The following is a 112272-nucleotide window of genomic DNA, read 5'->3' as shown; positions in this document are numbered from 1 at the left end:
CGGCTACAAGGCCCGGGTGGTCACCCGCGACATCGCCCGCAACCGGGATATGCGCGTCATGCCCGGCGTCGAGGTGGTGGAGGGAAACCCGCTGCGGAGGGCGGATCTGGACCGGCATCTGGAGGGCGCCGACGCCGTCATCAACCTGGTGGGCACCTTGACCGAAAAACGCCCGGGGCGTCAGGACTATCCCCTGGAGCGGCGGGGCGATTTCCATGCCGTGCACGTGGAGCTGCCCCGGCTGGTGGTGAAGGCCGCCAAGCAGGCCGGTATCCGTCGCGTGCTGCACATGAGCGCCAACGGCGCGGATCCGCTCGCCCCCAGCCAGTACCAGCGCTCCAAGGGCCTGGGCGCCCAGATCCTACGGGAAGCCAGTGAGGTCGGGGAGGACGGCGGCGAAGCCTGGCTGAACGGCCCCAAGATGACCCGGGGCGAGGGGCTGGACGTGACCATCTTCGAGCCGAGCATCATCTTCGGGGAAGGGGACGGCTTCTTTACCCGCTTCGCCAAGCTGGTGCGCCGGATTCCGGTGGTCTTCCCGCTGCCGCGCGGGGAGACCCGGTTCGCCCCCGTCTGGGTGGAGGACGTGGCCGAGGTCTTCGCCAAGGCCCTCGGGGATCCCCGCACCTACGGCCAGACCTATGCCCTCTGCGGGCCCCACGAGTACACCTTCGCCGATCTGGTGCGCTTCATCGCCCGGCTGGAAGGGGTTCAGAGGCAGGTATGGCCGGTGCCCGAGTGGCTTTCCTGGGTGCAGGCCGCCTTCCTGGAGCGGGTACCCGGAAAGCCGTTGACGCGCGACCAGCTGTTGAGCCTGTCGGAGGACAATACCTGCTCCGAGCCTTTCCCGGAGATCTTCGGGGTGGAGCCCCGGACCCTGGAGGCGGTGGTTCCCACCTACATCGGCCGCCAGGAGAGCTCGCTGGAGGATCTGTACAAGTACCGGGCCGCCGCCCGCCGGAAATGACGGGTCCGGACGGCTGAATGGGAAGGCATGAATGATAGAATTCCTGCAAGAGAATTGGCTGCTGGTGGCGGGACTGGGCGTAATGGCGGTGCTCCTACTGAAGGGTCCGCTGACCCTGCGCCTGGGCGGCGTCGGTTCGGTGGACCCCGCCGGGGCCGTACGCCTGATCAATCATGACAACGCCCGGGTGGTGGATGTGCGCGAGGACCGGGAATGGCAGCAGGGCCATATATCCGGAGCGGTGCACGCGCCCCTCGGGCAGCTCTCCGGCCGGATGGACGAGCTGGAGCCGATCAAGGAGTCCGGGGCCCCCGTGGTGGTGGTCTGCCGCTCCGGGACCCGCTCGGCAACCGCGGCCGTGCAGCTCCGGAAGGCCGGGTTCCCGTCGGTTTACAACCTGAGCGGCGGGACCATGGCCTGGCAGCAGTCGGGCATGCCGCTCGAGAAGTGATTTTCAAGAGGGACGAGCATGGCCAGAGTCGAGATGTACGCTACCCGGATCTGCCCCTTCTGCAATATGGCCAATGCGCTTTTGCGCTCCAAGGGGGTGGAAGCGGAGAAGACCATGGTGGACGTGCATACGGAGGAGCGGGCGCGCATGCGGGAGCGCGCGGGCGGACGGCACACCGTGCCGCAGATCTTCATCAACGGCCGGCATATCGGCGGCTTCGATGAGCTGAAGGCCCTCGACGATGCGGGCGGCCTCGACCCCTTGCTGGCTGAGGCCGCCTCGGAATAGGAGCGGGCCTCCATACGGGGAGCGCCCGATAACAGGTGAACACGGAATACAGGGGACGGGAGCAGGTATGAGTGAACAGCAGGGCGCCCCGGAGGAGCAGCCGGTCTTTGCCTTGGAGCGGGTCTACATCAAGGACCTCTCCTTCGAGTCTCCGAACGTCCCGGAGATGTTTGCCCAGCAGGGCCAGCCGCAGGTGAACGTTGAGCTGGGCACCCAGGGCCGCATGGTCAGCGACCAGGGCCACATGGAGTCGGTGCTCACTGTTACCGTCCGCTCTACCCACGAGGACAAGACGGTGTTCATCGCCGAAGTGCAGCAGGCGGGCCTGTTCCGGGTCTCCGGAATCCCCGATGAGCAGCTCGAGCAGCTCATGGGAATCAACTGTCCCACCATCCTGTTCCCCTACGCGCGGGAGGCCATCTCCAGCGTGGTGGCCCGTGGCGGATTCCAGCAGCTGCTGCTCGACCCCGTGAACTTCCAGGCGCTCTATGAGCAGTCCCGCCAGCAGCAGGCGGGTGAAGGCGGGGAGCACTGACCGTGGGTGGTCGGCGGACCCCCCTGGCCGTGGGCTTGGTGGTGGCTCTGCTGGCGGCGGTCGGCACCGCCCAGGCCGCCACCTATAAATCCATCGACGCCGGGAAAGTGAATCTGCGCGCCGGGCCGGGCACCGACCAGCCCCGGCGGTGGGTGGTCAGCTACGGCTACCCCCTGCAGGTGGTCGAGACCCGGGACGGCTGGGCCAAGGTCAAGGACTACGAGGGCGATGTCGCCTGGGTGTCGGAGAAGCTGCTGTCCGATCGGCGGACCGTGCTCGTGACCCGGAAGCTGGTGAACGTCCGGGCGGGCCCGGGAACCGACCACGACATCGCCTTCCAGGCGGAGCGCCATGTCCTGCTCACTTACCTGGGCCAGCAGGGGAGCTGGGTCCACGTGCGGCATGCCGACGGGGACGAGGGCTGGGTCTACGCCCCGCTTGTCTGGGGGGACTGAGCGTTGGCGAAGGCGGCGGTCATGGGGGCCGGCGCCTGGGGGACCGCCCTGGCGATCCACCTGGCGCGCTGTGGCTTCGAGGTGCTTCTCTGGGATCGCGACCAGGAGCGTGCGGCCGCCGCGCAGCAGGCCCGGGAGAACGAGGCCTATCTCCCCGGCGTGCCCCTCCCGGACGGAGTGACCGTTTCCGCCGACCTCTCCCGGGTGGCCGGGGTCCCGAGTCTCGTTCTGGCGGTGCCCAGCGCCGCCCTGCGGGAGGTGGCCGGCGCCCTGAAGCCGTACGTGGACGGCGGGACTTGGGCGGCCTGTGCCACCAAGGGCCTGGAGGAAGGCTCCGGAAAGCTCATGCACGAGGTCCTGGTGGAGGTCCTGGGCGACCGCCTGGGTGGATGGGCCATCCTGTCAGGGCCCAGCTTCGCCGACGAGGTGGGGCGGGGCCTGCCCACCGCCATCACCGTGGCCCAGCCCGACGCCCAGCGGGCGGAGAAGGTGGCGGCTTGGTTTCGCTGCGATCCCCTGCGGGTGTACACCAGCGACGATCCGGTGGGCGTTGAGCTCGGCGGGGCGGTGAAGAACGTCATCGCCATCGCCGCCGGCATCGCCGACGGCATGGGGCTCGGCTACAACGCCCGCGCCGCCCTCATCACGCGGGGACTCGCCGAGATGAGCCGGCTCGGGGTGGCCATGGGCGGCCACGCGGAGACCTTCGCCGGTCTGACCGGACTGGGAGACTTGGTGCTCACCTGTACCGGGCCGCTCTCGCGGAACCATCAGCTGGGTGAGGTGCTGGGCCAGGGGACCCCGGTGGACCGGGTCTCCCCCGCGCTGTGGCGGCGCGCTGAGGGGGTCCGGGCCGCCCGGGCCCTTCACGGCAAGGCCGCCGGGCTCGGCGTGGATATGCCCATTACCGAACAGGTCTACCGGGTCCTCTGCGAGGGCGAGGACCCCCGGCGGGCGGTGCGTAGCCTGATGCAGCGCACTCCCAAGGCGGAGCGGCCGCTGGACGGCGAGTGACGAGCCCGCTGGTGCCCCACGCGGGGCCGCGGCACGAGGGCTCCGGTTAACCGGGGCGGGGAACTTCACGCAAGGGTGCGAGCCCAATATCCAGAGCCGCTGGTCGCCCCCCGGGGTTCCGGGGCGCGGACTGAAATCGGCCGGAGGGAGAAATGGCGGACAAAATCGCCGAGATGAAGCGTTTGATGGTGGAGGCACTCCTGGAGCGGCAGGGGCGTTGCTTCGTCCATGTGGTTCCCTCGGTGGGCGAGGAGGCTTCGGCGCTTCCGCCGGAGTATCTGGACAGGGACAGCTGCACCCTCGCCCTGAACATGGTCACGCAGGTGCCCGTGGTCAATGAATGGGGAATCGAGGTGTCCACCCGTTTCGGCGGCCGTGCCTTCAACTGCGTTGTCCCCTGGTCCGCCGTTGTCCAGGTCTTCGATCCCGAGCAGCAGGCCGCGGTGCTTGCCTGGCTGTTTCCGGTCCAGGAAAGCGGGGACGAAGAGACGCAGGCCGAGGACGTCGCCGAGGATACGGAAACCGCGTCCGAAGAGCCCGAAAAGGAAGAGGGCGAAGGCTCCAGGCGCGCCAGTCATCTGAAAGTGATCAAGTAGGTCGGCGTCGCCGGCCTTGCGATCATGTCGGGGTGGACCGGGAGATCGCTCGCCATGCGCTGGCGGGAGGAAAGTCCGGGCTCCACAGGGCAGGATGCCGGGTAACGCCCGGCGGGGGTAACCCCGGGAAAGTGCCACAGAAAGCAGACCGCCCGCCGTCGGGACCGTGTGGAACGGCGGCGGGTAAGGGTGAAAGGGTGCGGTAAGAGCGCACCGCGCCGTCGGTAACGGCGGCGGCACGGTAAACCCCATCCGGAGCAAGGCCGAATAGGGGAGCATGGGCGTGGCCCGCGTCGCTCCCGGGTAGGCTGCTTGAGGCGGTCGGTGACGGCCGTCCCAGATGAATGATCTCCGCTCGCCGCGAGCCATTGCGGCGGGGACAGAACCCGGCTTACAGGTCCACCCCGATTTCTTTTTGTCCAGCAAGCATCGCTTTGCCGCGAAAGCCCGCCATAAGGCGGGCTTTTTTCGTGTCCGCACCCGGCCCGGACGTCCATAAGGCCCCTATTTCCGAGGGGGAATTTCCTTGACGGGGGGGTGCCCCCTTAATAGAGTTCGCTTGAGGGGACAGAGTGGGATGCCGTGGGGTAAGGTGGGACAATGTTCCGTGGGACCTTCGAACATACGATGGACGAGAAGGGGCGTTTGTCCATTCCGTCCAAGTATAGGGAGCTGCTGGAGTCCCACAGCGACGGCCAGGTGGTGGTTACCGTGGACCCGGACCGCTGCCTGGCCGCCTACCCCTTTCCGGAATGGGAGCGCATCGAAGCCCGGCTCGGCGAGATGTCCATGCTGCGCCGTGAAGTGCGTCAGCTAGAGCGGTTCCTGGTGGGAAACGCGGTGGAGTGCGAGCTGGACCGCCAGGGCCGAATCTTGCTGCCCCAGAATCTGCGGAGCTTCGCGGGCCTCCAGCGGGAGGTGGTGGTGGCGGGGCAGATCAAGAAGTTCGAGCTCTGGGACCAGGAACAGTGGTCCCAGCAGCAACAGCAGTGCCTGGATTCCATGGAAGGCGCCATGGAGGTCCTGGCCGAGCTGGGATTGTGAGGCGTTCCAGCCGTACGACGGAGGAACCATGGCGTAATGACGGCGGATCATGGGGAACATCTCCCGGTCCTCGCGGAGGCCGCCGTGGAGGCGCTGCTTCCCGGGCCGGGTCGTCGTCTGGTGGACGCCACCTTCGGGCGCGGCGGCCATTCGGCGCGGATCCTGGAAAGGCTCGGCGGGGAGGGCCGTCTCCTGGCGCTCGACCGGGACCCCGAAGCCGTGGATCACGGCCGCTCGCTATTCGGTGCCGATCCGAGGTTCCGGATCGACCGCTATCCCTTCTCCCGGCTCGCGGAAGCGGTGGCGGAAGCGGGCTGGCCTGACGGCGTCGACGGCGTCCTGGCGGATCTGGGGGTTTCCTCCCCGCAGCTCGATGATCCGCACCGGGGATTCAGCTTCCGGGGGGAAGGCCCATTGGATATGCGCATGGACCCCGGGACCGGAGCGAGCGCCGCCGAATGGCTGCGCGGGGTGGATTCCGGAGAGCTGGAACGGGTGCTCCGGGAATACGGGGAGGAGCGACACGCTCGCCGGGTGGCCCGGGCCATTATCGCGGCTCGGGAGCAGACGGGGCTGGCCACCACCACCGGGCTGGCGGAGGTGGTGCGCAGCGCCGTGCCGGGACGCGGGGAGCCGGGCAAGGACAAGGCCACCCGGACCTTTCAGGCCATCCGCATGGCCGTCAACGACGAGCTGGGGGAGCTGGAGGCCTTCCTTGCCGCCGCGGTGGAAGTGCTCCGGCCCAGCGGGCGCCTGGTGGTAATCGCGTTCCACTCCCTGGAGGACCGGATGGTGAAACGGTTCATCCGTGAAGAGGCCCGCTCCTGCGTGTGCCCGCCGGATTTTCCGGTGTGCCGGTGCGACAAGGTGGCCCGCCTGCGCCCGGTGGGTAAGCCCTTGCGGCCCGAGGCGGGTGAGCAGGAGGCGAACCCCCGGGCGCGCAGTGCCATAGCCCGGGTGGCCGAGCGGTTGGCGGCGTGAGGGAGGCGGGCATGGCGGCGATCCTTCTGGTCCTGGGGCTGGCGAGCGCGCTGACGGTGGTATGGGTCCGGGAAGAGGCCCGTCAGCTGGATCTGGCCATCCAGGCCCACCGGGACCGGATCCGAGCCCTGGAAACCGAATGGGGCCGCCTCCAGCTGGAGCGGGCCGCGCTGGGAGCCCGCTCCCGGGTGGAAAGCCTAGCCCGAAAACGGCATGACATGCACATCCCCGAGCCTGGGGAAATCTGGGACTTCCGGCCATGAAGCTCGCCTGGCGGGGCCGATTCGCGTTTCTCCTGCTCCTGCTCGGATTGCTGGGTATCAGCGCCCAGCTGATCCGCATGCAGGTGGTGCGCGCGCCCGCCCTGCAGGAGGAGGCTCGTCGCCAGGCGGTGCACCACGTGCGGGTGCCGGCAATCCGGGGGGCGATCCTGGACCGCAACGGCAGCCCGCTGGCCGTGAGCACGCCGGTGAAGTCCATCTACGCGGTTCCCGCGGAGGTGGCCATGGGCGAGGACGCGCTGGGCCGCCTGGCCCGGGTGCTGGATCTGGAGCCGCGCGCCCTTCGGAAGCGCCTGGAGCGGGACGGCCCCTTCGTCTACCTCAAGCGGCAGGTGCCCCCGCAGGTGGCGAGGACCGTCGACGCGCTCGGAATCAGCGGCATAGGCGCCCTGCAGGAATACCGGCGGTATTATCCGGCGGGCGAGGTGGCGGCCCATGTGGTAGGGTTCGCCGGGGTGGACGGCAACGGCCTGGAAGGCGTGGAGCTCGCCTACGACCGGACCCTGAGCGGCGAGCCGGGAAAACGCTTGGTGGAGCGGGATGCGTTGGGACGGGACATGCGCACGCTGCGGGTGGAAGAGTCCGTGCAGCGCGGCAAGAACCTGTTCCTCAGCATCGACAACCGGCTGCAGTACGTTACCTACCAGGCGCTCAAGGAAGGGGTTGCCCGTTACCAGGCGAAGGCGGGCATGGCGGTGGTGGTGGACCCCCATACCGGGGAGGTGGTCGCCCTCGCCAACGTCCCCTCCTACAACCCGAACAGCCTGGACGGCTCGGGCCCGTCCCAGCGGCGCAACCGGGCCGTCACCGACGCCATGGAGCCCGGCTCCATTTTCAAGCCCTTCACCGTGGCCGCGGCCCTGGAGAAGGGCAAGGTGCGGCCGGAAACCGAGGTATATTGCGAAGAAGGCCTGATGCGGGTATCGGGGCACCAGCTCCATGACACCCACCCCATCGGGCGGGTAACGGTACGGCAGGTCATCCAGAAATCCAGCAACATCGGCGCGGCCAAGATCGCCCTCAAGCAGGACAATGAGCAGCTTTGGCGCCAGCTCCGCGATTTCGGTTTCGGCCTCCAGCCGGGTACCGGCTTCCCGGGCGAGACCCGGGGCATACTGCACATGCCCCACCAGTGGCAGCGATTCGACCGGGCAACCATCGGCTTCGGCCACGGCGTGGCCACGAGCGCCCTTCAGGTGGCCCGGGCGTATTCGGTGCTGGCGAACGGCGGGGTGCGCCTGCCGCTGACCCTGCGCCGGGTGGAGGACAGCGAGGCCGTTCCGGGAAAGCGAGTGCTCAGCCGTGAAACGGCCCGGCAGATAGGGCGAATGCTGAACATGGTAGTCAGCCCCGAGGGCACCGGCGGGCGGGCGGCGCTCGAGCGATACCGGGTCGCGGGGAAGACCGGGACCGCCCAGAAGCCGGGCGGGGAAGGGTATCTGGAAGGAAAGTACCTGGCCTCCTTCGCAGGCTTCGCGCCCGTGAACGATCCCCGGTTGGTGGCGGTGGTGATGATCGACGAGCCCAAAGGGGAGCATTACGGCGGGCTGGTAGCCGCGCCCGTTTTCCGGCGCATCATGGCTCAGGGGCTTCGCCTCAACCAGGTTCCGCCCCTCCCCCGCGAGGAGCGCAGGCACTTCCCCGTCCCCATGCGCCAAGCCCGGGGCCAGGAAGGCGAGTCGGCCGTCGCGGGGCAGCCGTCATGAAGTGGGTGCGCCTGCTCCCGGAGGCGGTGGCCGAGGGCGCCGGCTGGCACATGGTGAGCGCGGTAACGGCAGACAGCCGTTCGGTCCGGCCCGGCTCCCTGTTCTTCGCCCTGCGGGGAACGGTGGCCGACGGCCACGACTACATTGCCGACGCCCTGTCCGCCGGTGCGGTGGGCGTAGTGGCCGAGCGCCCGGTGGAAACGCCGCCGGAGGCCCCGGTGGTCTTCCATCCCGAGGCGCGTCGGCTGCTCGGAGAGGCGGCGGCGCGCCTCCAGGACCATCCCTCACGGGATATGGCCGTGATCGGGGTCACCGGGACCAACGGCAAGACCACCCTCACGTGGCTGCTGGCGGCCCTGCTCGGCGACGGGGCCATCATCGGCACGCTCGGCTGGGGACGCCCGGGCGAGCTGCATCCTTCCGGGGAGACCACCCCCGACGCGGTCACGCTGCAGGGACGGCTGGCCCATCTGCGCACGGAAGGGGTGGCAGGGGTGGCCATGGAAGCGAGCTCGCACGCGCTGGATCAGGACCGGCTCGCCGGGACTACGCTGGTGGGCGCGGTCTGGTCCAACCTAACCCCCGAGCACCTGGACTATCACGAGGACCTGCAGGCCTACCGGGCGGCCAAGCTCCGGCTCCTGGAGCGTCCCGAGCTGGGCTTCGCCGTCATCAATGCCGACGACCCGGAGGCCGACGCCTTCGCCGCGGTGGTCGCGCCCGACGTGCGGCTGTGGCGGTACGGGCTGGAGCGGGGAGACGTGACCCTCAAGGAGGCGAAGTGCGGGCCCGAGGGCATCGAAATGCGGGCCGCCACGCCCAAGGGCGAGGTGACCGTGCATTCCGCGCTGGTGGGTCGGGTCAATCTGGCCAACCTGCTCGCGTCGGTGGCCGCCGGGCTGGCCCTCGGCCTGAGTCCGGCCAGGACGGGACAGCGGCTGTCCTCGGCCGCGCCGGTGCCGGGCCGCATGGAAAATCTGGGCACCACCCCGCGCGGGGCCCATGTCTGGATCGATTACGCCCACACCGCCGACGCTCTGGACCGGGCCCTGGCGGGCGCCGGGAAGCTGACCGAGGGGGCGCTTTGGTGCGTATTCGGGTGCGGCGGCGAACGGGACACCGCCAAGCGCCCGGCCATGGGTGAGGTGGCGGCCCGGCACTGCGACCGGGTGGTGCTGACCTCCGACAACCCACGCGGCGAGGACCCTGAGGAAATCATCCGGGCCATTCGCGCCGGCATGGGGGACGTCGAGCCGACGGTCATCGCCGACCGGGGCGCGGCCATCGGGCATGCATTGGCGGCAGCGGATCCGGGGGATACGGTGATCATCGCCGGCAAGGGCCACGAACGGGAGCAAGAGATCGCCGGACGCCGCATCCCCTTCAGCGACCGGGAGGCGGTCCGCCAGTGGCTGGCGTATCCCGGGGAAGCCGCGGGCCATGATGAATCTGGATGAGGTGGCCGAATGGACCGGGGGGCGTCGGCATGGGGAGGCGGAGATCCGGGAGGTGTCCACGGATACCCGGACCATCCGGCCGGGTGCCTTGTTCGTCGCCTTGCGGGGTGCGCGCTTCGACGGCCATGACCACCTCGCCGAAGCCGACGCCGCCGGAGCCGCCGCAGCCCTGGTGGAGCCCGGCGTAAAGAGGCCGTCCTTGCCGCGTGTGGAGGTGGCGGACACCGGCCAGGGGCTGCTGGATCTGGCCGCGGGCTGGCGCCGCCTGACGGACGCCGAGGTGGTGGCCATCACCGGCTCCTGCGGCAAGACCACCGTCAAGGAGATGGTGGCCTCCATTCTGCGGGCCGCGGAGGCGCGGACCCTGGCCACGCCGGGGAACCACAACAATACGGTGGGGCTGCCGCTCACCCTGTTCGGCCTGAGCCGGGACCACCGCTACGCCGTGGTGGAAGTGGGCATCAATCGGCCCGGCGAGATGGAGCGGCTGGCGCCGGTGGCGGCGCCCGACGTGGCGGTCATAACCAATGCCGCCGCGGCCCACCTGGAAGGGCTCGGATCCCTGGAGGGGGTGGCGACGGAAAAAGGCCGCCTGCTGCAGGGGCTTGGGCCCGACGGGGTGGCGGTGCTGAACGCGGACTCGCCTTTCGTCGAGCAGTGGGCCCGCTCGGCCCCGGGCGCCGTTCTGCGTTTCGGCATGGATGCGCCGGCCGAGGTGCGGGGGGCCTGGGAAGCGGCGGGAAGCGGCGGCCGGCTCTGGCTGCGGCTCCCGGACGGCGAAGGCGAGGTGCGCCTGCCGCTGCCCGGCCGGCACAACGCCTGCAATGCCCTGGCGGCCGCGGCGGCAGCCTCCGCCCTGGGCATTCCCCGGGCGTCGGTGATCCGGGGTCTGGAGGCGGTGGTGCCGGCGTCCGGACGGCTGCATTTACGCGCCGGCCTCGGCGGGCTTACGGTCCTGGACGATACCTATAACGCCAACCCGGCATCATTGGCCGCGGCGCTGGACGTGCTCGCCGGGGAGGCGGTCCGGACCTGGCTGGTCCTGGGCGACATGGGCGAGCTCGGTGCCTCCGGGGCCGAGCTGCACCGCCAGGCCGGCGAGCAGGCGCTGGCGGTGGGCGTGAATCACCTCCTCGCAGTGGGCGATCTGGCGGGCGAGGCTGTATGCGCTTTCGGCGGCGGGGGCCGGCGAGTGGCCCACTGGGAGGAGGTCGCAGACATCCTGGAAACCGAAGCGGCGAGCGGGGACCGGGTACTAATAAAGGGGTCGCGGACCATGCGGCTGGAACGGCTGGTGGCCCGCCTTACGGGAGAATATTAGGTGCTGTATCACCTGCTGTACGAGCAACTGGGGGATCTGCCCGGCTTTTCCCTGTTCCAGTTCATTACCTTCCGGACCATCGCGGCGACCTTGACCGCCCTGGCCCTGGCGTTCCTGGTGGGGCCGTGGATGATCGCCCGGCTGAGCCGGTACAACATCGGCCAGACGGTCCGCGACGATGGCCCGGAGAGCCACCTCCCCAAGGCGGGCACGCCCACCATGGGCGGTACCCTGATCCTGGTGGCGCTGCTCGGGCCCACGCTGCTCTGGGCCGATCTGAGCAATCGGTACGTCTGGGTCGTGGTGCTCACCACGGCCGCCTACGGGCTCATCGGTCTGGTGGACGACTACCTCAAGCTGGCCAAGCAGGATCCCCGGGGAATCGGCGCCGCCAACAAATTCGGCGGACAACTGCTGGTGGCCACCAGCGCCGCGGTGTACATGTACGCCATCGCCGACTCCCCCGTGGATACGGCCCTGACGCTGCCGTTCATCAAGGACATCCTGATCCCGCTCGGGGTGGTCTTCATTCCGCTCACCGTGCTGGTGGTGGTGGGCACCTCCAACGCGGTGAACCTGACCGACGGGCTGGACGGCCTCGCCATATTTCCGGCCCTGATGATCGCCTTCGGTCTGGGCATATTCGCCTATGTTACCGGCCATACCGGATTCGCCGAATACCTGAAGATCCCGCACGTTGATGGGGCTGGCGAGATGGCGGTGATCTGCGGATCCCTGATCGGAGGCGGTCTGGGCTTCCTGTGGTTCAACGCCTACCCCGCCCAGGTGTTCATGGGCGACGTGGGGGCGCTGGCGTTGGGGGCCGCGCTGGGAATGGTGGCGGTGGTGGCCCGGCAGGAGATCGAGCTGGTGATCATGGCCGGCATCTTCGTGATGGAGACCCTGTCCGTGATGATCCAGGTCGCCTCCTACAAGCTCACCGGCCGCCGGGTGTTCCGCATGGCACCCCTGCACCACCACTTCGAGCTGCAGGGGTGGCCCGAACCGCGCATCGTGGTGCGGTTCTGGATCATTACGGTGATCCTGGTGCTGGTGGCCCTGTCCACGCTCAAGATTCGATAAGGAGTGCATGCGCCGATGATCGCCCGGACCCCGAGCCCCCTTGCCGATGCCCGCGCCGACCTGACCGGTCGCCGGGCCGCGGTGGTGGGGGCGGGAAAGACCGGGCTCAGCGCGGTACGCTTCCTGCGGGCGGCCGGGGCCCGGGTGGCGCTCACCGATACCCGCGCCGATCCGCCCGCGCTGGCGGATCCGGAAGCGAAAGAGGGGCTGGCGGAGATTGCATTGGGCGGCCTCGACGGAAGCCTGCTGGCGCGCCAGGAGCTGGTGGTGGTGAGCCCCGGTGTCCCGCTGGCGGAAAGCGCCATCCGCGCCGCGGCGGCAGCTGGCGTCCCGGTGATCGGTGATGTGGAGCTCTTCGGGCGCTACGCGGGTGCGCCGGTGGTGGCGATCACCGGCTCCAACGGAAAGAGCACCGTCACCACGCTGGTGGGCGCCATGTTCGAAGCGGCCGGGCGGTCGGTCCGGGTGGGCGGAAACCTGGGTACGCCGGCCCTGCAGCTGCTCGATGACCACGTTCCGGAGGCCTATGTGCTGGAGGTCTCCAGCTTCCAGGCCGAGGGTCTGGATACCTTCCGGCCCCAGGTGGGGGTGCTCCTCAATCTGAGCGCCGACCACCTTGACCGGTACCCCGACGAGCGCGCCTATTACGCGGCCAAGCTCCGCCTGTTCGCGAACATGGGCGCCGGCGATGTGGCCGTGCTCAACGGTGACGATCCGGAGGTCCGCGGGCATGCGGGGCGCCTGCCCGCGGAGGTGCGTCGGGTTTGGTTCGGTACCGGAGCGCCCGAGCCCGGAGACGCGGGCCTGACGGAAGAAAACGGTGCGCGGTGGCTCGCCCTGGGCGGGACCGCCTCGCCGGAGCCGGTTCTTCCGGAGCGGGACTGGCCGCTCGTGGGCGCCCCCAATCGCTTGAACGCGCTGGCCGCGCTGGCCGCGGGCCGGGCCGCAGGTCTGGAGGATACCGCCATGGCTCGTGCCATGCGCGGTTTCGGCGGTTTGCCCCACCGTATGGAGCCGGTGGCCACGGTGGGCGGGGTGCGCTATGTGAACGACTCCAAGGGCACCAACCTGGGCGCCGTGGCCTCCGCCCTGGAAGGCCTGGAGGGGCGCTGGGTATGGATCGCCGGCGGGGTAAACAAGGGCGGCGATTTCATCGCTCTGCGCCCGGTGCTGGCGGCGCATTGCCGGGAGGCGGTCCTCATCGGCGAGGCCAGCGCGGAGATCGCGGACGCCGTTGCGGATGTGGTGCCAGTGCATCAGGCAAACGACATGCGGGCCGCCGTGCGCCGGGCCGCGAAGGTGGCCCGGCCCGGGGACACGGTGGTGCTCTCGCCCGGCTGCACGAGCTTCGACCAGTACCCCAATTTCGAGGCGCGCGGCGAGGATTTCCGGGCCGCGGTGGCCACCCTGGAGGCGCAGCATGCCCTCCGCTGAAGCACGCTGGCGCCGCGAGCTCCCCGATCCCCTCCTGCTGGCGGCGATGGTCGCCCTGCTGGGTCTGGGGCTGGTCATGGTCTATTCCTCCTCCGCGGCCCTGGCCGCCGAGGAGGTGGGCAGCTCCTTTCACGTGGTGGCCAGGCAGGCTGTGTACGTCCTGCTGGGGCTGGGCGTAGGAGCGGGGTGTGCGCTTGCGCCGCCGGCTCTTTGGCGGCGCTTGGCCCCCTTCGCCCTTCTGGCCGGCCTGGTGGCGCTGGTGCTGGTGCTGATCCCGGGGATCGGGGTGCGGGTGGGCGGCGCGGCACGATGGCTGGATCTGGGCCCGGTGCAGGTACAGGTGTCGGAGCCGTTCAAGATCGCCTTCATCCTCTATCTGGGCGGCTATCTGGTGCGCAAGGGTGAGGCACGGCTGGGCACCTTCGCGCACGGCCTGCTGCCGATCCTGGTGATCTCCGGGCTTTCGGCGGCCCTGCTGCTGCTGGAGCCCGATTTCGGTGGCGCCGCCATGGTGGTGGGTACCGGCCTGGTGATGGGCTTCCTGGGCGGCATCCGCCTGCGCCATCTCCTGGCGGCGGCGTTGGCGGCCCTGCCCCTGGCGGCCTGGGCGGTATTCGGCAGCGCCTACCGCTACCAGCGGGTTGTGGCCTTCCTGGACCCCTGGGCCGATCCGCAGGATTCCGGCTTCCAGCTCCGCCAGTCCCTGATCGCCTTCGGCCGGGGGGAGTACAGCGGGGTGGGGCTCGGCGACAGTATCCAGAAGCTGTTCTACCTGCCGGAGCCCCATACGGATTTCCTCTTCGCCGTGATCGGCGAGGAGCTGGGCCTGATCGGTACTCTGACGGTGCTGGCCCTCTACGGCCTGCTGGTGCAGCGCGGCTTCGCCATTGCCGAGCGGGCGGGAGACGCCTACGGCCGGCTGGTGGCGCAGGGTATCACCTTCATCCTGGGCTTCCAGGCCCTGGCCCACATGGGCGTGAACCTGGGCCTGCTGCCCACCAAGGGGCTGACGCTGCCGCTCATGAGCTACGGCGGGTCGAGCCTGGTGACCACGCTGGCCGCCCTGGGCATCCTGGCGTCCATCGACCGCCACCGGGGGCGTGTCGGAGGAGCCGATCCCGCGGGTGCCCGGGGGGACGGCGGCAGGGGAGCCATCCCCGCCGGTGCGGGGGCGGCGGCATGAAGGGGCTATACCCGAGCGGGAAGGAGGCCGCGGGAGGTGCGGCGATAGCCCGGGTTGCCATTGCCGCCGGCGGCACCGGGGGACATGTGTTTCCGGCCCTGGCGGTGGCGGATGAGCTGGCCCGCCGCGGCGTGGAGGTGCACTTCCTGGGGACCAGCGCCGGTGTGGAGGCCCGGGCCGTGCCGGCGGCCGGCTACAACCTGGAGCTGCTGGAGATGCGGGGGCTGCGTGGCAGCGGCTGGCGGCGCTGGGCCGCGCTGCCCTGGGCGCTGGCCAAGTCGGTTACCGCGGCCATGGGAATCCTGCGACGGCTGCGGCCCGGGGCGGTACTCGCCATGGGCGGTTACGCGGCGGCTCCCACCGGGCTCGCCGCGCGGCTGCAGGGTCGCTCCCTGGTCCTGCACGAGCAAAATGCCGTGCCCGGGCTGACCATCCGGCTCCTGCGCCGGCTGGCCCGCCGCACGCTCACCGGCTTCCCCGAAGCGGCGGAGCAGCTCGGCGCCCGGGCCGAGTGGGTGGGTACCCCGGTGCGCCGTGGTCTCCTGGACGTGGATGCCCCGGCCGGGCGCTACGCCGAGCGCACCGGCCCACTGCGGGTGCTGGTATTCGGAGGCAGCCAGGGGGCGCAGTTCCTCAACCGGGAAGTACCCGGGTGCCTGGCGGCACTGGCCGCCGAGCGCCCGGTCACCGTCTGGCACCAGGCGGGCCGCACGGAAGGGGCCACGGTGGAGCGGGCCTATGCAGAGGCGGGGGTGGAAGCCGACGTGACCCCCTTCATCGACGACATGGCGGCCGCCTATGCCTGGTGCGACCTGGTGTTCTGCCGGGCCGGAGCCGCCACGGTGGCGGAGCTTGCGGCGGTGGGGGTGCCCTCGGTTCTGGTGCCATTCCCGCATGCGGTGGACGATCATCAGCGCAGGAATGCCGAGGCCCTGGTGCACCGGGACGCCGCGGTATGCCTGACCCAGCAGGAATGGAGCACGGAGGCCGTGCTCGGGCTGCTCCGGGGCCGGCTGGGGGAGCGTGCGGAGCTCGCCCGCATGGCCGAGGCCGCCCGTGAATTTGCCCGCCCCGATGCCGCGCGCATCGTGGCGGATCACTGCCTGGAGGGAGGGGAAAATGCAGGATAAGGGACCCTTTGAGGCGGTACGCCGGCCGGTGGGACCGGAACGGCACCACCGGATCCATTTCGTCGGCATCGGCGGGGTGGGCATGAGCGGTATCGCCGAGGTGCTCCTCGCCCTCGGATTCCCGGTGAGCGGCTCGGACCTCAAGGAGTCGGGGACGGTCGCCCACCTGCGGGAGCTGGGTGCGGCGGTGCACATCGGCCACGATCCGGCCAATATCGCCGGAGCCGATGTGGTGGTGACTTCGTCGGCGGTATCGCGGGCCAATCCGGAAGTGGCCGCCGCCCTCGACTCGGCGGTGCCGGTCATCCCCCGGGCGGAGATGCTGGCCGAGCTCATGCGCTTCAAGCGCGGCGTCGCGGTTGCGGGCACCCACGGCAAGACCACCACCACCTCCCTGGTGGCCACGCTGCTCCACGAGGGCGGCCTGGATCCCACTATGGTTATCGGCGGCCGGCTGAACAGCATCACCGGCAACGGCCTGCTGGGCGAGGGCGACTACCTGGTGGCCGAGGCGGACGAGAGCGACGCCTCCTTCCTCTACCTGCATCCGCAGGTGGCGGTGGTCACGGGCATGGATCCGGACCACATGGACACCTACGGCGGCGATCCCGAGCGCCTGGAGGCCGCCTTCCTGCAGTTCCTGCAGCAGGTGCCCTTCTACGGACTCGCCGTGCTGTGCAACGACCACCCGCGGGTGCGGGCCCTGCTGCCCCGGCTCACCAAGCCCTGGGTGACCTATGGGCTGGAAACGGAGGCCCACTACCAGGCCCGCAACGTGACCGCCCGGGGCGGACGGATGCGCTTCGAATGCTGGCGGCAGAACGAGGAGTCGCCGCTGGCCACCGTGTCCCTGAATCTGCCGGGCCGGCACAACATCGCCAACGCGCTCGCCGCCATCGCCGTGGCCGACCACCTGGGGGTAGATCCGGAGGCCATTCGCCGGGGCCTGGAGGCTTTCTCGGGGGTGGGCCGGCGCACGGAGCTCCGGGGCGAGCGCGACGGCGTGCTGTACGTGGACGACTACGGCCATCACCCGGAGGAGGTGCGGCTGACCCTGGCGGCGGTACGCGAGGCTTGGCCGGAGCGGCGGATGGTGGTGGCCTTCCAGCCGCACCGCTACACCCGGACCCGGGATCTGCTGGAAGAGTTTGGCGGGGCCTTCGACGCGGCCGACCGGCTCCTGCTCGCGGAGGTCTACCCCGCCGGCGAGGAGCCGATCCCGGGCGCGGAGGGCCGCGACCTCCACGAGGCGGTGACGCGCCACGGCCACCCCGAGGTGCGCTTCGTGGGGCCCCTCTCAGGGATGGCCGAAGCGCTGGAGGAAACGGTCCGCCCCGGAGACGTGGTGCTTACCCTCGGCGCCGGGGATATCGGCGCCCTGGCCCGGGAGCTGTGCCCGGACGGGGAGGTGGAGGAGTGAACGCGTCAGCCGCCGACCGCCGCGCGAGGGTCCAGTTCGATGCGCCCATGGCGCCGCGCACCACCTGGCGGGTGGGCGGAACCGCGGATCGCCTGTTCGCCCCGCGGACCCTGGCCGACCTGCAGGAATTCCTCGCCGGCGGGGAGGCGGTGGAGCCCTTCCTGTGGATGGGCCACGGTTCCAACCTCCTGGTCCGGGACGGCGGCGTTGCGGGTACGGTGATCTGCACACGCGGCGGTCCCAAGGCGCTGGAGCGCCTGGACGATACCCGGGTGCGTGCCGAGGCCGGCGTCAGCTCCGCCCGGGTGGCACGCTTCTGCGCGGATCAGGGGCTCGCGGGCGCGGAGTTCCTGGCCGGTATTCCCGGGGCGGTCGGCGGGGCGCTGGCCATGAATGCCGGGGCCTACGGCTCGGAGCTGGCCGACATCCTGGAGGCGGCGGAGGTCATCGACCGGCAGGGCCGGGTACGGGTAGCTGATCCGGCGGAATTCCGGTTCACCTATCGCCACTCCCGCTTGCCGGAGGGCGAATGGTTCGTGGCCGCGCACATCCGGCTGGAACCGGGCGATCCGGAGGAGATCCGTGCCCGGACCCAGGCCCTGCTGGAGCACCGCGGCCGGACCCAGCCGGTGCATCTGGCCAATGCCGGCTCGGTCTTCCGCAATCCGCCGGGGGAGCACGCGGCCCGCTTGGTGGAGGCGGCCGGTTTGAAGGGCACCCGGGTCGGCGGCGCGGAGGTATCGGAGCGCCACGCCAACTTCATCATCAACCGGGGCGAGGCCACCGCCGCGGATATCGAGGCCCTGATCCGCCTGATCCAGCAGCGGGTGGCGGAGCGGTTCGGCATGGAGCTGGAGCCGGAGGTGCGCATCGTGGGGCGCGAGCCATGAGCGCCCCCGTGGCGGTGCTCTACGGCGGCCCCAGCGCCGAGCGGGCCATCAGCCTCAAGAGCGGCGAGGCGGTGGCCGGCGCCCTGGAGCGGCGGGGCCACGCGGTGGCCCGCATCGACGCCGGGCGCGATCTCCCGGAACGACTGCGCGAGAGCGGCGCGGACCGTGCCTGGGTGGCGCTGCACGGACCCTTCGGCGAGGACGGCGTGGTTCAGGGCTGCCTGGAGACCATGGGCTTGGCCTACACCGGATCCGGGGTGCTGGGCTCGGCGCTGGCCATGGACAAGCTGCGCTCCAAGCGAGTCTGGCAGGCGGCCGAGCTGCCCACGCCGCCAGTGGTGGATCTCGGGCTGGAGCCCCTGGAAACCGTGCCCGCGCGGCTGGGCTGGCCGGTGATGGTCAAGCCGGCCCGGAGCGGAAGCTCGCTCGGCATGGCGCGTGCCGACGGGCCGGAGGCGCTGCGCACGGCCTGGGAATCGGCCCGATCCTACGACGATACGGTGTTCGCGGAATCCTGGGTGGACGGCGTGGAGGTCACGGTGGGCGTGCTGGAGGGCGAGGCCCTGCCGGTGCTCCGCCTGGAGGTGCAGCGCGGCTTCTACGATTATACCGCGAAGTACGAGAGCGGTGCCGGTACCCAGTACCTGCATCCCACCGGCCTGGGCGCGGAGGTGGAGGAGTTCTGCCAGAGCGTGGCCCTGGACGCCTTCCGGGCGCTGGACTGCCGCGGCTGGGGGCGGGTGGACATGATGGTCGGGGAGTCGGGCGTCCAGGTGATCGAGGTGAACACCATCCCCGGCATGACCGAGCACAGTCTGGTTCCCAAGGCGGCGGCCCACGCGGGAATCGGATTCGATGAGCTGGTGGAGCGAATCCTTGGCGCGGCCGTCCGGGCGTGAAGGCGGCGGCTTCCGCTACCTGCCGCGCGCGCGGTACCTCGTGGCCGGGGCCGTGGTCCTCGCCGTCCTGGGTGGGCTGTGGGCGAATCTAGATGCGGCCCGAAAGTGGCTGGACCGCCAGGCCCCGGTGCGAAAAGTGGCCATGAACGGCGACTTCCGCCACACGGACCCGCAGGCCCTGGCCCGTTGGATGGGTGACCGTCTGGAGGGCGGATTCTTCACCGCCGACCTGACGCGCCTGCAGGTCCGGACCGAGGAACGGCCCTGGATCCGTTCGGTACGCATCCGCCGCCAATGGCCCGACACGCTGCGGGTGCGGGTGGAGGAGCAGCAGCCCCGGGCCCTGTGGTCCCACGGCGGGCAGTGGCGCCTGGTGAACGAGGCGGGCGTCGTATTCAAGCCCCTCGGCCGGGGCGATCCCGGCGATCTTCCGCGCCTCGCCGGTCCCCGGGCGGATCTGGACGCGCTCCTGGAGCGGCTGGCGGTGCTGAAGGAACGGCTGGGCGGCCACCGGATCACCAGAGTCCGGGTGGATGCACGCGGCGCGTGGATGGCGGAGGTGGACGGCCGGGTGGCCCTCCATTTCGGGCGTCGCAACTGGAAGCAGCGGTTGGCCCGGTTTCTCCGGGTCGAGCGCGAATGGAGGCTCCTTGAACGGGCGGTCAGCAGAATCGATCTGCGTTACCCGGATGGGCTGGCAGTTGCCACCACCGGACAGGGAACGCGCGGAGACCGGGCCGCGACCGGACACCCCCCGAACAAAGGGTGAATAAGGGTGGATATGACCAGGAATACGGAAAACAACCTGATCGTCGGACTCGATATCGGGACCTCGAAGGTCTGCGCCGTGGTCGGTACCCGGACCGCGGACGGCGGCCTGGAGATCATCGGCATCGGCCGCCACCCCAGCCGGGGCCTGCGCAAGGGGGTGGTGGTGAACATCGAGTCCACGGTGGCCTCTATCCGGGCGGCGGTGGAGGAGGCCGAGCTCATGGCCGGGTGCTCCATCGACGCCGTCTGGGCCGGAATCGCCGGCAGCCATATCCGGGGCCACAACTCCCAGGGCGTTGTGGCCATCAAGAACCAGGAGGTGGACGAGGCGGACGTCCAGCGGGTCATGGAGAACGGCCGCGCCTTCGCCCTGCCCACGGACCAGAAGATCCTCCACGTGCTGCCCCAGGAGTTCATCATCGACAACCAGGAGGGCGTCCGGGAGCCCATCGGCATGTCCGGCGTTCGCCTGGAGGCCAAGATCCATGTCATTACCGGCGCGGTGTCGGCGGTGCAGAACATCATCAAGTGCGTCCGCCGTTGCGACCTGGAGGTCAACGACGTGGTCCTGGAGCAGGTGGCCTCCAGCGAAGCGGTGCTCTCCGACGACGAGCGGGAGCTTGGCGTGTGCATGGTGGATATCGGCGGCGGCACCTCGGATATCGCCGTGTTCACCCAGGGCAGCCTGCGCCATACGGCGGTGCTTCCGGTGGGCGGCGACCAGATCACCAGCGACATCGCCTTCGCCCTGCGCACGCCCACCTGGGCCGCCGAGGAGATCAAGCAGAAGTACGGCTGCGCGCTCACCGACCTGATCAAGGAGGACGAGGAAATCGACGTCCCCAGCGTCGGCGGTCGGGAGCCCCGCAAGCTGGCGCGCCAGACCCTGACGGAGATCATCCAGCCACGGGTGGAGGAGCTGTTCAACCTGGTGCAGGAGGAGCTGCGGCGCTCCGGGCTGGAGGAGGTGGTGGCCTCGGGGATCGTGCTCACCGGCGGCTCCAGCCAGATGGAGGGGATGCAGGACCTGGCCGAGGAGATCTTCCACGCGCCGGTCCGGTTGGGTGTTCCGGAAGGGGTTGGCGGGCTCAACGACGTGGTCCGCAACCCCATGTACGCCACCGGCGTGGGGCTGGTGGAGTTCGGGCGCTATAACGGCAAGGAGCCCTCCATCCGGGACTGGACCGGGTCCGGGTGGAAGGCGATCGTCAAGCGCATGCGGGCCTGGTTCCGCGAGAATTTCTGAGTGGCGGGCCCCGGGCCGGATCTGTAGCCCGGGGCGGAAGAGCGAAATGGGCGAAAGAAGAGAGAAGCTTCTTTTTCATCAATACAAAGGAATCGACGGGCGCGCCCGCATGGGCTGTTCCTGCCCGGCCGGACAGTCCGGCTGAAGCGGAGCCGGCTCGGTCCGGGAGCCGGGCATAGCAGGCGGATCGCCGGTCGGCGCAGGCCGGGGCGGGAACCGTCGGATCGGAAAAGCCAAGCGGGCTTAGGCTAGCGCCAGGAGGAGGGGAGCGATGTTCGAACTGGCAGATACGGTGGGCCAGGACAACGCCACCATCAAGGTGGTGGGAGTCGGAGGCGGAGGCGGCAACGCCATCGCCAACATGGTGGCCTCGAACCTGGACGGTGTGGAGTTCATTGTCGCCAACACCGATGCCCAGGCCTTGCGCCGGATAAACGTGGAGAACAAGATCCAGCTGGGCGCCAACATCACCAAGGGCCTTGGGGCCGGGGCCTCTCCGGAGGTGGGTCGCCAGTCCGCCGAGGAGGATCGGGACCGGATCCGCGAGGTCCAGGCCGGGGCGGACATGGTGTTCATAACCGCCGGCATGGGCGGCGGTACCGGCACGGGCGCCGCGGCGGTCTTCGCCCAGGAGGCGAAGGAGCAGGGCATCCTGACCGTGGCGGTGGTGACCAAGCCCTTCGAGTTCGAGGGCAAGAAACGGCAGCAGCAAGCCGATGCGGGCATCGAAGCCTTGTCCAAGCACGTGGACTCGGTCATCACCATCCCCAACGAGAAGCTCCTGCAGGTGATGGGGCGCAAGGCCAGCCTGCTCGACGCCTTCAAGCGGGCCGACGACGTGCTGCTGAACGCGGTTCAGGGGATCTCCGAATTGATCACCCGCCCCGGACTCATCAACGTGGACTTTGCGGACGTGCGGACGGTCATGTCGGAGATGGGCATGGCGGTCATGGGCTCGGCGGCGGCCACCGGCGACGACCGGGCGGAAGAGGCGGCCAACCACGCCATCTCCAGCCCGCTGCTGGAGGACATGGACCTCTCCGGCGCCAAGGGCGTGCTGGTGAACGTCACCGCCGGCATGGACATGGCCATCAGCGAGTTCGAGTCCGTGGGCAACGTCATGCGCGAGTTCGCTTCCGAGGACGCCAATGTCGTCATGGGGACGGTGCTCGATCCGGAGCTCAGCGACGAGCTGCGCGTGACCGTGGTGGCCACCGGACTGGGCGAGGCCAAGGCTCGGGCCAAGCCCAAGGCGTCCGAATCCCAGCCGGCTCCGGTGCGGCAGCGGAGGGAGAACGCGGAGTCCCTGGATACCCCGACCTATCTGCGCCGCCAGCGGGAGCAGGGGCAGGGCAGTCAGCTGGATCAGGACGACCTTGATATTCCGGCGTTTCTAAGAAAACAAGCCGATTGAGGAGCGTTTCCTAAAGTTTTGGATTTGCGATACGATAAGTACCCCCAAAGGAACCGGTCCGGCCCGGAACGGGTGTCTGAAACCACCCGCGAAATCGGGTCCGGGCCCTCTACAGGGTAGAAATGCCATGGTCGCTCAACGGACGCTCCGCAATTCCATACAAGGGACCGGAATCGGTCTCCACTCCGGCGAGAAGGTGGCGGTAACCCTCCACCCAGCCCCGGAAAACACCGGCATCATCTTCCGGCGGGCGGACCTTCCGGAGCGTCCGGAGATCCCGGCCTGGGTGGAAAATGTCGTGGAGACCACCCTGTGCACCACGCTCGGCGTGAACGGTATCCGGGTGGCCACGGTGGAGCACCTGATGGCGGCCTTCGCTGGACTGGGCATAGACAACGCCTACGTGGATCTGGACGGCGCGGAGGTGCCCATCATGGACGGATCGGCCGCGCCCTTCGTCTTCCTGCTGCAATGCGCCGGCGTCCGGGAGCAGGAATCGGCCAAACGGTTCATCCGCATCAAACGGCGGGTGCAGGTCACCGACGGCGATCGGCGGGTGAGCTTCGAGCCGGGCAGCGCCCTGCGCATCCATTTCACCATCGACTTCGACCACCCCTTGATGCGCAATAACAACGAGGTGGCGGTTGATTTCTCGGAGACCGCCTTTACCCGGGAAATCAGCCGTGCGCGCACCTTCGGCTTCGCCCGGGACGTGGAGCGCCTGCAGGAGCAAGGGGTTGCGCTGGGCGGCAACCTGGACAACGCCATCGTGGTGGATGACCATCGCCTCCTGAACGAGGAAGGTCTGCGCTATCACGACGAGTTCGTGCGCCACAAGGTGCTGGACTCCATCGGCGACCTCTACCTGATGGGCCATCCCGTGCTCGGCCATTTCCGTGGACACAAGTCGGGCCACGCCCTCAATAACCGTCTGCTGCGCGCCCTGCTGGCGGACGCTTCGGCATGGGAGTTCGTGGAGCGCGAGGAAAGCGCCATGGAGCCCCGCCCCTACCTCGATCCGCTCCCGTCCCACTGATCCGGCGGCGGAGGCGGGTTGTTCGTACTCCGCCTGTTCCTCTTCATCGGCGGGCTCGCCCTGCTGGCCAGCCTGCTGCTCTGGGTGATCACCCGTGAGCGCTTCTATCTCCGCTGGTTCTTCCGCATCCTCCAGCTGGTCCTGATCCTTCTCCTGGTGCTGCTCGGAGCGTTGTTCACGGGGCGGCTACGGGGTTTTCTCTGAGTCCCGGTACCCCCCCCCCCCGCAAGCCCGTCATCCCCCCTGCCCTTCCCCGTCCTCCGGCGGGGCGTTCAAGCGCCCCGCCAGGCGCAGAAGGGCCTCGCGGAGCTCGGGGTCGGCGATTTCCTCCGCGGATTCCGCCATGCGGACGGCCCCGCCGGGGCTGTACCGGCGGTGGCGCCGCAGCGGTCGCCGTACCTCCTTGGGACGAACGACGGCCCTCAGCTCGCGGACTTCCGTGAGCCCATCCCGCTGCAGGCTGGCCAGCAGCTCGTCGTGCTCGAAGCGCAGACGCGTGGCGACGCCGGGGCTGGACACGCCCACCGTCAGCGCCGTTCCGTCCCAGCGCTCCACCCAGCTGACCTGCCGCCACTGGCCTCCCGCCGAACGTTCCCAAAGGCGGGTAACCGCGGCAAGCTGCTCGATTTCCTTGGAAAGTCCATGACGCTTGAGCCATTCCCGGATGGAGCTGGCGACAGCGTTCGGACGTGACTTGCTGTGTCTCATGATGTCTAGCCCGCGTCGCTTCCCAAGCGGAGGGATGTTTGCTAGTTTTTACGCTATTGGGCGCGAATTCGTCCGGCTGTCCCAAAGGAAGAGACAATTGGCACGAAACTGCAAAGAGAGCTATTGCCTGGTTCTGACACGGGGGTCCACCGGGCGGCCGTTCCATGTCAGTTTCAGCCGCACGACGCTCTATAGCGGTATTGTAACGTTCTTGGGCTTCGTGGCGGTATTTGCCTACCTTGCCTCGCAGTTCCTCCTCTCCCCGCCAGATGTGGCCTCCCTGAAAAACAAGTACGAACAACGGCTTTCGCGTATCAAATCGGAGCGCCAGTCGCTGCAGGCGGATATCAGGCGTTTCCGGGAGACCCGGGAAGGCATGGAGGCGGCCCTGCATACCCTGGGACGCCAGGTGGGCACCATGCAGGCGCGCGTAACCCGACTGGATTCGCTGGGGGAGCGCGTGGTGAAGGTGGCCGGCCTGGACGACGGCGAGTTCAGCTTCGCGCGCGGCCCGGCGGTGGGCGGTCCCGAGGACAGCAGGAACGGCGGCTCGGGGGGCGTGAAGCTGGAAGGACAGAACCTGACCGAGCTGGCGCGCCAGGTGGAGCAGCTTTCCGAACGGATTGCCAATCGCCAGGGCCAGCTGGAGCTGCTGCAGGGCATGATCGACCGGCGCAATGTCCGCCAGAAGATGCGCCCCGACGGCTGGCCGACGGAGGGTGGATGGCTATCCTCGCATTTCGGCCGCCGCATCGATCCCTTTTCCGGGAATCCGGCCTTCCATGACGGCGTGGATATCGCCAACCGCGAGGGCTCGGACGTAAATGCCATCGCCCCGGGGGTGGTAACCTGGGCCGGTGACCGGTACGGATACGGGAAGCTGGTGGAGATCGACCACGGCAATGGCTACCGTACCCGGTACGGGCACAATGAAGCGGTGACGGTCCATGTCGGGGAGCGTGTGGCGAAAGGGGACGCAATCGCCGAGGTGGGGAACACCGGACGCTCTACGGGTCCGCATATTCACCTCGAGGTTCTGCACAACGGCAAGGCCATTGATCCGCGCAAATTCCTGGACCGGTAACCCGCCGTTCCGCTATCGTACTCTCGTTATCTCTCCGAAAGAACCAATCGCCCTTTTACGGGACCAAGGAATAGCCCCCGCTTTCGGAAGCTCCGAAGGGGGCGTTCCGTAGTTCTCTCCCCATTTGCCAGCCATACGGACCAACCATGCTGACCAAGCTGATCGGTAAGACCTTCGGTACCCGGAATGAACGACTCTTGAAGCGCCACCGCAAGCTGGTGGAGCGGGTCAATGCCCAGGAGGAAAACGTTCAAGGGCTGAGCGACGCGGATCTGGCCGCGCAGACGGAGCGGCTCCGCGAGCGCCTCGCCAACGGGGAAACCCTGGACGACCTGCTGCCCGAGGCCTTCGCCACGGTCCGGGAGGCCAGCCAGCGCGTACTCGGCATGCGCCATTTCGATGTCCAGCTCATCGGCGGCATGGTACTCCACGAGGGCCGGATCGCGGAGATGAAGACCGGCGAGGGCAAGACCCTGGTGGCCACCCTGCCCGCCTATCTCAACGCCCTGGCGGGGGAGGGCGTTCACGTGGTGACGGTGAACGATTACCTGGCCGCCCGCGACGCGGAGTGGATGGGCCAGGTCTACCGGTTCCTCGGGCTGTCGGTGGGGACCATCCGGGCGAACATGCCCACGGAGGACCGGAAGCAGGCCTACGCCTGCGACATCACCTACGGGACCAACAACGAGTTCGGCTTCGATTTCCTTCGCGACAACATGGCCTTCCGCAAGGAAGAGCAGGTGCAGCGGGGGCACGCCTTCTCCATCGTCGACGAGGTGGACTCCATTCTCATCGACGAGGCGCGAACTCCCTTGATCATCTCCGGACCCACCGAGGACCGTACCGATCTCTACTACAAGATCGACGGGATCATCCCGAACCTGGAGGCGGAGACGGACTACACGGTGGATGAAAAGGCGCGCCAGGTCACCCTCACCGAGGAGGGTAACGAAAAGGTGGAGCGCTTGCTGAGCGAGGCCGGACTGCTCAACGAAGGCGACCTGTACGACGCCGCCAATGTGAACCTCGTTCACCATGTGAGCCAGGCGCTGCGCGCCCACGCCCTGTTCACCCGCGAGAAGGACTACATCGTCAACGACGGCGAGGTGGTGATCATCGACGAGTTCACGGGGCGGATGATGCCCGGGCGCCGCTGGTCCGACGGCCTGCACCAGGCGGTGGAGGCCAAGGAGGGTGCGGAGATCCAGAACGAGAACCAGACCCTGGCCTCCATCACCTTCCAGAACTACTTCCGGCTATACGACAAGCTCTCCGGCATGACGGGCACCGCCGACACCGAGGCGGTGGAGCTCCACCAGATCTACAGCCTGGAAGTGGTGGTGGTCCCCACCCACAAGCCCATGATCCGGGAGGACCTGGACGACGTCGTCTACCGCACCAAGCAGGAGAAGTTCGACGCCCTCCTGGAGGAGATCCGGGACTGCCACGAGCGCGGCCAACCGGTACTCGTGGGCACGGCCTCCATCGCGGTCTCGGAGGAGCTGGACGAGCAGCTCAGCAAGGCCAAGATCCCGCATAACGTCCTGAATGCCAAGTACCACGAGAAAGAGGCGGAGATCATCGCCCAGGCCGGGCAGCCGGGCGCGGTGACCATCGCCACCAACATGGCCGGACGGGGAACCGACATCGTCCTCGGCGGGAACCTGGATCAGGAGCTACGTGCCATCGACCAGGACGACGGGCTCTCCGAGGCCGAAAAGGAGAACCGCCGGGCGGAGGCGCGCCGCTCCTGGCAGGAGCGGCACGACAAAGTGGTGGAGCTGGGCGGCCTGCACATCGTCGGTACCGAGCGGAACGAGTCCCGGCGAATCGACAACCAGCTGCGGGGCCGCTCGGGACGCCAGGGCGACCCGGGCTCCTCGCGCTTCTTCCTGTCCCTGGAAGATGATCTGATGCGCATCTTCGCCTCCGAGCGGGTGAGCGGGCTTATGCAGCGCCTGGGCATGCCCGAGGGGGAGCCCATCGAGCATCCGTGGGTGAACAAGGCCATCTCCAACGCACAGCGCAAGGTGGAGGGGCGCAACTTCGACATCCGCAAGCAGCTGCTGGAATACGACGACGTGGCCAACCAGCAGCGCCAGCTCATCTACGAGCAGCGCCGCAACCTGATGGAGTCCGCGGACATTTCCGAGACCGTGGAGGCCTTCCGGGAGACGGTGCTGGATAACGTCTTCCACCAGCACGTGCCGCCCCACTCCGTGGAGGAGGAATGGGACACCGCCGGCCTGGAGGAGGGCCTCTACCACACCTTCGGCCTGCACTTCCCGGTGCGTCAGTGGCTGGAGGAGGATCCCAACCTGCATGAGGAGACTCTCAAGCAGAAGCTTTGGGAGGCCGTCACCGATTTCTATCAGGCCAAGGAAACCTCGGTGAGCCCGGAGGTGATGCGGGAGTTCGAGAAGGTGGTGGCGCTCCAGGTGCTGGACACCCAGTGGAAGGATCACTTGGCGGCCATGGACCACCTCAAGGAAGGCATCCATCTGCGGGGCTACGCCCAGCGGCAGCCGATCCAGGAGTACAAGCGCGAAGCCTTCAGCATGTTCGAGGAGCTCCTCGAGCGCTTCAAGCAGGAGGTGGTCGAGCTGCTGTACAAGGTGCAGGTCAATGCCGAATCGGACCTGGAGGCCTTCGAGGAGGACCGCTCCGCGGAGGATATCGAGTATCAGCATCCCACCGCCGAGGGCGCCGTGGCCTCGGAGGAGGTGGGTCCTTCCGGGGAGCACGCCCAGCCGTCGGAGGCCGAGGTGGAAGAGCGGCCCCAGACCTACCGCCGGGAGGGACGCAAAGTGGGACGCAACGAGCCCTGCCCCTGCGGTTCGGGGAAGAAGTACAAGCAGTGCCACGGTAAGGCGAGCTAGCCGTGGCAGTGGGTGCGGATCACCGGCCCGCGCTGGCGCCGGTCCCGGGGGTGCGCCTGGGGACCGGGGCGGGCGGCTTCAAGTATACCGACCACGAGGACCTCGTGGTGATGGCGCTGGCACCCGGAAGCCGCACCGCCGCCGTTTTCACCCGAAACCGGCTTCGCGCCGCCCCCGTCCTGGTGGCCGAGGAGCATCTGCGCGCCGCGGCGCCCCGGGCCCTGGTGATCAATTCCGGCAATGCCAACGCCAGCACCGGCGACGCCGGGATGGAGGTGGCGCGGGAAAGCTGCCGGCTCGCCGCGGAGCTGCTGGAGGTGGAGGCCGATGCCGTCCTTCCCTTCTCCACGGGCGTCATCGGCGATCCCCTGCCGCTGGCTCCCTTCGAGCGGGCCCTGCCCGTCTGCGGCGATAGGCTCCGGGAGGAGCCGGAGGCCTGGTGGGACGCGGCGGCAGCCATCGGCACCACGGACACCCGCCTCAAGGGCGCCAGCCGGACCGTTACCGTGGACGGGACGTCCGTGCATGTGACCGGGATCGCCAAGGGCTCCGGGATGATCCACCCCAACATGGCCACCATGCTCGCCTTCGTGGCCACCGACGCCCCGGTTCAGGACGTCCCGCTGGAAGCCATGCTGCGCAAGGCGGTGGGGGAAAGCTTCAACCGCATCAGCGTGGACGGGGACACCTCCACCAACGATGCGCTAACGCTGAGCGCCACCGGCCAGGCGGGGATCGCGCCGATCGCCGACGTCACCGATCCCCGCTTCGGGACCGTGGCCGAAGCGGTGGAAGCGGTGTGCAAGGATCTGGCCCTGGCCATCGTCCGGGACGGGGAGGGGGCCACTAAGCTCCTTACCGTCCAGGTTACCGGGGGAGCGGATACCGCCGAGGCCGAGGCCATCGCCAGCCGAATCGGATGCTCGCCGCTGGTAAAGACGGCCGCCTACGCGACCGATCCGAACTGGGGCCGGATCCTGATGGCCGCCGGGGCGGCGGCCCCGGAGGAGCTGGACTGGAGCGGAGTGACCCTGCACATCGGCGAGGTATGCGTGGTTCGGGGCGGCGTGCGCGCCCCGGACTATACCGAGGAGGCCGGAGAAGCGGCCATGGCCCCCGAGGAGGTGACCCTGCACCTCGATCTGGGCCGGGGCGCGGGAAGGGCCCACCTCTGGACCTGCGACCTCTCCCACGAATACGTGACCATCAACGCCGAATACCGCACCTAGGCGCCCGCCCGCGTCGCCATACCGACGCCGTGGACCGTTGACTCCGGGTGCCCGCGGGTCGGGCGGGTGACCGGAGCACATCAGGAGGGAAAGCCGTGTCGTCGCAGCCCGAGCTATATGTGGCGGTGGGACTGGTGCGGTGGGAGGAATACTTTCTGCTCGGGAGCCGCGACCCGGAGGGTCCGGGCGGCGGCACCTGGGAATTCCCCGGGGGCAAGCTCGAAGCGCGGGAGTCCGCGGAGGCGGCACTCTTCCGGGAGCTGGCGGAGGAGCTGGGTATCCGCGTTGCGGAGGCCCATCCGTATCCCGCCTTCGATCATGCGCAACGGGACTATGCCGTGCGGCTCTATCCCTTCCTGGTGACCCGCTTCGCGGGCGAGCCCAGCGGCCTGGAGGGCCAGGCTATCCGCTGGGCGGAGAAGGCGGAGCTGTGGGCGGAGGCGGCCGCCATGCCGGGCGCCAACGGTCCCCTGCTGCGCCATCTGGCCGGCCACGGCCTGTTCGATCCCCTCTAGAGCTACCGGTCGGGCTCCGCATCTCCCGCCGTACAGGCGTGGGCAAGACGTCGCCTTTCCCGAAACCGAACCGAACAAATGGGGTCAGTCCCGCGCCGTAACCGAGCTTCTGGAGGAGTGGGGACTTTGGAAGCTAGTCGCCGAAGGCGGCGAGCAGGTCCGACACCGCTCCGGCAATATCCGGCGCCCCGAGGATGGCGTCCATGCAGGCCACGCCGCGGGCTCCGGATTCCCGGGCAAGGTGGGCGTTCCCGGCGTTGATGCCGCCGAGGGCCACCAGAGGAACCGGGCTTTCGGCGGCCAGTGCGGCGAAGCGCTTGGGCCCCAGCGGTTCGGTATCCGGATGGCTGCGGGTGTCGAACAGGGGAGAGAGAAGGGCGAAGTCCGCATGTACCTGCCGGGCACGCTCCAGGCCGTGCCCGTCATGGGCGGCCACGGTGAGCACTCCGCTCCACTCCGTGGTTGGCGGACGGGGATAGCCCTCGGGGAGGTGCAGACCATCCGCCCGAACCGCCCGGGCGAGCTCCGGACGCCCGTTCACGAACAGGAGGGCACCCCGCCTGCGTGTGGCCTCGCGGAGGGCAGCCGCGTATTCCCAGGCCTCCTCCTCGGGGAGATCGCGGTCGCGGAATTGCACTGCGGGCAGGTTCGCACGCAAGGCCTCCTCCACCACGCCCAGCAGCGGTCGTCCGCCGGTGCGGTGCCGTTCGGTTACGAGGAGGAGCCTCGGCGTCTCAACCGTTTTCGGCCTCCATGGCCTCCGAGATGGGGCCCTGCAGCTTGGTAAGCGCCTTGCGCTCGATCTGACGAACCCGCTCCGCGGAGACCTCGTACTGATCGGCGAGCTCCTGGAGCGTGGCCGGCTGTTCGGCGAGCCAGCGGCGCTGAATGATATTGCGGCTGCGATCGTCCAGGTTGGCGAGGGCCCGCGAAAGGGCCTGACCGGTGCGCTGCTTCTGTTCGGATTCGGCCAGCTCTTCCTCGACGGTGGCTCCGCCGTCGGCGAGCATGTCCACCCGGGTGTCGCCTTCCTCGTCCTCACCGATGGGCTCGTTGAGGGACTGGTCGCCGCGCGACATCACCGCGTCCATTTTCAGTACCTGCTCCTCGGGGACCTGCAGGTCCTCGGCGATGTCTCGGGCCTCCTCCCGGGACAGCCAGGAGAGGTGCTTCTTGGCCTTGCGGAGATTGAAGAACAGCTTCCGCTGCGCCTTGGTGGTGGCGACCTTCACCATCCGCCAATTGCGCAGGATGTACTCGTGGATCTCGGCCCGGATCCAGTGCACGGCGAAGCTCACCAGTCGCACCCCGCGATCCGGATCGAAGTTCTTCACCGCCTTCATGAGGCCGATGTTGCCTTCCTGGATCAGGTCGGCGAAGGGCAGTCCGTAGTCCTGGTAGCCGCGCGCGATCCGCACCACCACCCGGAGATGGGACAGAACCAGGGCACGGGCGGCTTCGAGATCCTCCTCGCCACGGTACCGGCGGGCGTAATCCTGCTCCTCCTCCCAGGAGAGCAGAGGAAGCCGGCGTACGTAGGAAAGATAGCTCTCTAGAGAGCCGCTATGGGCGTCGATCGAGAGTGCCAGGCTTTTGGAAGCCATGGGCGAAACCTCCCCCTTGGTTGGGAAGCGAGTTCCTGGTTCTTTTCCTCGGTGGCTTACAGCCGGGCTGGCCGGAAGCGGTTCCGTAACTCCTTCTGCCACCGTCGTATTTTCTTAGAGCCCGATGGCTGAAGGAAGTTCCAGAGGACGGATTGGACTCTTTCCTAAAATGGGGATTCGTCCCGCCGAATTCAAGGGTGCTGATGTTAAACGGGCTCGTGAATGGTCACCAAGGGGTACTAGGCAGGCTCGATATCCCGAAGGTGCCGGCCGACCGCCAAGCGGGAGCCCAGCCAGCCGAGGCCGGCACCGGCCAGAAGTAGCGCGCCCAGATAGCGCAAGCCGGGTCCCTCCAGGGTGAATCGGGCCCCGTATTGGGACGCCAGATCAGCGATGGCCCCTTCCAGGAAGCCCAGCGCCACGGCTACCAGGATGCACGCCCCCAGGGCCGCCAGAGCCCCCTGCAGCAGTCCCGTGTAGAGGAAGGGAAGGCGGACGAAGGCGTCGGTGGCGCCGATCATCTTGATGACCTCGATCTCCCTGCGCCGCGCCGCCACCGCCAGGCGGATGGTGTTGCCGATGACCAGCACCACCACGCCTCCCAGGAGCAGGGCGGTTACGCTGCCCACGCTCCGGAGAAAGCCCACGGAAGCCTGAAACCGCTCCACCCATTGGCGCTCGTACTGGACCCGATCCACGCCCGGCCAGCCGCCGATGCTGTCCGCCAGGCGCGCCAGCCGATCGGGTCCGCGCCGGCCGGCGGCCACGGTCACGCGGAAGCTCCCGGGCAGCGGGTTCTCCGACAGGCCGCCCAGGGCGTCGCCCAGGTCCAGGAGCCGGGCCGCCTCTTCGAGTGCCTGGTCCGGGGGGGTGTAGGAAACGGATGCCACGTCGTCGAGCCCAAGGAGCCGGGATTCGATGTCCGCCACCGGTCGGTCGGTCTCCGAAGCGAGGAAGACGTTCAGGGTGCCCGGGGCATCGAAGCGGCTGGTCAGCCGTTCCAGGTTGTCCGTGACCAGCATGAGGGCCGCCGGCAAGGCCATGGCCGCCGCCAGGACCAGCACGGTGAGGAGCGTGCTGCCCGGATGGCGGGCCAGGTTGGCGGCCGCCTCGCGGAATATCTCGCGGTGCTGGCGAAGCGGGGTAAAGGGCAGCATCAGGCGGCCATCTGGCCCTGCTGGAGCCGGATCTGCGGCAGGTCCAGCCGGTTCGGCTGTGTGAGATCGTGCGTGGCCACCAGCACGGTCATGCCGAACTGGTGGAACTCGTAGAACAGGTCCATGATCTCGTCGGCCAGCTCCTGGTCCAGGTTGCCCGTGGGCTCGTCCGCCAGCAGCAGGTCGGGTTTGTTCACGAGGGCGCGGGCGATGGCCACCCGCTGCTGCTCGCCCCCGGAAAGGGTGATGGGCAGCTTGTTCTGGTGCCCCTCCAGGCCCACCTTGGTGAGCACCGCCTGGACGCGCCCGTGGATGCGGTTCCGCGGAAAGTTGGCCACCCGCAGGGCCAGCGCCACGTTCTCGTGCACGGTGCGGTCGTACAGCAGCTTGTGGTCCTGGAAGACCGTGCCGATGGCGCGGCGCAGATGGGGAACGCGGCGGCGCGGGATGCGGGTGATCTCCTGGTCGCCGAAGAAGATCCGGCCGCCGGAAGGCCGCTCCATGGCCGTGGCGAGCTTCAAGAGCGTGCTCTTGCCGGCGCCGGAATGCCCGGTGAGGAAATGCATGGAACCGGGCTCCAGCTCCAGGGAGATGCCCTGCAGGGCCGTATGGCCCTGGGCGTAGCGTTTGGAAACGCGGTCAAGGCGCAGCATCAGTCCCGGCCGGTTCGGTATCGAGCAGGGCGTCCACATAGGCCTCCGGATCGAAGGGCCGCAGGTCCTCCAACCCCTCGCCCACGCCGATGTAGCGGATGGGCAGGCCCAGGCGGCGGACCAGCGAAACGGCGATGCCGCCCTTGGCCGTGCCGTCCAGCTTGGTTACCACCAGGCCGGTCAGCGGCACGGACTCGTTGAACTTCTCCGCCTGGGCGACGGCGTTCTGCCCGGTGGTGGCATCCACCACCAGCCAGGTCTCATGGGGTGCGTCGCCGTCCAGCCGGTTCACCACGCGGCGGACCTTGGTGAGCTCCTCCATGAGGTTGGTCTTGGTGTGCAGCCGCCCGGCGGTATCCGCCAGCAGGACGTCGGTGCCCCGGCTGGCGGCCGCCTGCACGGCGTCGTGGATGACGGAGGCGGAATCCGCCCCGGAATCCTGCGCCACCACGGGGCAATCGCACCGCTGCCCCCATTGCTGGAGCTGTTCCACCGCCGCCGCGCGGAAAGTATCCCCGGCGGCCAGCATGACCGACAGGCCCTCCTGCTGGTAGCGGGCGGCAAGCTTGCCGATGGTGGTGGTCTTGCCCACACCGTTGACGCCCACCACCAGCACCACGCGGTTGTCCTCGCCGGGCCGCCATTCCGGTATTTCCCCGGGAACCGAGACGGCCTCCACCAGGTAGCCCCGAAGGGCGCGTACCAGCGCCTCCGGGTCATCCAGATCGCGCCGTTTGACCCGTTCGGTGATGGCGTCGATGATCTCCGTGGTGACCTCCACGCCCACGTCGGCGGTGATCAGCAGGGTCTCCAGCTCTTCCAGGAGCTCGTCGTCGATCTGCTTCTTGCCCGCCACCAGTCGGGCCAGGCCCTCGGTGAAGCTGCCCCGGGTCTTGGCGAGGCCCTGCTTCATGCGGCTGAACAGGCCACGACGGCCCTCTTCGGTACCGCTGGAGGCCTCCGGTATTTCGTTCTTGCGCTTAAACATGCGCCCTCACTACGTTGGGGGAGCCGTCAGGCGGTTCATGGGCCCATGATAACCTCTAGCGTCCTGTCTCAGAAATTCGCCGCCATTCGGCGAGCCCGGAGCGCCCGCGCCGGACCCACGCTCCGGGAGGATGGCTCCCGGCATAGTAGGGCCCGGGAACTCTCCGGGACAATTTCCTGTCTGAATATCAATTGCTTATTTCGTAACCTCCACTCGTCCTCTGACTCGTGTGGGCTTGCCCCCCGAACGCGCAGGACCCGTACTTTAGGAGAAGACATGCTCAAAGGCCGTCTGCTCGTGTGGCTGTTCCTCGCCGCGAGCGCCCTGGCCGTGGCGGCCCCGGCCGTCCAGGCCCAAGGGGGCGTGGTCTCGCGGACGCTGTCGAACGGCATGGAAGTGTTCGTCAAGCCCGACCACCGCGCGCCCGTGGTTACCTCCATGGTCTGGTACCGGGTTGGCGGGCTTGATGAGATTCGCGGCCAGACCGGCATTTCCCACGTGCTCGAGCACATGATGTTCAAGGGCACCAAGGAGGTGGGGCCGGGCGAGCTCTCCGAGATCATCGCCCGCAACGGGGGCCAGGAGAACGCCTTTACCGGTCAGGATTACACCGCCTACTTCGAACAGCTCGCCGCCGACCGCCTGGAGGTGGGCCTGCGGCTCGAGGCCGACCGCATGGTCAACCTGAAGCTCCTGAAGAAGGAGTTCAAAAAGGAGGTCCAGGTGGTCATGGAAGAGCGCCGCCTGCGGGTTGAGGACAACCCCCAGGCCCTGGCCCAGGAAACCCTGACCTCGGTGGCCTTCGACGCCAGTGGTTACGGCGATCCGGTCATCGGCTGGATGCCGGACCTCAAGGATCTGACGCTGGCCCAGACCCGGTCCTGGTACGAGGAATACTATTCCCCGCGCAACGCACGCCTGGTTGTGGTGGGGGACGTGAAGCCGGCGCAGGTATTCGATCTGGCGGAGAAGTATTTCGGAGGCTTCGAGCGGGGCGAGGATCCGCGCCGCAAGCCCTCCTACAACCCGGACATCAGCGGCAGGCGCAGCGTGGACCTCACGGAGCGGGCGCGGGTGCCCTATCTGATCGCCGGTTACCACGCACCCAACCTGCCCGCCGCCGACAAGCCGTGGGAGCCATTCGCGCTGCGGGTCCTGGCCGGCGTCCTGGACGAGGGGCGCTCCTCCCGGTTCTCCGCCGATCTGGTGCGCAACCAGCGGGTGGCGGCAGCTGCGGGTGTCTACTATGACCCGGAAAGCCGGGAGCCCGGTCTGTTCTACCTGGAGGGGACGCCATCCTCCGACGCTTCCCTGCAGGATCTGGAATCCGCCCTGTTGGAGCAGGTTGGGACCCTGCGCAAGAAGCTGGTCCCCGCCGACGAGCTGGAGCGGGTGAAGCGCCAGATCGAGGCCGCCGAGGTGTTTCAGCGGGATTCCGTTTTCTACCAGGCCATGCAGATCGGCAAGCTGGAGACCATCGGCTACGGTCACGAATACCTGAACACCTACCTGGACCGCATCCGCGCGGTGACCCCCGAGCAGGTCCGGGCGGTGGCCCGCAAGTACCTCCAGCCCAACCGCCGCACCATCGTGCGGCTCCATCCGGAACAGCGCCAATCCGCGGAGAGTGAATCGTGAGCAGAGCTATGCCGAGGCGACAATTCGGGGGCAGGGCAGGGCGTTTCCTGGCGGCGGCGATGACCGGCCTGCTACTGGCCGCCTGGGGAGCCGGCGGCCAGGCCGCGCAGGAGCCCGAACACGGGACGCCCGAGTATTCCATCCCCATCCAGACCTGGCGGATGGACAATGGCGCCCGGGTGCTGTTCGTCAAGCGCACCTCCCTGCCCATGGTCAGCGTCCGGGTGAGCTTCGACGCGGGCAGCGCCCGGGACCCCGAGGGTCTGTTCGGCCTCTCGGCCCTCACGGCGCGCATGCTCGACGAGGGGGCCGGCGACCTTTCCCCCGACGCCTTCGCCCGCAAGGTGGACAGCCTGGGGCTGGAATACGGCGCTTCCAACGGCCACGACACCCTGAGCCTCCAGGTCACCAGCCTCACCCGGCAGGGCACCGAGCGGAAGGCCCTGGACCTGATGGCCAAGGCGCTCATGAAGCCGGCCTTCTCCAAGCAGGCGCTGGCCCGGGAGCGCCAGCGCCAGATCATCGGCATCCGGCGTGGCCGGGAGGATCCCCAGACCGTGGCGGTGAAGGCCTTTTTCCGGGAGGTCTACGGCGACCACCCCTACGCCCATCCCACGGAAGGGGTGCCCAAGCAGATCCGCAAGATTGACCGGGCCGACCTGCAGGAATTCGCCGAGCGCCATTTCGTGGGGTCCAACGCCACCATCGCCGTGGTGGGGAATCTGGATCGCGGCGAGGCGGAGAAGCTGCTCGCTGACACCCTAGGCCGCCTGCCCAAAGGGACCAAGCCGGAGCCCCTTCCGGAGGTTCCGGAGATGAAAGGGCCCCGCCAGGTGTTCCTGGAGCGGGATGTGGCACAGGCCCACGTGCTCATGGGGCAGCCCGCCACGCGGCGCGATGACGAGGACTATTTCCCGCTGCTGGTGGGGAACTACAGCCTCGGCGGGGGCGGGTTCGCCTCTCGGCTGGTGGGCGCCGTCCGCGAGGAGCACGGCCTGTCCTACAGCGTGTTCAGCACCTTCAGCGGCATGCAGCGCCTGGGGCCGTTCGTGGCCGGGCTCCAGACGGCCAACGAGAACCTCGGCAAAGCCATGGGCCTGCTCGAGGAGGAGGTGGCGAAATTCGTGGAGAACGGCCCCACCGAGGAAGAGGTGACGGCCGCCCAGCGGTATCTTACCGGCTCCTTTCCCCTGAAGATCTCCAGTAACCAGGATATCGTGGACCAGCTGGCCACCATGGGCTTCTACACCCTGGGAGCCGACTATCTGGAGCGCTACATTCCGCGGGTGCGGAGCGCGGAGGCGGGCGGGATCCAGGAGGCCATGCAGCAGCGGCTGGACCCCGCGCGGATGGTGACGGTGGTGGTGGGCAACCGCCGTCCGGAGGCCTTCAAGGAGGATCAGGCGGCGGAATAGCCCACGGCATGCGGCCGACCGGGGCCCGCCCCGGCCATCAGCGCCCCGCGTTTCCCGGACTCCGGTTGCGCGGGGCGTTTTTTCGGGCACTGCTCTGCCTTGCGGGCAGTACCCGTGGGCCACGTGCGGTTTCCATGACGAGGCCGGTTGTGGGAACCTATAGGCCAACCGTTTCCCGCGTCCACCGGGATCCGGGATCGAGGGCGGCAGCCACCGCCCGTGCGTCTCGGTTTGTCTCTGACAGGAGGCACGGCCGGAGGGAGCGAACATGGCCGACGTAGTGCAACGGGTGCTGCTGGTGGAGGACTCCAGCTCCTCCCGGCAGATGCTGGAGCATATCCTCCGTTCCGGAGGGTTCGACGTCATCTCCGCGGAGAACGGTCAGGAAGCCCTGGAGGTTCTCCAGCTGCGGCGCCCGGATGCCATCGTCTCCGACATCATGATGCCGGAGATGGACGGCTACGAGTTTTATCGGCAGGTACGCAGCCAGGGGCGGTACGCCCTCGTCCCCTTCCTGTTCCTCACCGCCAAGGAAGAGATCCAGGACCAGGTGTACGGACTCTCCCTGGGAGCGGACGACTACATAACCAAGCCCATCGAGGCCGAGGAGCTGCTGGCGCGTATCCGAACGGCCCTGAAGCGGACGGAGCGGTTCTTCCAGGTCTACCAGCGGGATCCGGTCACCGGCATGATGATGCCGGAGCCCTTCCGGGAGCAGGTGGTCGCCGAGGAGGCGCGTTCCGAGCGGTTCCAGCGGCAGTTCAGCATCATGACCCTGAAGCTCGATCAGCTCTCCAGCTACCGCAAGGAGTTTGGCGACTTCACCGCCGACGCCTTCCTGGAGCAGGTGGGCGCGCTACTGGGCGCGAACATGCGCAAGTACAACCAGATCAGCCGCTCGGGTCCCGACCATTTCACCGTGCTGCTCCCCGAGGCCAGCGCCCAGGATGCGCAGGCCGCGGGCGGCATCTGGAAGGACCGCATCGCCAATGAGCGCTTCACTTCCCCCCAGGGCGGGCGGGAGCTGGACCTCACCGCCACTGCCGTGACCGCCACCTATCCTGAGGGTGGGGGCACCAGCGCCTTGCTGGAGCACTGCGGCGTGGGGCTTGAGCGGAAGTGGTGAGCCGGGCTGACCGGGGAGGGAATCGTCCCGCTGCGCGCCCGGCATCGGCGTAGCGGTCGTGCGGGTTATCGGCGGAGCGGCCAGGGGCCGCCGGCTGCGCGTGCCGCGCGGCAAGGACGTGCGGCCCACCGCGGACCGGGTGCGGGAGACACTGTTCAATTGGCTTCAGGGGGAAGTGGAGGGCGCCCGGGTGCTGGATCTGTTCGCCGGCAGCGGGGCGCTGGGCATCGAGGCCCTTTCCCGGGGGGCCGGTCATGCCACTTTCGTGGAGCAGGGCCGGCCGGCGCTGGCGGCGCTGCGGGACAACCTGACCATCTTCGGCGAGGACGCCCGCATCCGCGTCGTGCCGGCATCCGCCTGGCGGTTCCTCGCCGGGACGGCGGAACGGCCTTTCGATCTGGTCTTTCTGGATCCCCCCTTCGGCCACCAGTGGGCCGGCCGCGCCGCGGCGGCCCTGGAGGTGGGCGGTTGGCTGGCGCCGGAGGCCCGTATCTACCTGGAGGCGGGGAAGGACGAGGGGTCCCCCACGGTGCCGGAGCGGTGGCGGGAGGACCGGTCCGGCACATGCGGGGCCTCGGACTTCCATCTGTACAGGCGGGACGGGGAATGAGCCCGTACGCCGAGCGAGGAATGCAGTGACGGGGAAAACGCCGGGACGGGATCCTCGGGTGGCCATCTACCCCGGGACCTTCGATCCCATAACCAAGGGGCACGAGGATCTGATCCGGCGGGCCAGCCGCCTCTTCGACGAGGTGGTCGTGTCCGTGGCCGCCAACTACTCCAAGGGACCCTGGTTCCCGCTGGAGGAGCGGGTGGCCCTGGTGGAGCGGGTCATGAGCGATATCCCCAACCTGCGGGTGATCTCCTTCGACCGCCTGCTCATAGACATCGTCCACGATCAGGGCGCGGGCGTGATACTGCGCGGGCTGCGCGCCATCTCGGATTTCGAGTACGAGTTCCAGATGGCCTCCATGAACCGCAAGCTGGATGCGGACGTGGAGACCCTGTTCCTGATGACGGGCGAGTCCTATACCTATCTCTCCTCCGGGCTCGTGCGCGAGATCTACCGCATGGGCGGGGACGTTTCGGCGTTCGTGCATTCGGAGGTGGTGAGCGCCCTGAACCGTCGCCTGGGTTCCGGCGGAGGCGCGGGCCCGGGGGAGGAGTAGGCGGGCGGCCGGATCGCGTCCGGCGGAGTGGTAGCCCGCCGAGCCCGAACAGCCCTTCAAGCACCGGAAAGGAGCCCCCATGCGCCGACGCGCTCCCTCGTCGCGACGGTTTTCCGTCTGGCTTCTGATCCTGCTCTTCCTCCCCGCTCCGGTATGGGCGGAGGGTCCCTCCCATCCGGCCGCCGTGGCGAGTGCTCACCCGCTAGCGACCCGGGCCGGCCGCGAGATCCTCGCGGCAGGAGGCAACGCCTTCGATGCCGCGGTGGCGGTTTCCGCCGCGCTGGCGGTGGTGGAGCCCTACAGCTCGGGGCTCGGCGGCGGCGGCTTCTGGCTGCTGCGCACCGCCGACGGACGCGAGGTGATGGTGGACGGCCGGGAGGAGGCCCCGGCAGCGGCCAGTGCGGACATGTATCAGAACGACCGCGGCGAGGTGATCGAGGGGGCCTCCATCAACGGCCCCAAGGCCGCGGGGGTGCCGGGCGAGCCGGCGGCGCTGGTGCATATCGCGAAGAAATACGGGGCGTTACCACTGGAGCGGAGCCTCGCCCCGGCCATCCGCTACGCGCGGGAGGGCTTCGAGGTCACCGAGCGCTACCGGCTCCTGGCGGAATTCCGCCAGGAGGTGCTGCGCCGCTACCCCCGGGCCGCCGAGCTGTTCCTGGTGGATGGCAAGGTCCCCGAGCTCGGCACGGTGATCCGGCAGCCCGGGCTGGCGAAGACCCTGGCGCGCATCGCCGAGGAAGGGCGCGCGGGCTTCTACGCGGGACCCGTGGCGCGCGAGCTGGCGGAGGTCAACCAGGCCGCGGGGGGGCTCATTACCCGGGAGGATCTGGCGGCCTACGAGGTGGTGGAGCGTGCGCCCATCGCCTTCGAGGTGGCCGGTCATCGTGTGGTGTCCGCTTCGCCCCCCTCCTCCGGCGGGGTGGCCATCGCCCAGATCCTCCGCATGCTCGCGGCCAAGGAGTACGCCGAGCGGGACGAGGTCACCCGCATGCATCTGCTCATCGAGGCCATGCGGCGCGCCTACCGCGACCGGGCGGTCCATCTTGGCGATACGGACTTCGTCGACGTGCCCATCGGGCGCCTGATCAGCCGGCCCTACAACGCCGGCCTGGCGGCGACCATCCACCCCGAGAAGGCCCTGCCGAGCGAATACTTGCCCGGACCGCCCGCGGCCCGGGCCGCCCGCCACACCACGCATTTCTCCATCCTGGATTCCAGCGGCAATCGCGTGGCCGCCACCCTGTCCATCAACTACCCCTTCGGAAGCGGCTTCGTGGCCGGGGATACGGGCGTGGTACTCAACGACGAGATGGACGACTTCGTCGCCAAACCGGGCTCCCCCAACGTCTATGGTCTGGTGGGCGGCGCGGCCAACGCCATCGCGCCCGGCAAGCGCCCGCTCTCCTCCATGAGCCCCACCTTCGTGGAAGGTCCTGAGCGAACCCTGATCGTGGGGACGCCGGGCGGCTCGCGCATCATTACCATGGTGGCGAGGGCGGTGCTGGGCTCCATCTACGACGAGGGGGGCGCCGAGGCCCTCGAGCACTGGGTCACCCGCCGCCGCTTCCACCACCAGTATCTGCCCGACGCCGTCCAGCACGAGCCGGACACCTTCTCCGCCCGGGAGCGCGAGGCCCTGGAGGGCATGGGCCATTCCTTCGAGAGCGTGGGCCGGACCTTCGGTAATATGCAGGCGATACTCTGGGACCGGAAGAACGGCGAGGTGGAGGCGGCCGCCGACCCACGCGGGGAAGGGAAGGGGATGGTACTGAGTCCGGCCAAGCCTTGAACAGGACGAACGCCCCTCAACGCTGGCACTTCGGGCAGAAGAAGCTCGACCGCTGGCCGATCACCGCCTTCTCGATGGTGGCACCGCATCCGGGGCAGGCCGCTCCGGCGTGACCGTAGACCGCCAGCTGCTGGCGGAAATAGCCGGGCGCGCCGTCGCTGCTCGTGAAGTCCCGCAGGGTGGTCCCGCCGGCCGCGATGGCCGCTTCCAGCACTTCCGCCACTGCTCGTGCCAGGCGGTCGTAGCGCTCCCGCCCGATCCGTCCCGCCTCCCGCCCGGGGTGGATTCCCGCCCGGAACAACGCCTCGCTGGCGTAGATGTTGCCCACCCCCACCACCACCTGCGGATCCATGAGGAAGGACTTGACGGCCAGTTTTCTTCCCCGGCTGCGCCGATGGAGGTGTGTGCCGGTAAGCGCCGGCGAGAGGGGCTCGGGCCCCAGGCCGGCCAGGCGGGGATGGATCTCTGGGGCCTCCTCCGTCCACAGCACGGCACCGAATCGCCGCGGGTCCCGCAGACGGAGGACCCGGCCGTCCTCCAGCAGGAGGTCCACGTGGTCGTGGGGGGCGGGCGGCGTTTCCGCCGGCACCACGCGCAGGCTTCCCGACATGCCCAGATGGATCAGCAGGGTGCCGCCGGGCTCCAGGCGCAGGAGGAGGTACTTGGCCCGCCGCTCCACCGCCCGGATCCGCCGCCCCCGCAAGCGCTCGTGGAGGCCTTCCGGGACCGGCCAGCGCAGGCGCGGCTCCCGGATGCGCGCCCCTTCCAGGAGCCGCCCTTCGGTATGGGGCTGTATGCCGAGGCGAGTGACCTCTACTTCCGGCAGCTCAGGCACGGCGAGCCGTCCGGTGCGGGGTTACAGGCATGCGCCCGCGCCCCAGAGGGCCGCGCCCAGGGCGGCGAGCTCGCCCAGCTCGCAGGCGGTGTCGAGGATGTCCGAATTGAATCCGCCCAGGGCCTGCTTGGATGCCCAGCGAAGGAGGCCGGCGAGCACCGCCAGCACGGCGAGCGCCGCCAGGCCGCCGGTCATGGCCGCGCCGAGCAGCAGGGCCCCGGCCAGGATCCCCGCCATCACCGCCGCCCGGTCCAGGTGGGGAAACAGGGGAAGGTCGCCCGGGTCGTCGGGAACGTGGGGGGTGGTGGCAAGGATGCCTCCCAGGAGCACCCGCCCGGCCACGGGCGCGGCCAGCAGGCTGGCCCACTGTTGATGGTGGAGCAGGCAGCCGACGGCGAAGGCCTTGGCCAGGACCACCAGGATCACCGCCGCCAGGGCGCCCATCCCGCCCTGGCGGTCCCGCATGATCCGCAGGATGCGTCGCCGGTTGCCGTAGCCGCCGATGAAGCCGTCGGCGGTGTCCGCCAGCCCCTGGAGGTGCCGGGCGCCCGTGAGGCCGATCCACAGGCCTGTAACGGCAATGGCCACCAGAAACACCGGCAGCCCCTGTAGGAGGAAGGCGGTGGTGACGAGGAGCACCCCGATTACCAGGCCCGCGGCTGGATACCAGGGCACGGCGCGGGCATGATCCGCCGCGCCGGCCCGGGAGGTTCGGGGTACCGGGATGCGGGTCAGGTCCGCCAGGGCCACCAGGGGCGGAAGCATCTCAGCGCTCCGGCGGCCGCGCCGCGAGATGGGTTAGACGGAGGCGTCCGTCGGGGGCATGGAATCGGGCGCGGCCAGCGTAGGGGATCTGGAGATGGAAGAGGTTCTCCAGGGGCATGCCCAGGTTGTGCGCGATGACGGTGCGCAGTACCCCGGCGTGGGCGACGATCAGCAGGGGGCCGTCGTCTCCCGAGCGATGCTCCTCGTAGGCGGCGAGCACCCGCGCCGTGAAGCGCTCCATATCCTCGGCCCCTACGGGCCGGTTGCTCCACGGGTCCCGCAGGAAGGCCGCCATGGCATCGGGCTCCTCCGCCCGGATCTCGTCGGTGGTGCGTCCGGACCAGGGACCGTAGCCCACCTCCATGAGTCGGGGGTCGGTGGCCGCCTCCAGCCCCATTTCCCCAGCCAGGGCATGGGCGAAGGCGGCACAGCGGGATAGAGGCGAGCTGACGATTCGCCGCCAGGGGCGGTGCCCGCCCACGGCGGTCCACATCTGCTGCCAGCCCCGCTCCGTGAGCGGGTCGTCGGTCTGGCCGCGGTACTTCTTCCCGCCTTCCGGTTCGCCGTGGCGGATCAGGTCGATAAGCGTATCTGGCGTATCCATAGAAAAGAGCGAATTCGGGCTTGGTGGCTAGTGCCCCGATTGTAGCCCATTCGCCGCCCGCGTTGTTCGCCGGATTTGTTTATTCCATAATATTAATATGGAAATATTTTAGACTTCTTCTAACTTTTTATATATACTAAGCGCACACTTTTCAGCGGCTATTCAACAACCTGACAAGGAGGGGTTGGTTCATGGCACGAGCCTTCCGGAAGAACGTCGTTCACGGGCTCATGGTGGCCGGTGCCGCCACCGGCCTGCTCGCGGCGGGTCCCGCGCTGGCCTATGACTGGCAGTCCCTGCCGGAGTCCGTGGAGGCGCCTCAGGATAACCCGACCACGGAAGCCAAGGTGGAGCTCGGCAAGAAGCTCTATTTCGATCCCCGGCTGTCGGAGACCGGCACTGTTTCGTGCAACACCTGCCACAACATCAGGGAAGGCGGGGATGACGGGCGGCCCTCCTCCATGGGTGTGCACGGCCGCGTGGGCCCGCGTAACGCACCGACGGTGTGGAATTCGGCCTTCATGTCCACGCAGTTCTGGGATGGCCGCGCCGACAGCCTGGAAGAACAGGCCAAAGGTCCCCTGCTGGCGCATCCGGAAATGGGCATGCCCTCCCATGACAAGGTCATGGAGCGCGTGAAGGAGGTGCCCGGTTACCGCCAAGCGTTCAACAAGGTATTCGATGGCGAGAATCCGGTGACCATCGACAATGCCGTGAAGGCCATCGCCGCCTTCGAACGGACCCTGATCACGCCCAACAGCCCCTACGACCACTACGTCGAGGGCAAGAAGGACGCCCTTACCGAACAGCAGGTACGGGGCATGAAGACCTTCAATCAGGTGGGATGCACGTCCTGCCACTCCGGTGCGGCCTTCAACGGTCCGCAGCCGAGCATGCCCTCCGGCCAGGGCTTCTTCCGGAAGTTCCCGACCTTCATGGACAGCAAGTACGTGGAGAAATACAACCTGGCCGAGGATCCCGGGCGCTACAAGGTCACCAAGAAGGAAGGGGACAAGCACATGTTCAAGGTGCCCACCTTGCGGAACGTGGAGCTTACCGCCCCCTACTTCCACAACGGGGCCGTGGAGTCCCTGTCCGAGGCGGTCCGAGTCATGGGCAAGGTCCAGCTCAATCGGGACCTGTCCGACAAGCAGGTGGCCGACATCGTGGCCTTCCTCAAGTCCCTGACCGGGGAATTCCCGGAGATCACCATGCCGCGTCTGCCCAGCAAGCCGGGCGAGACGCTCGTGGATGGTGCGGCACCGGCCGGAGGCGGCGGACACTGAAAACCGCCGCTTGCTCCCTGAAAGGCGCCCGCTAAGCGGGCGCCTTTTTTTGGCCGCCGACCTAGTGCTTTCCGGGATCCAAGGCCACGCCCCGGCGCTCCCAGTTGATATAGGCCTCCAACTGCATCAGCTCCTCGGAATCCAGGGGGAGCGGCTTGCCCTCCAGCGGATTCTCGATGCACCAGTTGATCATGTTGCGCAGCTCCGCCACCTGTCCGAGCTGCTTCTGGAGCTTGGGATAGGTTTCCGGGTGGGTGTTGGCGGCATCGGGATGGCAGCCGGCGCAGTTATGCCCGTTGCTCCCCAGCTCGGAGCTGTGGAAAAGCTTCTCGCCCTTTTCCACCACGGTACGGAACTGCTGGCGCCATTTCTGCAGCTCCTCCTTGGTGAACTCGTCGGCCGCCGCGGGGTGCGCCGTCAGGCCCAGAACCACCAGGGCCGGGGCCAGCAGGGAAATCCTTTTGTAGCACATGGATGATTACCTCCTCGTGCCGGGTTAGTAGTGGTCCTGGGGCGGGATCTGATTCTTCGGCTTCTGGTACTTGGAATCCACGGGATGCCCCTTTTCCTCGCTGAAGGCGATGGTGCGGTTGGTGTTGCGCCACAGGGTGTGGTGGATGGTCTCGCGGCCCGTGATCAGGTCCACGGAGCCCCAGCCGGTTCCATCCCGGGAGTTGTGGGGGTCCGCCCGGTTCATGAACACCGTGGTCTTGGGCACGGAGTTGTCGTGCTGGGCATAGGAGACCGGATACGGCCACGGCCACGCGGTGGCCATCATGGCCTGGAAGGTGATGTTTCCGATCTGGTTGTACATGATCTGATGCACATGTCCGTGCAGAACATTTACCTGGTCGAACTGCTGCAGGATCTGCTGTACCTCGGCGGCGTCGTCGGTCCAGAAGTTCCACGGCTTGTAGACCTGGTACAGCGGCGAGTGCGACAGCACCACGATGGGCGTGGATTTGCTTACCTGCTCCAGATCCTTGGCGAGCCACTCCCGCTGCTCCCTGCCGACCATGAAGGGCGAGCCCTCCGGATTGTCCAGGCGGGCCATCTGCTGCATGCGCTCCATGGCGGTGGGCCAGCGGTCATGAGTCCACTCGTCGTAGGTGAGAATGCTGTTGAGGACCACGAAGTGGACGCCCTTGTGGTCGAAGCTGTAGTACAGGTCGGAGATGTTGTCCTGCCAGTACTTGCCCAGGTCCAGATAGTAGTCGTGCTCGCCGATCACCCATTTCACGTCCAGGTTGCGGATGCCGGACATGATCTCCAGGCCGTGATCGAGCTCCTCCTTCTTGCCGAGCTGGGAAAGATCGCCGCCGTAGATCACGAAGTCCGGCTTGGGCGACATGAAGTTGAGCTCGGTGACGGCTCGCTTCAGGCCGCCGTCGAAGTTCTCGTTGAAGTTCTGGCCCTTGATGTGGGTGAGGTGGGAATCGGAGATGTAGGCGAAGGTGAAATTCTGCGCTTCGGCGGACTCCGGCGTGCCGCCTGCGCCCCAGCTCAGCTCCACCAGGCTGAAGGGAACCGCGGTGGCGGCCCCGGTGGCCATGGCGCCCTTGAGGAAGTCGCGGCGTTTGAATCGGTCGCTCATGATCGGCTCTCCCTTTTGGCAGGTTATTTACCGCCGTCCTTCGCCAAGTGGCTGAAGCGCGGGCTGGTCAGCGTCTTCATGAAGTTCACCAGGTCCAGCTGCTCCTGCTCGGTGAGATCGAGCTGCTTGATGCCGCCGTCGAGCAGGGGGTTCTGATTGCCGCCCCGGTTATAGAACTTCACCACCTCCATCAGCGTCTCCTCGCTGCCGTCATGCATATAGGGCGGCGTAACCGCCACGTTGCGCAGGGTGGGGGTCTTGAAGCGGCCCACGTCCTGGGGGTCCAGGGTCACCGCGAAACGGCCCAGCTCCGTGACCTTCTTGTCGGTGAGCACTTTGTTGTCGATGTCCCCCTTCTTGTCCTGCTGCTTCATGCGCCGGAAGCTGTCCACGAGCGTGAAGAGCTCATCCCGGATCCGGTCGAACCCGACGCCCAGGTTGTGGAACTCGTTGTCGGTGAAAGTGGCGTAGTTCTGCTCGATGGTGTGGCAGTCCACACAGCGGCCCTTGTTGCGGAAGATCTTCAGGCCCCGTTTGGCGGACTCGGAGATGGCGTCCTGCTCGCCTCCAAAGAGGTACCGGTCAAAGGGCGAATTGCCGGAGACCTGGGTCCGCTCGAAGGCGGCTATTGCCTTGGTGACATGTCCGATCTTGATGTCCCCGGGCGCGACCCCGAAGACCTCCCGGAACTGCTCGCGGTAGTCCGCATCGTCGCGAACCACGTCAAGCACCGCCCCGTGGCTCTTCAGGCCGTGCTCCACGGGATTCGTCAGCGGGTCCAGGGCCTGCGTCTCCAGGCTCTCGCGACGACCGTCCCAGAACTGCGTCTTGTAATAGACGGCGTTGATTACCGTAGGTGTGTGGCGGGTGCCCTTCTTGCCCCGGATGCCCTGGGCGATGGGCAGCCCGTCGGTGAAGGCCATTTGCGGCTTGTGGCAATGGGAGCAGCTTATGCTCCCGTTGCCGCTGAACCGCTTTTCCTTGAAGAGCTGCTCGCCCAGCTCGACCTTGGCCTTGGTGATGGGGTTTTCCTCGGGGACCGGTACCGGGGGAAGGCCCAACGGCGGATCCCCGGGGTCGAGGATCTCCGCCGGCGCGCTCCCGCCGAGCAGGAGCAATGCTCCCCCGACCAGCCATGGGAAGGTAAGACGCATCGGGCGACCTCCTCTGTAAACAAGGTATGAGTTTTTACTAAGTCTAAAAATTGCCTTTATTTAAAAAACTGTCAACATGCTGAAAATATTTCGTTTTTTCGGAAGATTCTGATATTCCTAAGATGGAATGGAGCCATTCCACCTTCCTCTGGGGGTCCGGACGTGTCGGTCGGCGGGGTCGGTCCGGCTGGAAGCGTTGCCCCACAGGGCGCTTCAGAACCACCATTGGGAACGTAGGCGAAGCCCATCGCAGGGCATGGAACGAGGTCCCGTTGCGTCTTGGGGACGGGGCTCCTTTCCCGACGGGGCCATAGGAGGAGCTCGATACCTGTCTTGCTTCCGGAATTCCCGCATCTTGAGAAAGGCCTTCCGCTCGGCGGTGGGATGGCCGTTGCGAATGGCAGGCCTGCGGCCGGGGGGATCGGGGCGGATGTCGGTGGCAAGGTACAGCCCGGGGCGACTTGTCGTTGCGGAGCGACAAGAAAAAAGATTATTAAAATCAAAACTTTATTTGTTATGTGGCGATTCGGGTGTCGTTCATCGGGGACAAAAGCGTCGCGGGTGGCCGGGCGGTTTCGGGCGGGGTGCGCGAACACCCCGGTTTATGTGATTGATTATTAATACATATTTTTATTTGGCACGTGGGTTGCCTTATAGGGGGTGAACCGCTCCGCAGGCGGTTGTGAAACCAGCAGCTCGATTGCTCTAGGAGGCCTGCCATGACGGGGCGACTGCTTTTCCTCTTGATCTTCGTAGCCATGGCCTGGGGTTTGCCCAAGTTCATGTAGCCCCCTCCTCGGGGAGCGGCAGTACCGAATTCTAGCTGGGCCGGGAAATGTGGGGGGAACACAGCCGGCGGGCCCGCCCCCAGGGCCCTTAAGATTACACCTGGTTCCATGGGAATCCCCGTGATCCGGGGTGTGGGGGACAGCCCTCCTTCGGGAGGGCTTTTTTTATGTCCATTTGATTCCTGAGCTGCAATCCGCTGGCTTCCCGCCTGCCCGGTAGGATAGATTGATCCTATCGGGCTGTTTCATCAGCCCTTCCTCGATTTCGCGCCAACCAACAATCCAGCACCAAAGGTGGGAGAGGGTGACCGCAGCCAACCGCCTCATGATCGACATGACCAATTTCTTTTCCGACGCGGTGGGGGAGGACGGCGTCGCCGAATCGGAGGTGGAGGCCTTGAGCCCTCGGCTGGACGGGCTCAGGGACCGGCTTGCCCGCTGGCGGTCGGGTAATGAGCCGAGCTTCTTCCACTTGCCTTTCGAGCCGGAGCACCTGGAAACCGTCTACGAGTGGGGGCAGGAGATCACCGCCGGATTCGAGCAGCTGCTGGTGCTGGGCATGGGCGGCTCCAGCCTCGGCGGGGAGATGCTGGTGCACTGTCTGGGCGGTTCCGAAGAGTTCAGCGACGTCCTGTTCATCGACAACGTGGATCCGGTCCGGATCGAGGAGACTCTGGAGGGCGTGGAATGGAGCGGCACCATGGTCCTCGCCATCTCCAAGTCCGGGAATACGGCGGAGACCCTCGCCCAGCTCCTGACCCTGCTCCCCCATATGGAGCGGGCCATCGGTGCCCGGGCGGTGAAGGACCATCTGGTGGTCATTACCGAGGACGAGCGCGGCGGTCTCGCCGAGGTGGGGCGCACCCTGCGGGCGCCCATCGTTCCCCATCCCCCGGTGGGGGGCCGCTACTCCGTACTATCCACGGTGGGGCTGCTGCCCGGCTACGTAGCCGGCGTCGACGTGGAGGGCATCATCGATGGCGCATCCAGCATGGCCGAGCGTTGCCTGAGCGGCGACATGCGCGAGAATCCCGCCTTCTGGGGCGGCGCCACCCAGTATCTCCTCGCCGAGCAGGGGAAGAACCAGACCATCCTCATGCCCTACTTCGAGCGCCTCAACAAGGTGGGCTCGTGGTTCCGCCAGCTCTGGGCGGAAAGTCTGGGCAAGCTGGATGCCGCGGGGAACCATCGCGGCCTCACCCCGGCCCGGGCCCTGGGGGCCACCGATCAGCACTCCCAGCTCCAGCTCTACCTCCAGGGGCCCGCCGACAAACAGTTCACCCTGTTCATCGCCGACGAGATGGTCTATTACGGAGACCGCATTCCGGCCCGGTTCAAGGATATCCCCGCGGTGTCCCCCCTGGCGGGCCACTCCGTGGGCGAGCTCCTGGCCGCGGAGTTCATGGCCACCCGGGAGACCCTGACCCGAAACGGCCGGCCCAATCGGACCATTCGCATGCCCGCCTTGGATGCTTTCACCCTGGGGGAGCTGATCATGCTGCTGGAGGTGGAGACCGTGGTGGTGGCGGAGCTGCTGGGGGTGGATCCCTTCGATCAGCCGGCCGTGGAGGAGGGCAAGATCCTCACCCGCGAGTACCTGGCGCGCATGGAAGGGCAGCTGAGCCTGTAAAGGGGTGCCCGGCCGGGCGCTTGGTTTTTGCTTGCCCGATGCAGGGTAGGTAAGCTGCACGCCCGATTTTTCAACCCCCGATCCCCCGCGCATCAGCACCGGGCAGGAGGCTGTAATGGCGACCATCTTCACCAAGATCATTAACGGCGAAATTCCCGCCGAAAAGCTCACCGAGGACGAGCGCTTCCTCGCCTTCCTGGACGTCCGTCCCATCCGTCCCGGACATACCCTGGTGGTTACCAAGCAGGAAACGGACTATATCTTCGATCTCGACGACGAGACCCTCGGCGGGCTGCTGCCTTTCGCCAAGCAGCTTACTGGGCCCATTCAGCGGGCCACCGGCTGTACCCGGGTGGGCGTGATGGTGGCCGGTCTGGAGGTGCCCCACTGCCATGTCCACTTGGTGCCCATGGATCGGATCAGCGATCTGGATTTCGGCAAGGCCGCTGAGGTGCCCGCCAACGAGCTGGCAGACATGGCCGGGAAGATCCGCGCCGAGATGTAGCTTCCCGGGCGGTTATGGGTGTGAAACGGAAAGGCCCGCCTGCCATAGGCGGGCCTCGCTGTTTTCGGGGTCGGATCTCAGCCCACGGGCAGCTCCAGGATGCCCAGGAAAGAAGCGAGGGTAATCAGGGCGGCGATGGTGGCCAAGGTACCGAAGAACGGCCGTTTCTCCTTGGTGAACATCACCAGGGCGCTGACCAGGATGGCCGGGATTACGATAAAGACGCCCACGGCGATGCCGAGCTGGGTAAGGCCGTCGCCGGTATGCAGGACGTCGAAGTACCAGTGCTGCCCGGCGGGCTGGGTGCCCACGGTATCCTCCCAGATGGCCTGGACCTTTTGGCCCTCCCAGATCCGGGACAGCATCACCGAAGGCGGGATGTGGTTGGCCTGGGTGACGAAGCTGACCACCTGGCCGACGAGGGTGATGATGGCCGAGACGATGGTTCCCCAGTAGATGATGTCGCCGTAGAGGATCCCCGAAAGCGGGATTTCCGGATGCGGGGCGTTGTCTTGCTGCTCGTGGGGCATGGCTATTCTCTCCTACAGAATCGGGATTTCGATGCCGAGCAGGGATTCGGCGCCGCGGGCGATGAGCTTGATGCTCGTGAAGAACAGCAGGAAGATCAGGATGTAGCGGATGAAGGTGGCCTTGACCCGGGCCAGGATGTGGGCGCCCATGATGCCGCCGATCACCTGACCAAGCATCCAGGGCGCCGCCAGGGCCGCGATCAGCGCACCGTAGGTGATATAGGGCCAGATGGCCGCGGAGTTCCCCATGGCCAGTAGCACGCCGCTGCCCGCCGCCGAGATCTTCAGCGGCGTGGTCATCACCAGGTTCAGTACCGGGACCACCGCCCAGCCGCCCCCAAGGCCGAAGAAACCGCCGGTGAAGCCCACGAGCAGGAAAAGCAGCCCGCCGATGCCCGCCCGCGTGGACTGGTAGTGGACCACACGGCCCAGGGACTCCTCATAGTAGGATCCTTGCAGGTTCAGCCAGGCGCTGAACGGACTGACTTTCTTGACCTCTGGATATTCGGTCTTGGAGCCGCCCACGATGAACAGGATGGCGATGAATACGAGGATCACTCCGAGCAGGAGACGGACGATGGCGTCCCCTTCGGCGCCCATGATCTCCGACAGGGCGATGGCGGCGTAGGAGCCGAGCATGCCGCCGAGGATAATGGGAATGGCGCAGTAAAAAACGATCTTCACATCCGCGAGGCCCTTGCGCATGAAGGGGCCGGAAGAGACCAGGCCGCTGAACATGGCCACCACCAGGCCGGTGGAGCGGATGATCAGAGTATCGATGGTTGTGAAGGCCAGCATGATGGGTGTGAACAGTACGCCGCCGCCGACGCCGGCTATCACCGCGATAATGGCGATCAGGGTACTGAGAATAAAAGAGGTGAGTACCAGCAGGAAGGCTGCATCGCCGTCCAGGGCTCCCGTTGTGGTGACCTGATTAAAGGCTCCCATTACAAAGTAGGCTATAATGCTTAATCCTATAAGCAATGAAAGCTCGGGAACCTTTTTAGCTAGCGTCTGCATGCGGCCTCCCAATCCATAATTTTGTGATTACCCGGCACTTTTGTTTTTATGGGCCGTAAATAAAATATTTTTATTTAGACATAAAAAGAGGTGCGTCGCCAACTGCCGGGTTCTCTGCCGCCTGGATCTGTAGTGCGCCAGGAAAAAATACGCGTCCAGGAGGGAAAACGAAAGATGCAGTGGCGGGGCATTGCTTACAATGATCTTACGGGCGCTGGATTCCGCGGGTGGCTCCGGTTCGGGTGGTGGCCAGGGCGGCCACCCGGTTGGCCCATTGGCAGAGGGCGTGGAGTGTCTCCCGGTCGAGGGCTTCCAGATCGGGAGGCTCCAGTCCCCGTTCCAGCACGCCGGTGACAAGGGCTGCGGTGAAGGCATCTCCCGCACCCGTGGTGTCCACCACGGCAACCGGCTCGCTGGCCAGGTCCACTCGGACCGCGGAGGTGGTGAGCGTGGCGCCGTCGGGCCCGCGGGTAATGGCTACCAGGCGAACCCCGTGCTCGAAGAGGTAGGTCAGGGCTTGGTCTTCCCGGGCAAGCCCCGTAAGCTGAGCAAGCTCCTCTCCGCTGGCCTTGAGGATGTGGGCTCGCCCGATGGCGGAGCGCGCGGCTTCCAGGGCACCGGGCCGGGTATTCATCAGGGCGGGACGCAGGTTGGGATCGTAGCTGACCAGTCCGCCATGGGCCCGCACTTTGTCCGCCGCGGCCCGGGTGGCGCCCGCCGCCGGCTCGCTGTACAGGGAGATGCTGCCGAAATGAAAGGCCTTGGCACCGTCCAGAAGCCGAGGGGGGAAGTCCTGGGGGCGGAGGAGCTCGTCGGCTCCGGGGCTGCGGTAAAAGCTGAACTCCGGAACCTGTCCGTCCCGATACTGGATGAAGGCCAGGGCCGTCAGGGCCTCGCGGGTGACGGTGAACCCGCTGGTGTCCACGCCGCCGTCAGCCAGGTAGGCCTGCAGGATCTCCCCGAAGGCATCATCTCCGCGCTTGCCGACGAAGGCGGCGGACAGGCCCAGCCGGGACGCATCCACCGCCACGTTGGCGGGGGCGCCCCCCGGATGGGGGCAAAAGCATCCATTCGCGTCGGGGACCATGTCCACCAAGCACTCGCCACAAGTGACCAGTTCCGCCATAACCCCTCCCTGTATCCCGGAGTGCCCCGAATGGTCGGCCTTGTCAAGGCGCCGCCGCGCGCCCGGGGCTCCGTCCCATTCTTACACCTCCGCGCCGTTCCGTGTGTGCCGGGGGTGAAGAGGTGACGGGCTCTCAGGGAGGCGACGAGCGGGATATGCGCGTGCTCCTGCATGCCTGTGCCGACGGGGATCGATCGGCGCTCGCGCGGCTCTATCGGACGGCGGGGCCGAAACTGTACGGCCTGGCGCTGCGTATATTGAGGGAGGAAAGCCGGGCCCAGGAGTGCCTCCAAGAGGCATTCATCCGCATCTGGGAGCACGCCGGGTCGTACCGGGAGGCCCGGGGCGCCCCCATGACCTGGATGGGCATCATCGTCCGGCGGCGCGCCCTGGATATGCTGCGCGGCCCGGGCCGGGAGCGGCTCCTGGCGGATCCCGAGGATCTGGAAAACCTCTTGGACGACCCGGACCGCCATGGCGGCGCCGAGGGGTATGCGAAGGGCCGCGAGGATCTGGCCAAATGCCTGGAGGAGCTTGGGGAAGAGCAGCGGAAGGCCCTACACCTCGCGTTCTTCGAGGGCCTGACGCATCCCGAGCTGGCGGAGCGGCTGCAACAGCCTCTGGGGACCGTCAAGACCTGGATCCGCCGGGCCTTGCTGCAGCTAAGGAACTGTCTGGAGCGATGAGCGAGAACCACTCCGAAGAGCACGATCTGCTGGCGGCCGAGTACGTTCTGGGTACCCTGGCGGGGGCCGAGCGGGCGCGCTTCGAGCAGCGGCTCGCCGAGGAGCCCGAGCTGCGGCGCCGTGTGGCCGCCTGGGAATCCCGTCTGGGCGCTTTGGTGGAGGAGACCGAGCCGGTCGAGCCTCCGCCCGGGGTTTGGCGCGCGGTTCTCCATCGCCTCGAAGGCCAGCCGGAGCGGCCCGGCTTCCCCCGTGGGCGCCGGGTTCGGTGGCTGTGGAACAGCCTTCCTTTCTGGCGGGGGACGGCAACGGCGGCCGTGGTCCTGCTGCTGGTGACGGGGGTTTGGGCTCTGGGTCCCGCTTCCACGCCGGCCGTTCCCGACCGTATGGTGATGGTAAGGAACCAGGAATCCCAGCCCGTATGGGTGGTTACCGCCGACAGAGACGCCGGGGTCCTGCGTGTCCGTACCGTACGGCGTCCGGGCATGGGCCCGGACCGGGTTTGCCCGTTGTGGCTGCAATGGGAGAACGGGCGAGTCACCCGCATGGTGGGCGTCCTGCCCGAGAAGCCCGGCACGCATACGCTGCCGCTGCCGGAGGATATGGAAAATCCACTGCCGGGAAGCCGGGTGGTGGTGAGCGTTGAGCCCAGGAGCGGTATGCCGTTGGACAAGCCCCGGGGCAAGGTGGTCTTTCGGGAGTCCTGGATCCGGTTGTGATACCCGTTCGGGCCCGGCACGCGGGTCCAAAGGAGGGTGCGCGTGAAGGTCCTGGTCGGTGACGTGGGCGGCACCAAGACCCGGCTGGCGCTGGTGAAGGCCACCGGCGGCCGGCTGGAGGTTACCGTGGATGCCCGCTTCCCGAGTCCGGAGTTCTCCGGCCTGGAAGAGGTGGTCCGGGCCTTTCTGGCCGAGCATCCGGAATCCGGCGTGCAGGCCGCGGCTTTCGGGCTGCCCGGGCCCGTCTTGGGCGGCCATGTGCGGACCACCAACCTGCCGTGGAAGGTCCGCGTCGAGGACCTTGCCGAGGTTCTGGCCGTGAACCGGGTCCATTTGCTGAACGATCTGGAGGCTGCCGCCTACGGCATCGGCGAGCTGGCCGCGGAGGATCTGGCAGTCATTGCCGAGGGGAGCGCGGAGCGCGGCGGCAACCGCGCTCTGATCGCCGCGGGGACCGGCCTCGGGGAGGCCGCCTTGTTCTGGGACGGCATCCGGTACCACCCTTTCGCTACGGAAGGCGGCCATGCCGATTTCGCCGCCGCCGACACGGTGGACTACGCCCTGCATCGCTACCTGGCAGACCGGCACGACCACGTGAGCTGGGAGAAGGTCGTCTCCGGCCCCGGTCTGGTCAACATCCACGCTTTCCTGTGCAGCTATCGCGACCTGTCCCCGCCGGAGTGGCTGGCCGAGGAGATGCGCGCCGGCGACCCGGCCTCCGCCGTCGCGGCCGCCGCCGAGCAACGGCGCTGCCCGGTGTGCGTGGAGGCCGTTGACCGTTTCCTGCGCTATTACGGCATGGAGGCGGGGAATCTGGCCCTGAAGGTCATGGCCACCGGCGGGGTGTATCTGGGCGGAGGCATCGCCCCCCGGATGGTGGGCCGCCTTCGGGAGGGCGCGCTGCTGGAGGGCTTTCTCGCCAAGGGGCGGATGCGCCCCCTTATGGAACGGATCCCCGTCACCGTGATACGCGATGACCGGATTGCCCTGCTGGGCGCCGCGCGGTACGCACTTTCCGCTTGAGCGCCGGCGGGCCTTCTATGCCGCGGCGCCGAGGGGAAATGCGGCGAGGGCAAGTGCGCCAATACCTGAACCGCCTGGCCGAGGAACCGGAAATTCTTCCGGTTCGGCCAGATCCAGGGACAATTCCCGTTCCCCTCCAATGTCCTGCCGGCGGAGGCCAGCTGGCTCCTGCCACGGCCATCGAGACCGCGGGGGCCCGGGCCCTGCTGGTGGGCCTGGCAACCCGGTACTTCCCTACCGCGCCGATGCTCCTGGACGTGGTGGCCTGGTACGCCGTCCACGCCGGGCAGGGCTACAACGTCTGTGACAACGGCTGGAAGCGCGGCGGCTCTTGCTGGTCATGCTCTTGCCGCTGATCCTGCGCGGCGCGGACCGGATGAGCTTCGACCATCTGCTCGCGGGGCGCATGGGGCGCTGAGGGGACACGGGGCCGTCCCGGGCACCGGGGAAGAGTGGACAGACAGCCCCTCCCTCCGGCACATTCGGCCATTGTCGCCGGTGAATCGCCCCGCCCGCATTCCGGGCGCACGGCGGTCCGGCTCCGTCCGCGTCCGGAGGCACCCATGGAACCATCCGGCTCGGTGAACCGTTACCGTGCCGTTCTGTACGTCCTGATCCTTGCCATTCTCGCCGTCGGTCTCGTGGCGTCGCTCCTGGTTCGCCAGGCGGCGCAGGATACGTCCCGCTCCAGCAGGGCGCTGGTGCGGGAGGCAATGGGGCAGACACGGGCGCTGGATGCCTTCCGCACGAGACTGCTGGAGCACGAGCGCCTGGCCTACGAGGCTTACGGCGCCGTCGAGCCCGATCGGCTGGCCGGCCGGCAGCAGTCGGTCCGGCGGGAGATCAGCGAAAGGTGGCCCCGTTTATCCGGATGGGGGCTATCCCGGGAACGGGTCGCCCGCCTCGCCGAGCACTGGTCCATCATCCGCGCGCAGTCCCGCCGGCTCTTCGCCAATCTGCGCTCCCCGGAGACGGACTGGGACGCTGCCCGTGCCCAGCTGGCCGCCATGACCGAGCACCGCGAGGCCATGGCCCTGCACCTTGAGGCGCTGCAGCAGCAGCTCGAAGATCGAGCCATGGCGGCCGACGCGGACAACCGGGACAATCTCGCCTTCATGTCCCGCCTGGTAACGCTGTACGCGGTGGTGATCTTCCTGATCGCCCTGGCCGTGGGCTGGGTCCTGTGGCGTATACGGAGCATCGCCCGGGAAAACCAGGCATTGGCCGAGTTTCCCAGACGCAATCCGGATTCGGTGCTGACCTTGGATGGATCCGGACGCGTGACGTACAGCAATCCCGGTGCGGATCGGCTGGCCGGCGCCCTGATCGGGCCGGGTGCGCATGGGGGAGACCTCCTGGATGAAGCGACGCGCACCGCCGTTCTGGAGCGCCGGGAGGGCAGCCGGGAAGTGGAGCGGGGCGGACGGATCCTGCGGATCGAATGGGGCTGGCTGGCCGACCTGCAGAAGTACCATCTGTACGCCCGGGATATCACCGAAAGGCGGCGCGCCGAGAACCGCCTGCGGCGGATGGCCTACGAGGACGCGCCCACCGGCCTGCCCAATCGTCAGTGGCTGCTGGAGGTGCTGGATGCGCGCCACCGCCCGGGGGTGCTCCTGGTCGGCCTGGATCGTTTCGGCGTCAAGGTGGCCCAGGGCGGATACCAGGCGGCCTATGCCATGCTGGCGGAAGTGGGGGAGGCGCTGAGGCATGCCGTCATGGAGCGCTTCGGTGCGGAAACCGTGGTGGCCCGCATCGACGGCGCCCTGTTCGGAGTGGTGCCCGGCGACGGCGCCGCGCTGGACCGGGCCGACATGGATTCGCTGCTGGCGGCGCTGCCCAGGGAGGTGCGCACGGGGTACGCACTGTTCCACACCGATTACCGGCTCGGCGTCCGGTCCTTCCGGGACGGTGACGAACGGGCCGCGCCCGCCGACCTCCTCCGGGACGCCAATACCGCGCTCGTGTCCTCCAAGCGCCATCGCATCTCCCGGATCGTTCGGCACGATATCGCCCTGCGCGAGTCGGAGGACCACAAGGCGCGGATGGAGGCAGGGCTGCGGGAGGCCCTGCAGCGGAACCGCGGGCTGCGTCTGTTTATCCAGCCCCAGGTTCGCCTGAGCGACTGGACCATGACCGGGGGGGAATTCCTGCTGCGCTGGGAGGATCCGGAGCTGGGCTCGGTGCCTCCGAGTCAATTCATTCCGGCCGCAGAGCAATCCGGTCTGATCGTGGATCTGGGCAAGTGGGTGCTGGATCAGGCGGTGGCGTGGCTGGCGGAGTGGAACCAGGGGGCCGTGGTGCCCGGATTGTACGGTGCCGTGAACGTCGCCGCCCCCGAGCTCCACGATCCCGCCTGGGCCGAGGGGGTTCTGGAGCGGCTGCGCCGGCATGGCGTGGCCGGATCCGCCCTTGAGGTGGAGGTTACCGAGCGGGTTCTGGCCGGGCCGGAGGGCGGGGCCACGGTGGCCAACCTGCAGCATCTGCGTCAAGCCGGGGTGCGGGTGGCCGTGGACGATTTCGGCACCGGGTATTCCTCCCTGGCCTATATCCACCGCCTGCCCATCGATTCCGTGAAGATCGACAAGCAGTTCGTCGATCCCCTGCCGGCGCCCGAGGGGACCACGCCCCTGGCGTCGGTGATCCTGGAAATGGCTGCGGGAATGGGCCTGGAGACCGTTGCCGAGGGCATCGAGACGGCGGAGCAGGGCGAGGCGCTGGATGCCATGGGCTGCACCTACGGCCAGGGCTTTCTCTACGCCCGGCCGGTGCCCGCCGAAACCTTCCCGGACTGCATCCGCAAGTGGAACGCCAGGAAGGCGTAGGGCCCGTCGCGGCTCCCGGGACGGTAGGGGACGATACGATCCGTGTTTCCGCCGCGCCGGTGGGCAGCGGGACGGATCGGGGCTAGAATTCGCCCAGCCAGCCAGGAGGGGGTACCGGCTATGGAGCGGTTCGCCGAGCGTTACTGGGGCCGATTCACCGGCTGTATCCGCTGGGAGCAGGCGGAGGACGCGGCCCGGGGGGTGGAGGCCATGGGCGGTGTCTGGTACGCGGCCCGGCCCGAAGCGGAGGAGAGCGACGATGCGGAGCGCCTGGACGGCGCCGGCGCAGCGCGTCTCCTGCGCACCCGCCTCGCCGAGATGCGCCGACTCAAGAAGGGGGAATTCTGCAATCTGGTTTTCGTCGATGATGCCGAGGCGCCTAATTTGATCAAGATCTTCCATCCCAGGCGGGCCGGGGACGCCTGCCGCGTGGGCGGCGAGCCCGTGCGGCCCTGGCTGGTGCTCAGCCGCTATCCGGTGGACCCCACCGTTTTCGCCCCCCGTGGGGAAGGCCGCGAGGGGAAGCGGACCTGGTGGAAGCGTATGCTCCGCATTGGTGCGCCGGAATGAGCGGTCATGCCGAGGGACTCAATCCGCAGCAGCGCAGCGCTGTGCTCACGAGCGAGGGGCCGCTGCTGGTGCTGGCCGGAGCCGGTTCCGGAAAGACCCGGGTCATCACCGCCAAGATCGCGCACCTGATCGAATCCGAGGGACTGCCGGCGCGCTCCATCATCGCCGTCACGTTCACCAACAAGGCGGCCCGGGAGATGGAAGGCCGTGTCCGCGAGCGGCTGGAGGACCGCTCGGCGCGCGGCCTAACCGTGTCCACCTTCCACCGCCTGGGCATGAAGATCCTGCAGCGGGAGATCACCCGGCTCGGCTATCGTGAGCCCTTCTCCATCTTCGACACCGAGGATCAGATCGGCCTCGTGCGCGGGCTCATGCAGGAAACGGGCAACTTCGGCGCCACCCAGCCGGACGAGGTGCGCGCCCGGATCTCCGACTGGAAGAACGATCTGGTGGGCCCGGCGGCCGCCCTGGAGCAGGCGGCCAACGACCACGACCTGCGCGCCGCCCGGGTCTATGCCCGCTACCAGGAGTCCCTCCATGCCCACAACGCGGTGGATTTCGACGATCTGATCGGCCTGCCGGTCAGGCTGTTCGAGGAGCACCCCGACGTGGGCGACCGGTGGCGCGAGCGCTGCCGCCACCTGCTGGTGGACGAGTTCCAGGACATCAACGGCGCCCAGTACGCACTGATGCGCAAGCTGGTGGGGGATGCGGGCAGCGTCACGGTGGTGGGGGACGACGACCAGTCCATATACGCCTGGCGCGGCGCTTCCCCGGAGCTGCTTCACCACCTGCAGGCCGACTATCCGGCGCTCCAGGTGGTGAAGCTCGAGCAGAACTACCGCTGCAGCGGCCGCATCCTCAACGCCGCCAACCGTCTGATCGCCAACAATCCCCATCTGTTCGAGAAGCGCCTTTGGTCCGACCGGGGCGGGGGAGAGGCGATTCAGGTGCTGGAGGCCAAGGACGCCGAGCACGAGGCGGAGCGGGTGATCTCCGCCCTCCTGCGCCACCGCTTCCAGAACGCCACCCGCTACGGCGACTACGCCATGCTGTACCGCTCCAACCACCAGTCCCGGGAGCTGGAGCGGGCCCTGCGCGACCAGGGCATCCCGTATCAGCTATACGGCGGCATGTCCTTCTTCGATCGGGCGGAGGTCCGGGATGTGGTGGCCTATTTCCGGCTTCTGGCCAACCCCGATGACGACATCGCCTTCCTGCGGGCCGTGAACACGCCCCGGCGCGGCGTGGGGGCCGAAAGCCTCGAGCGGCTCGCCGGGCTGGCCACCGAGGCGGGCATCAGCCTGTGCGCCGCCGCGGGGGACACGGAGCTGCGCGACCAGCTGCCCAAGCGGGCGGCCACGGGGCTTGCGGAATTCGCCGGGCTCATTGAGACTTACGGGGCCCGCTGCGACAACGAGGATCCTGGCCGGGCCGCCTGCGACTTGGTGGAGGAAATCGGCTACAAGGACTTCATCGCCGAGCGCGCCGAAAGCGACAAGGGGGCGGAGCGCCGGGCGGGCAACGTGGACAACCTGCTCAACTGGCTGACGCGGTTCCATGAGGAAAACGAGGGCGCCGAAGACGATCCCATGGGGGCCTTCGTCCGCCGGCTGACCCTGCTCTCCGCCCTGGACCGGCAGGAAGAGGCGGAGGAGGCCGACGGGGTGCACCTGATGACCCTGCATACCGCCAAGGGGCTGGAGTTTCCCTACGTCTTCCTGGTGGGCATGGAGGAGGAGATCCTGCCGCACCGCAACAGCCTGGAGGCCGATACGGTGGAGGAGGAGCGGCGTCTGGCCTACGTGGGCCTCACCAGGGCACAATACGGCCTCACGCTGTCCTGGGCGCGCAGCCGCCGCCGCTACGGCGAGACCCTGGAATGCGAGCCGTCGCGGTTTCTCGACGAGCTTCCCGAGGAAGAGCTCAGCTGGGACCGCCTGGAGGCCGAGGATCCCGAGCAGAGCCAGGCCCTGGGCGCGGCCAGCCTCGACCAGATGCGCAACCTGCTGAACTAAGCGCCGGCCGCCGGGGTCTCAGAGGGCGCGGACGCAGTGGCTGCAGGTCCGCGTGGGTAGCGAAGCCGTGCGCCGCGACACCGGGATCCGGACAAGGCGTCGGTGTCAACTTTAATGCCGCTTGCAGATAGGCCACAATAGGGCCACGTCGAACGAGCACCGTTTCCTTTAAGGGGAGTTCGTGCGTGATAGGCTGGCACAGCTCGAGGCCGAGCTGGCCCGATTGGCGGCCGAGATCAATGACCTGCGGGCGGAACGGGATCGCCTGACCCGGGAGCTGGAGCATTGCGCGGAGCTCCGCCGGCAGGTTGAAGGGCTGCGGATACGCAACCAGTACCTGGAGGCGGAGCGCGGCCGGCTGCGAGAGCGGTTGGCGGCCCTGCTTCGCCGGGTGGATGCGGCGATCGCGGACAGCGAATGAAAACGGATGGCACCCAAACCGTTCCGGTGGTAATTCTGGGCAAGGAGTACTGGGTTCGCTGCCCGGATACCGAGCGGGAACGCCTCGAACGGCTTGCCCGCTTCGTGGACGAGAAGATGCGCGAGGTGCGCGATTCCGGCGCGGCCCTGGGCACGGACCGGATAGCCGTTCTGACCGCGCTTAATATCGCAAACGAACTGTTCGATATGCAGGACAGGCGACGCGAGGAGGCGGAAGAAGTCGGGGCCCGTACTTCCCGGATGCTGGAAACGGTCCAGCGACTCCTGGACGAGGAGGAAGGCGAAGGCGGTCTGCCCGACCGGTCAGCCGAATAGCCCGATTTGACATCCCCTGCGGTGTTCGCAAACGCCGAAGCGTAACTTGAACCAACACTTTTGAACCCAGGGAGCCCTCACTTGACGTGGAAGAGAGCCCGCTAGCCGGGTTCCGGAAGCGTTAACGGGGCGCCCACTTGTTGAGCGTGGGTTCAAATACGCGGCCAAGCGACACCAGCGGGGGATGTTTTTTTATGCCTGACGAATCGAGATTCGCGCGGTTCCGCCGATCCCGGATGGCCGCCCGCTTCGCCCCCGGGGGCGAAGCGGGCGGCACGCGGCTCGATTCGTTGCCCGGTGCGGGGTGGCCCGTGACCGGGGGAGGCGAGCATTCTCCGTCTCCGGTCCCGGAGGCGGACGAACGCTCCCGCCCCCACGAGCCCGCCCCAAAGCCTGGGCAATCCCCCTTCCCCGCCGATGATGCACGCCGCACTCTGGGGCCGGCGCGGTCCCGCATGCGCGAACCATTCCCGAGATGCCGAATCATAGCGGGTGCCGACGCTGCACGGAATCCGCGGTCGGGGTCGTTTGTCTGCCGGTGGGATCCGGAAAGCCCGAAGCCGGGGTCCCGCCGAAACGGGCATGCAGGCCCCGTCGCGGGTGGATCCGCGGGGCCGGCCGGATTTTTCATTGATTCACCCCGGGGGAGGCACCCATTCTTGCCCCGTTTCACGGACTTTCGGCCCTCGCGGGTCGGATCCCCGTGGCGGGATGGGATTCCCCGGGTGCCGCTAGCCATGGAGGTCGTTGCCGGTGGCCGCGAGCCGCCGGGTTGGTGACCAATGATGCGGAGGATAAGTGGTGGAAACCTTGATCGGACTGGCCATCGGCCTGCTTATCGGAGCAGGCGGGATGGGCGCAGGGACGTATATATGGGCCCGGCGCCTGCGCCGGGAACAGCAAGCACGCCTCGATGCCGAGCGCGAGCGCTCGGAGCGGGAGCTGGAAGAACGCCTGGAACGGCGGGAGCAGGAAATACGGCGGGAGGCCGAGGACAAGGCGGAAGAGCGGGCCAAGGACCGGGAGTCGGAGTCCAATAAGCGGCTCGAGGAGGTGGCCGAGCGGGAACGCCATAGCCGGGAACGGGAGGAAAAGGTGATCCGCAAGCTCGAGGCCCTCGACGAGAAGGAGACCCACCTCGTCGAGCGGGAGAACCGCCTGGAGCAGTCCCAGAAGGAGCTGGAGGAAAAGCGCCAGGAGCTGGACGGTCTCGAGGAGGAGCGCAGGAAACGGCTGGAGGAGGTCAGCGGCTACAGCCTGGAGGATGCCCGCAAGGAGATGGTGGCCGTCCTCAAGGACGACGCCCAGCGCGAGGCCGACAGCTACATCCGTGAGGTGGAGGCCGACGCCAAGGCCCGTGCCCAGGCGAAGGCTACCGAGATCATGGCCACGGCCATTCAGCGGTGGGCCGGTGAGTACGTGGCCGAGCGCACGGTGTCCGTGGTCAACCTGCCCGGCGACGAGATGAAGGGCCGCATCATCGGCCGCGAAGGCCGCAACATCCGCGCCCTGGAACGGGAGCTGGGCGTGGACATCATCGTCGACGATACACCCGGCGCCGTGGTGGTCTCCTGCTTCAACCCAATGCGGCGCACCATCGCCGTCCGGGTGCTGGAGGAGCTGGTGGAGGACGGCCGCATCCACCCGGAGCGGATCGAAAAGGCGGTCAAGAAGCAGCAGGAGACCATGGACGCCGAGGTCAAGGAGGCTGGCGAGAACGCCCTCATGGACGCCGATGTGCGGGGCGTGCCCGAAGACCTGGTCAATATCCTCGGCCAGCTGAAATTCCGCACCAGCTACACCCAGAACGTCCTCTACCACTCCATCGAGGTGGCCCATTTCGCGGGAATCATGGCCTCCGAGCTGGGTCTGGATCCGGTCCTGGCCCGCCGGGCGGGCCTGCTGCACGACATCGGCAAGGCCGTGGACCATGAGCACGAAGGCGGGCACGCGGCCATCGGCGGCGATCTGGGGCGCAAGTACAAGGAGAAGGACGAGGTGGTCAACGCCATCGAGGGCCACCACTTCGACGTGACTTCCATTTCCCCCTACACTCCGCTCGTGCACGCCGCCGACGCCCTGTCCGCCGCGCGGCCCGGCGCCCGCCGCGAGCAGATGACCAGCTACATCAAGCGCCTCGAGGACCTCGAGGAGATCGCCGGGCGGTTTCCGGGCGTGGCCCATGCCTACGCCCTGCAGGCCGGCCGGGAGCTCCGGGTCATCGCCCGGCAGGACGAGATGGACGACCAGGGCGCCTTCATGCTTTCCCGCAAGATCGCCCATGAGATCGAGGACGAGCTCACCTACCCGGGCGAGATCAAGGTGACGGTGATTCGGGAGACCCGGGCCACCGAGGTCGCCCATTAGGGTGCAGAATAGAGGAAGGGAGGCGGCGGGCTCCCGCCCATAGCTTCCCTCCCTCGGGAAAAAAGCGCGGAAACGGAACCCCCGGCCTCGAATGGGGCCGGAACTGGGGGGACGTCGGCGTATCGGCACTCCGGCCGCACCTCAGGCCTGGCCGTGCGCGGCAGGAAAAGGACCAAAGGCACTAGCGAAATGAATATCCTCTTCGTGGGCGACATCTTCGGCAAGCCCGGCCGCCGGATCTTCCGGGACCAGATCGACAACCTCAAGCAGCGTCTGGACGTGGACCTGCTGATAGTCAACGGCGAGAACGCCGCGGGCGGATTCGGCATCACCGAGGAGATGGGCGAGGAGATCCTGGCCAAGGCCGATGTGATCACCTCCGGCAACCACATCTGGGATAAGAAGGAGACCCAGCCCTACATCGCCCGCCAGCGCCGCCTGCTGCGGCCCCAGAACTATCCGCCCACGACCCCGGGGCGGGGCTGGTACATATTCGAAAGCGCCGGCGGTCATGCGGTGGGCGTGCTGAACCTCATGGGGCGGGTGTTCATGGACCCTGTGGACTGCCCCTTCCAGACCGCCGACCGCATCCTGTCCGAGAAGCCGGACCACGTGAAAACGGTGTTCGTGGACATGCACTGCGAGACCACCAGCGAAAAGTGGGCCATGGGCTGGCACCTGGCAGGACGGGCTTCGGTGGTGGTGGGCACGCACACGCACGTCCCCACGGCCGACGAGCGCATCCTCAAGGACCATACCGGCTTCATCTCCGATGTGGGCATGACCGGTACCTTCGATTCCGTGATCGGCATCAAGAAGGAGAACGTCCTCAAGCGCATGGTCCACAAGCTGCCCGAGCGCTTCGAGGCCGCAAGCGGGCCCGCCGAGCTGAACTCCGTGCTGGTTCAGGTGGATGAGGCCACCGGTGCCTGCACGAGCATCCGGCGCATCCGGGTCAACGAGGAGTAGGCCCGTTCCGGCGCCCGTGGCCGTTGTCCCGGGAGTCGGCTCAGGCGTTTTCGGAGCCCATCTCTTCCATGGCCTCGATGACGTCGCCGCTTACGCCCTCGTCGCGCAGGAGCCCCTGCTGTGATTCGCTGAGCGCGAGCTCCTAGTCGGTGGCCTCGAGGCGGTCGATTATTTCCTCATCGCTCAGCCCGGCCTCTTCCATGGCGATGACTTCGTCCATGGTCACGAAGCCGTTGTCGTTGATGTCGACCGTATCCCCGTCCTCCTCCACCTGTGCCGCGGTTACCGGATCGGATTGCGCCTCCCGGGCGGCTTGACGGGCATCGTCCTCGTCTCTGCTCTCGCCGCCGAGCAGATAGCCGCCGCCCCCGCCCAGGGCACCGCCGAGCAAGGCCCCGGTGACATTGTTCTCCGTCATCATGGCGCCCAGCGCAGCGCCGGCGGCCGCGCCCCCGGCGGTGGTCTGCTGCTGTCGGGTTCCCGGCAGATTCTGGCAGCCCGCCAGAAGCAGAACGAGGAGCCAGGCGACCAGGATGGCCGGCAAACTGCCCCGCGATGCTTGGTTGAGCATGGTATGCATCCTCGTTGGCGTATCCGTTGGTCCATGAAGCCTCCAGCCCGGCACCAAAGCCGGGTCGATGGCCGTTATGGGTAGGAATTTCGACCGGAAAGGCGCGGGGATTCTTCCGGCCGGGAGGTATTGAAACGGCTGGGTGCGGCCCGGCCCCATAGGGTCGGGGAGAGGAGGTAGGTTTCTTTCCGGATCGGCCAGGCCGCGAAACGGAAGGCCGAAAGGGTGGACAGGCCGAGTCGCGTAACGGTATCCTAATAAACTTCCCAAGCGCGATTAGCTCAGCTGGATAGAGCGTCGGCCTCCGGAGCCGAAGGTCGCAGGTTCGAATCCTGCATCGCGCACCATACAAGCCTTTGAAAATTCGGGTCGCCCGGCTCACTTCCCACTCGGCAGTCCTGCCGGTGAGCCCGGCGGCCCGAATTTTTGTCACAGTTTTCCCCGCGGATTCTTCCAGCCGGGTTTTCCCGGCATGCCGGCGTGCTTGCCCCTTGTCCCAACAGGAATGGCCGGGCCGCAAGGTAACTGACGCGCGGCCTGGCTCCCCGTCCGTTTGGTCGGGGCCAACCCGCTGATTCGGCGCTCGAACCTGCGCTTTTCCCTCTACGGGTGGGTATCGGCGAGGGAGTGGATGAGGCGCCGGAAGCGGTGGTGGATACTGGTCACCTCCTCCCGGGAGATGAAGATGTCGGCGTAGCACTGGAAGCACGGCAGGGACCCGTCGGGGGTCAGACGGGAGATGGGCGCCTTGCGCTCGTGTCCGCACTCGGGGCAGGTAAGGGCGATCTCTAGATTATGGAATTCCTCGGGCATGATGCCTCCCCGGGTAATGGGTAGGTTCCTGGCGGGGACCAGTAAAGGGAAATTGCCAAGCCGGGCGCTGGGGATGCGCTAACTCTGGAAATTTCTCCGCGCCCCGGCGCTCAGGGACAGGGATGGGATAGCCCGGGTGAGCCGCTCATTTCCTCGCCCCATCCCGCCAGGTGGGGATAGAGCAAATGAGAGATCCCACGGAGCTTTTCCATACCGGACGCTTGCGTCCCCCGGTATTTATCGAGCATCTGCTTCTTGATCTCGGGATGTTTGGCCAGCAATTCCCTGATGATCCGAAGCGCAATCTGCCTGGCCCGTTCCCTGCTGATTCCTTCCCGTTCCGAGATCTGCCGCAAGGAGCGCCCGGAGAGAACCTCCCGGGCTATGCGTCGGTCCCGGTTCGGGTGTCTGCGCTGGTTTCCACTCGCCATGACCGGTCCATCCTCCATCCGCCGGCCGGCATCTTTCGGGCCCGGCCGCTCTGGCTGTTATAAGAGCCCTCCGGAACGGAGGGTGATGCCATTCGGTCTGCTCTTGCTCCGATACCCCGGCTGACCGGAAAGCCCCGGGAGCCCAATGGGGCCCACCCCTGGCGCCGGTCAAGAACTGACCTTAGGCTAAAAATGGGTCGATACCCCGACAATAGGAGAAAGTCCCCCCGATCCTTGGCCCTTACTAGGGAAATTCTTTAGACCATGCGGGCGCGTGGTGCGGCGCTTCGCGCGGCCCGGCTACCGGGGTGCCCGCCTCTTCGGCCGGGTGCTTACAGGCGACGCCGGCTGTTACCGTTCTCGGGGGACGGCGGGAGTGCCGCGGTTTGGGTATCCGCCGGCTGCCGCAGCGCCTTCTGGCGCACCACCGGCTGCGGCCGAACGGAAGCTGAACGGTCAGGTACCGGTTGGTGTCGGTGTATGGGGGGATGGGGGGCAGTTACAGCACTTCAGGGCAACAGCCTTATCGTATGGCGGCCACTCGGGGAAAACCCTTTAGGCGGCCCGTACGGGGCCAATTCGTGGGAGCAGTAGATTGGAGCCACAGACCAGCGAGAACTGCGTTTTCATCGTGGATGATGATGAAGGGGTGTGTAAGGCCCTCGATGTGCTGCTTGATTCGGTGGGGATCCAAACCGAAACTTTCTCCTCGGCCCAGGCATTCATGGACAATTATGCCGGGGGGAACGGCTGTTTGCTCCTGGATATTCGGATGCCCCAGATAAGCGGATTCGAGCTGTTCGGCTGGGTCCGGGAGAACTATCCCGAGCTGCCGGTTATCTTCTTGACCGGCCACGGGGACCATGACCTGGCTCGCCGGGCCTTAAAGAACGGGGCGGCCGACTTTCTGGGGAAGAACTGCAACGACCAAGAGCTCATTGAAGTGGTGCAAAGGGCCTTGCAGTCCAATCTGGAGGCCCAGCAAGCTCGGCAGCAACGGAGGGCTGTTCAGGAACGGTTGAGCACTTTGACGGCCCGGGAAAGCGAGGTGGCCCGGCTCCTCTGTGACGGATTGCCCACCAAGACCATTGCCTGGAAGCTGAACATGTCCAATAAGACCGTCGATGTCCACCGCTCGAACCTGCTCAGGAAAATGGAGGCCCGGTCCCCGGCGGAGCTGACCAAGATGGTCATGCTCCTCGGGGCCAACATGGATACTGCCTCCGAAACGATTCTTGATCAGGTATTCGCTATGCCCGATTCGGACGACTAGGCTTCTCCGGAGTGGGACCGCCGCAATCTCCCCATGGCCCACAGTGAGGGAGATCCCGCGGGCGCCCTGTCCCTGCGTCCCCCCAGCTCCTGCCTGTGCCCTGCCCCCATCGTCGGTCTTGCCGAAGGCCGGCAAGTTGGCCGGGAGCCGCAGTCGCAAATTGGAAAGCCCGGGATTTCGATAGGCCATCCGCCGGGCTCGCTACTCCACGTCCAGCTCCGTGGCCCGGGGCCGAGCCAGTGCGAACCCCGCATCGAAGCGCCGGGTACGTACCCCCTCGGCGACCTCCAGGCTGCAGCCGGTGCAGGCGCGTTTTACCGCCCGGAGCAGCAGCGGCAGGAAACTGGACATGGCCGCCTCCGAGAAGCCGATGCGCACCGTGCCGGTTATGCCGCGGCCTCCAGCTCGCCCAGCTGAACCCGGGATAGATACTTCCAGTGCATCACGAAATCCGGAATTGATATTGGATCAATATTACCTGCTGGGGCACAGTATCGCGAGCTTCCACCGGCTGGTCGATGGCCCGCGCCGGACGGACCAGCCCGCACCCAACAGGAACAACCAATGCGTCATTACCGAAAAATAATTACCGGGCTCCTGCTGCTCCTGGCGGCGGGCTCAGCCTCCGCCGCCAGCCCGGCCATGGAGGAGAACCTGGAGAAACTGAACCTGCCGGACGGCTTTCACGTGGAAATCTACGCGGAGGTTCCGGGCGCCCGCTCCATGGCGCTCGGCCAGTCCACGGGCACGGTATTCGTGGGTACCCGCGGCAAGAAGCTGTACGCCGTGGTGGACAAGGACAAGGACCGCAGCGCCGACCGCGTGCTGACGCTGATGGACGACCTCAAGGTCGGCAACGGCGTGGCCATGCACGAGGGCAATCTGTACGTGGCGGAGCAGCACCGCATCACGCGGGTGGGCGGTGTCGGCTTCGACCTGAACATGCCCTTCGAGAAGATGCGGCAGGAGGTCTTCACGGGGCTGCCGGACAAGGCCCATCACGGCTGGCGCTACCTGGAGCTCGGGCCCGACGGCAAGCTCTACGTCACCGTGGGCGCGCCGTGCAACATCTGCGATCCGCAGGACATAGAGGCGAGCATCATCCGCATGGACCCGGATGGCTCCGACGTGGAGGTCTATGCCGAGGGAATCCGCAATTCCGTCGGCATGGATTTCCAGCCCGGCAGCGGCACGCTGTACTTCACCGACAACGGCGTGGACATGATGGGCGACGAGCGCCCCGCCGGGGAGCTCAACGCGGCGCCCGAGGCGGGAATGCACTTCGGCTTCCCCTACTATGCGGGCGGCAAGGACCGGCAGAAGCAGTGGGCGGACAAGCAGCCGCCGCAGCAGGTGACCTACCCGGTGGAGACCTTCCGTGCCCATACGGCCAATCTTGGCCTTGACTTCTATACGGGAGGCATGTTCCCGGCGGCCTACCGCGGGGACGCCATCGTGGCGCAGCACGGTTCCTGGAACCGTTCCTCCCCCATCGGCTACCGGCTCATGCGGGTGCGCTTCGACGATTCCGGGAGCGCTGCCGGCAAGGAGGTCTTCGTGGACGGCTGGCTGCAGAACGGCGAGGCCTGGGGTCGGCCCGTGGATACCCTCCAGCTCCCGGACGGCTCCCTGCTGGTCTCGGATGACTACGCCGGGGTGATATACCGCATCAGCTACGGCGAGCGGACCGGCGGCGCGGCCTCCGGTGCCGGGAGCACCCGGACCGGAAAGGCCATGGTGAAGGGCCTCGCCGCGCCGGAGTCGGCGGTGGCGCATCCCGACGGCCGGGTGTTCGTTTCCGAGGTGGGCGGCTTCAACAAGGACGGCGACGGCCGCATCCGCGCCATTGCCCCGGACGGCGGCAAGAGCGTGCTCGCCGAGGGGCTGAACGATCCCAAGGGCCTGGACCTCTGGAACGGCAGCCTCTACGTGGCTGACAAGACCCGCGTGGTCAAGGTGGGGCTGGACGGGTCCACCGAGGTGCTGGCGGCGGCCGATGCCTTCCCGGGCACCCCCACTTTCCTCAATGACGTGGAGATCGACGGCGGCGGCAACGTCTACGTCTCCGACAGCGGGACCGAGGACGGCGGCCACGCCGGGGTCTACCGCATCGCGCCGGACGGCGGCGTAACGGAGGTGATCGGCAGCGCGACCCTGGAGGCCGGCGTCCGGCCGAACGGCCTGCTCATGGACGGGCTGAAGCATCTGCTCGTGGCCGATTTCGGATCCGGCCGGCTGATCCGCCTGGATCTGGCCAGCGGCGAGCTTACCGGGCTGAACCGGGGGCTCGGCGCCGCCGACGGCCTGGTCCGGGACGCCCGTGGCAACCTGTACGTCAGTGACTGGGGCAATGGTCGCCTGTTCCTGCTGAGCAGCCCCACGGCAACGCCCAAGCTCCTGTCCGATGCGTACAAGGCCGCGGCCGATATCGGCATCAGCGCCGACGGCCGCCACCTGCTGGTGCCGGACATGAAGGGCGGGGCGCTGGACTACGTGCCCGTGCCCTGATCCCCAGCCCACAGCGGCGCGAAACAGAGGCCGGGGCCCTGCGCCCCGGCTTTTTTCGTGGTGCTTCACAGCCCCGCCAGCGCTGTCCGGCAAAAGGTCTGCATACAGGTACGAGCGCTCCGTGCTATATCTGGAACGAGGCCGCTGCCAGCGCCCGGCCGTCCGAATCGATTCCAAGGCGCTCATGTCTCGAAGTGCGACCCGCCCGGCTCCGGGAATGCGCGGGCATCCGCCATCCCCGCCTCAGGAGGGCAGCCATGCACGCGACCCCGAATTCAGAGCCTGCTCCCGAGACGCGCCTGTTCGAGCAGCTCTTCTGGGACGGCTCCCTTCCGCGTCTGGTGCTCGATCCGCAGACCCGCGCCGTCCATTACGCCAACCCCGCTGCCCGGGGCTTCTCCGGATTCAACGGCGCGGATTTCCGGGAAATGCCGTTCCCGAAGCTGTTCCCCGGCTCGGAGGGGAAGGTTGCGGCGTTTCTGGACCGCGTAGAGGCACGGCAGAGCGACTCCCTGCACCTGTCCCGCGGTGACGCGCAAGAAGGCGGGGGCGGGACGCTGCAGCTGCGGGGCATGGTGCTGGGTCTGGCGGGCCGTACCTGGCTGCACGTGCTCGTCCGGGAGATCTCGGCGGCCGGTTCCTGGGAGCCGGGCTACCAGCAGTGGATCGGAGTGGGTGCGTGGCGGCTGCTCCAGCACATCTTCCACTATTCAACCGAGGGCTTCCTCCTGGTGGACTTCGAGTCCCTGGAGGCGCTGGAGGTCAACGAGGCCCTGTGCCGGATGCTGGACCGGCCCCGATGCGAGCTGCTCGGGGAGCGGCCGGATTCCTGGCTGGACCTGAATGACCAGGGGACCTTCTGGCGCGAGGCCGAGCGGCGCGGGGAAAAGGGCAGCCGCCTCTACGAGGTCCGTTTCGTGGCCCGTGACGGCCGCCGGGTGCCGGTGCTGGCCAACGCCACTACCTGCTACGAGGGGCAGGGAAGCCCGGTGGCCTCCATCGTCTTCATCACCGATCTCACCCGGCTCAAGCAGAGCGAGGAGTTCGCCGATCAGCTCATGCAGGTCCTCGAGTCCTTCCCCGGCCTGATCGGCATGTGCGACGACCACCTGGAGTTCCTCTACCACAACCGTTACGCCAAGGACCTGCTGGGTGCGGACCAGTCCACCAATGTCACGGTGCGCGGAACCCACCCGGAGTGGGCCTTCCAGGTCATGCGGGAGGAGGCATTGCCCGCCGCCGCCCGGGAAGGGTACTGGGTGGGGGAGAGCGCCCTGTTGGATAAGGTGGGCCGGGAAGTGCCGTTCCTGGTCACGGTGGTGGCCCATTACGACAAGCTCGGCGGGGTGGGCCGGTTCTCCATCGTGGGCATCGATCAGTCCGTGCAGAATCTGTCCGAGGAGAAGAGGCGCCAGTATGCCGAGCAGCTCCGCAGCATCAGCCGGCTGATATCCATGGAGGGGCTGGCTTCCCTGCTGGCGCATCAGCTCAATCAGCCCCTGGCCTCGCTGACCAATTATGCCGCCGCCGGAAACCAACTGATCGCGCGGGAGTGCCCGGAATCCGCGCACATGCGGGGGCTGCTGGAGAACATCAGCGAGGAGACCCGCAAGGCCAGCGACATCGTCGTCCACGTCCGGAAGTTCCTGAAGGGGGAGGGGCCCGATTTCCGCGCCCTGGATCTGAACGACCTGATCCGCCGGCTGCCGCCGTTCCTGAAGGATTCCACCACCACCGGTCAGATACCCGTCCGCCTGCGGTTGGCGGAGGACCTGCCGCCCGTGGTCGGCGATTGGCTCCAGCTCCAGGAGGTCCTCCACAACCTGATCCATAACGCCCGCGAGGCGAATCTGGAAAGCGCCCCCGCGAATCCGAGTCCGGTTTTCCTCAACTCCCGCCGGGAAGGGAGCCAGGTGGTGGTGGAGGTGGTGGACGAGGGCCCGGGCCTCCCCGATGAGATGGACACGGATGCCCTGGTGCGGCCCTTCTTCACCACCAAGAAGGGGGGCATCGGGCTAGGGCTCTGGGTAGCCTATTCCATACTCGAGGGCCATGGCGGCCGGCTGGAGGCGAGGCGCAATGCCTCCGGGGAAGGGGCCACCTTCCGGATCCGGCTTCCCCTGCAGACGGAATAAGCCGCTTGCGAACCGGTTACTCTTCCGTCAGGAAATCGGCGACCATTAGGTCCCGGCCACGGGCCTTCGCCTCGTAGAGCAGGGAATCCGCCTTGCGGGAGAACTGCTTGGGCGTTGCCGAGGGCACTTGCGCCGACTTCGCCGTAACCGCCCCTGCGCTCAAGGTGACCTGTGCGAGCGGGGCGCCCTGGTGGGGGAGGTTCAGCTCCTTCACGGCCCGCTTGGCGCGCTCCCCCAGGTCCCGGGTACCGTATTCCGAGCTGTCGGGTATCAGGATGGCGAATTCCTCTCCGCCCAGCCGGAAGACCACATCCCCCGCCCTCCGGCACTGCGACCGCAGGGCCCGCGCCACGCGCTGCAGGCAGGCATCACCCTGGTGATGGCCGTAGCGGTCGTTGTAGCTCTTGAAGTAATCGATGTCGGCCAGCACCAGGCCGATGTGGCCCTCCAGGCGCAAGGCGCGGCGCCATTCCTGGTCGAGGACGGCATCGAAGTGGCGTCGGTTGTACAAGCCGGTGAGATGGTCACGAATGGCCTCGGAACGGAGCAGGAGCTCGTTCTCCAGGAGGGTCCGCAGATCGATGATGAACTGCTTCATGGATTCGGTGAACGCCCGGGCCCGGTTGTCGATGGCGCAGAGGCTGCCGACCTTGTGCCCCTCCGGGGACCGGACCGGGATACCGGCGTAGAAGCCGATATGGGGCGCCTCCTGGACGAGGGGGTTGTCCCGGAAGCCGGAGTGCTGCGTCGCATCCTCGATGACCAGGATGTCGTCCTGGAGGATGGTATGCCCGCAGAAGGAAACCTGGCGCGGGGTCTCCTGGATGTTCAGGCCCGTGCAGGATTTGAAGAACTGCCGGTCCCCGTCGATCAGCGAAAACGCCGTGATGGGTACCTCCAGGACCTGGGCCAGCAGCCTCGTGATACGGTCGAAGCTCTCCTCCACCTCCGGGCTTGTGAGTCCGAGCGCGGTAACGCAGGCTTGCCGCTCCGTTTCGTTGGACGGGGTGGCGGGGCCTTCCATGTTCTGCCCTTTATGATTCCGAACGGTTCCTTCCGGAACCGCCGCATGCCGTGTCGTGGAACGCCGCATGGGAATGCGGCCGGTGTCGGCAACCATGCTCCCCTTGCGGTGCGCCGGTCAATTGCCCGCCTCGGTCCCGTGGCCGGGGCTCTGTCTCTCCCGTCAATGGGGTATCCCAACCTCCAGCTGGGTGCCTGGATCCTTCAGGCGGCCCTGAACGCCCGGCGCGTCCAGTTCGCCGTGGACGATTTCGGGACCGGCCATTCCTCGCGAATCAACCTCAAGCAGCTTCCGGTTTAGACGCGGAAGGTGGACAAGCCCTTCATCCAGGATCTGTCCTGGAACGCCCCGAGCCGGACCATTACCGACACCCTCCTGCGGAGGTCCTCCATGCTGGATCTGCGCTCCAACGCCGAAGGGGTCGAGGAGCCGAATCAGGAGGAGCGGGTCCAGGCCAAGGGCTGCGTGGCGGGGCAGGGATACCTGTTCGGGACCCGTCTGCCCGCTTCATCGGACATCCGGACGGAGACGGCTGAGCTACGGAAGCCTGGCTCCGTCCGTCAGGTCGGGGAGGACGGCCCCTGGATTCCGGTGCGGCGGTGATGTTCGCTCCTCTGAAAAAAGGCTTGCGGGCTTCCCCCGGCTCGGGGACTTCGTTAGGTTGGTGGGGCGGTAGTACGGGAGAACCCCATCAAGCGCGAGGACGGGAGGGTCCGCCGGGTGGAGTCGCCAGTAGCAGTGGAGGAAACGGCAGCCTCCTGGTGGGGGCGCTTCCAGCTCGCCCTGGGGGAATGGGGACACTGGGCGGTCGGTCCGCTCGATCTCTGGCTCCGGCGCCTGCCGTCCGAGTGGACCCTGGTGGATCTGCCGGGCTCCGGAGCCGAGGATCGGCCGGCGGCCGTTTCCGTACCGGCCCCGAGTGGGCCGGGGGTCCCGGAGGAGCAGCGCCTGCGGTATGTGGTGGGGAAGACGGCAGAGACCGTGGTGCTGACGCCCTACCTGGCGGACCGCTCGGTGGTGGCCCGGCCGGACAGTCCCCTGTTCATCCTCGCCGGAGCGGAGGTGTGTCTCTACGTTAGCAGCCCGCTTTGGGTGCGGCTGGAAACGGGCGAGGAGCGCCGTCTTCTGCGGGAGATGCCGGTATCCCGGCCTTCCGATACCTGGTTCGGGCCCACCACCCGCGAGGGGGAGCTGGCCTATGCCGCCCGCACCCAGGCCCGGCTGGATCCGGACGGGCTGCCCCCCACTCCGCACTGGGCGATAACCAGGGTGCGGCTGCGCAACGAGACCCGGACCCCCATGCCCATGGAGCGGCTCAACCTGCCGGTGCCCAACCTGACGCTGTATGAGGGCGGCGACGGCCGGCTGTGGACGGAGAATGTGACCCTTACCCTGGGGCCCGATTCCGACTCCGCGGCGGTGGTCATGGAGAAAGCGAAGCCCGCCGAGGCCCGGCGGGCGAAGCCACTGCACGAGCCCCGCAGCCGCCCGGAGCGTAATCGGCTGGTCCGGGCGCTCAGCTCCCTGATCGGCTAGGAATGCGTATCCACGTGCTCCTGGAGGCGGGCCTGCCCATCCTGGCCTTCCTCCTGTTGGCGGGCTACCATCTCCGTCTGCTCCACCGGATGCGCGCCGCCCCGGAGACCACCGCGCTCGGCGTGGCCCGCCGCGTCCGGGACGTATGGGTGGAGCTGGTGATGGCGGAGCGCCGGGACATCCTGGCGGTCCAAACGCTCCGCAACTGGACCATGGCCGCCACCTTTCTGGCCTCCACCGCCATGCTGATCGCCCTCGGCATCCTGAGCATTGCCGCCACCAGCGCCCGCGCCCTGGAGGTCTCCCGCCTGCTCACCTTCCTGGAAGGGGCGGATGCCCGCTTTACCCTGATCAAGCTCATGGCGGTGGCGGGGGTGTTCCTGTTCGCCTTTTTCAACTTCGCCCTGGCCATCCGCTATTACAACCACGCCGCCTACCAGCTGGCCCTGCCGGCTGGACGGGATCCCCGGGTGACCCCGGAAACGGTGGCGAGGGGCCTGAACCAGGGCGGTGTACACTACACCCTGGGCATGCGGGCCTATTATCTGGCCGTGCCCCTGGCGCTTTGGGTGTTCGGCCCGGAGCTGCTGCTGGGTGGTGCGGTGGTGGTGCTGCTGGCGCTGGCTCGCCAGGATCGTCCCTGAGAGACAGACCGGGAGGCTGGTGAACCATGGAATCGCTGGGAAACGGCCTGGGGGCGTGGCTGGTCGACGACCGGGTCTGGACGGTGGTTCGCGCGCTCCTGATCCTGGGCGTGGGCTTCCTCCTGGCCAAATTGGCCAGCGTGGCCGTGGTCCGCGCCTCGGCGCGCTACGCCAATGCCCAGCGCGCCATGGTCATCCGCCGCGCTATCTTCTACATGGTGGCGGGCTTGACGGTGGTGTCCGCGCTGCGCGAGCTGGGCTTCGAGCTCGGTGTGCTGCTGGGCGCCGCCGGCATCCTGACCGTGGCCGTGGGCTTTGCCTCCCAGACCTCCGCCTCCAATATCATCAGCGGCCTGTTCCTGATCGGGGAGCAGCCCTTCGTGGTGGGGGACATCATCCAGGTGGGAGGCTACACCGGCGAGGTGCTGGCCGTGGATCTTTTGTCCGTGAAGCTGCGCACCTTCGACAACCTCTTTGTGCGCATTCCCAACGAGACCATGATCAAGTCCGAGGTGACCAACCTCACCCAGTTCCCCATCCGGCGCCTGGACGTGCTGCTGCGGGTGGCCTACAAGGAGGACGTGGGCCGGGTGCGCGCGGTGCTGGAGGGTGCGGCGGCGCGCAACCCGCTGTGCCTGGAGGAGCCCAAGCCCCTGTTCCTCTTCCTGGGCTTCGGCGAGTCGGGGATGGATCTGCAGTTCTCGGTCTGGGCCGCCCGTGAGCATTACCTGGAGCTGAAGAGCTCCATCCAGCCGGAGATCAAGGCCGCCTTCGACGAGGCGGGCATCGAGATCCCCTTCCCGCACCGTAGCCTCTACGCGGGGGCGGTCTCCGAGCCCTTCCCGGTGCGGGTGGTGGGGGAGACGGAGCGCGCCGCGGACGTTTAGGCCCCCGGAGTCACCACCACCCGGCCGCGCACCCCGCCACGCAAAATCTCCGGACCCAGCGTCTTCAGCTCCTCCAGGCCCGCTTCCCGGACCATGCCGTCCAGCGTCTCGCGGGGCAGGTCCCGGACCAGGCGCTGCCAGGCCGTGCTGCGGCGCTCCGGTGGGCAGTACACCGTGTCGATCCCCAGCAGATTGACGCCGCGCAGCAGGAAGGGGACGACCGAGGCGGGGAGGTCCGCTCCGCCCGCGAGGCCCACCGCCGCCACCGAGCCGCCGTAGCGTATCTGGCCGAGGACCCGGGCCAGCGTGTCGCCCCCCACTGCATCGATACAGCCCGCCCATCGCTGGTGCTCCAGGGGCCGCTCGGGCGGGCCCGCCAGCTCCGCGCGGTCCAGGACTTCCCCGGCACCCAGCGCCAGGAGGTAGTCGCGGTGCTCCGGACGTCCGGTTACCGCGGCGACCCGATGCCCCGCGCGGGCCAGCAGGGCCACCGCCAGCGAGCCCACCCCGCCGGTGGCGCCGGTCACCAGCACCGGTCCATCGCCCGGCGTCACCCCGTGCTCCTCCAGGGCCAGGACGCCCAGCATGGCCGCCAGCCCCGCAGTGCCCGCCGCCATGGCCCGCCGGCTGTCCAGTCCCGCCGGGAGCGGGGTCAGCCAGTCACCCCGGACCCGGGCCTTCTCGGCGTATCCGCCCCAGTGACGCTCGCCCACCCCCCATCCGGTAAGCAGGACGCCGTCTCCCGGGCTGAAACCGGGATGGGCGCTCTCGGCCACCGTGCCGGCCAGGTCGATGCCCGGCACGTGCGGATAGTGCTTCACCAAGCCGCCCCGACCGGTCAGCACCAGACCGTCCTTGTAGTTCAGCCCCGAATACTCCACGGCAACCGTGACGTCGCCCGCGGGCAGGTCGGCTTCCTTGAGGGATTGCACCCGGGGTTCGGATTCGGGGGCGTCGAGCAGCAAGGCCTTGAACATGGGGGCTCCGGTTCGGGGAGGCCGGTGGAGGCTACAGCTTATCAGGGTGGGGGAAGGGGGCAAACCGAACGGAGAATGCGGGTCCAGGGCGAATGCGGGTATGGAAGCGCTTACTTTAGTGCGGCAGGGTGAAGGGAAAGGAGGTGGATCACACCCTGATGAGCGCGAACGAGCCAAGGATCCTGCGCGAGGGACGGAACTGCTGGCGGATATGCCGAGCCGATCGGCTCGCCTTCCTGATCGACGGCCACCGCTATTATCCGGCGGTGGTGGACAGCCTTTCCAGGGCGGAAGGGGCCGCCTGGGTGCTGGCCTGGGATATCGACGGGCGCCTGCGCCTGGACCGGGGTCCCGTGCCCGATGGTCTGCCCGCGACGCTCTCCCCTTTTCTCAGCGCGCTGTGCGCCCGGAAGCCCGGGCTGCACCTCTATGTGCTGCTCTGGGACTACGCCATGATCTATGCGTTGGAGCGGGAGCCGATCCCCAGCGTGAACCTGGGATGGCGGTCCCATCGGCGCCTCCATTTCCGCATGGACGGCTCCCACCCGGTGGGCGCCTGCCATCACCAGAAAGTGGTGGTGGTGGACGATGCCGTGGGGTACGTAGGGGGCTTCGATCTGAGCAAATGGCGCTGGGATACCTCCGGGCACCGTCCGGGGGACCCCATCCGGGTGGATCCGGAAGGGAATCCCTATCCGCCCTTCCACGACGTGCAGATGGTGGTGGACGGCGAGGCCGCGGCCGCTCTGGGTGACCTGTGCCGCCAGCGGTGGAGCCGGGCCGGCGGACGCCGTGAGCCCACGGAGGCGGTGGCGGGGGATCCCTGGCCCGCCGGCGTGGAGCCGGAGCTTCGCGACGTCCGCGTGGGCATCGCCCGGACCCATCCGGCCTACGAGGGTAAGCCGGAGGCGCGCGAGATCGAGGCCCTGCATCTGGACGCCATCGCCGCCGCAAGGCGCTTCATCTACATCGAGAACCAGTACCTGACCAGCCACGCGGTGGGGCAGGCCCTGTCCGGAAGGCTCGCGGAGGTCGACGGGCCGGAAGTGGCCATCGTGCTGCCCCTGCGCAAGGACGGGTGGCTGGAGCGGCAGACCATGGACGTGCTACGCACCCGGCTGTTGAGGCAGCTGCGTGCGGCGGACCAGCACCACCGGCTGCGGGTTTATTACCCCCATATCCCGGGATTGGGCAGGGAATGGGTGAGTGTCCACTCCAAGGTCCTGGTGGCCGACGATCGGCTGGTGCGGCTGGGCTCCGCCAACATGAGCAACCGCTCCATGGGACTGGACACGGAATGCGATCTGGCGGTGGAAGCGGGACCCGGCGAGGAGGCGGTCCGCGCAGTGATCGCCGGGCTCCGCAACCGCCTGCTCGCGGAGCACCTGGATGTGACAGAGGAACAGGTGGCGGAAGCCCTGGCCGCGGAATCCCCCGTCGCCGCCATCGAGTCCCTCCGCACCGAGTCCGGGCGCAGTCTACGCCCCCTGGACGGCACCGTGAACGCCTCGTCGGAGCGCCTGGTGCCCGATTCCGCGGTCATCGATCCGGAGCGGCCGGCGGGCCCCGACGAGTTCGTGGAGATCTACGTGCCTCCGGAGGACCGCAAGACCGGCAGGCGCCAGGCATCGCTGTTCGTGGCTTTCCTGCTGGGGCTCGTGGGCCTGGCGGTGATCTGGCAGATGACCCCGCTCGCGGAATGGGTGGAGGCGGACAAGGTCGCCGCCTGGCTGGACGGCGTCCGGTACAGCCCCGTGGCCCTGCCGGCAGTGATCCTGGTGTACGTTGTGGCGTCCCTGCTCACGCTGCCCCTGGCCGTGATGATCGTGGGCACGGCCATTACCTTCGCCCCTGGCTGGGATTCGGGTACGCCATGGTGGCGGCCCTGGTCACCGCGGTCCTGAATTACGCGCTGGGGGCCATGCTGGGCCGGCAGGCCGTCACCAGCCTGGCCGGCTCGCGGATTAACCGCATCAGCCAATGGCTGTCCAACCGCGGTGTCGTGGCGGTGGCCACCCTCCGCGTCCTGCCCGTGGCTCCCTTCATCATCGTCAACCTGGTGGCGGGCGCGGTGCACATCCGTTTCCGCAATTACTTCTGGGGATCCGTGATTGGGATGATTCCCGGGACGCTGGCCATCGCCGTGTTCGCCGACAGCCTCCTGGCGGTCATCCTCGACCCCAACTGGACCGGCGCGGGGATCCTCGCCGGGGTCACCGGCGCGGTGGTGGGCGGCGCCCTGGTGGTGCGGCGCTGGCTGCGGGCCCGGGCGGCGCGCTCCGGAGACCGGGAGGCCACGCTTGGCTGAGGAACCGGAGAAAAAAGGGGGGAAGGTGGGGGTGCGAGTGGCCACCTACAACATCCACCAGGGCATCGGCCGGGACCGACGGCGCGACCCGCCCCGGATCGCCTCGGTGATCCGCAACCTGGGTGCCGGGATCATCGCCCTCCAGGAGGTGGACACGCGGCAGGGCAGCCTGCCGTGGGTGCACGAGATTGACTATCTGGCGGAGGCCTCCGGCTACACAACGGTGGCGGGGCCCACCCATACCCGCTTCGATTACCATTTCGGCAATATCTTGCTGTCCGCCTACCCGGTGGACGGCATCCACCACGTCGACCTGAGCGTGTACCGGCGCGAGCCGCGCGGCGCCCTGGACGTGGAGCTCCGTGTGCACGGGGAGCCTCTGCGGGTCATCGCCACCCATCTGGGGCTCTGGCCCTATGAGCGGGTGCGCCAGGTTCGGTGGCTGCTGGAGCATCTGGGCGGCGGGCCCACGGGGCCCACCGTGCTCCTCGGCGATATAAACGAGTGGTTCCCCTGGGCGCGCTCGGTGCGGATGCTGAGCCGCGTTTTCGGCCGGGCGCCCGCCCCGGCGGGCTTCCCATCGGCCTTTCCCTTCCTGGCCCTGGACCGCATCTGGGCGTTTCCCAGGGAAGGCCTGGAGGCCGTCCGTCCCTGGCGCAGCCCCTTGGCCCGGGTGGCCTCCGACCATCTTCCGGTAACCGCCCATTTCTCCTTCCCGCGCGCGGAGGCTATTCCCGCCGATAGGCGTCGAAGGCCCGCTCCAGCCCTTCGGGGTCAAGCTGTGCAGCGCTGACCATCTCGCCGGCCACCATGACGGGCTCCTCATCGCGCTGCCACTGCGCACGCTCCGCATCCGAGGCGCGTGGCATGTACCAGCCGAGGGCCGCAAACAGAAGGCCGATGAGCGGCGACAGCCAGCAGGCCACGGCGAAGGGGGCGTAGGCCAGTGTGGGAATGCCCAGGGCTCCCGCGGTGAAGGCGCCCCCCGCACTCCAGGGCACCAGCGGGTTGATCAGGGTGCCGCCCTCCTCGATGGAGCGCGACAGGTTCAGCGTGGACAGGCCCTGGCCGCGGTAGGCGGGGGAGAACATCCGGCCGGGCAGCGCGATGGACAGGTAGGGGTCTCCGGTGATCAGGTTGGTGCCCACCGCGCCCCCGGTGCTCGCCGTCACCAGGGAGAAGCGGCCGCGCACCCGGCGCATCACCGCGTTGAGGATCACCTCCAGGCACCGGGTCTGCTCCACGATGCCGCCGAAGGCCAGGGCGATGAGTACCAGCGAGATGGTCCACATCATGGACTGGATGCCGCCCTTGGACAGGAGCTCGTCCACCGCCGCCACCCCGGTGGTGCTGGAGAACCCTTCCTGCATGACCACGAAGACCTGGTGGAAGGAGGCGCCCTGGGCGATCAGGGCGGTGGCCGCCCCGGCCAGCACACCGGCGAACAGCGTGGGAATGGCGGGGAAGCGGCGCACGGCCAGCACCACCACCAGCAGCGCCGGAAGCAGCAGGGCGGGATGGAAGGTGAAACGCTCCTCCAGGGCGGCGAGTATGGTGCGCACCTGCTCGGTGTGCAGGTTCTGCCCGGCGTACTGCAGGCCGAGGACCCAGAACAGGGTGCCCGCCGCGAGCATGGCCGGAACGGCGGTGGCCATCATGTTGCGGATATGGCTGAACAGATTGGTGGCGGTCACCGCCGGGGCCAGATTGGTGGTGTCCGAAAGCGGGGACATCTTGTCGCCGAAGAAGGCCCCGGAAACGATGGCGCCGCCGGTATAGGCGGCGGGGATGCCCAGACCCTCCCCAATGCCCACCAGGGCCAGGCCCACCGTGCCCACGGTACCCCAGGAGGTGCCGATGGCCACGGACACCACCGCCGGGATCAGCATGGCGGCGAGCAGGAAGAACTGCGGGGTGATGAGCTGGAGGCCGTAATAGATGAGCAGCGGGACGGTGCCCGAGAGGATCCAGGTGCCGATGATCATACCCACGGTCATCAGGATGGCCACCGAGGGCAGGCCGATGTGCACCACGTGGAAAAGGCCCGTTTCCATGTCTTTCCAGCGGAATCCCCGGGTCCAGGCGAGGAAGCCGGTGAAGGCGATGCCCAGGGCCAGCGGGATCTGCGGGGCGAACTCGTCGAGCACGGCGAGCTGCAGCAGCATGAGCCCCATGGTTACGGCGATGGGCAGCACGGCCAGAGCCAGGCTGGGACGGGGGCGGTGCGCCGCGCCGGCGTTGGCGGTTTCCATGCGGGTCGCCTCTGTTCGTCGGATGCCGGAGCGGAATTATACCTGTTCGGGCCGGCCGCCCCAGAGTGCCGCGCCGGAGGACATGGCGCGTCCCCGGGACACCGCCGGCGGGCCCGCGTCTTGACGTCCCGCGGGCGATGTCGCAGGCTTTAGGGTCTTTACTGACCGATCGGTCGGTTTGGGCCGTCCCGCCGGATCGGCCCGGCTCCGGTAAGTCCGCCCAAGGAAAGCCCCGCCCATGATCAAGCGCATGCTCCTGATGCTGATTGCCCTCGCCCTGGTGTTCGGGGGCATTTTCGGCTGGAAATACTATACCGCCATGCTCATGCAGCAGCGGATGGCCAGCATGAAGCCGCCGCCGTCCACGGTGACCACTTACGAGGCGGAGGCCACCACCTGGCAGCCGGAGCTGCATGCCGTGGGCTCCCTCCAGGCGGTTCGCGGCGTGAGCGTCAGTCCCGAGGTGGCCGGCCGGGTCATCGACATCCGCTTCCAGTCGGGACGCCGGGTGCGCAAGGGCGAGCTGCTCGTGGCCCTCAACACGAGCACCGAAGAGGCGGAGCTGGATCGGCTCCAGGCCCAGAAGGACCTGGCGGAGACCCAGCTCCGGCGGGTGCGCGAGCTGCGGAGCAAGAACCAGACTTCCCAGGCCGAGGTGGACCAGGCGGCCGCCGAGGTGGAGACCCTGTCCGCCCAGATCGCCCGTGAGCGCACCATCATCGACAAGATGAACATCCGGGCGCCGTTCAGCGGCGTGGTGGGCATCCGCAAGGTGGATCTGGGGCAGTACGTCTCGCCGGGCACGGACCTGGTCAATCTGCAGGCGCTCCAGCCCCTGTACGTGGACTTCACCCTGCCCCAGCAGAACCTGCGCCATATCCGCGAGGGGATGCCGGTGGAGCTGACGGTGGACACCTATCCGGACCGGACTTTCCGTGGCGAGATCACCGCCCTGGACCCCAGGGTGGCCCAGAGTACCCGCAACTTCGCCGTACGGGCCACCCTGGAAAACAAGGAGAAGCGCCTGCGCCCGGGGATGTTCGCCGACGTGGCGGTGCAGCTGCCCGAGCAGCGCGAGGTGGTGACCCTGCCCAAGACCGCCATTACCAGCCAGCCCTACGGCGACTCGGTATTCGTGGTGCAGGAGAAGAAGGGCCCGGACGGCAAGCCGGTGAAGACCGTCACCAAGCGCTTCGTGCGGACCGGCGACCGGCGCGGCAGCCAGGTGGCCGTCAGCGAAGGCGTGTCGGCCGGCGAGACAGTGGTGACCTCCGGCCAGCTCAAGCTGCGGGAGGGCGCCCGGATCAAGGTGAACAACGAGGTGCGGCCGGATTCCAATCCCTCCCCCACCCCGCCGAACAAATAGGCCCAGGATATGAATGTCACCGACATCTTCATCCGTCGCCCCGTCCTGGCCACGGTGGTCAGCCTCCTTATCCTGCTGGTGGGGGCGCGCTCGCTGCAGCTCCTGAACGTGCGCGAGTACCCCGAGACCACCGACTCCGTGGTCACGGTGCGCACCGCCTATCCCGGTGCGGACGCCCAGCTCGTTAAGGGCTTCATCACCTCTCCCCTGGAGGAGGCCATCGCCACCTCCGACGGCATCGATTTCCTGGAGTCCACCTCCATCCAGGGCATCAGCGTCATCCAGGCCCACATCGAGCTCAACTACGACCCCTATCAGGCCCTGACGCAGATCTCCGCCAAGGTGGATCAGGTGCGCAGCGACCTGCCGGAGGAGAGCGAGGAGCCCACCATCAACGTGGCCGTGGGCGAGACCACGGCCACCATGTACATCAATTTCCACAGCGAGGTCCTGGAGCCCAACCAGATCACCGACTACCTGAACCGGGTGGTGCAGCCCAAGCTGAACTCGGTGTCCGGGGTCCAGGAGGCGGAGATCCTCGGCGGGCGGCCCTTCGCCCTGCGCGCCTGGCTGAAGCCGGACAAGATGGCGGCGGTGGGCGTCACGCCCTCGGAGGTCTTCCAGGTCCTGGAGGCCAACAACCACCTGGCCGGGGTGGGGCGGACCAAGGGCACCATGGTGACCATCCGGCTGCGGGCGGATACCAGCCTGGAATCCGCCGAGCAGTTCCGCCAGCTGGTGGTCAAGCGGACCTCCGAGGGCACCATTCGCCTGGAGGACGTGGCGGAGGTGGAGCTGGGCGCGGAATCCTACGACAGCTCGGTGATCTTCCAGGGCAACCCGGGCACCTTCGTCGGCATCCAGACCGTACCGACGGCCAATCCGTTGACCGTCATCGAGGACGTACGGAATACCCTGCCCGACCTGGAGGCCAACTATCCCGGCGGGCTCGAGCACACCATCGTCTACGACGCCACGGAGTTCATCGAGGAGTCCATCAGCGAGGTGGAGAAGACGCTGATCGAGGCCTTCCTCATCGTGGTGGTGGTGATCTTCCTGTTCCTGGGCTCGTTCCGGGCGGTGGCCATCCCCGTGATCGCCGTCCCCCTGTCCCTGATCGGGACGGGCTTTTTGATGTTCGCCATGGGCTATTCGCTGAACGTGCTCACCCTGCTGGCCATGGTGCTCGCCATCGGTCTGGTGGTGGACGACGCCATCATCGTCGTGGAGAACATCCACCGCCACATCGAGAACGGCGAGCGGCCCTTCGACGCCGCCATCTACGGCGCCCGGGAGCTGGCGGGCCCCATCGTGGCCATGTCCCTGACCCTGGTCGCGGTGTTCGCGCCCATCGGCTTCATGGGCGGCGTCACCGGAACGCTGTTCTCGGAATTCGCCTATTCCCTGGCCGGGGCGGTGGTGATCTCCGGGGTGGTGGCCCTGACGCTGTCGCCCATGATGGCCTCGCGCATGCTGAAGGCGGATACGGGCAGCGGCGGGCTGGCGCATTTCCTGGACAAGAGCTTCGAGAAGCTGCGCTGGGCCTATGAGCGGCTGCTGCACCGCACCCTGAACTACCTTTCGGTGGGGGTGGTGTTCGGCCTCGCGGTCCTGGCGAGCTGCTACTTCCTGTTCGTGACCACGCCGAGCGAGCTGGCGCCCGACGCGGACAAGGGCTCCATCTTCGTGCTGTCCACGGGGGCGCCCGATGCCACCCTGGACCAGACCGAGCTGTTCACGAACATGTACAACCCCATCTTCGAGAGCTTCCCGGCCACGGACGTCTACTTCAACGCCAACGGCATCTCCCCCGGCGGGGCCGCCCAGCCCAACAGCGCCTTCTCCATCCTGCGGCTGAAGCCCTGGAGCAAGCGCGATCGCACGGCCATGGAGATCAAGCCCATCCTGCAGGGCAAGCTGGGCGCGGTCCCCGGCCTGCGGTCGGCGGTGTTCATCCCGCCGGCGCTGCCCGGAAGCGGCAGCGGCCTGCCCGTGCAGTTCGTGATCGGCAGTACCGACGAGCCGCAGGCGCTCTATGATGTTTCGCAGCAGATCCTGCAGGCGGCCCAGCAGAGCGGCCTGTTCGTGTTCACTGACACGGACCTCAAGTACGACCAGCCGCAGGCCCGGATCCAGATCGACCGGGACAAGGTGGCGGACCTGGGGCTGACCATGCGCTCGGTGGGCAGCGAGATCTCCTCCATGCTCGGCGGGGCCTATGTGAACCGCTTCAGCATGCAGGGTCGGGCCTATCAGGTGATCCCGCAGGTGGAGCGGGTGAAGCGGCTCAATCCCGAGCAGCTCCTGCGCTACCACATCAATACGCCCTCGGGGGAGATGATCCCGCTGTCCACGGTGGTCTCGCTGCAGCGGGAGGTGCAGCCGGAGCAGCTCCACCGGTTCCAGCAGCTCAACAGCGCCACCATCTCCGCCATCCCGGCGCCGGGGGTCTCCATGGGCCGGGCCCTGGACTTCCTGGAATCCAAGGCCCAGGAAGTCTTCCCCCAGGGGTATTCCATCGATTACGCGGGCCAGTCGCGGAAGTACGTGGAGGAGGGGCAGCAGCTGGTGGTCACCTTCTTCCTGGCGCTGGTGCTGATCTTCCTGATGCTCGCGGCCCTCTACGAGAGCTGGCGGGACCCGCTGGTGATGCTCATCTCGGTGCCCATGTCCATCGCCGGGGCGCTGGTGTTCCTGAGCCTGGGCTTCGCCACCATGAACATCTATACCCAGATCGGGCTGGTGACCCTGATCGGCGTGATCAGCAAGCACGGCATCCTGATCGTGCAGTTCGCCAACCAGCTCCAGATCGGCGAGGGCTTTAGCAAGCGCAAGGCCATCGAGGATGCCGCGGGGATCCGGCTGCGCCCCATCCTCATGACCACGGCGGCCCTGGTGCTCGCCGTGATCCCCCTGATCATGGCCACGGGCGCCGGCGCGCAGAGCCGTTACGCCCTGGGGCTGGTGATCGCCACGGGCCTTTCCATCGGCACCCTGTTCACCCTGTTCGTGGTACCCACCATGTACATGGTCCTCGGCAAGGACCATGGCGGAGCTCGGGAGGAGGAGGCTTCCACCTGATTCCGCAGCGGCACCGTTCGCGATGCCAGGCCGCCCCGAGGGGCGGCCTTTTTGTGTGGGTGATTATCATTTGATGCCGATCAAGGTGGCGGTTCGGGCCCGCGCACGCCCCGGGCCGGCGCGCGTCTAAAAGGGTATGAATGCTTATCCGATGAGGGGGGAAGAATGACCCGGAAGGACACGCAGTGGGATCACGGCAGGTGGGTGAAGCACCTCCGCGAGGCGCGCAGCGCGCTCAAGAAGCGGGATGTCATCGACCGCAACCTGGAGGGGGCGGCCACCTACGGATCCCCCGAGGAGGCACTCCGCGAGCGCTCCGCCTGGGCATCTCGGGCCAAGGCCCATCTGCGCCGCCTGGCGGTGCTGGCCGAGACCGCGCCCAATCCGCACAGCGCCCGAGGGGTGGTGGGCCGCCTCAGCCGCTGGCAATCGCGCTCCCGGTAAGCCCCGAGCGTGAGCGCCCTGCCTATGTATTCCTGTATCCCGAACCGAATCCCCGTATGTCCGGCCCGTATCCCCGCCGCCGCACCTGTGTGGTGGATTCGGCCGGCGAACGGAGAGGAATGCCGTAGAAGCAAAAAACGATTCCTGGGTCGGACGACCCAGGAATCGTTCTCGAGGGAGGAAAGCCTGTTCCGGCCTATTGCCGGTGCTCCGGCAGGCACCCTTGCGGGCAAGGAGTCGCCGTGCGGGAAGACTCCGGGGTGGTATTCCGGCTCATCTGGCGCCGCGGCGCGCCAGCTCCCGCTCCTGCTCGCGGGTGACCACCTTCACCAGGTCGTGCAGGTATTCGGTGCAGAGCTCCAGGAGGTCATCGACGGTGATGATGCCCTGCAGCACGCCGGCGGCATCGACCACCGGCAAGCGGCGGACGCCCCAGCTCTGCATGCGCATCAGCGTTTCCCAGAGATCGTCCTCCTCGCGGGCCAGGGCCGGTTCGGCGCTCATGACGTCGCCCACGGTGACCTCGTCCATGCCCACCTCTTCGGCCAGAACCTCCACCACCAGGTCGCGGTCGGTGATCATGCCCACCGGGATGGTCTCGCCCTCGTACTCTTCCACTACCACCAGATCGCCCACGTGGTGGTTACGCATGAGCCGGGCGGCATCGCGGATGGTGCGCTCGCGCCGAGTGATCACTACTTCCCGCTTGCAGTACTCGCCGATCCCCTGGGGCGGCATGACGGACCGGGTCTCGGCGCTCATTCCAGCTCCTCTCGGGTCATGTTCTCCAGACCCTCTGCGTCCCGGACCTTGAAGCCCCGTTTGGAGACCTCCACCAGCTCCAGCTCGTGGAGACGGGCCAGACCGCGGCTCAGGGTTTCCGGCGCCAGGCCGAGGAAATTGGCCAGGTCCCGCTTGGGGATGCGGAAGGTGGCGGCCGACGCCGAAGAGCTCGGGGTGCGGGTATGCAGCTCGGCCAGGAAGTGGGCGATCCGGTACAAAGCGGAGCGCCGGCTGAACAGGCGGTGCCGGGTACCGTTCCGGGCGATCCGTTGGCTCATGGCGCGCAGGAGCTCGGCGTACAGGCCGCCGGTGCGCCCGGAAAGGGCCGCGGTGAAGGGCAGCGCGCAAATGCTGGTGGTGTCCAGGGCGCGCGCGGTCTCCGTGTGCCTTCCCTGGGCGATGGCGTCCAGGCCCAGGATGTCCCCCGGCAGGTGGAAGCCGGTAATGGTGGCCTGCCCCTTGGAGTCGGTATGGAAGGTCTCCATGAGTCCGGAGCGCAGCAGGTACAGGTACTCGAAGGCATCATTCTGCTCGAAGGCATCCTCCCCCTTGCCCAGGGGGCGACCGCGCATGATCCGGGCATCCAGGGCCCGGCGGTCGCTGTCCTCCAGATGTCCCGCCAGGCAGGCGGTCCGGTTGCTACAGGTGTCGCATTCTGCCCCTAGCGACTCGACGGTGGCCGTTCGGGGACGCCTTTGTGCCGTCATGGCGGGCTAGCCTCAGTGCGCGTAATGGGAGGGGGCGGGATCGGCATAGGCCGTCACCGCCATGTCTTCCCGGTCCTGGAGGTAAGCCTCCGCTTCCTCCGGGATGGACTCGTAGCAGAGCACCAGGTGGTTCTTGTTGCAGCGCACTACCCGCATGGGCAGGCGGAACCGACTCTCCGGCTGGCCCGGATCGAATTGCACCTCCACCTCCAGGTCGGTGTTGCGCTCATAGCGCAAGGGCCCGCAATAGAGCTCGAGACTGTCGTGGGTGAACAGCTTCGTGGAGCAAATGGCCACGGGAATGCTGTTGTGGTACAGCAGCACCTGCTCGGGCAGGGCGGGATGATTCTCTACGGTCGCCATGTCCGGCCTCCTGAGTGGGTATTCGATGAAAGGCCGGCCCCGCGGGCGCGGAGCCGGCGCCGAACAAGCTCCTCCCTCAGGAGGTGGGCTGCTTGGCCCGTTTGACCTGGAAGGCGTACCGGCCCTTGGCCAGGTAGCGCGTGATCTCCAGATTGAGGCTGTACCCCTGGTTGGAGTGGATGGTCAGGGGACCCTCGTAGTCGGTGGGCTTGTGGTTCTTGCCCTTGAGCTCCATATCCCCGTAGACCCGGGGCCGTCCCCACTCGTCCTCTTCCTGGTCGAGCCGGAAATTGACCACCGAGATGAACTCGCGATCCTTGACCAGGTAGCCCAGGTTCTTCCGTCCGCGCGTCGAGAAGTTAAAGCTCACTTTTGACCCCCTTCGAGGTTGTTCAGTCGAGATCGGTGCCGTCCGGGTCGCGAAGCTGATCGCGCAGCCGAGCGGCCAGGTCGGATTGGTGGTAGCGAATCAGCAGGGCTTCGGCGCGATACAGCACGCTTTCCAGCGGGATACGTCCGCGCATGAAGGCCCAGATCTCATGGCCGAGCTCCCGTTGCTCCTGTTTCGTCATCCAATGGGAGAGCCGGTCCCAGACCGTGCACAGGACGGCTCCAATACCCTGGGAGCACGCCGGGCGACCCAGCGCCCCCATGTGGCGCTCCAGATAGGAGCGGGTCAGCTGCTCAACGGGGTAGGCCCCGTCATCGGCTTCCGCGACCAGGGCGGACAGGCGGGCGTGCTCTCGGGGATCCCGGGCCATGACCGCCAGCTCGTGCTCGCGGTGGAAGGTGTGCAGCGCCGCGGTGGTGTCCATCTCCGCGACCAGCTCCTTCCAGCGTCGGAAGGACCGGACCCTTTGACGGAAGCCATGCCGCCCGGACGGTGTCCGGAGCTCGTCCAGCGACGTCACCGGCATCTGGGGAAGCGTGGCGTAGAGCTCCCGCTCGCCCGGACGGACCATGCCGTTCAGGTCCGACCCGCGTCCTCGGCCGTATCCGTACGGTTTGATGGCTTCCATCTCCTTCACCGGAACCAGCTCCACCCCTTCCGGGAACAGTGGTCCCACCAGCTCGTCCCACAGCGGCTGTCTGCGTCCCGGTTCGACTGCGCTCGCCTGCACTTGGTCGATCCCGATGCGTACCGTGTTGATGCTCATGTTTCGGGCTCCCCCCCTTGCATCCGGAGCCGCGGCTCCGGAAGGGCTGCCCGGAACCGCTGGCGGTTCCGGGGGCCTGCCGGATCCGGAGGCATCCACTCCGCATCCGGCTCGGATATTCAGAAAATCGGCGGGTTGCTATTGCTGCCCGCTCGGTAGCGTTCTTTTTAGGACACAGGGAGTTGGGGTCCAATTGGGATGTTGGCTTAAATATTTAGGGGATTTCCCTAATCTAAAAGATCGGCAATAAAAGAACTTAGAGCCGTTCAGTATCGCTGGAGACTGTAATGCCGGGGTTCTGCGGATGGGTAAATATTGTTTTAAGGCTGGTCAGGAAAGGAGTACGAAAAGGACGCTGCAGGACGCTCGCCGGAAACAGGGTAGGCGCGGAGATATTTATCCGTTTACGGTGGAATTTCGGATGATCCTTAACCCTCTGGATGTTTGTCCTTATATCCGGTGGGGAGAGGGGAAGACCGTGCAAGCAAAGGGGGACCCAATCCGAGCGGCGTAGGTGTCCGGAGGGCGCGCCCACTGGCGCGCGAACGGAGGCCTTCCGGTTCCCCGGAGACCAAGCTCGGAGGACACGGGAGGGCGCGCCATGACGAATCGGCTGGACGAGAGCGAAGGGAATACGATCCCCGTGAATGGGCCACCAGTGCCCGCCCTGCGGAAGCCGGAGGAGGACGAGGCCGAGGGCGGTCATTCGGTACACGGTCCGGAAGCCCTCGTGGAGCTCTACGCGGATTTCTACGAGTCCGCGCCGGTGGCCTATTTCACCTGTGACCGGACGGGAAAGGTGTACTCCGTCAACCGGGCCGGCTGCGACCTGCTGGACCGGAACCGGGAGCAGCTCCTCGGCCGGTCCCTGCAGGATTTCCTGCTGGGCTCGGAGAAGCCCGAGCTGGAGGGGTTCCTCGGCGAGCTCTTCGCCGGCATCGGCCGGGCCAGTCTGGAGGTGCACCTGAAGCCCGGGGACGGACGCGATGCCACCGTGGCCTTGGAAGGGGCCATAAGCCGGGCTCGTCCGGGGGGTCAAGAGCTGGCGCTGCTCACGGGGTGGGATATCTCCCGCAAGCGGGAGGCGGAGCAGCTGCAGCATCGCGCCGACCGGGCGCTGCGGGCCCTCAACGCGGCCAACCAGGCCATGCGCTGGGCACCCGACGAGCACACCCTGCTCCAGGAGATCTGCCACTTCCTGGTGCGCGGCGCCGGCTATGCCCTGGCCTGGATCGGCGAGCCCGCGCGAATGGACGAGCAGGGCATACGGGTGCTCGCCTCGGCGGATCTGGACGGCTGCCTGGAACGGATCCAGGACCCCATCGCCTGGGGCTTCCTGCCCCACGGTCGGGGACCCTTCGGTCAGGCCCTGGAGACGGGCAAGCCCGCCCTGGTGGCCAATGTGGCCCTGACGCCCCAGTTCGCCCTCTGGGGAGAGCAGGCGGCGGGCCGGGGCTTCCAGTCCGTGCTCGCCGTGCCGCTGCGGGACGAGGACCGGGTCCTCGGCGTGCTGTGCATATACGCCGATGAGGCGGAGGCCTTCGATGCCTACGAGCTCAACCTCCTCTGCCGCTTGGCCGACGAAACGGCGAATGCCATGGTGTCCTTCCGGGCGCGGCAGGCCCAGTACCAGGCAGAGCGGGAGCGGGACCGCCTCGTGGAGCTCCTAAATGCCACCCCGGATGCGGTAACCATCGCAGATTCCCTTGGGGAAATCCTGTACGCCAACCCCGGGGCCTTCCGGATGGTAGGGCGGTCGCCGGGCTGCGAATCTGACAGGGCGCTCTTAGGGGATTTCCTGGCCCCCGCTTCCGCGGAGCGTCTGCAGCAGGAGGTGTTCCCGGAAGCCCGGAAGGCCGGGCTCTGGATGGGGGAGATGACGCTTCGCCACGCAAAGGGACGGGACATCCCGGTCGCCATGGTGGCGGTGGCGCACAAGGACGATGCCGGTCAGGTCGAGCGTTTCTCGGTAATGGCCCATGACCTTAGTCAATTCAAGAGTCAGCAGGCCGAATTGGAGCGCACCCGGCGTCTGGTTACCCTGGGAGAGCTGGGCTCGGTACTTGCCCATCAGCTGAACCAGCCCTTGGCCACGGCCATGAATTTCGCCCAGGGGGCCTTGCAGCGGCTGGAAAGCCAGGATGAGGCAGGTAGTATCCAGTATGGCCTGGAGCAGATTCTGGACTATGTCCGCCAGGCCGGAGAGATTGTATGGGGGGTGCGGCATTTCCTGCGCAGCGGGGAGCCCAAAGCCCGCCCCACGGAGCTCAATCAGCTGATCCGGAGGCTGACACCCGATCATTTGCAGGACGGGATGCATTCCTTCCGCCTGGACCTGGACCTGGATCCCGGCCTGCCGCATGTGAAAGCGGACCCCATCCTCCTGCAGGAGTGCTTCAGCAACTTGATCCAGAACGCCGTGGATGCCATGGAAGCGGCGGAAGAGGAGGGGGAAGAGCAAGGCGTGGTAACCGTGCGCACCAGGCGCCATTCTGATCAAATGGTGGAGGTTCAGGTGGCGGACCAGGGCAGAGGACTGCCCCAGGATCTTCAGGAGGACTTGGTCCAGCCGCTTTTTACCACCAAATCGGGGGGGATGGGATTGGGGATCTCCATTTGCCGGTCCATTGTGGAGTCCCATAATGGGTACTTTTGGGCAGCGCCCAATAGCCCCGAGCCCGGAACCACTTTTCATCTGACACTGCCTGTTTGCCAAGAACAGAAAAACTGCGAAGAGGGTCCCGATGGGCCAGGACAAGGAGACACCAACCGTCTTCGTCGTTGACGATGACGCGGGAATGCGGGATTCGATCCGATGGCTGCTGGAATCCGTGAACCACAAGGTGGAGGTCTACGCGGATGCCCAGGAATTCCTGGAAGGCCTGAAGCCGGAGCAGCCGGGCGTGGTCCTGCTGGACATTCGGATGCCGGGCGTGAGTGGCCTGGAGCTGCAGGAATGGCTCCGTGATCAGGGGCTGGAGATTCCGGTCATCATCCTCACGGGCCACGCCGACGTTCCGGCCGCCGTGCGGGCCATGAAGGGCGGCGCCCTCGATTTCATCGAGAAGCCGTACAATGCCCAGTACTTGATCGAGACCGTCCAGAAGGCGATCGAGCAGGATCAACAGCGGCGCGAGCTGGGCAGCCGCCGGGAGGAGCTGCGCCGCCGGGCCGGAAGGCTGACCACCCGGGAGAGCCAGGTGGCCAAGCGGGTGGTGCAGGGCTATTCCAACAAGGCGATTGCCCGGGAGCTGGACCTCAGTCCCAAGACCGTCGAGGTGCATCGGGGCCGGGTCATGGAGAAAATGGAGGCGGGCTCCACCGCCGAGCTCGTCCAGATGCTGATCGCCGCCGACTGGACCACCACGGAGGAAGAGGCCTGAGCGCACCCCGCCACTCTTCCTTCCATACCGCCGAGCTATCGCCGTAACCGGACCGTCCGTCGCCGTCCGCCGGATGCGCGGAGCGAAGGCGGTCGGCCGGTTCGGCGCACCCCTTACGGCACTTCCTCCGGTCTCCCGGTCTCGCCGCCGTGGGACAACGGTGCCGGCTGTACCCGCCATTCGACGCCCCATGAGGGACGGGGCGGTTGCCGCGCTCCGTTACCGTACTCCCAGACCCGGAAATACGGAATATTGCAGGGATTTGTGCCATCCTTGCGCTCCGGGAGGCACGAGCCCCCGGGTGGACGCACCCGAAAAACGCCAACCCAAACCGAACAGGAGGCCCGATGTCCTCCAGTCCACGGGGCCGGAATGTCCCGCTGCCGGCCATGCTGGCCCTCGCAGGCGCCCTGATCGCTGCGGGCTGCTCCGAATCCCCACATGAAGCCTCCACCGAGCGCCCCGGCCAGGAGCAGCGCGCCCCCGCCGTCACGCAGAAAGCCCTCGCCGGCAAGAGCGGGATCGCCTGGGTGGCCGCGCGGAACCGGCCCGCGGTGGTGAACATCAGCACGGTCCGGGAAACGGCCGCCGCCGGAAAGGAAGGGGCTGGCGGCCCGCTGGAGCGCTTCTTCCGACGCTTCTTCGGTCAGGAGGCGCCCCGCAGGAAGCATGAAACGCGCTCCCTGGGATCGGGCTTCATCATCGACCCCGCGGGCTACATCGTCACCAATGCCCATGTGATCGCCCGGGCGGACCAGGTGCTGGTGCACTTCCAGGATCACCGCCAGCTGGCGGCGGAAGTGGTCGGCAAGGACATGATCACCGACATCGCACTGCTCAAGGTGGATGCCTCGGGGCTGCCTGCGGTGCGCATGGCCGGGAATTCCCGGCCCCAGGTGGGGGAGTGGGTGGTGGCCATGGGCTCGCCCTTCGGCTTCGACAGCAGCGTCACGGCGGGGATCGTGAGCGCCAAGGGCCGCAGCCTGCCGGGCGAAAGCGGTATCTACGTGCCGTTCCTGCAGACGGACGTGGCCATCAACCCGGGTAATTCCGGCGGACCGCTGTTCAATCTGCAGGGAGCCGTGGTGGGGGTGAACGCCCAGATCTATTCCAAATCGGGCGGCTACATGGGCCTTTCCTTCGCCATTCCCTCCCGCGTGGTCCAGGACGTGACCACCCAGCTCCGCGAGACGGGGGAGGTGCGCCATGGCTGGCTGGGGGTCTCCATCCAGACCGTGAACCAGCGCCTGGCCGGGTCGCTGGGCCTGCAAGAGCCGCGCGGCGGCGTGGTGGCCCGGGTGGTTCCGGAGGGGCCCGCCGCGCAGGCGGGACTGCGCACCGGAGACGTGATCCTGTCCGTGGACGGCGAGGCCATCGACAAGGCCTCGGACATTCCGCCCCTGGTGGGGGGCAAGCAGCCCGGCGACGAGCTCATACTGACGCTGCTGCGGGACGGCGAGCGCATGGAGCGGACAGTGGTGCTCGGCTCGCTGGAGGAAGCCCGTTCGGCCGGCAACCGGAGCGCCGCCGAGCCCGCTGCCTGGCGCCCGGGACCCGGCCCCCGCGCGGCGTGAAGGGCCGCATCCCCGCCGGGGACGGCGGCCGCCCAGCGCGCCGGGGGCGTCCTACTCGGGAACGTGGGAGGGGTGTCCCACCAGCTCCGCCTCGAAGCCGAAATTACGCAGGTCCCGGATTCGCCGCGGATACAGGATGCCGTCCAGGTGGTCGCACTCATGCTGGACGACCCGGGCGTGGAATCCGGAAACCTCCCGGTCCACGGGGTCGCCCTCCGGAGTGAAGCCGGTATAGCGGAGCTGGGCATAGCGGGGCACCAGACCCCGCATGCCCGGGATGCTCAGGCAGCCCTCCCAGGCCTCCTCCTTGTCTCCCGGCATGGGGTGGAGCGCCGGGTTGACCAGGGCGGTGGCCGGAACCGCCTCCGCATCGGGGTAGCGGGGGCTGTCCGCCACCGCGAAGACCACTACCCGCCTGGGCACGCCGATCTGCGTGGCCGCCAGCCCGACACCGCCGTAGGCGGCCATGGTGTCCCAGAGATCCCGCACCAGGCCGTGCAGCCCTTCCGAATCCAGGTCGGCGATGGGCGCGGCCTCCTCCAGGAGGCGGGGATCCCCCATCCGGAGCACTTCCCGTACCGCCATTCTCGACCCTCCGGAAAGCCGGAGACCGCGCCGCGATTCCGACGCGGTCCCGCATTGGGTTCGCGGGCCCCGGACTTGCGGCCAGGCCCGGTTCAGCGGCCCATGCCGGCGATCCACTCGGCGATCTGCTTCAGCTTCTTCTCCTGGCTCGCCGCCTGCGGTTGCGGCGGCATGGGCGTTCCGCCGGTAACATCGGTCCAGTTGCCGGAGGAGCCGTTTTCCACGGCGGCCTGCATCCGCTCCAGGATCTCGCTTACGTCATGATTATACCGCTTCGCCACATCCTGGTAGGCGGGACCCACCAGCTTGTTCTCCTCGGCGTGGCAGGCCGTGCAGCCCAGCTCCGCGGCCGCCTGCTCGCCCGGTGCCGTGTCTCCGGAGCCGGCGGCCGGGGCGCCCGTTCCACCACCCTGGTTTTGCGCCTGCCGCTCGGGGCTGGCCTGGTCGCCGGGGGCGGAGCCATCGGAGGCGCCCTGACCACCGCCTCCGCCGTCCTGCCCGCCGCCGGAGGGTGCCTGCCCCGTTCCCTGCTCCTGCTCCTGGGATCCGCCGGTCTGCGGCTCGCCACCCTGGTCGCAGGCGGCAAGGGAAAGCCCCGCCAGCAGCGCGGCGGCGGTCCGGGTTATGGTTCGCATCGGGACGCCTCCCGGTATGGCTCCGTGCTCGGGTTTTATTTCAGGTCCATTACCCCTGCCTAAGCCATCCGGGGAAGGAATGCAATGACACCCTTCGGGGCGGGAATCCAAAAACGCGGGCCGCCGGGAAGCCCCGGCGGCCCGGCGCGCTGCGGCCCGGCCTTTACTTGGCCATGCCGGCGATCCACTCGGCGATCTGCTTCAGCTCCTTCTCCTTGCCGGAGGCCTGGGGCTGCGGCGGCATGGGCGTTCCGCCGGTCACATCGGTCCAGTTACCGGAAGCCCCGTTGTTCACGGCGGCCTTGATGCGCTCCAGGATCTTGTCGGTGTCGCCGCCGTACCGCTTCGCGACGTCTACATAAGCCGGTCCCACCAGCTTGGTCTCCGCGGCATGGCAGGCCGTGCAGCCGAGGGCCTGGGCCGCCGCCTCGCCGTTCTGGGCGTGCGCAGTGGACCCGAAGGTCAAGCCGATGAACAGGACGGAAGCTCCCGCTACGATGTGCTTGCGCATAATGTTCTCCCCGGTTGGGAGTGAATGGCTGAACAGTCGAAAACCCATAGACCCGTTCTACCCAATTGATGTCCAGTTAACAATAACCCCTATTGGGGGATCAGCGGACATGGACGTCAATGGCGAGATGGCCCCGGAATCCCGGCCGTTTCACCCGTCGCTGGTCCTCGGCGAATCCCAGGGGGAAACGGACCCGGGCCGTTTGTTCCGTCTCCCATTGCACGCCCGCCCGCCGCCGGGCCTCGCCGAGGCCGTCCCGGGAGGCCAAGCCATAGGCGATGGTGGTCTTGCGGCCGTCCGGGCGGACATGCACCGTCACGGTGTCCTGAAGCACCGGTCCACCCTCGAAGTGTCCATCCAGCCAGAACCGGTTGTCCACCTCGTAGACGGGAACCCGCACAGCCACGTGGAGGGCGAAGGCCAGGGCGGTGTCGCCCTGATCCCGGCCTTTCCCGGCGCGCATGAGAAAGCCGGAGAACAGATAGGCGGGGCGTCCCTCCTTCACCCAGGCATCGTAGGACTTCAATAGCGCCGAACCGTGCTCCGAACGGCGCTCGTGCAGGAAGCAGGTGGCGTTTCGCAGGCTGACGGCGGAATCGATGTGGTAGGAGGCGCGCACCGCGTGTCCGGCGTCCTTCTTCTCCTGCACCGGCCGGGGCAGGGTGATCTCCTCGGCGTGCAGCCGGGCATCCACGCGCACCTCGCCGAACAGGAAACGCCGCAGGTTCTGGTAGCCCTCCTCGGAATTGACGATGCCGTAGTCGCCGCTGTGGCTGCGGTGGACAAAGGCCCGCGGGGCATCCCGCACGGTGGCGTTGCGGATCATGACCAGTCCGTCGGACATGGGGCCGGTGGCCCGTGCGGATAGGCCGTGGAAGGCCCGGTAATCCTTGTAGTTGGTGCCCACCAGGCAGAAGAATCGCTCCGGCGGGAACCGCCCGTTCAGGGAGTCCAGCCGTTCGGTTCCGCCAGGGAGATCGAGATAGTCCCGCATCACGTCCCGGTTGAAGCTGCGGATGTGCCATTTGTCCCAGGTCCCCAGATCCGGAACATTGACCCCCTCCAGGTCGATGCCGCTGTGGGGCGTGGCGTAGGTGAAGACGCGCTCCACCAGCGGATCGCCGGGCAGCTCCAGGGCCTCGTCCCGTTGCGGGTCCCCCGTTCCCTTGTGGCAGAGGTTCTGGAGGTAGGTGCGGCAGAGCAGTCCACCCATGGAGTGGGCCACCAGGTGGACCCGGAAATCGGCCAGGAGGTCCGGGTCGTCGCCGCAGACCGCCGGTCGCACCGTATGGAGCAGGAATCGCCTTAGATGGGCCGCGAGCTCCGGCAGGGTGCGGCGGTCTCCTTCCCCGAGGGACTCGGAAACCGGCTCGTAGTAGCGGAAGATCCACACGCTCCGGACCGGCGCGCCGCCCGGCTCCGAGAGGAAGTCGCCGTCGGCGTAGGCATCCATATAGCCGTGATCCTTCATGAGCCGGATCAGGGGCGATTCGAAGATCCAGCGCAGAGGCTTGCCGTCGTGGTCCTGGCGCAGCTTGGTGGCGCCCAGGTTGAAGCCCATGTAGGGCGTGGCGACGGTGTCCTCGATCTCGTCCATGCGGGCGGCATAGCCCCGCACGTAGACAATGGGCAGGTACGGTGCTCGGATGGCCATGGTCGATCCCCCCTTTGCGGCCCCGGGTTCTCCGCAGTTTTTTTAACCCTTACCAGAGTGTGCCGCGGCGGGCCACCGGAATGGGCGCGGGCCGCGGACCGCGTGCTAGGATGCCCCCTGGCGCGCATCGACCGGAAAGAGGCAGGAATGGCACAAGCGCGTATGGCATGGGAGCACCTGGTCACCCAGGAGCGGTTGGGCCGCGAGGCGGACGTGGTGCCGCAGCGGCACCGGACCAACTTCCAGCAGGACTTCGACCGCATCGTCTTCTCCTCGGCCTTCCGCCGCCTGCAGGACAAGACCCAGGTCTTCCCCCTGGCGGAGAGCGACTACGTGCGGACCCGCCTCACGCACAGCCTGGAGGTGTCCTGCGTGGGCCGGTCGCTGGGCACCAAGGTGGGCGAGGAAGTCGCCGCCCGGGAGGGCTTCGAGCTGGTGGACCCGGGCGATTTCGGAGCCATCGTGGCCGCGGCCTGCCTGGCCCACGACATCGGCAACCCGCCCTTCGGCCATTCGGGGGAGGACGCCATCCAGCACTGGTTCGCCACCAGCGTCATCGGCGCGGAGGCCCTCGGCGCACTGTCCGGGCGGCAGGCGGCCGAGTTCCGGCGCTTCGAGGGCAACGCCCAGGGCCTGCGCGTGGTCACCCGGCTCCAGAACCCCGACAACGAGGGCGGTCTCCAGCTCACCTTCGCCACCCTCGGCGCGGCGCTGAAGTATCCGCGTCCGGCCCACCGGACCGATCCCCAAGACGGGGTCAGCGGCAAGAAGCACGGCTATTTCGCCGCGGAGGAGGGCCATTTCCGGCGGGTGGTGGAGAAGACCGGCATGCTGCCCGTGGACGACACCGGAGAGGTGTACTGCCGGCATCCCCTGGCCTTCCTCATGGAGGCCGCCGACGACATTTCCTACCAGATCGTGGATTTCGAGGATTCCTACCGGCTGGGCCTGCTGAGCTTCGAGGACGTGGAGCGCCACATCCGCCCCATCCTGCGGGACGACGAGCGGCTCACCAGACGCCTGGGCCAGATCGGCTCCGACAAGGAGCGGGTGGAGTACCTCCGCGCCCGGGCCATCAACCAGCTCGTGGAGGAGACCGCCGCAGTCTTCCTGGAGCGGGAAGCGGAGATCCTGGCGGGCGCCTTCGACCGCGAGCTCAAGGAGCTCATCCCCTCCGCCGACGCCATGGCGGAGATCAAGCGGACCTCCTTCGACCGCATCTACAACGCCAAGGGGGTGCTGGAGATCGACGCCGCCGGCTTCGGGGTGCTCGGCGGCCTGCTGGAGACCTTCTACCATCCCGTGCGGGAGACCGCCGAGGCCGAGCGCGCCGGGCGGCTGCGCGAGGATGCCTCCGCCCACAGCCGCACCGTGGCGCAGCTGGTGCCGGACCAGTTCCTCTATGACCCGGTCAGCGGCCAGCGGCTTACCGATCCCTACATGCTGCTGCTGAACCTCACCGACTTCGTCTCCGGCATGACCGACGGCTACGCCGTCTCCCTGTACAAGAAGCTCACCGGCATATCCCTGCCGCACCGGGGCTGAGCAATCGGTTACGGCAGCAGGCCGAAGAGGGCGTCGCCGGCCGTGCCGGGCATGGTGCCGAACTTGAACTCGTAGGTGGCGCGGACCACCGCGTTCACGTCCAGGAGGCCGTTTCCGGCGGTGAGGTGGCGGTAGGCGCGGGGCGCGTCCACATCCAGGTGGGGCGTCCAGCTCGTCAGCCAGAGCGCGAAGTCGCGCTCGGTGAGATGGCCCTGGCTGGAGCGGTCGGTGATGCGGAAGAGGAGCTCGGTGGTGAGCCGGTCATGGGAGGAATAGGCCCCGGGCAGATCCTCCAGCACTTCGCCGGCGATCTGCTGCTGGCTCCACCAGAACCGCAGCCAATCGGAGAGGCTAAGGCCGCCCGCGGAATGGTCGCCGCCCGCCCAGGGCGCCATGAGCTGCCACCAGCCCTGCAGATAGCCGCGCGCCGTTTCCAGGGTCGCCGAGCCCCGCCCCACCCGGAAGGGCTCCCGGAGCCGTTCCACCTTGCGCAGGAAATCCGTCTCCTCCAGGAAACCGTCCCCGTCCTCGTCGAGGACCCGGAAAAGGTGCTCCAGCTTCTTGCGCGGCAGCGGATGGAGCCAGGACCGGGGGTCCTGGGCGTACGGGGCGGGCAGGGTCGTAACCGGGTGCTGCGCGGCTTGGCGGACGGCCTCGGCGGCGGCGCAGGTGGCCTCCTCGGGCTCCGAATCCAGCGCCTTGCGGAGGACGGCGCGGCAGCTTTCGAACTGCGCCATGGCCGCCCCGGGGGCGCCGAGGGCGGTGAGCGCCTCCATCATGAGCCGGTGCCCCTGCTCGTGCCACGGCTCCAGGGTGAGCATGTGGTCGGCATGGCGGCGAGCCTCCGCGGGGGCTCCGGCCTTCAGAGCCGCGCTGGCGGCGTCCTCCAGGATCGCCAGCTGGGCCACCTGGGCCCGGCACCGGAAGGCCTCCATCCATTCCTCCAGCTCCGGGGAGGTCGGGGCCGTATCCGCGAGCGCCTGGCCGCCCACCAGCCCGACCGCCCTGCGGGGCGCCCCCTGGTTCAGCAGCCGCTGCAGCTCGCCCCAGTCGGTCTCCAGTGGCGCAGCGGGGTCGATGCCCACGCTGTTGCGGTCGCGCAGGAGGTAGCGGCCCGGGAGCAAGTCGGACAGCTGCCCCTCCAGCTTGATGAGCACCTGGCGCAGTCTTCCCAGGACCGCGTCCGGCTCCGCGTCGGGCCAAAGGAGCAGGCTCAGGCGCTCGCGCGTGGGCCGCTCCTCCGGTCCTGCGAGGAGGTAGGCGAGCAGCGCGCGCACGGCGGTGCCGCGCGGGGCGATCCATGCTTCGCCCGGACCGCGCGCTTCCAGTGCCCCCAAAAGCTGGATCCGGATCACCCCGGCTTTCATTCGCCAGCTCCCGGTTCGTGAAAGGAACGAGTCCGCCGCTCGGACATTGTCCAATGGATAACAGGCGGCCCTATTGTACTGTTAATGGTATGTCAAGAAACCCGTCGGGCCGGGAGACAGCCTCCGGACACCGTAATGGCCGCGGGCTCGGGTGCAACGGCCGGCGGGCCCTCGGGGCCCGTCAAGGGGCGGGGGACCGGGAAGCGCTCCGGTCCTCGGGCACGCCGTCCCGGTAGCGCAGGCGCTCCCCGGTGCGGGCGGTGACCCGCTCCCCCGGGGTTAGGATGCCCACCAGATTGAGGGGGTCGGTGGCCGCGACGGTGACCGCGTGGTCTTCCTTGCCCCGCTTGCGCACCTTGCGCAGGGCGCCCACCGCCTCCGGCAGGGCGAACTGCTCGCCCCAGAAGCCCGCCACGAATCGCCCGCCGCGCACCTCGCCGCGGTCCTCCAGACGCCGCAGCACGCGCAGCAGCTCGCGCCAGGGCGGCAGCCAGTCCGGCTCGCGCGCCAGCACGGCGCGGAGCACCACCCCGTAGCGCTCCAGCAGGGTCCAGGCGGCCGCCTCCACGGCAGCGGGGTCATGATCGGCGCCGCCCTCCGGGTCCGGCGTGGCGGCGGGAGCCACCGGTGCCCACCGCCCGGCCTCCTCCACCCCCCGCTCCGGGGCGGCGAGCAGGCGGCGCCTCCCCCGGCCGCGCCGGGCGGGTCGCCGGGAGCGCGACTCCGCCGGCTTCAGCAGGGCGCGCAGGCCGGCGAAGCTGTCGCTGGAGGCACGGCCCCAGGCCACCAGCTCGCCCAGGGCTTCCTCCACCTCCGTGCGCAGCATGCCGGAGCAGCTCGCCAGCTCGTCGAAGAACTGCGCGCCGCGCTCGCGCAGGCATTCCTCCAGCTTGGCCGCCTTGCCCGACAGGCCGTCCTCGGATACCGGCACGGAGGCGGCGAGGTCCTTCCAGTCCGGGAGGTTCTTGCGCTGCACCAGCGCCACCGGCGCGGTGCGCACGGAGCCGGCGCGCCGCGCGCGCCCGCGCGCCACCCCGGGCGGTGTCAGGCGGATCCACACCACCCGCCCGGACAGGCAGAGCTGGTCCAGCCACTGCGGATCGTAGCCGGGCAGCCGGGCCGGCAGGATCTCGCTCTCCCAGGCTGCGGCGGGCGCCTCGAAGCCCTCCAGCTGCTCGATCACCGCCAGCAGCGCCTCGGGGCCCTCGCGATGCTCCGCGGCCGGCTCCCCGGCCAGGGCGTGCCACTCCAGCAGGAAGCGGGTGTAGTCCGCCGGCTCCACCGGCTCGATCTCGCGGCGCAGGCGGTCGAGGGTGTAGCGGTGAATGCGCGCCAGCAGCCGCCGCTCGCACCACTCCTCACCGCCCGCGTCCGGGGTGAAGCGGCCGCGGAAGGCGGCACCCTCCGTCTCCAGGGCGGCCAGCGCCCCCTCCACCGCAGGAACCGTTACCCGCAGGTCGGCGGCCAGGGCCTCGGCGGTGGTGGGGCCGAGGCCGTCGAGGCGGCCCCGCACCAGCTCGCGCAGGGCCTCCCCGGCCTCGGGGGCCGCTTCCGGGCTTTCCGGGGGTACCGGCTCCGCCACCGCTTCGGGATGGACGGCGCGGACCGTTACCCACCGCTCCGCCGCCACCCACAGGGCGGGCCCGTCGCCCACGGTAACGCGGAAGGCCCGGCCTTCCTCGCGCAGGGCTTGGAAGGCCTCGCCCCAGCCGTGGGTCCCGCCCTCCTCGGCGGTGACCGCGCCGAGCAGGTCCAGGGCGTCGTGCAGCTCGTCGCGGTCCCGCACGTCGGGCCAGGCCTCCTCCCGGACCCGGGCGATGGCGTCGGCGTCCAGGTGGCCGATGTCGGCGGCGGTGGCCGGGTCCAGGTAGCGCCGCGTCTGCACCATGCGGGTGCGGCGCTCCTCGGCCGGGGCGTCGTCGAGGAAGGCGTAGGGCCGGGCGTTGAGGATCTCGTGGGACAGGGGCGAGGGCTCGGTGAGGTCGGCGGCCACCACCCGGATGCCGCCGTCGCCCATGGCGGCGAGCACCCGCTCCAGGCCCTCGATGTCCATGGCCTCATGCAGGCAGTCGTGGATGGTCTGGTTCACCAGCGGGTGGTCGGGCACCTCGCGGTCTCCGGCCAGGTTCTCGAAGCAGGCGATCTGGTCGGGGAATACCGCGCTGATCAGGTCCTCGGCCTCCATGCGCTGGAGCTGCGGGGGGGTGCGGCCGCCGTTGCGGAAGCGGCGGATGGCCAGGGCGGTGGTGGCGTTCCAGCGCCAGCGGGTGGTGAACAGCGGCGCGTCGAGCAGGGCCTGGACCAGCACCTCGCGCACCGTCTCCGGGCTCAGGTAGCGGGCCGCCTCCTCCAGGGGAAAGCTGTGGGCCGTGGCCAGGGACAGGATCACCGTGTCCTCGGTGGCCGCCGCCTGCAGCTCGAAGTTGAACTTGCGGCAGAAGCGCTTGCGCAGGGCCAGGCCCCAGGCCTTGTTCACCCGGCTGCCGAAGGGGCTGTGGACCACCAGCTGCATGCCGCCGGACTCGTCGAAGAAGCGCTCCAGCACCACCGTGTCCAGTGCGGGCAGCGCGCCCAGGGCGAAGCGGGCCGCGGCCAGGTAGGCGACCGCCTGCTCGGCGGCCGGCCGGGTCACGCCCTCGGTCCCGGCGAGCCAGGTTACGGCGGGCTCCAGGGCGTCCCCGCCGCCATCCTCCACTCCGGGCTGCCCATCCGGCGCCAGCCCCAATCGCTCCTCCACCCCGCGCCGAGTGTCGGAGACGTAGGCGGTCAGCTCCTCAGTGCGCCCCGGCGCCTCGCCGAACCAGAAGGGCAGGCTGGGCGGCAGGCCGTTGGCGTCCTCCACGCGCACGCGGCCCGCCTGGATGCGCAGGAAGCGGTAGCTGCGGTTGCCGAGCTGGAAGATGTCGCCGCTCATGGCCTCCAGGGCGAAGTCCTCGTTCACCGAGCCGATCACCTGGCCCTCGGGCTCCAGCACCACGTCGAAGTCGCCCTGGTCGGGGATGGTCCCGGCGCAGGTCACCGCCGTGAGGCGGGCGCCGCGCCTGGGCCGCAGCACCCGGTTCACCGAATCGCGGTGGATCAGCGCCCCCTTGCGGCCGCGCCCGGTGGCGAAGCCATCGGCGAGCATCTGCACGGTGTCGGCGAACGCCTTGTCCGACAGGGCGCGGTACGGGTAGGCGCGGCGGAAGCGCGCCAGCAGCTCCGCCTCCGCCAGCTCGCCCTCGGCGGCCACCTCCGCCGTGATCTGCTGGGCCAGCACCTCCAGGGGCGCCTCCCGGATCCACAGCCGGTCCAGCGCGCCGTCGCGGGCGGCCCGTACCAGGGCGATGCACTCCACCAGGTCGTCGCGGGAGAGGGGGAACAGCCGACCCTTGGGTGTGGCCGTCACGGCGTGGCCGGAGCGGCCCACGCGCTGCAGGAAGTTGGCGATGGTGCGGGTGGAGCCGAGCTGCACCACCAGGTCCACCTCGCCGATGTCGATGCCCAGCTCCAGGGAGGCGGTGGCCACCAGCAGGCGGATCTCGCCGTGCTTCAGGGCCCGCTCCGCCGCCAGCCGGCGGTCGCGGGACAGGCTGCCGTGGTGGGCGGCCACCTGCTCCTCGCCCAGGCGCTCGCCCAGGTGGCGGGCCACCCGCTCCGCCGTGCGTCGGGTGTTGGCGAACACCAGGGTGGTGCGGTGCCCGGCGGCCAGGTCGGCGATCCGGTCGTAGACCTCCTCCCACACCTCGTTGGCCATCACCGCCTCCAGCGGCGATTGCGGCACCTCCACCGCCAAGTCGGCGCGCCGGTAGTGACCGGCGTCGATGACGCGGCAGTCGGGATTGCCCTCGGCATCCAGGTGGCCGGCCCCGACCAGGAAGCGCGCCACCTCCACGATGGGCTTCTGGGTGGCGGACAGGCCCACCCGGGTCAGCGGCCGGTCCGCGAGCGCCTCCAGGCGCTCCAGGGAAAGGGCCAGGTGGGCGCCGCGCTTGGAGGGGGCCATGGCGTGGATCTCGTCGACGATCACCGTCCTGGTGGTCTCCAGCATGCCCCGCCCGGACTCGGAGGTGAGCAGGATGTGCAGCGACTCGGGCGTGGTCACCAGGATGTGCGGCGGGCGCTTGCGCATGGCGTCGCGCTCCGCCTGGGGCGTGTCGCCGGTGCGCACCATGGTGCGGATACCGGTGGGGGCGGAGCCCGCCGCGTTCAGCCGCTCCTCGATTCCCGCCAGCGGCGCCTCCAGGTTGAGGCGGATGTCGTTGGAGAGCGCCCGAAGCGGCGAGACGTAGACCACCTGGACCGCGTTCTCCAGGGGACCGGCCTCGGCCTGCCGGACCAGATCGTCCAGGGCCGCCAGGAAGGCGGCGAGGGTCTTGCCGGAGCCGGTGGGCGCGGCGATCAGGGCATGCCGGCCGGAGGCCACCGCGGGCCAGGCCTCCGCCTGGACGGGCGTGGGATCGCCGAAGGCCGTCCGGAACCAGTCGGCAACGGCGGGATGGAAGCGGTCGAAGCTCATGGATGGGGTCGCCGTGGTGAAGCGTTTCCGAACAAGGATACAGGCATTCTACCGGTGCCGGCTTGTGCTGGCCCGAGGGGAGGCCCGATTCGGGGTGCGGGCCGGGGACTAGCTCAGATACGCCTCCGTGGCGTAGCGCCGCATCATGCGGTGGGTGTTGAAGAAGCTGGCATTGAGGGCGATGGTGCTCTTCATGATGCCCGTCCAGCGCTCCGGGCTGTCGTAGTAGCAGGGCAGCACCTCCGCCGACAGCTTGTGGTAGAGGGATTCCGCATCCGTGCCGTTGGCGGATTCGGCACTGTCGCCCACCGCCCAGCCGGTTACCCCCTCGATCCAGCCCTCCACCCACCAGCCGTCCAGCACGGAAAGCGAGGGCACGCCGTTGAAGGCGGCCTTCATGCCGCTGGTTCCGGAGGCCTCCAGGGGCCGCAGCGGAGTGTTCAGCCAGATATCCACCCCGGATACCAGGGCGAGGGCGCACTCCATGTCGTAGTCGGGCAGGAAGGCCATGGGGAGAACATCGCTCAGCACCCCCATGTGGTCGTGGATACGCCGGATCAGGCGCTTGCCGGGCTCGTCCTGCGGATGCGCCTTGCCCGCCATCACCAGCTGGAAGGGCCATTGCGCGGCGATGGCGCGCAGGCGGTCCAGGTCCTTGAACAGCAGGTCGGGGCGCTTGTAGGCGGTCATGCGGCGGGCGAAGCCCAGGATGGGCTTTTCCGGGTCGAGGGCCGTCCCGGTGCGCTCCCGCACCGTCTCGATGAGTGCCTCCTTGGCCTCCCGGTGAGCGGTCCGCACCTCCGCATCGGGGAGGTAGGCCGCTCGCCGCAGGAGCTCGGGCTCCACCGCCCAGCCCACCAGGTGGCGGTCGTACAGGCGGTGGAACGGCGCGGAGGCCCAGGTATCCGGATGCACGCCGTTGGTGATGGCGCGCACCTGGTAGCCCGGGAACAGCTGCGCGGAGACCTCCGCATGGCGTTTGGCCACGCCGTTGACGTACTCGCTCAGATTGAGGGCCAGCCGGGTCATGTTCAGGGCCTCCTCGCCGGCCAGACTGCGCAGCACCGGGAGGTCCGCCATGTCTCCCAGGCACTCCGTCACCAGGGAATAGGGGAACTTGTCCTGGCCCGCCTCCACGGGGGTGTGGGTGGTGAAGGTGCACAGGCTCCGGACCCTGTGAAAATCGTAGGCGGATTCCCCGGGGCGGACGTCCTCGGGCGGGTAGGCGTAGCGGCGCAGCAGCGCCCAGGCGAGCAGGGCAGAATGGCCCTCGTTCATGTGGTACTGGAAGACCTCCACGCCCAGGGCCTGGAGCAGACGCATGCCGCCGATGCCCAGCACCACCTCCTGCTTGAAGCGGTAGGCCTCGTCGCCGCCGTACAGATGGTGGGTAAGCCGGCGGTCCTCGGGGCTATTGGAGCCGCAGTCCGTATCCAGCAGGATCACGGGGACCCGCCCCAGGAGCCGGCTCTCGTGGATGTACAGCCAGGCCTGCACCCAGACGTCGCGGCCGTTCATGGGCACCGCCACCATGGCGCGCAGCTTGCGCAGCCGCTCCTCCGGCGCCCAGGGGTCGGGATGCTCGATCTGCTCTCCCTCCGGGGAGAGCTCCTGGCGGAAGTAGCCCCGCCGGCTGACCAGCGTTACCGCCACCAGGGGCAGGGCCATGTCCGCCGCGGTGCGGATGGTGTCCCCGGCCAGGATGCCCAATCCGCCGCTGTAGGTGGGGATGCCGTTGGCGAGGGCGATCTCCATGGAGAAATAGGCCACGTGGGGCTGATTGAAGAACGCCCGGCGATCCGCGCTTCCCTCCGCCATATCCGCTCCTGGCCCGGCCTCGGGAACCCCGGGGCCGGGTTGGGGGCTCTAAATCCGAAACAGCCCGATTTTCAGGCACGGGCGCTCGGAGCGCCCGCATCGAGGAGGAGGCCCATGGCCTATATGCTCACCACCCCGGATCAGACCGGAACGGAGCTGCTCCGGGTCCTCCGCGACGAGGTGCGGGGTGCCGTCGCCGACCTGCGCGACGGCGGCCACACTCCCGAGGACATCCATTCGGCGCGCAAGCATCTGAAGAAGGCCCGGTCGGTGCTGCGTCTCGCCCGGGGGCCGCTGGGCAAGCGCCGCCGGCCCGCCAACGAGGTCCTTCGCGATGCGGGCCGAACGCTCTCTCCCCTTCGCGACCAGGATGCCATGCTGGAGGCCCTGGACAAGGCGGCTCCGGCCCTCGGCCCGGAGGCGGCGCACGCCCTCTGGGAAGAGCTGGTGCGCCGCAAGGATGCCGCCCGGTCCGGGCACGATCCCGCAACCGTGCCGGCGGTGGCCGAGCGTCTGGAAGCCCTCGAGGACGAGATGGCGGACTGGGTGCTGCCCGGCCGGGGCTTCGAGCCGTTGGCGGAGGGGCTGGAGATCAGCTACGGACGGGGGCGCGATCTGTGGAAGCGGATGCGCGAGGATCCGGGGCCGGGCCTCCTCCACGAGTGGCGCAAGCGGGTCAAGGACCACTGGTACCACCTGCGGCTGGTGGTGGATGCCTGGCCGGAGGGGCTCGCCGCCCGCGAGGCCGCCCTGGACCACCTGTCCGATCTGCTCGGCGACGACCACGACCTGGCGGTGCTGCGCGACTCCCTGCGGGAGGGCCCGGCCCTGCCTGAAACCATGGGATCCCCCGAGGCCGTGGACCACCTCCTGGCGGGCCGCCAGCGGGAGCTGCAGCGCGAGGCGCTGGCCCTGGGCAGACGGGTGTACGCCGAGAAGCCGAAGGCCTTTCGTAAGCGGGCGGGCCGCTACTGGGCGGCCTGGCTGGCCGAGGCGGAGGCGGAGGCCGACGAGCGGCTTACGGATTGAATTTCACGCTCGGGCCCGGGGACTCCCGGGAGAAGGACTGGCCGTCCGGGGGAGGGCCCGAATTTCAGGTGGCCGGAAGGCTCAGGTGCTTGTCCATGTTCCGCGCCGGCAGGAAGGGGCGGGATTCCGGTCCCGGCACCGCGCTCCGGCCGGGATCCCCTTGGCGGTGCTGGTGGGAGCTTCTCCACTTGACCGGGCCGTATGCGTCTCCATGGACCCCCGAGCTCGGCGTCGAGCATGCTGACGTAGAACGGGGCCGCATGCCGTCGGTGCCCGGTATCCAGGGCGCTACTTCCCCGGCTCCCGGTACGCGCATCAGAGGAGTCTCCCTTGCCCATACTGCCGTTTCCCGGTTCCGCTGCGAAGGAAGAGGCATTCCGCCCGCAGGCCGCCCGGATCGGGGGGCTGCTGTTGCTGATCCTCGGGCTGCCGCTCGCGGGTGCGGGAACGGCGGGGCGGGCCCTGGGGGGGTATCTGGAATGGCCTCCCGAGCCCGGCGGCGGGGATGCTCCGGCTTTTTCCTGGCCGGTGTTCGCGGTCATCGCCGCCCTGGTGGCGGCGGCCCTGGCGCCCTTCCTGATCCGGATCCTCGGGGCGGCGCCGCGCCACTTCATTTCCCGGGGCCAGCCCTTCCCGTGGTGGGGCTGGGCGGGCGTGGCGCTGGTCGCACTTTCCTGGACGGTGGCCTGGGGCGCGCCGGAATCCTGGGACGGATTGCGGCGGCAGACCTTCACACCGCTGTGGCTGGGCTTCGTGCTGGTGGTGCACGGCCTGGTCCAGGTGCGCACCGGGCGCGCCTTGCCGGTATGCCATCCGGCCTCCTTCCTCTTGCTGTTCCCGCTCAGCGCGGCCTTCTGGTGGACCTTCGAGTTCCTCAACCAGTTCGCCAGCAATTGGCACTACCAGGGTACCGGAGAGCAGACGGGCTGGTCCCGCTTCCTGCTGTCCAGCCTGCCCTTCGCCACCGTGCTGCCGGCGGTCCTCGGGGTGCGGGACCTGCTGGCCACTTTCCCCAGGCTGGAGGCGGGTCTGGATCGCATGCCGGAGCTGGCGGCCCATCTGCACCGGCCCGCGGCGGCGGCCCTGGTAGCCGGCGGTGGCGTGGGCCTGTTCGGCATCGGCGTGCTCCCGGAGATGCTGTTCCCACTGCTCTGGGTCGCCCCGCTGCTGATGCTGGTTGGCGTCCAGGAGCTGGCGGGAGAGCGCTCCCTGCTCGGGGTCCTGGTGGAAGGGGACTGGCGGCCCATGTGGCGGGCCGCCCTAGCGGGCCTGGTTTGCGGCTTCTTCTGGGAGCTCTGGAACTGGGGCAGCCTGGCGCGCTGGGAATACACCGTGCCGTACGTGGATCGCTTCCATTTGTTCGCCATGCCGGCACTGGGCTACGCCGGTTACCTGCCCTTCGGCCTGGAATGCGTGGCCGCGGCGGTACTGGTGCTGCGGCGCGATCGGGACCGTCTCCTCGAAGGGCCCGCCACGGATCCGGATGGCTGATCCGGCCCCGATTCTGTTATAAAACGCAGCAGCCCCGGCGCGGAACGGGGTCCCGGCTAGCGGGGCTCCAGGCACTCCCCGGGGCGGATGGGCGGCCTGGGGCCGAGCAGGCTCAGTATGGCCTCCGCCACCCGCTCCGGCGGCAGGCCCTGGCGCTTCCCGGAGACCCGCTCCTGCATCTCCGTGGCCACCCGGCCGGGGCAGACGGCGTAGACATCCACGCCGAAGTCTCCGGCCTCCGCGGCCAGGGCCTCGGTGAGGCCGCAGACGGCGAACTTGGAGGCGGAGTAGGCCGCCAGCCCGGGGATGCCCGTGCGTCCGGCGCCCGAGGAGAGGTTGACGATGGTGCCGCCGGATTCCATCAGATGGGGGAGCGCCAACCGGCAGCCGTACAGGACACCGCGCACGTTCACGTCCACCGCGGCGTCGATCGCTTCCCGGGGCATCTCCGCGAAGGATCCCGACCAGGCCACGCCCGCATCGTTGACGAGGGCGTCCACCCGCTCGAAGCGGTTGAGCCCCTCCTCGATGAAGGCCCCCATGGATGCGTAATCGCTGACATCCACGGCCTTGGCCGCCAGCTCCCCGTGGCCATGCAGCTCCGCGCGGGCCTGCTCCAGGGATTCCGGATGCTTGGCGCCGATGAGCACCCGGGCGCCCGCCTCGAGGGCCCGGGCGGCCGTATGGTAGCCGATGCCGCGGGAACCGCCGGTGATGAGGATGGTCCGTTGGTCCAGCTGCGATTCGCTCATGGGATGCTCCTGCGCCGGTGGGAGTGGCTGGGGATGCGATTCCGAAGCCTTTATTCTCGCCGGACGGTGGGAGCGCATGGAACCCGGCTGGTGCTCTCCCCTAGGCGGGCGGGACGCCGGATCGGGATTTCGGGTAGCAGGGACGCCCGCGTCCCAGGAGGGAGGAGGTGGTGCGGCGAATCCGAACGGGAAGCGGCTGGTCCGGCCTCCGGGCTCTGGCGGTCCTGATCGTCGGCGGGAGCTTGGCCGCCCCGGCCGCCGCGGCTGAACGCTGGATCGGCCTGGAAGTGGGGACCAGCGACACCAGCCGGGTGGACCCCCGGGCCGTGGATGCCCGGCGCTTCAACCTGAGCGGGCGCTGGTCCCTGCCTCGGGCCCGGTTCGGGCAGTGGGCGCTCGTGCCCTACGGAGAGCTGACCGTGGGCGCCATCCGCACCTGGAACGCCGGGGAAGGGCAGAATCTGGCGCTCAACGAGACGGGGGTGCGGCTGCTGTTTCAGCTGCACTACCTGCCGTGGGGCAGGCTGTTCCTCGAAGCGGGGAGCGGCCCCATGTATCTGTCGGATACCCGCATCGGTGACCTGGATCTGGGAAGCAAGCTGCAGTTCCGCAGTCATGCGGGACTGGGCGTCCGGTTGGGCAGTACGAAACGCTGGGAGGTGGTGTACTGGTACTCCCATACCTCCAATGCCAACCTGAGCTCCCCCAATCCCGGCATCAATTTCCACACCGTCCGGCTGGGGTTCCGGTATTGAAGCCCGGCCCGGAGGCGCCATGAACGCTGTAAGCCTTGGTCCCTTCACGCTGGCCCATGCCCGCCTGTTCGCCCTGCTGGGGCTGGCCG

General features: G+C 68.1%; 104 protein-coding genes, 1 tRNA gene and 2 other RNA genes (2 of these 107 cut by a window edge). 73 read left to right on the top strand and 34 right to left on the bottom strand.

The window, feature by feature from the left end; genetic code table 11:
* The 26 genes from ACERLL_RS11400 to ACERLL_RS11275 form a co-directional block, all read left to right on the top strand.
* Nucleotides 1-967, top strand: the 3' portion of a protein-coding gene (locus tag ACERLL_RS11400) for a complex I NDUFA9 subunit family protein (protein WP_373656221.1). Its footprint begins 77 nt before the window's first position; the window shows 967 of its 1044 coding nt (coding positions 78-1044); its start codon lies beyond the left edge, outside the window; the stop codon is at nucleotides 965-967.
* Between the two features lie 31 nt (nucleotides 968-998).
* The gene (locus tag ACERLL_RS11395) at nucleotides 999-1418 is read left to right on the top strand and encodes a rhodanese-like domain-containing protein (RefSeq protein ID WP_373656220.1); all 420 of its coding nucleotides are present in this window, start codon (nucleotides 999-1001) and stop codon (nucleotides 1416-1418) included.
* An 18-nt stretch (nucleotides 1419-1436) separates the two neighbouring features.
* On the top strand, nucleotides 1437-1706 hold the full coding sequence (grxC, locus tag ACERLL_RS11390) for a glutaredoxin 3 (protein ID WP_373656219.1): 270 nt from the start codon (nucleotides 1437-1439) through the stop codon (nucleotides 1704-1706).
* 67 nt (nucleotides 1707-1773) lie between these two features.
* Nucleotides 1774-2241 carry a protein-export chaperone SecB gene (secB, locus tag ACERLL_RS11385; protein WP_373656218.1) on the top strand — a complete coding sequence of 156 codons (468 nt, stop codon included), beginning with the start codon at nucleotides 1774-1776 and terminating at the stop codon, nucleotides 2239-2241.
* Nucleotides 2242-2243: 2 nt separating this feature from the next.
* Nucleotides 2244-2696, top strand: a complete 453-nt coding sequence (locus ACERLL_RS11380) for an SH3 domain-containing protein (RefSeq protein ID WP_373656217.1) — start codon at nucleotides 2244-2246, stop codon at nucleotides 2694-2696.
* Between the two features lie 3 nt (nucleotides 2697-2699).
* A complete protein-coding gene (locus ACERLL_RS11375; RefSeq protein ID WP_373656216.1) occupies nucleotides 2700-3710 on the top strand; it encodes an NAD(P)H-dependent glycerol-3-phosphate dehydrogenase in 1011 nt (336 codons plus the stop codon).
* Between the two features lie 152 nt (nucleotides 3711-3862).
* Nucleotides 3863-4306 carry a ClpXP protease specificity-enhancing factor SspB gene (locus ACERLL_RS11370; RefSeq protein WP_373656215.1) on the top strand — a complete coding sequence of 148 codons (444 nt, stop codon included), beginning with the start codon at nucleotides 3863-3865 and terminating at the stop codon, nucleotides 4304-4306.
* Nucleotides 4307-4335: 29 nt separating this feature from the next.
* Nucleotides 4336-4716, top strand: an RNA gene (rnpB, locus tag ACERLL_RS11365) — RNase P RNA component class A.
* A gap of 190 nt (nucleotides 4717-4906) precedes the next feature.
* Complete coding sequence (gene mraZ, locus ACERLL_RS11360; RefSeq protein WP_373656214.1) at nucleotides 4907-5350, top strand: division/cell wall cluster transcriptional repressor MraZ; 444 nt, start codon at nucleotides 4907-4909, stop codon at nucleotides 5348-5350.
* A 36-nt stretch (nucleotides 5351-5386) separates the two neighbouring features.
* A complete protein-coding gene (gene rsmH, locus ACERLL_RS11355; protein ID WP_373656213.1) occupies nucleotides 5387-6331 on the top strand; it encodes a 16S rRNA (cytosine(1402)-N(4))-methyltransferase RsmH in 945 nt (314 codons plus the stop codon).
* Between the two features lie 11 nt (nucleotides 6332-6342).
* Nucleotides 6343-6594 (top strand): cell division protein FtsL, encoded by a 252-nt coding sequence (ftsL, locus tag ACERLL_RS11350; protein ID WP_373656212.1) that lies wholly within the window; start codon nucleotides 6343-6345, stop codon nucleotides 6592-6594.
* Nucleotides 6591-8318, top strand: coding sequence for a peptidoglycan D,D-transpeptidase FtsI family protein (locus tag ACERLL_RS11345; protein WP_373656211.1), 1728 nt, complete (start codon nucleotides 6591-6593; stop codon nucleotides 8316-8318). Before ftsL ends, ACERLL_RS11345 begins: the two co-directional genes overlap by 4 nt.
* Entirely contained in the window at nucleotides 8315-9775 is a 1461-nt protein-coding gene (locus tag ACERLL_RS11340; RefSeq protein WP_373656210.1) for a UDP-N-acetylmuramoyl-L-alanyl-D-glutamate--2,6-diaminopimelate ligase, read from the top strand. The genes ACERLL_RS11345 and ACERLL_RS11340 overlap by 4 nt, the downstream gene beginning before the upstream one ends.
* Nucleotides 9759-11096: a UDP-N-acetylmuramoyl-tripeptide--D-alanyl-D-alanine ligase gene (locus ACERLL_RS11335; protein WP_373656209.1), complete on the top strand. Its 1338-nt coding sequence runs from the start codon at nucleotides 9759-9761 to the stop codon at nucleotides 11094-11096. The genes ACERLL_RS11340 and ACERLL_RS11335 overlap by 17 nt, the downstream gene beginning before the upstream one ends.
* On the top strand, nucleotides 11097-12179 hold the full coding sequence (gene mraY / locus ACERLL_RS11330; RefSeq protein WP_373656208.1) for a phospho-N-acetylmuramoyl-pentapeptide-transferase: 1083 nt from the start codon (nucleotides 11097-11099) through the stop codon (nucleotides 12177-12179).
* 15 nt (nucleotides 12180-12194) lie between these two features.
* Nucleotides 12195-13613 carry a UDP-N-acetylmuramoyl-L-alanine--D-glutamate ligase gene (gene murD, locus ACERLL_RS11325; RefSeq protein ID WP_373656207.1) on the top strand — a complete coding sequence of 473 codons (1419 nt, stop codon included), beginning with the start codon at nucleotides 12195-12197 and terminating at the stop codon, nucleotides 13611-13613.
* The gene (ftsW, locus tag ACERLL_RS11320) at nucleotides 13600-14796 is read left to right on the top strand and encodes a putative lipid II flippase FtsW (protein ID WP_373656206.1); all 1197 of its coding nucleotides are present in this window, start codon (nucleotides 13600-13602) and stop codon (nucleotides 14794-14796) included. The genes murD and ftsW overlap by 14 nt, the downstream gene beginning before the upstream one ends.
* Nucleotides 14793-15926 carry an undecaprenyldiphospho-muramoylpentapeptide beta-N-acetylglucosaminyltransferase gene (gene murG / locus ACERLL_RS11315; RefSeq protein WP_373656205.1) on the top strand — a complete coding sequence of 378 codons (1134 nt, stop codon included), beginning with the start codon at nucleotides 14793-14795 and terminating at the stop codon, nucleotides 15924-15926. Before ftsW ends, murG begins: the two co-directional genes overlap by 4 nt.
* Nucleotides 15916-17346: a UDP-N-acetylmuramate--L-alanine ligase gene (gene murC, locus ACERLL_RS11310; RefSeq protein ID WP_373656204.1), complete on the top strand. Its 1431-nt coding sequence runs from the start codon at nucleotides 15916-15918 to the stop codon at nucleotides 17344-17346. Before murG ends, murC begins: the two co-directional genes overlap by 11 nt.
* Nucleotides 17343-18236, top strand: a complete 894-nt coding sequence (gene murB, locus ACERLL_RS11305) for a UDP-N-acetylmuramate dehydrogenase (protein ID WP_373656203.1) — start codon at nucleotides 17343-17345, stop codon at nucleotides 18234-18236. The genes murC and murB overlap by 4 nt, the downstream gene beginning before the upstream one ends.
* Nucleotides 18233-19135, top strand: coding sequence for a D-alanine--D-alanine ligase (locus ACERLL_RS11300; RefSeq protein ID WP_373656202.1), 903 nt, complete (start codon nucleotides 18233-18235; stop codon nucleotides 19133-19135). The genes murB and ACERLL_RS11300 overlap by 4 nt, the downstream gene beginning before the upstream one ends.
* Nucleotides 19113-19904 carry a cell division protein FtsQ/DivIB gene (locus ACERLL_RS11295; RefSeq protein ID WP_373656201.1) on the top strand — a complete coding sequence of 264 codons (792 nt, stop codon included), beginning with the start codon at nucleotides 19113-19115 and terminating at the stop codon, nucleotides 19902-19904. Before ACERLL_RS11300 ends, ACERLL_RS11295 begins: the two co-directional genes overlap by 23 nt.
* Before the next feature lie 12 nt (nucleotides 19905-19916).
* Nucleotides 19917-21152, top strand: a complete 1236-nt coding sequence (gene ftsA, locus ACERLL_RS11290) for a cell division protein FtsA (RefSeq protein WP_373656200.1) — start codon at nucleotides 19917-19919, stop codon at nucleotides 21150-21152.
* Between the two features lie 271 nt (nucleotides 21153-21423).
* Nucleotides 21424-22566 (top strand): cell division protein FtsZ, encoded by a 1143-nt coding sequence (ftsZ, locus tag ACERLL_RS11285; protein ID WP_373656199.1) that lies wholly within the window; start codon nucleotides 21424-21426, stop codon nucleotides 22564-22566.
* 127 nt (nucleotides 22567-22693) lie between these two features.
* Nucleotides 22694-23602: a UDP-3-O-acyl-N-acetylglucosamine deacetylase gene (gene lpxC, locus ACERLL_RS11280; protein ID WP_373656198.1), complete on the top strand. Its 909-nt coding sequence runs from the start codon at nucleotides 22694-22696 to the stop codon at nucleotides 23600-23602.
* Nucleotides 23603-23620: 18 nt separating this feature from the next.
* A complete protein-coding gene (locus ACERLL_RS11275) occupies nucleotides 23621-23806 on the top strand; it encodes a hypothetical protein (RefSeq protein WP_373656197.1) in 186 nt (61 codons plus the stop codon).
* Between the two features lie 30 nt (nucleotides 23807-23836).
* On the opposite strand, the gene ACERLL_RS11270 is transcribed toward ACERLL_RS11275, so the two are convergent.
* Complete coding sequence (locus ACERLL_RS11270) at nucleotides 23837-24310, bottom strand: DciA family protein (protein ID WP_373656196.1); 474 nt, start codon at nucleotides 24308-24310, stop codon at nucleotides 23837-23839.
* A 97-nt stretch (nucleotides 24311-24407) separates the two neighbouring features.
* Here ACERLL_RS11270 and ACERLL_RS11265 point away from each other — a divergent pair, with 97 nt between their 5' ends.
* The 4 genes from ACERLL_RS11265 to ACERLL_RS11250 all read left to right on the top strand — a co-directional run bounded on the left by ACERLL_RS11265 (nucleotide 24408) and on the right by ACERLL_RS11250 (nucleotide 30017).
* The gene (locus ACERLL_RS11265) at nucleotides 24408-25394 is read left to right on the top strand and encodes a peptidoglycan DD-metalloendopeptidase family protein (RefSeq protein WP_373656195.1); all 987 of its coding nucleotides are present in this window, start codon (nucleotides 24408-24410) and stop codon (nucleotides 25392-25394) included.
* Between the two features lie 146 nt (nucleotides 25395-25540).
* Nucleotides 25541-28273, top strand: a complete 2733-nt coding sequence (gene secA / locus ACERLL_RS11260) for a preprotein translocase subunit SecA (protein ID WP_373656194.1) — start codon at nucleotides 25541-25543, stop codon at nucleotides 28271-28273.
* A 2-nt stretch (nucleotides 28274-28275) separates the two neighbouring features.
* Complete coding sequence (argJ, locus tag ACERLL_RS11255; protein ID WP_373656193.1) at nucleotides 28276-29502, top strand: bifunctional glutamate N-acetyltransferase/amino-acid acetyltransferase ArgJ; 1227 nt, start codon at nucleotides 28276-28278, stop codon at nucleotides 29500-29502.
* Nucleotides 29503-29597: 95 nt separating this feature from the next.
* The gene (locus ACERLL_RS11250; RefSeq protein WP_373656192.1) at nucleotides 29598-30017 is read left to right on the top strand and encodes a (deoxy)nucleoside triphosphate pyrophosphohydrolase; all 420 of its coding nucleotides are present in this window, start codon (nucleotides 29598-29600) and stop codon (nucleotides 30015-30017) included.
* A 133-nt stretch (nucleotides 30018-30150) separates the two neighbouring features.
* Here ACERLL_RS11250 and ACERLL_RS11245 read toward each other — a convergent pair whose 3' ends face one another.
* The 5 genes from ACERLL_RS11245 to ftsY form a co-directional block, all read right to left on the bottom strand.
* Nucleotides 30151-30855, bottom strand: coding sequence for a thiamine phosphate synthase (locus ACERLL_RS11245; RefSeq protein WP_373656323.1), 705 nt, complete (start codon nucleotides 30853-30855; stop codon nucleotides 30151-30153).
* Nucleotides 30752-31621, bottom strand: coding sequence for an RNA polymerase sigma factor RpoH (rpoH, locus tag ACERLL_RS11240; RefSeq protein ID WP_373656191.1), 870 nt, complete (start codon nucleotides 31619-31621; stop codon nucleotides 30752-30754). Before rpoH ends, ACERLL_RS11245 begins: the two co-directional genes overlap by 104 nt.
* A 239-nt stretch (nucleotides 31622-31860) precedes the next feature.
* Entirely contained in the window at nucleotides 31861-32778 is a 918-nt protein-coding gene (ftsX, locus tag ACERLL_RS11235) for a permease-like cell division protein FtsX (RefSeq protein WP_373656190.1), read from the bottom strand.
* A complete protein-coding gene (gene ftsE / locus ACERLL_RS11230) occupies nucleotides 32778-33431 on the bottom strand; it encodes a cell division ATP-binding protein FtsE (RefSeq protein WP_373656189.1) in 654 nt (217 codons plus the stop codon). Before ftsE ends, ftsX begins: the two co-directional genes overlap by 1 nt.
* Nucleotides 33418-34419 (bottom strand): signal recognition particle-docking protein FtsY, encoded by a 1002-nt coding sequence (gene ftsY / locus ACERLL_RS11225; RefSeq protein WP_373656188.1) that lies wholly within the window; start codon nucleotides 34417-34419, stop codon nucleotides 33418-33420. Before ftsY ends, ftsE begins: the two co-directional genes overlap by 14 nt.
* 276 nt (nucleotides 34420-34695) lie before the next feature.
* Between ftsY and ACERLL_RS11220 the strand changes: the two genes are divergently transcribed.
* From ACERLL_RS11220 to ggt, 6 genes are all read left to right on the top strand, one after another.
* Nucleotides 34696-36057, top strand: coding sequence for a M16 family metallopeptidase (locus ACERLL_RS11220; protein ID WP_373656187.1), 1362 nt, complete (start codon nucleotides 34696-34698; stop codon nucleotides 36055-36057).
* A 59-nt stretch (nucleotides 36058-36116) separates the two neighbouring features.
* A complete protein-coding gene (locus ACERLL_RS11215; RefSeq protein ID WP_373656186.1) occupies nucleotides 36117-37472 on the top strand; it encodes a M16 family metallopeptidase in 1356 nt (451 codons plus the stop codon).
* Between the two features lie 268 nt (nucleotides 37473-37740).
* Entirely contained in the window at nucleotides 37741-38598 is an 858-nt protein-coding gene (locus tag ACERLL_RS11210) for a response regulator (RefSeq protein WP_373656185.1), read from the top strand.
* Between the two features lie 58 nt (nucleotides 38599-38656).
* A complete protein-coding gene (gene rsmD, locus ACERLL_RS11205; RefSeq protein WP_373656184.1) occupies nucleotides 38657-39208 on the top strand; it encodes a 16S rRNA (guanine(966)-N(2))-methyltransferase RsmD in 552 nt (183 codons plus the stop codon).
* Between the two features lie 58 nt (nucleotides 39209-39266).
* Nucleotides 39267-39767 (top strand): pantetheine-phosphate adenylyltransferase, encoded by a 501-nt coding sequence (gene coaD / locus ACERLL_RS11200; RefSeq protein WP_373656183.1) that lies wholly within the window; start codon nucleotides 39267-39269, stop codon nucleotides 39765-39767.
* 79 nt (nucleotides 39768-39846) lie between these two features.
* Nucleotides 39847-41559, top strand: coding sequence for a gamma-glutamyltransferase (gene ggt / locus ACERLL_RS11195; RefSeq protein WP_373656182.1), 1713 nt, complete (start codon nucleotides 39847-39849; stop codon nucleotides 41557-41559).
* Between the two features lie 16 nt (nucleotides 41560-41575).
* Here ggt and mutM read toward each other — a convergent pair whose 3' ends face one another.
* Genes mutM through ACERLL_RS11180 form a run of 3 tightly spaced genes read right to left on the bottom strand, consistent with a single transcriptional unit; the run spans nucleotide 41576 to nucleotide 43763 of the window.
* On the bottom strand, nucleotides 41576-42394 hold the full coding sequence (mutM, locus tag ACERLL_RS11190; protein ID WP_373656181.1) for a bifunctional DNA-formamidopyrimidine glycosylase/DNA-(apurinic or apyrimidinic site) lyase: 819 nt from the start codon (nucleotides 42392-42394) through the stop codon (nucleotides 41576-41578).
* A 21-nt stretch (nucleotides 42395-42415) separates the two neighbouring features.
* A complete protein-coding gene (locus tag ACERLL_RS11185) occupies nucleotides 42416-43159 on the bottom strand; it encodes an adenosylcobinamide-GDP ribazoletransferase (protein ID WP_373656180.1) in 744 nt (247 codons plus the stop codon).
* A 1-nt stretch (nucleotide 43160) separates the two neighbouring features.
* Nucleotides 43161-43763, bottom strand: coding sequence for a histidine phosphatase family protein (locus tag ACERLL_RS11180; RefSeq protein WP_373656179.1), 603 nt, complete (start codon nucleotides 43761-43763; stop codon nucleotides 43161-43163).
* 191 nt (nucleotides 43764-43954) lie between these two features.
* Here ACERLL_RS11180 and ACERLL_RS11175 point away from each other — a divergent pair, with 191 nt between their 5' ends.
* The gene (locus ACERLL_RS11175) at nucleotides 43955-45049 is read left to right on the top strand and encodes a cytochrome-c peroxidase (RefSeq protein WP_373656178.1); all 1095 of its coding nucleotides are present in this window, start codon (nucleotides 43955-43957) and stop codon (nucleotides 45047-45049) included.
* A 61-nt stretch (nucleotides 45050-45110) separates the two neighbouring features.
* Here ACERLL_RS11175 and ACERLL_RS11170 read toward each other — a convergent pair whose 3' ends face one another.
* The 3 genes from ACERLL_RS11170 to ACERLL_RS11160 are packed head-to-tail and all read right to left on the bottom strand — an operon-like array spanning nucleotide 45111 to nucleotide 47797.
* Nucleotides 45111-45521, bottom strand: a complete 411-nt coding sequence (locus ACERLL_RS11170) for a c-type cytochrome (protein WP_373656177.1) — start codon at nucleotides 45519-45521, stop codon at nucleotides 45111-45113.
* Between the two features lie 24 nt (nucleotides 45522-45545).
* Entirely contained in the window at nucleotides 45546-46643 is a 1098-nt protein-coding gene (locus ACERLL_RS11165; protein ID WP_373656176.1) for a metallophosphoesterase family protein, read from the bottom strand.
* Nucleotides 46644-46666: 23 nt separating this feature from the next.
* On the bottom strand, nucleotides 46667-47797 hold the full coding sequence (locus tag ACERLL_RS11160; protein ID WP_373656175.1) for a cytochrome-c peroxidase: 1131 nt from the start codon (nucleotides 47795-47797) through the stop codon (nucleotides 46667-46669).
* Between the two features lie 1092 nt (nucleotides 47798-48889).
* Between ACERLL_RS11160 and ACERLL_RS11155 the strand changes: the two genes are divergently transcribed.
* Together ACERLL_RS11155 and ACERLL_RS11150 are read left to right on the top strand one after the other, a co-directional pair.
* Nucleotides 48890-50215, top strand: coding sequence for a glucose-6-phosphate isomerase (locus ACERLL_RS11155; protein WP_373656174.1), 1326 nt, complete (start codon nucleotides 48890-48892; stop codon nucleotides 50213-50215).
* A 115-nt stretch (nucleotides 50216-50330) separates the two neighbouring features.
* Nucleotides 50331-50720 carry an HIT family protein gene (locus ACERLL_RS11150; RefSeq protein WP_373656173.1) on the top strand — a complete coding sequence of 130 codons (390 nt, stop codon included), beginning with the start codon at nucleotides 50331-50333 and terminating at the stop codon, nucleotides 50718-50720.
* Nucleotides 50721-50797: 77 nt separating this feature from the next.
* On the opposite strand, the gene ACERLL_RS11145 is transcribed toward ACERLL_RS11150, so the two are convergent.
* The 3 genes from ACERLL_RS11145 to ACERLL_RS11135 all read right to left on the bottom strand — a co-directional run bounded on the left by ACERLL_RS11145 (nucleotide 50798) and on the right by ACERLL_RS11135 (nucleotide 53396).
* A complete protein-coding gene (locus tag ACERLL_RS11145; RefSeq protein WP_373656172.1) occupies nucleotides 50798-51250 on the bottom strand; it encodes a hypothetical protein in 453 nt (150 codons plus the stop codon).
* A gap of 12 nt (nucleotides 51251-51262) precedes the next feature.
* Nucleotides 51263-52198, bottom strand: a complete 936-nt coding sequence (locus tag ACERLL_RS11140) for a sulfite exporter TauE/SafE family protein (protein WP_373656171.1) — start codon at nucleotides 52196-52198, stop codon at nucleotides 51263-51265.
* Nucleotides 52199-52475: 277 nt separating this feature from the next.
* On the bottom strand, nucleotides 52476-53396 hold the full coding sequence (locus ACERLL_RS11135) for a carbohydrate kinase family protein (RefSeq protein ID WP_373656170.1): 921 nt from the start codon (nucleotides 53394-53396) through the stop codon (nucleotides 52476-52478).
* A 155-nt stretch (nucleotides 53397-53551) separates the two neighbouring features.
* On the opposite strand from ACERLL_RS11135, the gene ACERLL_RS11130 reads away from it, so the two are divergent.
* The 11 genes from ACERLL_RS11130 (at nucleotide 53552) to ACERLL_RS11075 (ending at nucleotide 65326) form a co-directional block, all read left to right on the top strand.
* Nucleotides 53552-54082, top strand: coding sequence for a sigma-70 family RNA polymerase sigma factor (locus ACERLL_RS11130; RefSeq protein ID WP_373656169.1), 531 nt, complete (start codon nucleotides 53552-53554; stop codon nucleotides 54080-54082).
* On the top strand, nucleotides 54079-54798 hold the full coding sequence (locus ACERLL_RS11125; RefSeq protein WP_373656168.1) for an anti-sigma factor: 720 nt from the start codon (nucleotides 54079-54081) through the stop codon (nucleotides 54796-54798). Before ACERLL_RS11130 ends, ACERLL_RS11125 begins: the two co-directional genes overlap by 4 nt.
* Nucleotides 54799-54840: 42 nt before the next feature.
* The gene (glk, locus tag ACERLL_RS11120; protein WP_373656167.1) at nucleotides 54841-55821 is read left to right on the top strand and encodes a glucokinase; all 981 of its coding nucleotides are present in this window, start codon (nucleotides 54841-54843) and stop codon (nucleotides 55819-55821) included.
* A 563-nt stretch (nucleotides 55822-56384) separates the two neighbouring features.
* Entirely contained in the window at nucleotides 56385-58646 is a 2262-nt protein-coding gene (locus tag ACERLL_RS11110; protein ID WP_373656165.1) for a putative bifunctional diguanylate cyclase/phosphodiesterase, read from the top strand.
* A 120-nt stretch (nucleotides 58647-58766) separates the two neighbouring features.
* Entirely contained in the window at nucleotides 58767-59216 is a 450-nt protein-coding gene (locus ACERLL_RS11105) for a hypothetical protein (RefSeq protein ID WP_373656164.1), read from the top strand.
* Entirely contained in the window at nucleotides 59213-61234 is a 2022-nt protein-coding gene (locus ACERLL_RS11100; RefSeq protein ID WP_373656163.1) for a UvrD-helicase domain-containing protein, read from the top strand. Before ACERLL_RS11105 ends, ACERLL_RS11100 begins: the two co-directional genes overlap by 4 nt.
* A gap of 181 nt (nucleotides 61235-61415) precedes the next feature.
* Nucleotides 61416-61655: a hypothetical protein gene (locus tag ACERLL_RS11095; RefSeq protein ID WP_373656162.1), complete on the top strand. Its 240-nt coding sequence runs from the start codon at nucleotides 61416-61418 to the stop codon at nucleotides 61653-61655.
* Nucleotides 61652-61990 (top strand): cell division protein ZapA, encoded by a 339-nt coding sequence (locus ACERLL_RS11090; protein WP_373656161.1) that lies wholly within the window; start codon nucleotides 61652-61654, stop codon nucleotides 61988-61990. Before ACERLL_RS11095 ends, ACERLL_RS11090 begins: the two co-directional genes overlap by 4 nt.
* A 10-nt stretch (nucleotides 61991-62000) precedes the next feature.
* A non-coding RNA gene (gene ssrS, locus ACERLL_RS11085) (6S RNA) lies at nucleotides 62001-62178 on the top strand.
* A gap of 610 nt (nucleotides 62179-62788) precedes the next feature.
* On the top strand, nucleotides 62789-64357 hold the full coding sequence (rny, locus tag ACERLL_RS11080) for a ribonuclease Y (protein WP_373656160.1): 1569 nt from the start codon (nucleotides 62789-62791) through the stop codon (nucleotides 64355-64357).
* Between the two features lie 189 nt (nucleotides 64358-64546).
* Nucleotides 64547-65326: a TIGR00282 family metallophosphoesterase gene (locus ACERLL_RS11075; RefSeq protein WP_373656159.1), complete on the top strand. Its 780-nt coding sequence runs from the start codon at nucleotides 64547-64549 to the stop codon at nucleotides 65324-65326.
* A 142-nt stretch (nucleotides 65327-65468) separates the two neighbouring features.
* Here ACERLL_RS11075 and ACERLL_RS11070 read toward each other — a convergent pair whose 3' ends face one another.
* Nucleotides 65469-65897 (bottom strand): hypothetical protein, encoded by a 429-nt coding sequence (locus ACERLL_RS11070; RefSeq protein ID WP_373656158.1) that lies wholly within the window; start codon nucleotides 65895-65897, stop codon nucleotides 65469-65471.
* Nucleotides 65898-66167: 270 nt separating this feature from the next.
* Between ACERLL_RS11070 and ACERLL_RS11065 the strand changes: the two genes are divergently transcribed.
* A tRNA-Arg gene (locus ACERLL_RS11065) sits at nucleotides 66168-66244 on the top strand.
* A gap of 256 nt (nucleotides 66245-66500) precedes the next feature.
* Here the strand turns inward: ACERLL_RS11065 and ACERLL_RS11060 are convergent.
* Complete coding sequence (locus ACERLL_RS11060; RefSeq protein WP_373656157.1) at nucleotides 66501-66710, bottom strand: hypothetical protein; 210 nt, start codon at nucleotides 66708-66710, stop codon at nucleotides 66501-66503.
* 1026 nt (nucleotides 66711-67736) lie between these two features.
* Between ACERLL_RS11060 and ACERLL_RS11055 the strand changes: the two genes are divergently transcribed.
* Entirely contained in the window at nucleotides 67737-68414 is a 678-nt protein-coding gene (locus ACERLL_RS11055) for a response regulator transcription factor (RefSeq protein ID WP_373656156.1), read from the top strand.
* Nucleotides 68415-68615: 201 nt separating this feature from the next.
* Here ACERLL_RS11055 and ACERLL_RS11050 read toward each other — a convergent pair whose 3' ends face one another.
* Nucleotides 68616-68765, bottom strand: coding sequence for a hypothetical protein (locus tag ACERLL_RS11050; protein WP_373656155.1), 150 nt, complete (start codon nucleotides 68763-68765; stop codon nucleotides 68616-68618).
* Nucleotides 68766-68978: 213 nt separating this feature from the next.
* Between ACERLL_RS11050 and ACERLL_RS11045 the strand changes: the two genes are divergently transcribed.
* Complete coding sequence (locus tag ACERLL_RS11045) at nucleotides 68979-70922, top strand: SMP-30/gluconolactonase/LRE family protein (RefSeq protein WP_373656154.1); 1944 nt, start codon at nucleotides 68979-68981, stop codon at nucleotides 70920-70922.
* A gap of 257 nt (nucleotides 70923-71179) precedes the next feature.
* Complete coding sequence (locus tag ACERLL_RS11040; RefSeq protein ID WP_373656153.1) at nucleotides 71180-73057, top strand: ATP-binding protein; 1878 nt, start codon at nucleotides 71180-71182, stop codon at nucleotides 73055-73057.
* Between the two features lie 16 nt (nucleotides 73058-73073).
* On the opposite strand, the gene ACERLL_RS11035 is transcribed toward ACERLL_RS11040, so the two are convergent.
* Nucleotides 73074-74081 (bottom strand): diguanylate cyclase domain-containing protein, encoded by a 1008-nt coding sequence (locus ACERLL_RS11035; RefSeq protein ID WP_373656152.1) that lies wholly within the window; start codon nucleotides 74079-74081, stop codon nucleotides 73074-73076.
* A 165-nt stretch (nucleotides 74082-74246) separates the two neighbouring features.
* Here ACERLL_RS11035 and ACERLL_RS11030 point away from each other — a divergent pair, with 165 nt between their 5' ends.
* The 5 genes from ACERLL_RS11030 (at nucleotide 74247) to ACERLL_RS11010 (ending at nucleotide 77148) form a co-directional block, all read left to right on the top strand.
* Entirely contained in the window at nucleotides 74247-74381 is a 135-nt protein-coding gene (locus tag ACERLL_RS11030) for a hypothetical protein (RefSeq protein ID WP_373656151.1), read from the top strand.
* A 9-nt stretch (nucleotides 74382-74390) separates the two neighbouring features.
* Entirely contained in the window at nucleotides 74391-74684 is a 294-nt protein-coding gene (locus tag ACERLL_RS11025) for an EAL domain-containing protein (protein ID WP_373656150.1), read from the top strand.
* Between the two features lie 117 nt (nucleotides 74685-74801).
* Nucleotides 74802-75617 carry a hypothetical protein gene (locus ACERLL_RS11020; protein WP_373656149.1) on the top strand — a complete coding sequence of 272 codons (816 nt, stop codon included), beginning with the start codon at nucleotides 74802-74804 and terminating at the stop codon, nucleotides 75615-75617.
* 2 nt (nucleotides 75618-75619) lie between these two features.
* The gene (locus ACERLL_RS11015) at nucleotides 75620-76261 is read left to right on the top strand and encodes a DUF599 domain-containing protein (RefSeq protein ID WP_373656148.1); all 642 of its coding nucleotides are present in this window, start codon (nucleotides 75620-75622) and stop codon (nucleotides 76259-76261) included.
* 26 nt (nucleotides 76262-76287) lie between these two features.
* A complete protein-coding gene (locus ACERLL_RS11010) occupies nucleotides 76288-77148 on the top strand; it encodes a mechanosensitive ion channel family protein (RefSeq protein WP_373656147.1) in 861 nt (286 codons plus the stop codon).
* Here the strand turns inward: ACERLL_RS11010 and ACERLL_RS11005 are convergent.
* Complete coding sequence (locus ACERLL_RS11005) at nucleotides 77145-78125, bottom strand: MDR family oxidoreductase (protein ID WP_373656146.1); 981 nt, start codon at nucleotides 78123-78125, stop codon at nucleotides 77145-77147. The genes ACERLL_RS11010 and ACERLL_RS11005 overlap by 4 nt on opposite strands.
* A gap of 158 nt (nucleotides 78126-78283) precedes the next feature.
* On the opposite strand from ACERLL_RS11005, the gene ACERLL_RS11000 reads away from it, so the two are divergent.
* Genes ACERLL_RS11000 through ACERLL_RS10990 form a run of 3 tightly spaced genes read left to right on the top strand, consistent with a single transcriptional unit; the run spans nucleotide 78284 to nucleotide 81226 of the window.
* A complete protein-coding gene (locus ACERLL_RS11000) occupies nucleotides 78284-80029 on the top strand; it encodes a phospholipase D-like domain-containing protein (RefSeq protein WP_373656145.1) in 1746 nt (581 codons plus the stop codon).
* Entirely contained in the window at nucleotides 79999-80433 is a 435-nt protein-coding gene (locus ACERLL_RS10995; protein WP_373656144.1) for a TVP38/TMEM64 family protein, read from the top strand. Before ACERLL_RS11000 ends, ACERLL_RS10995 begins: the two co-directional genes overlap by 31 nt.
* The gene (locus ACERLL_RS10990) at nucleotides 80426-81226 is read left to right on the top strand and encodes an endonuclease/exonuclease/phosphatase family protein (RefSeq protein WP_373656143.1); all 801 of its coding nucleotides are present in this window, start codon (nucleotides 80426-80428) and stop codon (nucleotides 81224-81226) included. The genes ACERLL_RS10995 and ACERLL_RS10990 overlap by 8 nt, the downstream gene beginning before the upstream one ends.
* Here ACERLL_RS10990 and nhaC read toward each other — a convergent pair.
* A complete protein-coding gene (gene nhaC / locus ACERLL_RS10985) occupies nucleotides 81162-82685 on the bottom strand; it encodes a Na+/H+ antiporter NhaC (protein ID WP_373656142.1) in 1524 nt (507 codons plus the stop codon). The two genes, ACERLL_RS10990 and nhaC, sit on opposite strands and share 65 nt — an antisense overlap.
* A 238-nt stretch (nucleotides 82686-82923) precedes the next feature.
* Between nhaC and ACERLL_RS10980 the strand changes: the two genes are divergently transcribed.
* From ACERLL_RS10980 to ACERLL_RS10970, 3 genes are all read left to right on the top strand, one after another.
* Nucleotides 82924-84051, top strand: a complete 1128-nt coding sequence (locus tag ACERLL_RS10980) for an efflux RND transporter periplasmic adaptor subunit (protein WP_373656141.1) — start codon at nucleotides 82924-82926, stop codon at nucleotides 84049-84051.
* Nucleotides 84052-84060: 9 nt separating this feature from the next.
* Complete coding sequence (locus ACERLL_RS10975; protein WP_373656140.1) at nucleotides 84061-87132, top strand: efflux RND transporter permease subunit; 3072 nt, start codon at nucleotides 84061-84063, stop codon at nucleotides 87130-87132.
* Nucleotides 87133-87297: 165 nt separating this feature from the next.
* Complete coding sequence (locus tag ACERLL_RS10970; protein ID WP_373656139.1) at nucleotides 87298-87576, top strand: hypothetical protein; 279 nt, start codon at nucleotides 87298-87300, stop codon at nucleotides 87574-87576.
* A gap of 273 nt (nucleotides 87577-87849) precedes the next feature.
* On the opposite strand, the gene ACERLL_RS10965 is transcribed toward ACERLL_RS10970, so the two are convergent.
* The 5 genes from ACERLL_RS10965 to ACERLL_RS10945 form a co-directional block, all read right to left on the bottom strand.
* A complete protein-coding gene (locus tag ACERLL_RS10965; RefSeq protein ID WP_373656138.1) occupies nucleotides 87850-88338 on the bottom strand; it encodes a CBS domain-containing protein in 489 nt (162 codons plus the stop codon).
* Nucleotides 88335-89066: a helix-turn-helix domain-containing protein gene (locus ACERLL_RS10960; protein ID WP_373656136.1), complete on the bottom strand. Its 732-nt coding sequence runs from the start codon at nucleotides 89064-89066 to the stop codon at nucleotides 88335-88337. Before ACERLL_RS10960 ends, ACERLL_RS10965 begins: the two co-directional genes overlap by 4 nt.
* A gap of 12 nt (nucleotides 89067-89078) precedes the next feature.
* Nucleotides 89079-89429 carry a hypothetical protein gene (locus tag ACERLL_RS10955; protein WP_373656135.1) on the bottom strand — a complete coding sequence of 117 codons (351 nt, stop codon included), beginning with the start codon at nucleotides 89427-89429 and terminating at the stop codon, nucleotides 89079-89081.
* A 76-nt stretch (nucleotides 89430-89505) separates the two neighbouring features.
* Nucleotides 89506-89799 carry a hypothetical protein gene (locus ACERLL_RS10950; protein ID WP_373656134.1) on the bottom strand — a complete coding sequence of 98 codons (294 nt, stop codon included), beginning with the start codon at nucleotides 89797-89799 and terminating at the stop codon, nucleotides 89506-89508.
* A gap of 22 nt (nucleotides 89800-89821) precedes the next feature.
* Nucleotides 89822-90586 carry a DUF1722 domain-containing protein gene (locus ACERLL_RS10945; protein WP_373656133.1) on the bottom strand — a complete coding sequence of 255 codons (765 nt, stop codon included), beginning with the start codon at nucleotides 90584-90586 and terminating at the stop codon, nucleotides 89822-89824.
* A 601-nt stretch (nucleotides 90587-91187) separates the two neighbouring features.
* Between ACERLL_RS10945 and ACERLL_RS10940 the strand changes: the two genes are divergently transcribed.
* The 3 genes from ACERLL_RS10940 (at nucleotide 91188) to ACERLL_RS10930 (ending at nucleotide 95543) form a co-directional block, all read left to right on the top strand.
* Complete coding sequence (locus ACERLL_RS10940) at nucleotides 91188-93371, top strand: ATP-binding protein (RefSeq protein WP_373656132.1); 2184 nt, start codon at nucleotides 91188-91190, stop codon at nucleotides 93369-93371.
* Entirely contained in the window at nucleotides 93331-93969 is a 639-nt protein-coding gene (locus tag ACERLL_RS10935) for a response regulator transcription factor (protein WP_373656131.1), read from the top strand. Before ACERLL_RS10940 ends, ACERLL_RS10935 begins: the two co-directional genes overlap by 41 nt.
* 347 nt (nucleotides 93970-94316) lie before the next feature.
* Entirely contained in the window at nucleotides 94317-95543 is a 1227-nt protein-coding gene (locus ACERLL_RS10930) for a S1C family serine protease (protein ID WP_373656130.1), read from the top strand.
* A gap of 51 nt (nucleotides 95544-95594) precedes the next feature.
* Here ACERLL_RS10930 and def read toward each other — a convergent pair whose 3' ends face one another.
* From def to ACERLL_RS10910, 4 genes are all read right to left on the bottom strand, one after another.
* Nucleotides 95595-96128 carry a peptide deformylase gene (def, locus tag ACERLL_RS10925; RefSeq protein ID WP_373656129.1) on the bottom strand — a complete coding sequence of 178 codons (534 nt, stop codon included), beginning with the start codon at nucleotides 96126-96128 and terminating at the stop codon, nucleotides 95595-95597.
* 92 nt (nucleotides 96129-96220) lie between these two features.
* Nucleotides 96221-96763 (bottom strand): c-type cytochrome, encoded by a 543-nt coding sequence (locus tag ACERLL_RS10920; RefSeq protein WP_373656128.1) that lies wholly within the window; start codon nucleotides 96761-96763, stop codon nucleotides 96221-96223.
* 163 nt (nucleotides 96764-96926) lie between these two features.
* The gene (locus tag ACERLL_RS10915) at nucleotides 96927-97274 is read right to left on the bottom strand and encodes a c-type cytochrome (RefSeq protein ID WP_373656127.1); all 348 of its coding nucleotides are present in this window, start codon (nucleotides 97272-97274) and stop codon (nucleotides 96927-96929) included.
* Nucleotides 97275-97374: 100 nt separating this feature from the next.
* Nucleotides 97375-98928, bottom strand: a complete 1554-nt coding sequence (locus ACERLL_RS10910) for an esterase/lipase family protein (protein WP_373656126.1) — start codon at nucleotides 98926-98928, stop codon at nucleotides 97375-97377.
* A 147-nt stretch (nucleotides 98929-99075) separates the two neighbouring features.
* On the opposite strand from ACERLL_RS10910, the gene ACERLL_RS10905 reads away from it, so the two are divergent.
* On the top strand, nucleotides 99076-100473 hold the full coding sequence (locus tag ACERLL_RS10905) for a deoxyguanosinetriphosphate triphosphohydrolase (RefSeq protein WP_373656125.1): 1398 nt from the start codon (nucleotides 99076-99078) through the stop codon (nucleotides 100471-100473).
* 8 nt (nucleotides 100474-100481) lie between these two features.
* On the opposite strand, the gene ACERLL_RS10900 is transcribed toward ACERLL_RS10905, so the two are convergent.
* From ACERLL_RS10900 to glgP, 3 genes are all read right to left on the bottom strand, one after another.
* Nucleotides 100482-101840, bottom strand: a complete 1359-nt coding sequence (locus ACERLL_RS10900) for a BTAD domain-containing putative transcriptional regulator (RefSeq protein WP_373656124.1) — start codon at nucleotides 101838-101840, stop codon at nucleotides 100482-100484.
* A 181-nt stretch (nucleotides 101841-102021) separates the two neighbouring features.
* Entirely contained in the window at nucleotides 102022-106338 is a 4317-nt protein-coding gene (locus ACERLL_RS10895; RefSeq protein WP_373656123.1) for a DEAD/DEAH box helicase, read from the bottom strand.
* A gap of 108 nt (nucleotides 106339-106446) precedes the next feature.
* Entirely contained in the window at nucleotides 106447-108156 is a 1710-nt protein-coding gene (glgP, locus tag ACERLL_RS10890; RefSeq protein WP_373656122.1) for an alpha-glucan family phosphorylase, read from the bottom strand.
* Nucleotides 108157-108270: 114 nt separating this feature from the next.
* On the opposite strand from glgP, the gene ACERLL_RS10885 reads away from it, so the two are divergent.
* Both ACERLL_RS10885 and ACERLL_RS10880 read left to right on the top strand, forming a co-directional pair.
* On the top strand, nucleotides 108271-109185 hold the full coding sequence (locus ACERLL_RS10885) for a CHAD domain-containing protein (protein ID WP_373656121.1): 915 nt from the start codon (nucleotides 108271-108273) through the stop codon (nucleotides 109183-109185).
* Between the two features lie 330 nt (nucleotides 109186-109515).
* Nucleotides 109516-110676, top strand: a complete 1161-nt coding sequence (locus ACERLL_RS10880; protein ID WP_373656120.1) for a hypothetical protein — start codon at nucleotides 109516-109518, stop codon at nucleotides 110674-110676.
* 56 nt (nucleotides 110677-110732) lie between these two features.
* Here the strand turns inward: ACERLL_RS10880 and ACERLL_RS10875 are convergent, their stop codons facing one another.
* Nucleotides 110733-111428, bottom strand: a complete 696-nt coding sequence (locus tag ACERLL_RS10875; protein ID WP_373656119.1) for an SDR family oxidoreductase — start codon at nucleotides 111426-111428, stop codon at nucleotides 110733-110735.
* Nucleotides 111429-111598: 170 nt separating this feature from the next.
* On the opposite strand from ACERLL_RS10875, the gene ACERLL_RS10870 reads away from it, so the two are divergent.
* Both ACERLL_RS10870 and ACERLL_RS10865 read left to right on the top strand, forming a co-directional pair.
* Nucleotides 111599-112183, top strand: coding sequence for an acyloxyacyl hydrolase (locus ACERLL_RS10870; protein ID WP_373656118.1), 585 nt, complete (start codon nucleotides 111599-111601; stop codon nucleotides 112181-112183).
* Between the two features lie 19 nt (nucleotides 112184-112202).
* Nucleotides 112203-112272, top strand: the start of a protein-coding gene (locus ACERLL_RS10865) for a prolipoprotein diacylglyceryl transferase family protein (RefSeq protein WP_373656117.1). The gene runs 740 nt beyond the window's last position; the window shows 70 of its 810 coding nt (coding positions 1-70); it begins with the start codon at nucleotides 112203-112205; its stop codon lies beyond the right edge, outside the window.

Source organism: Thiohalorhabdus sp. Cl-TMA, from assembly GCF_041821045.1.
Classification (GTDB): Bacteria; Pseudomonadota; Gammaproteobacteria; order Thiohalorhabdales; family Thiohalorhabdaceae; genus Thiohalorhabdus; species Thiohalorhabdus methylotropha.
The sequence above is the reverse complement of the archived record's forward strand: the minus strand, read 5'-3'. Positions and strand labels throughout refer to the sequence as shown.

Excerpts from the sequence above, each read along its gene's own strand:
- ACERLL_RS11395 (WP_373656220.1), top strand. The coding sequence starts at position 999 with ATGATAGAATTCCTGCAAGAGAATTGGCTGCTGGTGGCGGGACTGGGC.
- grxC (WP_373656219.1), top strand. The coding sequence starts at position 1,437 with ATGGCCAGAGTCGAGATGTACGCTACCCGGATCTGCCCCTTCTGCAAT.
- secB (WP_373656218.1), top strand. The coding sequence starts at position 1,774 with ATGAGTGAACAGCAGGGCGCCCCGGAGGAGCAGCCGGTCTTTGCCTTG.
- ACERLL_RS11370 (WP_373656215.1), top strand. The coding sequence starts at position 3,863 with ATGGCGGACAAAATCGCCGAGATGAAGCGTTTGATGGTGGAGGCACTC.
- mraZ (WP_373656214.1), top strand. The coding sequence starts at position 4,907 with ATGTTCCGTGGGACCTTCGAACATACGATGGACGAGAAGGGGCGTTTG.
- rsmH (WP_373656213.1), top strand. The coding sequence starts at position 5,387 with ATGACGGCGGATCATGGGGAACATCTCCCGGTCCTCGCGGAGGCCGCC.
- ftsL (WP_373656212.1), top strand. The coding sequence starts at position 6,343 with ATGGCGGCGATCCTTCTGGTCCTGGGGCTGGCGAGCGCGCTGACGGTG.
- ACERLL_RS11345 (WP_373656211.1), top strand. The coding sequence starts at position 6,591 with ATGAAGCTCGCCTGGCGGGGCCGATTCGCGTTTCTCCTGCTCCTGCTC.
- ACERLL_RS11340 (WP_373656210.1), top strand. The coding sequence starts at position 8,315 with ATGAAGTGGGTGCGCCTGCTCCCGGAGGCGGTGGCCGAGGGCGCCGGC.
- ACERLL_RS11335 (WP_373656209.1), top strand. The coding sequence starts at position 9,759 with ATGATGAATCTGGATGAGGTGGCCGAATGGACCGGGGGGCGTCGGCAT.
- murD (WP_373656207.1), top strand. The coding sequence starts at position 12,195 with ATGATCGCCCGGACCCCGAGCCCCCTTGCCGATGCCCGCGCCGACCTG.
- ftsW (WP_373656206.1), top strand. The coding sequence starts at position 13,600 with ATGCCCTCCGCTGAAGCACGCTGGCGCCGCGAGCTCCCCGATCCCCTC.
- murG (WP_373656205.1), top strand. The coding sequence starts at position 14,793 with ATGAAGGGGCTATACCCGAGCGGGAAGGAGGCCGCGGGAGGTGCGGCG.
- murC (WP_373656204.1), top strand. The coding sequence starts at position 15,916 with ATGCAGGATAAGGGACCCTTTGAGGCGGTACGCCGGCCGGTGGGACCG.
- ACERLL_RS11300 (WP_373656202.1), top strand. The coding sequence starts at position 18,233 with ATGAGCGCCCCCGTGGCGGTGCTCTACGGCGGCCCCAGCGCCGAGCGG.
- ftsA (WP_373656200.1), top strand. The coding sequence starts at position 19,917 with ATGACCAGGAATACGGAAAACAACCTGATCGTCGGACTCGATATCGGG.
- ftsZ (WP_373656199.1), top strand. The coding sequence starts at position 21,424 with ATGTTCGAACTGGCAGATACGGTGGGCCAGGACAACGCCACCATCAAG.
- lpxC (WP_373656198.1), top strand. The coding sequence starts at position 22,694 with ATGGTCGCTCAACGGACGCTCCGCAATTCCATACAAGGGACCGGAATC.
- ACERLL_RS11270 (WP_373656196.1), bottom strand. The coding sequence starts at position 24,310 with ATGAGACACAGCAAGTCACGTCCGAACGCTGTCGCCAGCTCCATCCGG.
- secA (WP_373656194.1), top strand. The coding sequence starts at position 25,541 with ATGCTGACCAAGCTGATCGGTAAGACCTTCGGTACCCGGAATGAACGA.
- rpoH (WP_373656191.1), bottom strand. The coding sequence starts at position 31,621 with ATGGCTTCCAAAAGCCTGGCACTCTCGATCGACGCCCATAGCGGCTCT.
- ftsX (WP_373656190.1), bottom strand. The coding sequence starts at position 32,778 with ATGCTGCCCTTTACCCCGCTTCGCCAGCACCGCGAGATATTCCGCGAG.
- ftsE (WP_373656189.1), bottom strand. The coding sequence starts at position 33,431 with ATGCTGCGCCTTGACCGCGTTTCCAAACGCTACGCCCAGGGCCATACG.
- ftsY (WP_373656188.1), bottom strand. The coding sequence starts at position 34,419 with ATGTTTAAGCGCAAGAACGAAATACCGGAGGCCTCCAGCGGTACCGAA.
- ACERLL_RS11220 (WP_373656187.1), top strand. The coding sequence starts at position 34,696 with ATGCTCAAAGGCCGTCTGCTCGTGTGGCTGTTCCTCGCCGCGAGCGCC.
- ACERLL_RS11215 (WP_373656186.1), top strand. The coding sequence starts at position 36,117 with ATGACCGGCCTGCTACTGGCCGCCTGGGGAGCCGGCGGCCAGGCCGCG.
- ACERLL_RS11210 (WP_373656185.1), top strand. The coding sequence starts at position 37,741 with ATGGCCGACGTAGTGCAACGGGTGCTGCTGGTGGAGGACTCCAGCTCC.
- ggt (WP_373656182.1), top strand. The coding sequence starts at position 39,847 with ATGCGCCGACGCGCTCCCTCGTCGCGACGGTTTTCCGTCTGGCTTCTG.
- ACERLL_RS11185 (WP_373656180.1), bottom strand. The coding sequence starts at position 43,159 with ATGCTTCCGCCCCTGGTGGCCCTGGCGGACCTGACCCGCATCCCGGTA.
- ACERLL_RS11180 (WP_373656179.1), bottom strand. The coding sequence starts at position 43,763 with ATGGATACGCCAGATACGCTTATCGACCTGATCCGCCACGGCGAACCG.
- ACERLL_RS11175 (WP_373656178.1), top strand. The coding sequence starts at position 43,955 with ATGGCACGAGCCTTCCGGAAGAACGTCGTTCACGGGCTCATGGTGGCC.
- ACERLL_RS11170 (WP_373656177.1), bottom strand. The coding sequence starts at position 45,521 with ATGTGCTACAAAAGGATTTCCCTGCTGGCCCCGGCCCTGGTGGTTCTG.
- ACERLL_RS11165 (WP_373656176.1), bottom strand. The coding sequence starts at position 46,643 with ATGAGCGACCGATTCAAACGCCGCGACTTCCTCAAGGGCGCCATGGCC.
- ACERLL_RS11160 (WP_373656175.1), bottom strand. The coding sequence starts at position 47,797 with ATGCGTCTTACCTTCCCATGGCTGGTCGGGGGAGCATTGCTCCTGCTC.
- ACERLL_RS11150 (WP_373656173.1), top strand. The coding sequence starts at position 50,331 with ATGGCGACCATCTTCACCAAGATCATTAACGGCGAAATTCCCGCCGAA.
- ACERLL_RS11145 (WP_373656172.1), bottom strand. The coding sequence starts at position 51,250 with ATGCCCCACGAGCAGCAAGACAACGCCCCGCATCCGGAAATCCCGCTT.
- ACERLL_RS11140 (WP_373656171.1), bottom strand. The coding sequence starts at position 52,198 with ATGGGAGCCTTTAATCAGGTCACCACAACGGGAGCCCTGGACGGCGAT.
- ACERLL_RS11135 (WP_373656170.1), bottom strand. The coding sequence starts at position 53,396 with ATGGCGGAACTGGTCACTTGTGGCGAGTGCTTGGTGGACATGGTCCCC.
- ACERLL_RS11130 (WP_373656169.1), top strand. The coding sequence starts at position 53,552 with ATGCGCGTGCTCCTGCATGCCTGTGCCGACGGGGATCGATCGGCGCTC.
- ACERLL_RS11125 (WP_373656168.1), top strand. The coding sequence starts at position 54,079 with ATGAGCGAGAACCACTCCGAAGAGCACGATCTGCTGGCGGCCGAGTAC.
- ACERLL_RS11110 (WP_373656165.1), top strand. The coding sequence starts at position 56,385 with ATGGAACCATCCGGCTCGGTGAACCGTTACCGTGCCGTTCTGTACGTC.
- ACERLL_RS11105 (WP_373656164.1), top strand. The coding sequence starts at position 58,767 with ATGGAGCGGTTCGCCGAGCGTTACTGGGGCCGATTCACCGGCTGTATC.
- ACERLL_RS11100 (WP_373656163.1), top strand. The coding sequence starts at position 59,213 with ATGAGCGGTCATGCCGAGGGACTCAATCCGCAGCAGCGCAGCGCTGTG.
- ACERLL_RS11090 (WP_373656161.1), top strand. The coding sequence starts at position 61,652 with ATGAAAACGGATGGCACCCAAACCGTTCCGGTGGTAATTCTGGGCAAG.
- ACERLL_RS11075 (WP_373656159.1), top strand. The coding sequence starts at position 64,547 with ATGAATATCCTCTTCGTGGGCGACATCTTCGGCAAGCCCGGCCGCCGG.
- ACERLL_RS11070 (WP_373656158.1), bottom strand. The coding sequence starts at position 65,897 with ATGCTCAACCAAGCATCGCGGGGCAGTTTGCCGGCCATCCTGGTCGCC.
- ACERLL_RS11060 (WP_373656157.1), bottom strand. The coding sequence starts at position 66,710 with ATGCCCGAGGAATTCCATAATCTAGAGATCGCCCTTACCTGCCCCGAG.
- ACERLL_RS11050 (WP_373656155.1), bottom strand. The coding sequence starts at position 68,765 with ATGTCCAGTTTCCTGCCGCTGCTGCTCCGGGCGGTAAAACGCGCCTGC.
- ACERLL_RS11045 (WP_373656154.1), top strand. The coding sequence starts at position 68,979 with ATGCGTCATTACCGAAAAATAATTACCGGGCTCCTGCTGCTCCTGGCG.
- ACERLL_RS11040 (WP_373656153.1), top strand. The coding sequence starts at position 71,180 with ATGCACGCGACCCCGAATTCAGAGCCTGCTCCCGAGACGCGCCTGTTC.
- ACERLL_RS11035 (WP_373656152.1), bottom strand. The coding sequence starts at position 74,081 with ATGGAAGGCCCCGCCACCCCGTCCAACGAAACGGAGCGGCAAGCCTGC.
- ACERLL_RS11030 (WP_373656151.1), top strand. The coding sequence starts at position 74,247 with ATGGGGTATCCCAACCTCCAGCTGGGTGCCTGGATCCTTCAGGCGGCC.
- ACERLL_RS11015 (WP_373656148.1), top strand. The coding sequence starts at position 75,620 with ATGCGTATCCACGTGCTCCTGGAGGCGGGCCTGCCCATCCTGGCCTTC.
- ACERLL_RS11010 (WP_373656147.1), top strand. The coding sequence starts at position 76,288 with ATGGAATCGCTGGGAAACGGCCTGGGGGCGTGGCTGGTCGACGACCGG.
- ACERLL_RS11005 (WP_373656146.1), bottom strand. The coding sequence starts at position 78,125 with ATGTTCAAGGCCTTGCTGCTCGACGCCCCCGAATCCGAACCCCGGGTG.
- ACERLL_RS11000 (WP_373656145.1), top strand. The coding sequence starts at position 78,284 with ATGAGCGCGAACGAGCCAAGGATCCTGCGCGAGGGACGGAACTGCTGG.
- ACERLL_RS10995 (WP_373656144.1), top strand. The coding sequence starts at position 79,999 with ATGGTGGCGGCCCTGGTCACCGCGGTCCTGAATTACGCGCTGGGGGCC.
- nhaC (WP_373656142.1), bottom strand. The coding sequence starts at position 82,685 with ATGGAAACCGCCAACGCCGGCGCGGCGCACCGCCCCCGTCCCAGCCTG.
- ACERLL_RS10980 (WP_373656141.1), top strand. The coding sequence starts at position 82,924 with ATGATCAAGCGCATGCTCCTGATGCTGATTGCCCTCGCCCTGGTGTTC.
- ACERLL_RS10975 (WP_373656140.1), top strand. The coding sequence starts at position 84,061 with ATGAATGTCACCGACATCTTCATCCGTCGCCCCGTCCTGGCCACGGTG.
- ACERLL_RS10970 (WP_373656139.1), top strand. The coding sequence starts at position 87,298 with ATGACCCGGAAGGACACGCAGTGGGATCACGGCAGGTGGGTGAAGCAC.
- ACERLL_RS10965 (WP_373656138.1), bottom strand. The coding sequence starts at position 88,338 with ATGAGCGCCGAGACCCGGTCCGTCATGCCGCCCCAGGGGATCGGCGAG.
- ACERLL_RS10960 (WP_373656136.1), bottom strand. The coding sequence starts at position 89,066 with ATGACGGCACAAAGGCGTCCCCGAACGGCCACCGTCGAGTCGCTAGGG.
- ACERLL_RS10955 (WP_373656135.1), bottom strand. The coding sequence starts at position 89,429 with ATGGCGACCGTAGAGAATCATCCCGCCCTGCCCGAGCAGGTGCTGCTG.
- ACERLL_RS10945 (WP_373656133.1), bottom strand. The coding sequence starts at position 90,586 with ATGAGCATCAACACGGTACGCATCGGGATCGACCAAGTGCAGGCGAGC.
- ACERLL_RS10940 (WP_373656132.1), top strand. The coding sequence starts at position 91,188 with ATGACGAATCGGCTGGACGAGAGCGAAGGGAATACGATCCCCGTGAAT.
- ACERLL_RS10935 (WP_373656131.1), top strand. The coding sequence starts at position 93,331 with ATGGGCCAGGACAAGGAGACACCAACCGTCTTCGTCGTTGACGATGAC.
- ACERLL_RS10930 (WP_373656130.1), top strand. The coding sequence starts at position 94,317 with ATGTCCTCCAGTCCACGGGGCCGGAATGTCCCGCTGCCGGCCATGCTG.
- def (WP_373656129.1), bottom strand. The coding sequence starts at position 96,128 with ATGGCGGTACGGGAAGTGCTCCGGATGGGGGATCCCCGCCTCCTGGAG.
- ACERLL_RS10920 (WP_373656128.1), bottom strand. The coding sequence starts at position 96,763 with ATGCGAACCATAACCCGGACCGCCGCCGCGCTGCTGGCGGGGCTTTCC.
- ACERLL_RS10915 (WP_373656127.1), bottom strand. The coding sequence starts at position 97,274 with ATGCGCAAGCACATCGTAGCGGGAGCTTCCGTCCTGTTCATCGGCTTG.
- ACERLL_RS10910 (WP_373656126.1), bottom strand. The coding sequence starts at position 98,928 with ATGGCCATCCGAGCACCGTACCTGCCCATTGTCTACGTGCGGGGCTAT.
- ACERLL_RS10905 (WP_373656125.1), top strand. The coding sequence starts at position 99,076 with ATGGCACAAGCGCGTATGGCATGGGAGCACCTGGTCACCCAGGAGCGG.
- ACERLL_RS10900 (WP_373656124.1), bottom strand. The coding sequence starts at position 101,840 with ATGAAAGCCGGGGTGATCCGGATCCAGCTTTTGGGGGCACTGGAAGCG.
- ACERLL_RS10895 (WP_373656123.1), bottom strand. The coding sequence starts at position 106,338 with ATGAGCTTCGACCGCTTCCATCCCGCCGTTGCCGACTGGTTCCGGACG.
- glgP (WP_373656122.1), bottom strand. The coding sequence starts at position 108,156 with ATGGCGGAGGGAAGCGCGGATCGCCGGGCGTTCTTCAATCAGCCCCAC.
- ACERLL_RS10885 (WP_373656121.1), top strand. The coding sequence starts at position 108,271 with ATGGCCTATATGCTCACCACCCCGGATCAGACCGGAACGGAGCTGCTC.
- ACERLL_RS10875 (WP_373656119.1), bottom strand. The coding sequence starts at position 111,428 with ATGAGCGAATCGCAGCTGGACCAACGGACCATCCTCATCACCGGCGGT.